Here is a 113,281-nt window from a genome sequence, read left to right as displayed (position 1 = left end):
CGTAGGGCAATGCCGAGGAAGTCGGCCTCGCCCACCGAGACACCGCCGGTGGACAGGATCAGGTCGACATTGCTCAGGCCGGCCAGGCGCGTGCGGGTTTTTTCCAGGTCATCCGGGAGGATGCCGGCGTCGATCACTTCGCAGCCCATGCGCGCCAGCCAACTGCACAGCACGCGGCGGTTGCTGTTGTAGATCTGGCCCGGCCCCAGGGGCAGGCCCGGTTCGATCAACTCGTCCCCGGTAGACAGCACGGCCACGCGGGGGCGGCGGATCACGCTCAGGTGAGCCTGCCCAAGGGAGGCGGCCAGCCCCAATTCTATCGGGCCCAGGCGCGTACCGGCGGTGAGCACCGTCTCGCCGACCGTGGTTTCCTGGCCCTGGGGGCGGATGTTCTGGCCCACGTGCAGCGGCTCGCTGAAGCTCACGCGCTCGTCGGCGTGGACCACGGCGTTTTCCTGCATTTCCACGCAGTCGGCGCCTGCGGGTACTGGCGCGCCGGTGAAGATGCGCGCGCAGGTGCCGGCCGCCAAAGGTTGCGGCGCATTGCCGGCAAAAATGCGCTGGCTCACGACCAGCGGCTCACCGGCCCAGTCGGCCAGGCGCAGGGCGTAACCGTCCATGGCGCTGTTGGGCCAGGGCGGCAGGTCGAGGGTGGAGATCAGGTCCTGGGCCAAGACGCGGCCATCGCAGTCGGCCAGGGGCAGCACCTGCTGCTCGCGGATCGGCGCGGCGGCGGCCATGTCCAGCAGTTGCTGCAAGGCGTCTTCCACCGGCATCAGGGCGCCGGTCTTGCCGGGCTTACCCACGGGATTCACAGGGCTCGGCCTGCTTGAGGTGCGGCACGAAGTTGCACGGGCGGTGGCGGTTATCCAGTTGCTCGGCGAGGATGCCATCCCAGCCGGTGCGCACCGCATTGGTGGAGCCCGGCAGGCAGCACACCAGCGTGCCATTGGCCAGGCCAGCGAGGGCGCGCGATTGCACGGTGGAGGTGCCGATATCGGCCACGGAGATCTGGCGGAACAACTCGCCAAACCCGTCGACCTGCTTGTCCAGCAGGCAGCTCACCGCTTCGGGCGTGCTGTCGCGGCCGGTGAAGCCGGTGCCGCCGGTGATCAGCACCACTTGCACCACGTCTTCGGCGATCCAGTGGGCGACCTGGGCGCGGATCTTGTAGAGGTCGTCCTTGAGCAGCACGCGCTCGGCCAGGTTGTGGCCGGCGGCGCTCAGGCGGTCGACGAAGACCTGGCCGGACGTGTCGGTTTCGAGGGTGCGGGTATCGCTGACCGTCAGCACAGCGATATTCAGGGGTACGAAGGGCGCATCAGCCTTGGCTTTCATGGCTCGGTCCGGTTGTCGAAGGAACAGCCCGATGTTATATCACAGGGCCCTATTTAACTGCCGCAGCGGAACCGCCATGTCTCTCGATTCTTCGTCCCTGCCCTGTTCGATTCTGCTGCTGGCCGGCGGCCGCGGCCAGCGCATGGGTGGCCAGGACAAAGGCCTGCTGGAGTGGCACGGCCAGCCCCTGATCGCCCATCTACAACGCCTGGTCCGGCCACTGACCGATGACTTGATCATCTCGTGCAACCGCAACCATGCTCGCTATGCCCCCTACGCCGACCAACTGGTGAGCGACGACAGCCCGGACTTCCCAGGCCCGCTGGCCGGCATCCGCGCCGGGTTGGCGGCGGCGCGGCATGCGCACCTGCTGGTACTGCCCTGTGATGTGCCAAATATCGACGAGCAATTACTCAGCGATTTGCGTGACACCCTGCAACGCAACCCACTCTGGCCGGTCATGGTGCGTCACGGCGAATTCTGGGAACCCTTGATCTGCATCATCCCGACGTACCTGCAAGCCGAGGTAGAACAGGCCTGGCATGCCGGAGAGCGCAGCCCGCGCAAGATCTTCCTGCAACTGGGTGGCATCGGCCTGGAATGCCCGGCGGATGATCCGCGCCTGGCCAACCTGAATACGCCGGAGCTGTTGCACCCAAGGTCTGACGTGTCAGAATGAACTTTCGCACAAGGAACTTTGGCGACGTCTTACACGTCACAAGGTCAGCAATTAAAAAGTATTCTCTCGGAGACAACACCCATGACTCAACGGACCATCGCCGCTCTCATGCTTGCACTGGGCCTCGCTACCCTCGCCGGTTGCGCCTCGCCTACAGTGATCACCCTGAATGACGGTCGCGAAATCCAGGCCGTCGACACCCCTAAATTCGACAAGGATTCGGGCTTCTACGAGTTCGAGCAACTGGACGGCAAGCAGACCCGTATCAACAAGGATCAGGTCCGCACCGTTAAAGACCTGTAAGCCACAGCGTTTGCCAACAGGGCCCGCCTCGTGCGGGCCTTGTCGTATCCGGGGGTTACCAGTCGAGGGTGATCTGGCTGCGAAAACTGCGTTCTTCAGCGGTGACCGGGTCGATAAAACGCACGCCCTGGGCCAGCAGCTTGAGGGGGTTGGCGTAGTCGTCGACGGCGTCCTTGATCACATCAGGGTAGAACGGATCATTACAGATACTCGCCCCCAGCGCCGTCATATGCACGCGCAGTTGATGCTTCTTGCCCGTCACCGGGAACAGCCCGTAGCGCCATAAATCGGCATTTTTCTCACGCACTTCAACGGCGGTTTCCGTATTGCTGGCGCCCTCGCCTTCCTGCATGCGAAAGAACGGCTCGCCGTCCACCAGGCGACTTTTATGCACCAGGGGGAAGGTCAGCCGCGGCAGGGCCGGGGCGATGGCTTCGTAGAATTTATCGATTTTGCGTGTGGGAAACAGCTGCTGGTAAGCCGAGCGGCTCGCCGGGTTGGCCGAGAACAGCACCAGGCCCGCCGTGTGCCGGTCGATGCGATGCAGGGGCACCAGCGCCGGGTTGTCGAGGCGGCGGATCAGGCGACGCAACAGGGTTTGCTCCACATACTCACCGGCCGGGGTCACGGGCAGGAAATGCGGTTTATCCGCCACCACCAGGTGCTCATCGGCGTACAGGATGCTTTCCTGCACCGGAATGACTTTCTCGTTCGGCACTTCGCGAAAGTAATAGATGCACAGGCCTTCCTTGTAGGCCAGGCCCACGCTGATGGGGCTGCCGTTGATATCCAGCACCCGACCACGCGCGATGCGGTCCAGCCAATGTTCACGGCTGATAGCCGGAAAGTGCTCGCACAGGCAATCGAGCACCGTCGCCCAGGGCCCAGGTGGCAAATACAGGGTGCTGGCTTGGTGCTGGGACGCGGAAAAACCGGAAGTGGACATGCAAATGCTCGAAGCCTGGAAAAACACCCGAGCATTATCCCGCATGGAGCGTGATTGAGCCTAGCGGCGATCTCAGGCCTTGACCAATTCGGCCCGCAGGATCGGCGACGCACTGGCCGCGTCGGTGAACTCCTTGAGCCAGCGCAGTACATCCACCGCCTCCCAGCGGCCGGGGTCGTACAACGCGTAGAGCAACCCCTGATACCCCACCACATCCAGCTGCTTGTGGTAACCGGCGCGCTGGAACAACGCCTCGATCTCGGCAAAACAGGTGTTGAAATGCACTTTGTTAAAGGGTGTCTTGCCTTCCGTGACCAGGCCATCGAGGCGCAGCTCGTTCACCGCGTCGCGCACGACGTCGACGGACATGCGATTGACGCTGCTTTTCAGTTGTTCAACATTCACCACGGGCGTTCCCTTTATTCAATCGCTGTACAAACATACAGTAACTTAATATTGGGAAACCTGCCATCGCATAACGCTCAGCGCAAGAACGCCACCACCTGCTCAGCGTCGAACGGCCAGTCCAGTTCCGCCCCCGTGTCCACCCGGCGAAGCACCGGAATCCGCAGGCCGTAGGCTTCGGTCAGGTCGTCGGGATCGGTGATATCCACCAATTCCACCAACAGCCCATGTTCGACGAGCGGCATGATTTCGGCTTCGGCAATCTCACATAGATGGCAACCCAGGGTGCCGAATAACTGGCATTCAGGAAGCATGGCAACGGCCCTGATCAGGAAGTAGGCAAACATTCTAAGCCCGACGAAAACCTGTGGCGAGCGGGCTTGCCCGCGTTGGGCTGCGAAGCGGCCCCAGCAGAGCCGCCGCATTCCTTCAGAGAGAAACGCGGTGCCGGGTTTTAGGGCCGCTTCGCAGCCCAACGCGGGCAAGCCCGCTCGCCACAGCAAGCCCGCTCACCACACAGCAAGCCCGCTCACCACAACAAGCCCCGCTCGCCAGAATGGCGCCACGCGCCACATAAAACCCTGATCCAGATCAGCATGGCCTATAACTGATTCAGCGATTCTCGCGGCTTTTTTGCCCGCCACCTTGCAACGGAGATGCGTGTGTTTGCCAACCTGCTGATCATTCTGGCCTCCTCCCTGGTGGTGATTGCGTTGTTTCGCCGGCTGCAATTGCCGCCCGTGCTGGGTTACCTGTGCGTGGGCCTGGCCGTGGGGCCGACCGCGCTGGACTGGGTAAATGACAACGAAGACCTGCCCGACCTCGCCGAGATGGGCGTGGTCTTCCTGTTGTTTTCCCTGGGCCTGGAATTTTCCCTGACCAAGATGCTGGCCCTGCGCCGCGTGGTCTTTGGCCTGGGCAGTTTGCAAGTGCTGGGCTGCGGCGTACTCCTGGGAGGCTTGTTGATGGCCCTGGGGGTGGCGCCCGGCATCGCCTTGCTGCTCGGCGCGGGCCTGGCGTTGTCGTCCACGGCCATCGTCAGCAAGGAGTTGACCAGCCTCGGCGAGATCTTCAGCAGCCACGGCCAGAACGCGATTGGCGTGCTGCTGTTCCAGGACGTAGTGGCGGTGTTGCTGCTGACCCTGGTGCCGGTGTTTGCCGGCAGTAGCGAGCAAGCCTGGTACCTGGCGCTGCCGCTGACCCTGGGTAAAACCGTGGTGTTATTTGTCGGCCTGCTGTTTGCCAGCCGCTGGCTGCTGCCGCGCCTGTTTCGTGAGGTAGCCGCCTCGCACTCCGCCGAGTTATTTGTGCTGCTGGCACTGGTGATCGTGTTGCTCACCGCGTGGCTTACGCATCTGCTGGGGTTGTCCCCTGCCCTCGGTGCGTTTCTGGCCGGCATGCTGCTGGGCGAAAGCCATTACCGTCATCAGATCGAAGCGGATATACGCCCGTTTCGCGACATCCTCCTGGGGCTGTTTTTTGTCAGCATCGGTATGCTGATCGACCTGCAATTGTTCCTCAGCCACAGCCTGTTGATCCTCGGCCTGACCCTCGCGCTGATGCTGGTAAAGGGCTGCGTGGTCGCCGCCCTGGTCAAGCTGCGCGGCAGCGACAGTGAAACCGCCTGGCGCAGCGGCCTGGCCCTGGCCCAGGGCGGCGAGTTCTGTTTTGCCTTGATGGCGCAGATGCAGCAGAGCCGGCTGATCCCGGATGAGTTCAACGGGCTGCTGCTCGCCGCCACGTTCTGCTCCATGCTGCTGACGCCGCTCTTGCTCAGGGCCGCACCGGTGATCGCCCTGCGCCTGCATCGCACGCCCAACCAGCAGGTGCAACTGGAACACATCACGGCACTCAACGCCGAGCTACGTGGCCATGCAGTGATTTGCGGGTATGGCCGCGTGGGGCAATCCATCGGGCGCTTTCTACGCGGCGAGAGACAAGCCTTTATCGCCTTGGATGACGACCCGGAGCGGGTGCAGGAAGCCGCCCCCGAAGACAGCAGCGTGCACTACGGCGACTGCCGCCGTGGCGCCCTGCTCAGCGCGGTCGGCCTGGAACGCGCGCGCTTGGTGGTGATTGCCGTGGACAACAGCGACGTCGCGCTGACGGTGCTGAAAGAGGCCAGAAGGATCAACCCCGAGGTGCCCATCCTGGTGCGCACCCGCGATGACAGCCAATGGGCAGAACTGAAAGCCGCAGGCGCCACCGAAGTGGTGCCCGAGCTATTGGAGTCGAGCCTGATGCTTGCTTCCCACGCCTTGGCCCTGCTGGGCCTGCCGGAGCAACAGGTGCAAGCGCGGGTGGATGAAGTGCGGCATAACCGTTACCGCCTGTTGCACGGGGTTGATTCGCCGCCGGTCAATCCTGACTGACCGCGCCGATCTTGTGGATCGACAGGTCCGCACCGTAATACTCCTGCTCCTGGCTCAGGCGCAGCCCGTGCACGCGCTTGATCACGCCGTACACCAGCAGGCCGCCGCCCAGGGCTACCAGCACCCCAAGAGCGGTGCCGATCAACTGACTGATCAGGCTCACGCCACCCAATCCGCCCAGCGCGGTCTGGCCGAAAATACCGCAGGCGATGCCGCCCCACACGCCGCACAGGCCATGCAGTGGCCACACGCCCAACACGTCATCAATCTTCCAGCGGTCCTGGGCGGCGATAAAACACCACACAAACAGGCCGCCTGCCACCACGCCAGTCACCAGCGCGCCCACCGGGTGCATCAGGTCGGAACCGGCACAAATCGCCACCAGCCCGGCCAATGGGCCGTTGTGCAGGAAGCCCGGGTCATTGCGGCCGATCACCAGCGCAGCAACGGTGCCGCCGACCATGGCCATCAGCGAGTTGACCGCCACCAGGCCGCTTACGCCGTTGAGGGTCTGGGCGCTCATCACGTTGAAGCCGAACCAGCCGACGATCAATATCCACGAACCCAACGCGAGGAAAGGAATGCTCGACGGTGCAAAGGCCACCAGGCGCCCTTCGCGGTAGCGCCCGTTGCGCGGGCCCAGCAACAGCACCGCCGCCAGCGCCAGCCAGCCGCCCATGGCGTGCACCACCACGGAACCGGCGAAGTCATGGAAACTTGCGCCAAAAGTCGCGAGCAGCCAGGCCTGCAGGCCGAAATTGCCGTTCCACACCATGCCTTCGAAAAACGGGTAGATGAACGCCACGATCAACGCCGTGGCGCACAGCTGGGGCGCAAACTTTGCACGCTCGGCAATGCCGCCGGAAATGATCGCCGGAATCGCCGCCGCGAAGGTCAGCAGGAAGAAGAATTTCACCAAGCCATAGCCATGGTCGGCGCTGATCACCGCAGCCGGTTGCATGAAGCTCACACCGTAGGAGATCCAATAGCCTATAAAGAAATAGGCCAGGGTGGAGATGGCGAAGTCACTGAGGATTTTCGACAGCGCGTTGACCTGGTTTTTCTGGCGCACCGTACCGACTTCCAGGAACGCGAAGCCGGCGTGCATGGCCAGGACCATGACTGCACCGATCAGTATGAACAAGGTGTTGGAGCTGTGGACAAGGGTGTCCACCGCGCTTTGCAAATTTTCCATGGAGGTTGGCAGGCCTGCATTTAAGGCAAAAAGCACCAAAGCGGTTCAAGCCAGGGTTGCGCGCACTAAATTGGCACCACCGGTTCCGCCGCTCTTTCAGGAGGCGTGAACCGCTTTAGCGCAGCGATCAACACAACAGGCCGTTGCCGACAGGGTTTTTCCGCGAGTTTGAGTGAATTAGGGTAAGGTTTTTCAAGGCATTGGCTTCAGGCCGCCCGGATTCAGCGCAGGCCTTGGGGCCTGCGCACCAAGGCAAAGCAAAAGCTGTACCACACAATTGCACTGAACCTTCACCGATGCCGGTGACTCGAAAACAGACGTATAGACGTAACGACCAGCCAATCACGGAGATAACCATGGCCAGAAGAACTGCAAAGACTGCTCAAGAGATACTGATGGCGGATTTTCAAACCCTGGTCAGTGACACCGAAAAGTTGCTGGACGACACCAAGGTGCTCGCTGGCGACCAGGCCGATGAGCTGCGCAGCAAGATCCACGACAGCCTGCTCAAGGCCCGTGAAACCCTGCAACTGACTGAAGATTCCCTGCGCGAACGCGGCCAGGCGGCAGTCACTGCCACCGAAGACTACGTGCAAGCCAACCCATGGCAGTCGGTAGGTATCGCGGCGGGCGTGGGCTTTTTGATCGGTTTGCTGGCTACAAGGCGCTAAATCATGTCTATCGGCGAAAGCAGCTCGTCCACGGGCACAACCTCTCGACGTCTGGGCGCGGCCGTTCTGGGCTTGCTGCACAGCCATGTCGAACTGTTTGGCATTGAATTGCAGGAGCAGAAGGCGCGCACCGTCAGCCTGCTGCTGTTTGCTGGCTTGGCGTTGGTGTTTGCCCTGCTGTTGCTGGTGGGGTTGTCGACGCTGGTGATGATCCTGGTGTGGGACACCGGTTACCGCCTGACCGGGATCATTTGCCTTTGTGTGTTCTACAGCCTGGCCGCAGCCTTCTGCGGGGTGCGCTTGAAAGCGGCGGTGTTCGATGAATCCACGCCGTTCCACGCCACCCTCGAAGAGCTGGCCAATGACCGGGAGCGCCTGCTGCCATGAGCTCGAATGAAACGCAGCAAACCTCGCGGCGGGAAATGCGCAAGGCGTTGATCCGCCTGCGCATGGAAATGCACCGCCAGGAAATTCGCCATGAGTCCCAGCAACTGCTGGTGCCGCTGAACAAAGTGCGCAATATGGGCCAAAGCTTTCAGGGTGGCCTGGGCATCAAGCACGCGCCGCTGTGGGGCGTGGCCGCCGTCACACTGATGGGCTTCATTACCGGTAAAGGCGCCAAGGGCGGCGGCATCAGTGGCCTGACGCGCCTGGTAAGGCTCGGCGCCGGTTTGATCCCGCTGATCAAATTGGCGATGCAGGGCACTTCGCGTAAAAGTTGAGCCCGGCTGGCTGCATTCTTGCTAACAGAAACGGCCCGACCCTTGTTTTCGAGGGGCGGGCCTTTTTTTCGCCCAGGTTATTCCTCACCATCCGTACCTAAGGAGGCCCCGTGATCGACGGGCAACCGCTCGCCTGCTTCCAACCATTCATCGACACCGCCACCGGGCGCATCGCCGGCGTCGAGGCGTTGGGCCGCCTGCGCCAGGCGGACGGCCGCTTGCAGTCCGTGGGCCCGCTGTTCGCCGACCCGCGCACGCCGGGCGTGACCCTGCGCCGCCTGGACCGGCAGATCCGCGACAACGCGTTGAGCCGCCTGCATGAGGCTCCCGAAGACTGGTTCCTGAGCCTGAATATCTCACCACGCTGGATCAACCGCCTGCGCCCGGGCCAGGCGTTGCCGAGCCTGAAACAGATCCATAACCATGGCGTCGACCCGCGGCGCATCGTGTTCGAGATCACCGAACTGGGCGGCGACATTCAGCGCCTGGCCGAGGTGGTCGCGCGCTATCGCGAGGCCGGTGCGCGCATCGCGATTGATGACTTCGGTGCCGGCTATTCCCAGCTCGATCGGGTGCTGGCGTTGCAGCCGGACATTCTCAAGCTCGACATGCGCTTGTTCCAGGAGGCCGCCAAAGGCGGGCCGAGCAGTGACGTGGTGCGCGCACTGGCACAAATGGCAGAAAAAACCGGCTGCTGGATCATTGCCGAAGGCGTGGAAACCGAGGCCCAGCTGAGCTTCGCCCTGGAATGCGGTTCGCGTTACGTGCAGGGTTATCTGTTTGCCCAGGCGCAGCTCGACTGGTTCGCCACCGATGCCTTCGTGCCGCACTTCGCCCAACTGCGTGGGGCGTATGTGCAGCAGAAACTCGCGGAACGCGGACGCGTCATGCAACTGCGCCAGCAATTGACCGAATTGATGAAAATCCTGCAGGCGTGGGCCGAAACCCAGGCGCCACTGAGTGACTTGCCGCAATTGCAGGCTTTTCCATGGCTGCTGCGCTTTTACCAGTGTGACCGGCACGGCACCCAACTGACGCCCAATTTCGAATGGCACCAGGACGCCTGGCAAGCCGACAGCCGCTACTTGGGCCACAACTGGTCGTGGCGCCCCTACTTTTATCACCTGCTGGCCGAAGGCTGGGAGGAGCGTCGCCTGACGCTGTCCTCCACCTACCGCGATGCCACCACTAACCAGTATTGCCTCACTGCCGGACAATTCTTCAATAACGGTCAGCGCTTGCTGTTAATCGACATCGACGCGGCCGGCTTGTAGATTTTCGCTTGCCGAGGCTGCGCTGAACCGGGAAGCTGGGGGGGTCATTCACCGCACGGAGAGTACCCGCCTTGGATTGGCCCACCCTGCTTACCCGCGAACGCCTTGGAAAACCCCTGCACAGCCCGGAAGAACTGGGCCGCAGCCCATTTCACAAAGACCACGACCGCATTATCTTCTCCGGTGCGTTTCGCCGCCTGGGCCGCAAGACCCAAGTGCATCCGGTGTCCAGCAACGACCATATCCACACGCGCCTGACCCATTCCCTGGAAGTCAGCTGCGTCGGCCGCTCCCTTGGCATGCGCGTGGGTGAAACCCTGCGCGGCGCCCTGCCCGACTGGTGCGACCCGAGCGACCTGGGCATGGTGGTGCAATCGGCTTGCCTGGCCCACGACATCGGCAACCCACCGTTCGGGCACTCCGGCGAAGATGCCATCCGCCATTGGTTCCAACAGGCAGCAGGACGCGGCTGGCTGGATGACATGAGCACCGCCGAGCGCAATGACTTCCTCAACTTCGAAGGCAATGCCCAAGGCTTCCGCGTGCTCACCCAGCTGGAATACCACCAGTTCGACGGCGGTACACGGCTGACCTACGCGACCCTGGGCACTTACCTGAAATACCCCTGGACCGCCCGCCACGCCGACGCCCTGGGCTACAAGAAGCACAAGTTCGGCTGCTATCAGAGCGAACTGCCGATCCTCGAGCAGATCGCCCACAAGCTTGGCCTGCCACAACTCGAAGAACAGCGTTGGGCGCGCCACCCACTGGTCTACCTGATGGAAGCGGCGGACGATATCTGCTACGCCTTGATCGACCTGGAAGACGGCCTGGAAATGGAGTTGCTCGAATACGCCGAGGTCGAGTCACTGCTACTCAACCTGGTCGGCGATGACCTGCCACAGACCTATCGACAACTCGGCCCCCAGGATTCCCGTCGACGCAAGTTGGCGATCCTGCGCGGCAAGGCCATCGAACACCTGACCAATGCGGCAGCCCAGGCCTTCGTCGAACAACAGGATGCCTTGCTGGCCGGTGCCCTGCCCGGCGACCTGGTAGAGCACATGCACGGCCCGGCCAAACGCTGCGTGCTGGACGCCAAAGACATGGCGCGCAAGAAAATCTTCCAGGACAAGCGCAAGACCCTGCATGAGATCGGCGCCTACACCACCTTGGAAATCCTCCTGAACGCCTTTTGCGGCGCAGCGCTGGAGCAACATGGCGGGCGCACGCCGTCCTTCAAGAACCGGCGCATTCTCGACCTGCTGGGCAACAACGCGCCTAACCCGGCGTGGCCGTTGCACGCTTCATTCCTGCGCATGATCGACTTTATCGCCGGCATGACCGACAGCTACGCCACCGAGATGGCACGAGAGATGACCGGGCGTTCCAGCCCACAATAACCTGACTGATCCAGCCGCCTGTTCACTGAACAGAATCTGCCTACGACGGGAACAGAGCGGCCTGATCGAATTCGCACAGGCTTCCAAAGAATAATCGCGCACGCTGCGGGCAAATCAGGCAATTAGTGCTTACCTGCTCCCTATCGATGCTTGACTCACCGTGTGCTTTCTATGCCCAGCAACGCCCTTCGCATCCTATTGGTGGAGGACCATCCGTTTCAACTGATCGCCACCCAGTGCCTGCTCAGAAGCTTCGGCTTCGAGCAACTGTGCCCGGCTGAAAACGCCGAACAGGCGATCCGCTTGATGACGCTGGCCGAGACCCCCTTCGACATCATCCTGTGCGACCAGTGCCTGCCCGACCTGCCAGGGCTTGAATTGATCGAGATCGCCAGCCGCCGGCACTTTATCCGGGCCGCCATCCTGCTGAGCGGGCTTCCCGAGGTGGAGCTGTCAGCGCTGCAAACCCAAGCACAGGAGCGCGGCCTGCCACTGCACGGGTGCTTATCAAAGCCATTGAACAAAGACGAGTTTGAACGTTTGATCCGCTCACTCCCCACGTTATAAATGTAGGACATCAAACATATAAACGCGTGGAAAATTACACGCACAACCACGGTTAAATCCCTGGATTCACGATTCGGCTTACTCTTCGATGAAATACCGACCTCCCGAGCTTTAAGGCCTTAGCAACAAGTAAGCCTTTACCTTTTTTCATGTAGGAAAATTCCTGTTTTATATCTAGCCCCCCTAGTGATCATGCTCTGCCTTCAGCTTCTGAGCTAATGTGCCCGCTTTATTTGCACTTGCATGGAATGTGATCATGAACACAGTTTTTATTATTGACGACCATCCGGTGATAAGGCTTGCCATCCGAATGTTGCTGGAGCACGAAGGCTATGAAGTCGTCGGCGAAACGGATAACGGCTGCGATGCCATACAAATGGTCCGCGAATGCCTGCCGGACCTGATCATCCTGGATATCAGCATTCCGAAACTGGACGGGCTCGAAGTGCTGTGCCGATTCAACGCCATGAATACCTCGATGAAGACCCTGGTGCTGACGGCCCAATCCCCCACGCTGTTTGCCACGCGCTGCATGCGCTCGGGGGCCGATGGCTACGTGTGCAAGGAAGGCGACCTGAGCGAGTTGCTGAGCGCCATCCGCGCCGTGTTGTCTGGTTACAACTATTTCCCCAGCCAGGCGCTGAACAGCAGCGGTGTCGACGGGGTGGATACCAAGGAGCTCGAACTGTTCAAGGCCGTCAACGATCGCGAGTTGATGGTCCTACAACTTTTCGCACAAGGCCGTACCAACAAGGAAATCGCCAAAGGCATGTTCCTGAGTAATAAGACGGTAAGTACTTATAAAAAGAGGCTGATGCAGAAGCTCCAAGCCAAGTCCTTGGTAGAACTTATCGAGATGGCAAAACGGAACGCGCTAGTGTGAGACAACGGATGCCCACGTGTATAAAGGACTATCTGATTTTATTGAGTGCCGGTTTGTGCATCAGTACTGCCGTGCCTGCAACCCCCCTAACGGGCCCGGAACACTTAAACTTACTGAGTCGCGCAAGCGCCGTACAACTTGAAACCCAACTGAGCAGGTCCCAACGCCTCTGGCTACAGAACAAACGTGAATTGGTGCTGGGTACCGCGGCCCCCGACTACCCGCCCTTCGACCTCACTTCCAGCGGGCGCGACTATGAAGGGCTTACCGCTGACTACGCCGGCCTCCTGGCCAAGACGCTGGCCCTGCCGGTCAAAGTATTGCGCTACACCTCCCGAGAGGCCGCGATCCGCGCCCTCGAAGCGGGAGAGATCGATCTGCTCGGCTCCTCCAACGGCTTCGAGGCGGCAAACCCCAACCTCACGCTGTCGGAGCCCTACGCGGTGGATCGGCCGGTGATGGTCACCCGCGAAAACGAGACTCGCAGCCTAAACGATGGGCTGGCCGGGATGCGCCTTGCACTGGTCTACCACTACTTGCCCCTTGCGGACGTGGAAAAGCTGTACCCCAAGGCGATCATCCGCGCCTATCCCTCTTACCAAAATGCCTTGAATGCAGTGGCATTTGAACAGGCCGACGTGTTTCTCGGCGATACCATTTCCACCCATTACATGATCAACAAGGGCTATCTCAAGAACATCCGCATGGCGAACTTCGGCAAACATGAAGCCTATGGGTTCAGCTTCGCGATGCACGGGCACCAACACACGCTGTCGAGCATCGTCGACGCCGTGCTGGGGGCGGTGCCCACCAATGAGCGGGAAACGATCGCCAAACGCTGGAGTGCCGGCAGCGACATACTGCTGACCGACCAGAAGCTGCAGCTGACTCAGCGGGAAGAACGCTGGATCAGAGACAACCCAGTGGTCAAGGTGATCGTGAACGCAACCTTCGCACCACTGACGTTCTTCGACAACGACGGGAATTTTCGCGGCATCACCGCCGACCTGCTGGAGCTGATTCGCCTGCGTACCGGTTTACGCTTCGAGATCCAGCGCGGGCGCGACGTGAGCGCGATAATCAAAGAGGTCGAGAGCGGCAAGGCAGACATCATCGGCGCGATCACCCCCAGTGCCGAACGCGACGCCCTATTGAGCTTCAGCCGTCCCTACCTGGAAAACTCCTACGTCATGTTGACGCGCAAAGAAGACCAGGCCCCCACCGGTCTTGAGGAAATGGGAGGCAAGCGCCTGGCGATTACCCAGGGCAACCCACTGAAGAAATTCCTGCAAGACAACTTCCCGACGATCCACCTGGTGGAAACCGGTGACACCTTCCAAGCGTCTGAGCTGCTGGTACTCGGCCAGGTGGACGGCGCAGTGAATACCTTGGTTGTCGCCAACTACCTGCTGTCTTCCCATGTGTTCCAGGACAAGGTGCAAATCAGCTTCAGCATTGGCACCACCCCCGCCGCCTTTTCCCTGGCAACCTCGCGCAGCGCCACCGAACTCAGCTCGATTCTCGACAAGGCCTTGCTCAGCATCGCCCCGGATGAGCTGGGCGTGATCAACAGCCGTTGGCGGGGCTACACCGCAGCCTCCGACAGCTATTGGCGCGACTATCACCAACTGATCGCCCGCATCGTCATCGGCACGGGGTTGTTGCTGCTGATTTCGCTGAGCTGGAACGCCTACATGCGCCGCCAGATCAAGCACCGCAAAATGGCTGAGCGCGCCCTCAATGATCAGTTCGAATTCATGCGCGCGCTGGTCAATGAAACCCCGCATCCCATCTACGTGCGCGATCGCAAGGGCCTGCTGCAGACCTGCAATGACAGCTACCTGCAGGTGTTCGACGTCAAACGCGAAGACGTGATCGGTAAAAACGTGATGCAGATCAGCACCGCGCTTGCCGCCGAGACGGCGCAATCCCATGCCGACTATCAACGGGTGGTGGCCGAAGGCAACCCGCTGATTCTGGATCGCGTCCTGCATATCCGTGGGAAAAAACTGACGATCTACCACTGGATCCTGCCGTACCGCGACTCTGTCGGTGAGGTCCAGGGCATCATTGGCGGCTGGATCGACATCAGCGAACGACGCCAGTTATTCGAAGAACTTCGCGACGCCAAGGAGCGCGCCGACGAAGCCAACCGCGCCAAGAGCACTTTCCTTGCCACCATGAGCCACGAAATCCGCACACCGATGAACGCCGTGATCGGCATGCTGGAGCTGACCCTCAAGCGCGCAGACCAGGGCCACCTCGACCGCCCGGCCATCGAAGTGGCCTACAACTCGGCCAAGGATCTGCTGGAATTGATCGGCGATATCCTCGACATCGCCCGTATCGAGTCCGGCCGCCTGAGCCTGGCGCCGGAGCGCGTCAACCTGCGGGAAGTGATCGAGTCGGTGGTGCGCGTCTTCGACGGCCTGGCACGCCAGAAAACCCTTAGCCTGGTGCTCGAGTTCACTCCCCACCTTGAAGACACCGAAGTGTTGATCGACCCCCTGCGCTTCAAGCAGGTGCTGTCCAACCTGGTCAGCAATGCGATCAAGTTCACCGAACAGGGCCAGGTGAAGATCAAGGTGGAGGTACTCCCCACCCAGCTGCCGCAGCAGGTCGAGATGAAACTGGTGGTGGAAGACACCGGCATCGGTATCAGCCGGGACGACCAGGCGCGCCTGTTCGAACCCTTTGCCCAGGCCGACAACTCCGGGCAACTTGCCAGGAGCGGGGCCGGCCTGGGCCTGGTGATCTGCCGCAGCCTGTGCGCAATGATGGGCGGCCAACTGAGCCTGAGCAGCGTGCCCATGGTCGGCACCCAAGTGCACGTGAGCCTGAAGATGGCGCGCCTGCAGTCTGTGCTGCCGGTGGACGAGCTCAAGCCCGAAGTGCCCGCGACGGCGCCCGTACTCAACGTGCTGGTGGTGGATGATCACCCGGCGAACCGCCTTTTGATGTGCCAGCAACTCGGCTACCTGGGTCACCAGTTCACCGCTGCCCAAAACGGCTCAGCCGGTTTCCAGGCATGGCGCCAGGCGCACTTCGACCTGGTGATCGCCGACTGCAACATGCCCATCATGAATGGCTACGAGTTGAGTCGTTCGATCCGCGAATATGAACAGCGCGAGCAACTGCCGCCCTGTGTCGTGCTGGGCTTTACCGCCAATGCCCAGCCCGAAGAGAAGCAGCGTTGCGCAGAAGCAGGCATGAACGACTGCCTGTTCAAACCCATCAGCCTCACCGCGCTGGAGCGGCAACTGGCACGGATCAGCCCCCAGGCGAGCAACCCGATCCTGGACCTCGGCAACTTCGAGGCCCTGACCGGTGGCGACCTGCACATGAGCCGACGCCTGCTGGAAGAACTGTTGAGCAGCAGTCGTCGGGATCGCCAGGAATTGCTCACGCTGCTGGCCGCGCAGGCATCCCTCCAGGACATCATCGAACAGGCGCACAAGATCAAGGGCGCTGCGCGCATCGTGCAAGCTGGCGCACTGGCCTCACAGTGTGAAGCCCTTGAACAGGCATGCGCCCGGGGCGACGCCGCTGCCCTGATCGAAGACGGGGTGAAAACCCTGGAAAAACTGATGCTGGAACTGGAAAGGATGCTGCAAGCGCAGCTTCAGGCATTGGATAGCCAATAAGGGGGCATACAGCCCCCTCTTGGATCAGCAGTCGGTCAAGCGCAGGAAAATCGCCGCCAGCTGTTCGATACCCGCTTGGTCCTGCTGGGAAAAGCGGGCCAGCGAGGGGCTGTCGAGGTCAAGTACGCCGATCAGTTGGCCGTTCTTGACCAGCGGCACGACCAGCTCACTGTTGGACGCACTGTCGCAGGCGATATGCCCAGGGAACGCGTGCACATCTTCGACTCGCTGGGTTTGCCGCGATGCCGCCGCGGCACCGCACACCCCACGGCCAAACGGAATGCGCACACACGCGATCTGCCCCTGGAACGGGCCGAGCACCAACTCCTCATTGCGGTTGAGGTAAAAACCGGCCCAGTTCAGGTCATCCAGTTGGCTGAACAGAAAGGCGGAAAACTGCGCGCTGTTGGCGATGAAGTCGCGCTCATCGGCCAGCAGTGACTCCAATTGCGCACCGAGCATGGCATAGCCATCGAGGCCGGTACCGGCGTGTTGCAGGTCGATCATGGTTGACGCTCCAGCAATTTGAGGCCCACCCAGTAACGGGCGAATTGATACGCGCAACGACCGTTGCGGTTGCCGCGGCCGGTGGACCAGCGCACGGCCAGGATGTCGAGTGCCTCATCGCGCTGCCACTGCAAACCGGCCTTGTTCGCCAGCTCGCCGATCCAGTGCTCCACCACATCGAGGTAATGTTCCTGGTTGAACGGATAAAACGACAGCCACAGGCCAAAACGGTCGGACAAGGCAATTTTGTCTTCCACCGCTTCGCTGGGGTGCAGCTCGCCATCCACGCGTTTCCAGTTGTCGTTGTCGCTCTGGTTTTCCGGCACCAGGTGGCGGCGGTTCGACGTGGCATACAGCAGCACGTTTTCCGGCGCCTGCTCCAGCGAGCCGTCCAGCACGCTCTTGAGTACGCGGTAATCGCCTTCGCCGGCCTCGAAGGACAGGTCGTCGCAGAACAGGATAAAGCGTTGTGGCAGCTTGAGCAGTTGTTCGACCACACGAGGCAGGTCGGCCAGGTGGTCGCGCTCGATTTCAATCAGGCGCAAGCCGGCCTTGGCATGCTGGGCGAGCAAGGCGCGCACCATGGACGACTTGCCGGTGCCACGCGAACCCCACAGCAGTGCATGGTTGGCGGGCAGGCCATCGATGAACTGCTGGGTATTGCGCGCCAGTGTTTCGCGTTGTTTATCCACGCCGATCAGGTCGGACAGGCGCATGTCCAGGCTCACTTCCAGCGGCAACAGGTAACCACTGCGGCCTTCGCGCTGCCAGCGGGCGGCCAGGCACTGGTTCCAGTCGATGGTTTGGCGGGGGGCGGGCAACAAGGGTTCAAGACGGGCCAGCACGGCATCGGCCCGTTCAAGAAAGGCATTCAATCGAGAATCCACGATTATTCCTCTGGCAACTTCTTGCAAAAGATGGCGTATTGGCAGCCCTGCGGCGGACCGCACGAGGCCGCGTTAAAAACGATTCATGCCGGGCAAGTCTGAGCCTGTGGATGTTCAGCTATGCTTGCCGGGCGAAGGGAAACGTGAAGTGGTTCAACACTCGATGGATATCAAGTTCGCCCACCGCTTGTCTTATAAACAAGCCCGATTGACTGTGCTGGTCGGTTTCGTGTTGGGAACCTTGCTCAGTCTGATCCAAATCGGCATTGATTATGCCAGCGAAGACGCATCCATCAACCGTGAAATACGCTCGCTGATCGAAATCAGCCACAACCCCGCCTCACGCATCGCCTATAACATCGACGCCGAGCTGGCCCAGGAGCTGACTTTAGGCCTGCTGCACTCCCCCGCGATCATTCACGCCCAGTTGATCGACAACAACGGCGTGGTGCTGGCCGATGTCGACCGGCCGCGCAAGGAAAGCACCTACCGCCCCATCAGCGACTTCCTGTTTGGCGCCAATCGCCAGTTCGAAGACCGGCTATTCCTGAACCATATGCCCAATGAATCCCTCGGCGTCCTGCGCCTGGATGTAGACACGTATGCCTTCGGCAGCCGCTTTCTGCGGCGTGCCGAAATTACCCTGCTCAACGGGTTTGCCCGCAGCCTGCTGTTGACCGGCATTCTGCTGGGCCTGTTCTACGTGATGCTGACCCAGCCGCTGGTGCGCATTATCCGCGAGCTGAGCAACCGCCGACAGGCGCGCCTGGACTGCCCGCCCGGGCACGAGCATGACGAAATCGGTGTGCTGGTGAGCGTCGCCAACCAGCAATTTGAGAACATGGAGACCGAAATCCAGCAGCGTCGCCACGCCGAGGACCGCCTGACCGAATACCTGGGGCAACTGGAAGACATCGTTTCCGCCCGTACCCTGGAGCTCAAGGCCAGCAACCAGCGGCTGAGCCGCTCGAATGAAGACCTGGAAGCGGCGAAGATGACCGCACTCGGCATGGCCCAGGCCCGGGCGGCCTTCCTGGCCAATATGAGCCACGAAATCCGCACCCCGCTCAACGGCCTGCTGGGGATGATCGCGCTGTCGCTGGACAGCCCGTTGAACGCCGAGCAACGCCAACAACTGTCCATCGCGCATGACTCGGGCAAGGTGCTGGTGGAGTTGCTCAACGATATTCTCGACCTGTCCAAGTTCGACGCTGGCCAGCTGGAACTGGAGGTTATCCCGTTCGATCTGGGCTCGCTGGTGGAAGACACCGCCAACCTGCTGTCGCAGAACGCCGCGCCCAGCGTCGAACTGACCTGCCTGATCGACCCGCAATTTCCCGCCCAGGTGCTGGGCGACCCGACGCGCGTGCGGCAGATCGTCAGCAACCTGCTGTCCAACGCCTTGAAATTCACCCGTTTCGGCCGAGTGGATGTGCGCCTGCGCGCCCTCGACGGCCGGGTGCAAATTGAAGTGTGTGACACCGGTATCGGCATTGCTCAGGAAGCCCAGGTGAAAATCTTCCAGCCCTTCACCCAGGCCGGCGCCGGGATCACCCGCCAGTTTGGCGGCACCGGGCTGGGCCTGGCGTTGACGCACAACCTCTGCGAGGCAATGAAGGGGCGCTTGAGCATCAGTTCGGAGGTTGGCTTTGGCAGCCAGTTCTGCGCAGAGCTGCCACTGCCAACCCATCTGCCCGCGGCCCAACAACCTGCGCTCAAAGGCGAGGTGATCGCCATCACCAGCAATGGCAGCGGCCTCACGGAACTGCTCAGCAGCCTGCTGCCCCAGTGGGGGCTGACGCTACGGTGCTTCACCCTCGACGACGATTTGCGCGGGCAGGCGCCCGACCTGCTGATCACCGACTGCCCGGAATGCCTGTTTCGCCTTCGGCCAGGCATGACCGCACCGATCCTGCTGGTGACGGCGTATGGCAATTTCATGCCCAGCGAAGAGGTGGCGGCATTGGCGCCATTGCAGCAACAGGCGCGCCCGCTGAGCCGCAACGCGTTGTATCAGATACTGCAACGCACGTTGCGCAGCGATGACTCACCGATCCTCGACCCCGTCCAACTGGATGCCGCGCCCCTGGCACACCGGGCGCGCATCCTGCTGGTGGAGGACAACGCGGTCAACCAACTGGTGGCCAAAGGCATGCTCGGCAAACTCGGCTGCGAAGTGATTGTGGCCGCCCATGGTGGCGAGGCGCTCAAGTTCCTCGAGGAGCAGCGCTTCGACCTGGTGCTGATGGACTGCAATATGCCGGTAATGGACGGCTACGAGGCCAGCCGGCAGATTCGCCGCAGTGGGCGCTGGCCGGACCTGCCGATCGTCGCACTGACCGCCAACGCCCTGTCCGAAGAACGCGAGCGTTGCCGGGCTGCGGGCATGAACGACTACCTGGCCAAGCCGTTTCGTCGCGAAGAACTCAACGGCCTGCTGGAGCTGTGGGTGCCTAAGACGACAAGTCTCTGATCTGCCCGAGCAACTGGTCCAGGCCGTCGCGCAAGACGTCGGCCTGGTTCAGGTCGACACCGCTGTCACACAGCAGTCGGGTCTTCAGTGCGAGGGTCTGGTCGCGTAGCTGCAGACCAGCCTCGGTGAGACCGAGGTGCACTTCGCGCTCATCCCGAGCACTGCGCTGGCGCCTGACCCAGGCTAGTTGTTCGAGGCGCTTGAGCAGCGGCGTCAGCGTGCCCGAATCCAGCATCAGGCGTTCGCCCAACGCCTTGACGGTGGGGTGCGCCGGCGTTGCGTCGTGCCACTCCCACAGCACCAGCATGACCACGTATTGCGGGTAGGTCAGGCCCAACTGATCAAGCATTGGCTTATAGGCACGCGTTACCGCCCTGGAGGCTGCATAGAGCTTGAAACACAGCTGATTGTCGAGGGCCAGGGATACGGTCATTTGAGCAGCGCTTCGATCTCTTGGGTCAGGTCCTGAGGCTTGGTGGTCGGGGCGAAACGCTTGACCACCTGGCCATCGCGGCCGATCAGGAACTTGGTGAAGTTCCACTTGATACCCTTGGAGCCCAGCAGGCCCGGCGCCTGGGTTTTAAGCTGCACGAACAGCGGGTGGGCGTCGCTGCCATTGACGTCGATCTTTTTGAACAGCGGGAAGCTGACGCCGAAATTCAGCTCGCAGAACTCGGAAATCGCACCCTCGTTGCCCGGCTCCTGCTTGCCGAACTGATTGCAGGGAAAGCCCAGCACCACCAGGCCCTGGTCCTTGTACTGCTGCCAGAGCTGCTCCAGCCCCTTGTACTGAGGGGTGAAGCCACATTTGCTGGCGGTATTGACCACGAGGATGGCCTTGCCGGCGAAGTCGGCCAAGGTCTTTTGCTCACCCTTGATAGTGGTGCAAGGGATGCTCAGCAGGTTGTTGCTCATGGCAGTGCCTCGAATACGGGGGGAAGAACGGAAACCATAGTAAGCAATTCAATTGTGTGCAATTTAATTTGCGAAACTAATAACTCACTATCAATGTGGGAGCGGGCTTGCTCGCGAAAGCGGTGTGTCAGTCACCGAATACATCAACTGACAGACCGCTTTCGCGAGCAAGCCCGCTCCCATATTGCGCATCGGTTTACCGCCTGATAATCAGCGCGGCACCAGATCCAGGCACACCGAGTTGATGCAGTAGCGCAGGCCGGTCGGTGGCGGGCCGTCCGGGAATACGTGGCCCAGGTGCGCGTCACATTTGGCGCAGGTGACTTCGGTACGGATCATGCCGTGGCTGACGTCACGGATCTCGATCATCGCGCTGTCGGCAATCGGCTCGTAGAAGCTCGGCCAGCCGCAACCGGAGTCGAACTTGGTCTTGGAGTCGAACAGCGGTTCATTGCAGCAAATGCAGTGGTACACGCCATCGGTGGTGGTGGCGTTGTACTTGCCGGAGAACGGGCGCTCGGTGCCTTTGAGGCGGCACACCTGATATTGCGCCGGGTCCAGCATGTCCTGCCATTCCTGAAGGGTTTTTTCCAACTTTTGCATCGGTACACCTCGGCAACTGAAAAAGCCTGATCTGTGTCTTTTCCATGGATCAGGCGGCACGTATGATTGCGCCTCTTCAAAACACCAGTCTGGCACCCGCGCTTTCGGCATTCAAACGTATTTATGGGTGCGGGCCCCGCAGGTTTCACAGTACGGTAGTGCCTATACCGTCTGGATCGTTCATTTTCAGGATCACATCGCCATGCAGGTCAGCAAATCGAACAAGCTCGCCAACGTCTGCTACGACATTCGCGGCCCAGTGCTCAAGCACGCCAAACGCCTGGAAGAGGAAGGCCATCGCATCCTCAAGTTGAACATTGGCAACCCGGCGCCGTTTGGTTTCGAAGCACCGGACGAAATCCTCCAGGACGTGATCCGCAACCTGCCCACTGCCCAGGGCTACAGCGACTCCAAGGGCCTGTTCAGCGCGCGTAAAGCGGTGATGCAGTACTACCAGCAGAAGCAGGTCGAAGGTGTCGGCATCGAAGACATCTACCTGGGCAATGGCGTGTCCGAGCTGATCGTGATGTCCATGCAGGCCCTGCTCAACAACGGCGACGAAGTGCTGGTGCCGGCGCCGGACTACCCGCTGTGGACCGCCGCCGTGACCCTGGCCGGCGGCCATCCGGTGCATTACCTGTGCGACGAAGGCGCCGACTGGTTCCCGGACCTGGCCGACATCAAGGCCAAGATCACCCCCAACACCAAGGCCCTGGTGATCATCAACCCGAACAACCCCACCGGCGCGGTGTATTCCAAGGAAGTGCTGCTGGGCATGCTCGAACTGGCGCGCCAGCACAACCTGGTGGTGTTCTCCGACGAGATCTACGACAAGATCCTCTACGATGACGCCGTGCACGTGTGCACCGCCTCCCTGGCGCCGGACCTGCTGTGCCTGACGTTCAACGGCCTGTCCAAGTCCTACCGCGTGGCGGGTTTCCGTTCCGGCTGGATCGCTATTTCCGGTCCCAAGCACAATGCCCAGAGCTATATCGAAGGCATCGACATGCTGGCCAACATGCGCCTGTGCGCCAACGTGCCGAGCCAACACGCGATCCAGACCGCCCTCGGCGGCTACCAGAGCATCAACGACCTGGTACTGCCCCAGGGCCGCCTGCTGGAACAACGCAACCGCACCTGGGAGCTGCTCAACGCGATCCCGGGCGTAAGCTGCGTGAAACCCATGGGTGCGCTGTACGCCTTCCCACGGATCGACCCGAAAGTCTGCCCGATCCTCAACGACGAGAAGTTCGTGCTTGACCTGCTGTTGTCGGAAAAGCTGCTGGTGGTTCAGGGCACTGCGTTCAACTGGCCGTGGCCGGACCACTTCCGCGTGGTGACCTTGCCGCGTGTGGATGACCTGGATATGGCCATTGGTCGCATCGGTAACTTCCTCAAGTCCTATCGCCAGTAATGAAAATGACGCCGAACGATCGAAATTCGGTCGTTCGGCGATTATCTGGCAACACTTCTTTGCGCTGTGCCCTGCCCCATGCGGCTTTCATCTTGCCCCTGGCACTTGCCCCCTATAATCAAGGGGCTTCGAGGCGCTGACGGGTCAACTCGAACGGCGTTTCCTTGTCGGAAATTCCCTTCAAGGCTCTACATTCCGGCTGTAGGACACAGTTTGAAATAGTCGCTCGGTTGAATCACCCAATGGCGCACCTTATATACCCCGCAGTACGCGACATATTAAGCATGAGGAGAACTCTACAACCATGATGCGCATCCTGCTGTTCTTGGCCACTAACCTGGCGGTCGTGCTGATTGCCAGCATCACCCTGAGCCTTTTCGGCTTCAACGGGTTCATGGCGGCCAACGGGGTTGACCTGAACCTCAATCAGCTGCTGGTTTTCTGTGCGGTCTTTGGTTTTGCCGGCTCGCTGTTCTCGCTGTTCATCTCCAAGTGGATGGCGAAAATGAGCACCAGCACCCAGGTCATCACCCAGCCACGTACCCGGCATGAGCAATGGTTGCTGCAGACCGTCGAGGAGTTGTCCCGCGAGGCTGGCATCAAGATGCCGGAAGTGGGGATCTTCCCGGCGTATGAAGCCAACGCCTTTGCCACCGGCTGGAACAAGAACGACGCACTCGTTGCGGTGAGCCAGGGCATGCTCGAACGCTTCTCCTACGATGAAGTGAAAGCGGTGCTGGCCCACGAGATCGGCCACGTGGCCAACGGTGACATGGTCACCCTGGCGCTGGTACAGGGCGTGGTGAACACCTTCGTGATGTTCTTTGCACGGATCATCGGCAACTTTGTCGACAAGGTGATCTTCAAGAACGAAGAAGGTCGCGGCATTGCCTACTTCGTGGCGACCATCTTCGCTGAAGTGGTGCTGGGCTTCCTGGCCAGTGCAATCACCATGTGGTTCTCGCGCAAACGCGAATTCCGTGCAGACGAAGCCGGCGCACGCCTGGCCGGTACCGGCGCAATGATTGCAGCGCTGCAACACCTGCGCTCCGAACAAGGCCTGCCGGTGCATATGCCGGACAGCCTGACCGCCTTCGGTATCAACGGCGGTATCAAACAGGGCATGGCGCGCCTGTTCATGAGCCACCCGCCGCTGGAAGAGCGGATCGACGCACTGCGTCGTCGGGGCTGATAGCCAGGTGACATAGAAAGGGGCGATCTGATCGCCCCTTTTTTTGTCCATGTGTCTCAAGTTGGTCACGGTCAAAAATGTGGGAGGGGCGGTGCGACGATTCGACTTGCCCCCTCCCACCTTCTGGCCTACGCAACCCTAGTAATCCGATACACCCGCTCCTCAAGCCGCGTGACGCCGTCCTGCACAAACTTCCAACTCTCCCCCAGCACGTCCTGTTCTTCCAGCACTTGCAGCGCCCAGTGCGCCCCCAGCAACACCTTCACTTCCTCATCGGTCACCGCAAACGGTGGGCCGGCCTTTTGCGTCTGCTCGTAATCAAGGGTGACCAGCAGGCCCTGGCAGCCCCGTTGCAACAGGTGGTTCAGATGCTCGGCATACTGCGCGCGCATCAACGGCGGCAAGGCGATCAATGCGGCGCGGTCGTAGAGCGCGGTGCAGTCGGCGAGCATCTCGGCTTCCAGGGCGAAGACATCCCCGCACCACAGCTCGATCAAATCAGCCTGGTACACCTTGAACCCACCGCGCTGGCTGATGCGTGGCGTGAGGTTCTGCTCGCTGAAGAACGCCTCCACCGCCTGCTCTGACAGCTCCACCCCCATCACCCGCAACCCGTGGCTGGCCAGCCACATCAGGTCCAGGCTCTTGCCACACAGCGGCACCAGCACCTTCGCGCCGTCAGGCAAGGCCAGCGTTGGCCAATGGCGTTGCAGGTAGGGGTTGACCTCGGGCAGATGAAAACCGATCTGATTGCGCGCCCAGCGCTCCTGCCAAAACTTAGGCTCCATGGATCACCCCGAAAATTCGATCAAATAGCGCTAAAACTTATATTAGATTTAGATCAATGATCTGATTGAAGATGGGCCCATATTAACGCTCAGGACCCCTCTTATGTTCCCTAGCCTGTTTATCTCCCATGGTTCGCCCATGCTGGCCCTGCAACCCGGTGCCAGCGGCCCGGCCTTGGCGCGCCTGGCCGCTGAACTGCCGCGCCCCAAGGCCATTGTGGTGGTGTCGGCACATTGGGAAAGCCAGGAATTATCTGTCAGCGGCAGCGCCGCCCCCGAAACCTGGCACGATTTTGGGGGCTTCCCCCGCGAACTGTTTGCCGTGCAATACCCGGCGCCGGGCGACCCGCAGCTGGCCGGTGAGATTGTGCAACTGCTGCAGGCCGACGGCCTCAACGCACGCCTCGACAACCAGCGGCCCTTCGACCATGGCACCTGGGTGCCGTTGTCACTGATGTACCCGGCGGCGGATATCCCGGTGGTGCAGGTGTCCCTGCCCAGCCGCATGGGCCCTGCCCTGCAGACACGGGTCGGGCATGCCCTGGCCAGCTTGCGCGAGCAAGGCGTGCTGTTGATCGGTTCCGGCAGCATCACCCATAACCTCGGTGAGTTGAATTGGCATGCCGGCCCTGAAAGCATTGAGCCGTGGGCGCGCGACTTCCGGGACTGGGTAGTGGATAAACTCGCCGCCAACGACGAGGCCGCCTTGCACGACTATCGCCGCCAGGCACCGCATGCCGTGCGCAGCCATCCCAGCGATGAACACCTGCTGCCGTTGTACTTTGCCCGCGGCGCCGGAGGTGAGTTCAGCGTGGCCCACAAAGGCTTCACCATGGGCGCGTTGGGCATGGACATCTACCGCTTCGGCTGATCGATAAAAATCCAAGGATGAGTTAAATCCAAAGCAAAAAAAATCCCCGAACCAGTCGGGGATTTTTTATGTGCGATCAATCAGCCCAAGGGCGGATCAATCTTCGCGGTAGCGACGCAGCTTCAGCTGCTTACCGGCAACGCGAGTGTCTTTCAGCTTGGCCAGCAGTTTTTCCAGACCGTCTTCCGGCAGCTCCACCAGGGAGAAGCTGTCACGGACCTGGATGCGACCGATGGCTTCACGTGCCAGGCCACCCTCGTTGAGGATAGCGCCCAGCAGGTTCTTGGCCGCGATACCATCACGCGCACCCAGCGCGGTACGGCAACGAGCACGGCCTTCAGCCAATGGAACCGGAGCGCGACGCTCACGATCACCACGGTCTGGACGGTCGCCAGTACGCTCTGGACGATCACCGCGTGGCGCGTTGTTCGGGACCAGTGGGCGTTCTTTCTCGATGGCTGCCAGGGTCAGGGCCTGACCGTTGGTAGCTTTGCGCAGCAGGGCTGCAGCCAGGGCACGTGGGGTGCAACCGATATCGGCGGTCAGGCGGTCCAGCAGGTCGCCGTGGGTCGATTCAGCGTCAGCCACCAGCGGCGACAGGCTGTTGGTCAGTTTCTTGATGCGCGCATCCAGAACAGCCTGAGCGTCCGGCAGGCGCACTTCGGCTACTTTCTGACCGGTTACACGCTCGATCACTTGCAGCATGCGGCGCTCACGTGGAGTCACCAGCAGCAGTGCGCGACCTTCGCGACCTGCACGGCCAGTACGGCCGATACGGTGCACGTAGGACTCTGGGTCGTAAGGCATGTCAACGTTGAATACGTGGGTGATACGTGGAACGTCAAGGCCACGGGCGGCAACGTCGGTCGCTACAACGATGTCCAGACGGCCATCCTTGAGGGAGTCGATTACGCGCTCACGTTGGTTCTGGGCGATGTCACCGTTCAGCGCAGCGGCTTTGTAGCCTTTGGCTTCCAGGGCACTGGCCAGGTCCAGGGTCGCTTGCTTGGTGCGCACGAACATGATCAGGGCGTCGAAGTCTTCGACTTCCAGCAGGCTCAATACAGCCGAGGTCTTCTGGTCAGCGTGAACCAACAGGTGAGCCTGTTCGATCGCGGTAACGGTCTGAGTCTTGGTCTGGATCTTCACGTGTTGCGGATCGCGCAGGTGGCGTTCGGCAATGGCACGGATCGACTGTGGCAGGGTGGCCGAGAACAGTACGGTCTGACGGGTCGGTGGCAGCGCCTTGAAGATGACTTCCAGGTCATCCATGAAGCCCAGCTTCAACATTTCGTCAGCTTCGTCGAGAACCAGGTGGTTCACGGTCGACAGCACTTTCTCGTCACGACGCAGGTGGTCGCACAGACGGCCCGGAGTGGCGACAACAATCTGTGCGCCGTTACGGATGGCTTTCAGTTGTGGGCCCATAGGCGCGCCGCCGTAAACGGCCACAACGGTTACGCCTGGCATTTGCTTGGCGTAGGTTTCGAAAGCGGTTGCTACTTGCAGCGCCAACTCACGGGTTGGCGCCAGGATCAGGGCTTGCGGCTCGCGCTTGGCAGGATCGATGCAGTGCAGGATAGGCAGGGCGAACGCGGCGGTTTTACCGGTACCGGTTTGCGCCTGGCCAATCATGTCCTGGCCGGCCATGATGATCGGGATCGATTGCTGCTGAATCGCCGAAGGTTCTTCGTAGCCGGTCGCGATGACGGCAGCAAGAATGTTCGGGTTAAGATTAAAAGCGGCGAAGCCGCCGGTTTCCTGGGTCATGGGTCTGCCTCTAAGTGCATCCGCAAAGACCCATGCTCCAAAGCTGCGCATGCCGTGTTGAGACTCAAGAGTCGCCCTGGCTGCTTTGTCGGCGGGGATTTGCGAAAACGAATGAATGAAAAAGATTCGTCAAGGGAGAGTCCGCTGTGCGGACGTGCAGCCGAAGCTGACTTCGGGGAATTGCGCTACCTAAACGCGGCCCGGTTAAAGGCCGGCGCGCACTATACCGGAAATAGCTGAAAAAGGGAGCTTTTTTTATCGGGAAACACCGATAAACCGCGCTGCGTCACAGTCTTTGCGTAGATGCCCGCCAGGGTCTATTTTTCAAAGGCCCGGCCCTGCTGGTCATAACGCTTAAACGTTTCACCTACGCATTGAGACTCGTTGCTCCGAAATAGCTCCGAAACCCCACCCGCGCCCGAGGGCACACCCCATGAATCAAGCCAGCAGCAGCCGCGTCAGCCGTGAACTCCAGGGCCATGTCCTGTTGCTGGGCCTGGACCGGGTGGCCAAGCGCAACGCTTTTGACCTGGATTTGCTTAACGAGCTGAGCCTGGCCTATGGCGAATTTGATCGAAACGACGACGCCCGGGTGGCTGTGGTGTTTGCCCACGGCGACCATTTTACCGCCGGCCTGGACCTGGCCAATGTCAGTGCCGTGATGGCCGGCGGCTGGCAACCACCGTTGGGGGGTTGCGATCCCTGGGGCGTGTTCGCTGGCCCCAGGGTCAATAAACCGGTGATCGTGGCCGCCCAGGGTTACTGCCTGACCATTGGTATCGAATTGATGCTCGCGGCGGATATCAATCTGTGCGCGAGCAACACGCGCTTTGCCCAGATGGAAGTGCAGCGCGGGATCTTCCCCTTTGGCGGCGCGACCTTGCGCTTTCATCAGATCGCCGGCTGGGGCAACGCGATGCGCTGGTTGCTCACCGGCGACGAGTTCGACGCCCATGACGCCCTGCGCCTGGGCTTGGTGCAGGAAGTGATGGCCAGTGAAGACTTGCTGCCACGCGCCATCGAGCTGGCTACTCGCATTGCGCGCCAGGCACCGCTGGGCGTTCAGGCTACGTTGATGTCGGCGCGGTTGGCGCGCATGGAAGGTGAAACCGTGGCGGCCGCCGCGTTGCCGCCGATGGTGGATAAGTTGCTTAACAGTGAGGATGCCAAGGAAGGGGTGCGGGCGATGGTTGAGAAGCGGCCGGGGGTGTTCAAGGGCATTTGAGTGTAGGCAGTGATGGCCTCATCGGGGGCAAGCCCCCTCCCACACTTGGAATGCATTGCAAATGTGGGAGGGGGCTTGCTCCCGATGAGGCCGGCAAAGACAACTTAGGTCGCCGGCCGAATCGCCTTGATCAACGGCTGCAACGAGTACCCCAGCCGCGGCGCCAACGCCTCGGCACGGGCCGTCAGCGCATCCAGGTCCAGCTCCTGATCCAACTCCGAAGGCACCAGCAGAATCACATTGCCCTCCTTCACCGGCAATTCCCAGTAATGCCGGTGGTACAACCCGCGCAACAATGCGGCCCCCAGCGGTTTGCCATCGTCGGTGGCCCACTGGTTGATCACCAGCCAACCGCCGGGGTTGAGTTTTTTCTGGCAGTTTTCCAGGAAGCTCCAGGCCAGGTGGCCCACGCCTGGGCCGACGTCGGTATACAGGTCGACGAAAATCAGATCCGCCGGCTCGGCGGTATCGAGTAACTGCAAGGCGTCGCCGATGCGGATGTAGAGCCGTGGGTCGTCGTCCAGCCCAAGGTACTCAATGGCCAGGCGCGGCACATCGGGGCGCAGTTCGATGGCTTCGACGTCTTCCAGCGGCAAGAACTTGAGGCACGCCTGGGTCAGCGTACCGGCGCCCAGGCCGAGGAACAGCGCACTCTCCGGCAGCTCATGGCACAACGCGCCAATCAGCATCGCGCGGGTGTAGTCGTACTCCAGCCAGCTCGGGTCGGCGGTAAAAACGCAGCTTTGCTCGATGGCGTCGCCAAATTCGAGAAACCGGTAGTCGGCCACTTCGAGCACACGGATCATGCCGAAATCATCATGGACTTCGGCCAGCAGGTGCTCGACACGCTCCTCGCTCATCACTACTCCTAAAGGGTTACCGCACGGCAAAGCCGCGATTGTCAGCCAACCGGCAGCAGCAGGTCACGCACTAATTGCTGATAACATTGGCGCCCGACCGTCAATCAGCCAAACGAGTTCATGATGAGCCAACCCTGGAGCCCCGACAGCTGGCGCGCCCTGCCGATCCAGCAACAACCCCAGTACCCGGACGCTGCACACTTGCTGCAAGTGGAGCAGAACCTGGCCAGCTACCCGCCACTGGTGTTTGCCGGGGAAGCCCGCGAGTTGCGCCGTCAGTTTGCCGAAGTGACCCAGGGCCGCGCGTTCCTGCTGCAGGGCGGCGACTGCGCCGAGAGCTTTGCCGAGTTCTCCGCGGCGAAAATCCGCGACACCTTCAAGGTGCTACTGCAGATGGCCATTGTGATGACCTTTGCCGCCGGTTGCCCGGTGGTCAAAGTCGGGCGCATGGCCGGCCAGTTCGCCAAGCCGCGTTCGGCCAACGATGAAACCATCAATGGCATCACCCTGCCCGCCTACCGTGGCGATATCGTCAACGGTATCGGTTTCGACGAAAAAAGCCGTGTGCCGGACCCGGACCGCCTGTTGCAGTCCTACCACCAGTCCACCGCCACCCTGAACCTGCTGCGCGCGTTTGCCCAAGGCGGTTTTGCCGACCTGCACCAGGTGCACAAGTGGAACCTGGACTTTATCGCCAACTCCGCCCTGGCGGAAAAATACAGCCAGTTGGCCGACCGCATCGATGAAACCCTGGCTTTTATGCGCGCCTGCGGCATGGACAGCTCGCCGCAACTGCGCGAGACCAGCTTCTTCACCGCCCACGAAGCGCTGCTGCTCAACTACGAGCAAGCCTTTGTGCGTCGCGACAGCCTGACCAACGACTACTACGACTGCTCCGCGCACATGCTGTGGATCGGCGACCGCACGCGCCAGCTGGACGGCGCCCACGTCGAATTCCTGCGCGGAGTGAACAACCCGATCGGGGTCAAGGTCGGCCCAAGCATGAACCCCGACGACCTTATCCGCTTGATCGACATCCTCAACCCGGACAACGACCCCGGCCGCCTCAACCTGATCGCACGCATGGGCGCCGGCAAGGTCGGCGACCACCTGCCAAACCTGATCCGTGCCGTGCAGCGCGAAGGCAAGCAAGTGCTGTGGAGTTCCGACCCGATGCACGGCAACACCATCAAGGCCAGCAGCGGCTACAAGACCCGCGACTTTGCGCAGATCCTTGGCGAAGTGAAGGAGTTCTTCCAGGTGCACCAGGCCGAGGGCAGCTACGCCGGCGGGATTCATATCGAAATGACCGGGCAGAACGTCACCGAGTGCATCGGCGGCGCGCGGCCGATCACTGAAGACGGGTTGTCGGATCGTTATCACACCCATTGCGACCCGCGGATGAATGCGGATCAGTCGCTGGAGTTGGCGTTTTTGATTGCTGAGACGTTGAAACAGGTCAAGCGCTGAGACCTTAGTTGTCAGGGCTGACGCCATCGGGGGCAAGCCCCCTCCCACATTTGAAATGCGTTCCCCTGTGGGAGGGGGCTTGCCCCCGATGGGGCCCTACAGGCCAACATCCATGCTGAGCATGGCCACCCTCAACCGATCAGCACTCACCCGCGGACAATTGAGCTGCACCTGCTCCAACCCCAACCAATCAGCCATCTGCCGCAGGTTCACGGCCAACGCCTGCATCCCCTCCTCATCCAGCCCCGGCTCCTCCTCGTGCACCGCATGCACCGCCAGGCGCCCATTGGCGCGTTCGGCACGCAGGTCGACGCGCGCGGCGATCCGCTCGTTGTGCAAAAAAGGCAGCACGTAGTAGCCGTACACCCGCTTATCCTGCGGGGTGTAGATCTCCAGGCGGTAGCGAAAATCAAACAGGCGCTCGGTGCGCGCGCGTTCCCAGATCAGTGAATCGAACGGCGACAGCAAGGCGCTGGCCGGCACTTTGCGTGGCACTTTCGGTTCGGGCAGGCAATACGCCGGCTGCTTCCAGCCTTGCACCTGACAGGTCAGCAACTGCCCGTCCTCCACCAGTTCGGCCAAACGGGCGCGGCTGTCGGCGGGGTCGAGGCGGAAGTAATCGCGCAGGTCTTTTTCCGTGCCGACACCCAATGCGGTGGCGCTGTGCAGCAGCAGGCCACGCTGGGCCTCGGCTTCGCTCACGGATAGTTGCAGCGCCTCAGCGGGGATCACCCGTTCCGGCAAATCATACAGGCGCTCAAACCCACGCCGCCCGGCCACGGTGACCAGCCCGGCGGCAAACAGCCATTCCAGCGCATGTTTTTCATCACTCCAATCCCACCAGGGGCCAGCGCGTTCCTCGCGGGTCGACAAACTGCCCGCAGCCAACGCGCCCTGCTGTTCCACGGCTTGCAAGACACGCTGGATGGTGGCTTGCTGCTCGCGGCCAAAACGTGCCATCTGTGAGTAAATCCCCTGCCCCTGCTGCGCCCGCTCCATGCGCCAGCGCATCAACGGGTACAGCGCCATCGGCAGCAACGACGCTTCATGCCCCCAATATTCAAACAGCGAACGGCGTCGGCCCTGGCTCCAGGCGGCCTGTTCAAGCAGCAAGGGGGAATAGTTGCCGAGGCGGGAAAACAGCGGCAGGTAATGGGAGCGCACCACGGCATTCACCGAATCGATCTGCAACACCCCCAGGCGTTCGATCAACCGGTTGAGGTGCGCGGCCTTGATCAATGCAGGCGCCTGGCGCCCGGAAAAACCCTGGGCCACCAGCGCCATGCGTCGAGCTTGCTTGAGTGAAAAGGACAGGTCGGCGAGCATGGGAATCTCCGTGTGGGCGCGCCGACCACCCTACTGCATCCTGGATTATTTTCGCAGCGGGTCTTGCCAGAAATGCAGGTGGCGCTCCTGCTCCACGTCGCCGCGGTTAAGACCGATGTCCTTGAGAGCATCATCACTCAAGGTCGCCAACATCTGGCGCTCCTCATGCAGCGCCTGCCAACGGGCAATCTTGTGAAACAGCCCGGAAAACGGACGTTTCGCCATCAACACAAAACCTCTTTGACCTTTCATCTTCTCGCCCTCCAGTGGGGATGACGCGAGTGTGTGCCTGGGCTTAAGATCAATCCAACGAATGTTTCTTATGCAATACATCTCGGAGATTCATCAATTGTCCGGCTACCCGAGCATCGACACTGAAGTGCTGCGCACCTTCGTCGCCATCGCCGACCAGGGCGGTTTCACCCGCGCCGGCGAAGTGGTCAACCGCACCCAGTCGGCGGTGAGCATGCAGATGAAGCGCCTGGAAGAAGACGTGTTGCAGCGCAAGCTGTTCGAGCGTGATGGCCGACAAGTGCGGCTCACGCCCGAAGGCCAGGTGCTGCTGGGCTACGCGCGGCGCATCCTGAAACTGCACAGCGAGGTGTTTAACACCCTGCGTGAACCGCATATGGTCGGGCTGGTACGCATCGGCACGCCGGACGACTACGTGATGCGTTTCCTGCCGGGGATTCTCAAACGGTTCTCCAAGGCGTATCCGCTGATCCAGATCGAGATGCACTGCGAGGCGTCGACCGTATTGATGCAGCGCCGCGACCTGGCGCTGACCGTGATCAGCCGTGAGCCCGGCAATGAGATTGGCGAATTGCTGCGCACCGAACGCATGGTCTGGGTGGCGGCGCCGTGCTTCTGCGTGGACGAGCACGATGCGCTGCCGCTGGCGATTTCCGGCGTCGACAGCTTCTGCACCCAGTGGACCCGCGCGGCCCTGGACGCTGCCGGGCGCGATTACCGCCTTGCCTACCACAGCTCCAACGTGGCGGCGATTCAGGCCGTGGTGAGTTCCGGCCTGGCGGTCATGGTCAGCATGGAAAGCCTGGTCACCGAAGACCTGCGCGTGCTCGGCAGCGAAGAAGGCTTCCCTCCCCTGCCGTCGATGAATCTGCGATTGCTGCGCAACCCGGCGATGACCTCGCCCATCACCGAATGCCTGGCGGATTACATCCTCGAAGGCTTCAGACTTTAAACGTCAGCATCACCGCGCACACCACCAGGAAGCCGCAGAACAGCCCGCGCAATACGCGCTCCGGCAGCGCGTGGGCCACCTTCACGCCCCAACTGATGCTGAGCAAGCCGCCAACGGCCAGTGGCACACCGATCATCCAGTCCACCTCGTGGTGCCAGGCGTAGGTGACCAAGGTTACGCCGGTGCTGGGCAGCGCCAAGGCCAGGGACAAGCCTTGAGCGACCACCTGGGTGGTGCCGAAAAGGCTGGTCAGCACCGGCGTGGCAATCACTGCGCCGCCTACCCCAAACAGACCGCCCATGGAGCCGGACGCGGCGCCCAAAACGCCCAGCCATGGCCAGGAGTAGCGCATCTGTGCCGTCGGCGGTGCATTGCGGGTGAACATGCGCAACACGTTGTAGGCCGCCAGCGCCACCAGAAAGGCGATAAAGCCAATGCGCATCGCCGCCGCATCCAGGCCCACCGCCCAGATCGAACCCAACCAGGCAAAACTGAAACCCATCACCCCCAGCGGCAATGCGTGACGCAGCTCGATACGATTGCGCTGGTGATAACGCCACAGCGCCAGCATCACATTGGGCACCACCATGACCAGCGCGGTGCCTTGGGCAATCTGTTGATCCAGGCCGAACAACACGCCGAGCACCGGAATGGCAATCAGCCCGCCGCCAATCCCGAACAGCCCGCCCACCGTGCCGAGGGCCGCGCCCATAACCAGGTATATCGCTAAATCCAACACCACGCGTCACTCCACAATCCCAGGCCTTGCATGCTACGCAGTCGGCTCTGGCGCGGAAACGCACAGCAACGCACAATGGCTATGCCAATCTCGCATAAGCGCGCGCCTATGAACCCCAATACCCTCACTGATCAACTCGGCCTGTTTCTCGATGTGTTGGAGACGGGCAGCTTTTCCGCCGCCGCCCGTCGCCATCCGTTGACGCCCTCGGCGGTGGCACGGCGCATCGACAGCCTGGAAAGCTCGGTGGGCAGCCGCCTGTTCCAGCGCAGTACCCACGCGGTGCTGCCAACCCCGGCCGGCCTGGCGTTTGCCGAACGGGCGCGGCGGATTGTTACTGAGTTGCAACTGGCGCGGGCCGAAGCGGTGTCCCTCAGCCATGCGCCGGAGGGTTTGATCCGCGTGGATGCCCCGGCGGCGTTCGGGCGGCGGCATCTGGCGCCGGTGATTGCGGACTTTTTGAACGTGTACCCGGGGCTCGATGTGCACCTGCATCTGATCGACAGCTTCGTTGATATGCAGGGTTCGCACTTGGGCAAGGTCGACCTGGTGCTGCGCGCCGGGCATATCGTCGACACACGCCTGATCGCCACGCCCCTGGCCAGTATCGTGCGCATCGCCTGCGCCAGCCCGGCGTATTTGAAAAGCCGCGGCACCCCCACCCACCCGCGCGAACTGAGCGAGCACGACGGCCTGGACTGGGAGGGCATGGCGCCGATGTTCGCCTGGCGTTTCGAGTTGGACGGGCGCCGCGCCACGTATCGCCCGCAACGCATCCGCATGAGCGCCAACAACGCCGAAGCCTTGCTGTCCGGCGCCCTCGCCGGCCTGGGCATCGCCCATCTGCCGACCTGGTTGGCCAGTGAGTATCTGGTGCGTGGCGAGCTGCTGCCACTGTTTTGCGAAGACGGCCTGCCCAGCCCGGAAACCACCGGGATCTACGCCTTGCGCCTGGAACAACAGGCCAACGCCCGTAGCCGATTGCTGCTGGAATACCTGAAGTCCAGATTCAGCCCGGTGCCGCCCTGGGATCTGGCGCTGCAGAGTGGCTTTGTCTGACCGCTAGGACAGAATTACCTGGCGCATTAAACATTTGCCCGCTAGATTCCAGACCAGACACGCTTTTTTGAGGCACTGCCATGAGCAAAAATCCAGACCCGTGCGAATCCCTGATGCTGGATAACCAGCTGTGCTTCGCCCTGCACTCCACCTCACTGCTGATGACCAAGGTCTACAAGCCGCTGCTGCAAGCCCTCGGCCTGACCTACCCGCAGTACCTGGCCATGATGGTGCTATGGGAAGAGGATGGTTTAACCGTGGGAGAAATCAGCAGCCGCCTGCTGACCGATCCGGGTTCCCTCACCCCGCTGCTCAAGCGCCTGGAAGCCGAAGGCCTGCTCAGCCGCACCCGCAGCCGTGAAGATGAGCGCGTGGTGGTGGTGGAATTGACCGATGCCGGCCGGACCTTGCAGGCAAAGGCCATGGGTATTCCGCAGTGCATCCTCGGCGCCAGCGGGTTGGAGCTGGAGCAATTGCGCAAGCTGCAAGCTGACCTGGTTGCACTGCGCAGCAACCTGCAGAACGCAATCTAAAACACTAAGCGGATCGAAATGTGGGAGGGGGCTTGCCCCCGATAGCGGTGAATCAGCCAATGAATCTTTGACTGATACACCGCCATCGGGAGCAAGCCCCCTCCCACATTGGTTTTAGGTGCTCCCGAAAATATTTTATAAATTTATCTTGCGCACTAAACATTAGCGCTATACATTCACCTCACCAACTACTTAGCGCGCAAATATTTAGCGCTAATAATCAAAGAGGACGACACCATGCAAACTCTCTATACCGCAGTAGCCACCGCCACCGGCGGCCGTGATGGTCGCGCTGTTTCCAGCGACAACATCCTCGACGTCAAGCTCGCCACCCCTAAAGAACTCGGCGGTGCCGGTGGCCAGGCCACCAACCCTGAGCAACTGTTTGCCGCCGGTTACTCGGCCTGCTTTATCGGCGCCCTGAAATTCGTCGCCAGCCAGACCAAACGCAAAATCCCGGACGACGCCTCGATCACTGCCCATGTCGGCATCGGCCAGATCCCGGGTGGTTTCGGTCTGGACATCGACCTGCACATCAGCCTGCCGGGCCTGGCCCAGGACGACGCGCAAAGCCTGGTCGACGCCGCCCACCAGGTCTGCCCGTACTCCAACGCCACCCGTGGCAACGTCGATGTTCGCCTGCACGTAAGCGTCTGATGACCACCGCCGTCCGAGGAGAGAACAATGAACACAATTGGTAAAGCACTCACCGGCACCCTGCTGGCCCTGTCCATCACCAACGCCTTCGCGGCCACTGGCGATGTAGAACACACCACCCAGGCGTTCCTGGATGTGTTGAACGCCGGCAGCGGCAAGCCGATAGAGCAACTCACGCCGAAGGACGCCCGTGCCGTACTGACGGGCGCCCAGGCCGGGGTGAAGTTGACATTGCCAGCGGCGGACGTGAGCCAGAAGACCATCCAGGTCGATGGCCAGCCGCTGGGCCTGACCATCGTGCGTCCAGCCGGGGTCAAAGGCACTTTGCCGGTGTTCATGTTCTTCCACGGCGGCGGTTGGGTGCTGGGGGATTACCCCACCCATGAACGCCTAGTGCGGGATCTGGTCGCCGGTTCGGGGGCGGTCGCGGTGTTCGTCAACTACACGCCGTCACCCGAAGCGCACTACCCGGTGGCCATCAACCAGGCCTACGGCGCCACGAAATGGGTGGCTGAACACGCCAAGGAACTCAATGTCGATGGCAAGCGCCTGGCGGTAGCGGGCAACAGCGTCGGCGGCAATATGGCGGCGGTCGTCAGCCTGATGGCCAAGGACAAGGGCACGCCGGCCATCAAGTTCCAGCTGCTGCTGTGGCCGGTAACCGATGCCAACTTCGAAACCGCGTCCTACAACGAGTACGCCGAGGGGCACTTCCTCAGCAAAAACATGATGAAGTGGTTCTGGGACAACTACACCACCGATGCCAACCAGCGCGCCGAGATCTACGCCTCGCCGCTGCGGGCCAGCACTGATCAGCTCAAGGGTTTGCCGCCCGCACTGATTCAAACGGCCGGGGCCGACGTGCTCCGCGATGAAGGCGAAGCCTATGCGCGCAAGCTGGATGCAGCCGGTGTGCCGGTAACCGCCGTGCGCTACAACGGCATGATCCATGACTACGGTTTGCTCAACGTGGTCAGCCAGGTGCCGGCAGTGCGCTCAGCCCTTCTCCAGGCCTCGGATGAACTGAAGCAACACCTGAAGTAAAAGGTAACGCGCACAAAAAAGCCCGACTCAAGGTCGGGCTTTTTATTCGTACCGGTTGGCCAGAATTACTTCTTGGCGCGACCTTTGTACGAACCACCTTCACGGGTGTCAATCTCGATCAGGTCGTCGATTTCGATGAAATCGGCCACTTGCAGTTCGGTACCGTTAGCCAGCTTGGCAGGCTTCATTACTTTGCCCGAAGTGTCACCGCGAGCGGAACCTTCGGTGTAGGCAACCTTACGCACGATGGTGGTCGGCAGCTCTACGGAAACCAGACGGTCTTCGAAGAAGATTGCTTCGCAGACGTCTTCCATGCCTTCTTCCACGAACGGCAGAACGGCTTCGATATCTTCAGCGTTCAGCTCGTACATGGTGTAGTCGGTGGTGTCCATGAACGTGTAGGTGTCGCCGCTGATGAAGGACAGGGTCGCTTCTTTGCGGTCGAGGATCACGTCGTCCAGTTTGTCATCGGCGCTGTAGACGATCTCGGTCTTGTAACCGGTCAGCAGGTTCTTCAGCTTGGTCTTCATGATTGCGCTGTTACGACCAGACTTGGTGAACTCAGCTTTCTGAACCAGCCAAGGGTCGTTTTCGAGACGGATCACTGTACCGGGTTTCAGTTCTTTACCAGTTTTCATTGCATATATCCGAAATTTGGATGGGATTTACAAAAATCAAGGTGGCGTATCATATCCAACTTTCATAAAAGTGTACCAGCGCCGTCGCAAGATCGGCCTGCAAGCCTTGTTCCAGACACCACGTCTCGGCGTGCTGGCTGACTTCTGGCCAGTGCTCAAGCAGCATTTTCCAAGGCTGTGCCATATCGCCATCAGTGTTCCACACCTGCCAGAGTGCGACCAGCGCAGCCCTTGCCGCCGGCGACAGGCCTGCCGTGTACAGCGCCAGGAACGCGTCGAGCTTGTCGAGGTGGATGTCTTCATCCTGACGGTAGATGTGCCACAACAGTGGCCGCCCGGCCCACTGGGCACGCACGAACGAGTCCTCGCCGCGCACCGCATTGAAGTCGCAGCACCACAGCAGGCGGTCATATTGCTCCTGGCGCACGAACGGCAGCACCTGCACGGTCAGCGCCTCGCGCTGATGCACAGCACCCGCCGCCAGGCCTTCTACCTTGAGCCAGCGCTCTACATCACCGAGGATGCGCCCTTCCGGCACCAATAGATGGGTGGCACGCCCGTCCGTCGACAACGCGTCAAGCCAACTGGCGAGCCCGGCGTTTTCATAGGCAAACAGCGAGATCAGCCGCGCACCGGCGGCCGGCACCACGCCCAGGGTGTGCAGGAATTGGCGCTGCGCCGCGCCATCCTGCTGAAACGCCCGACGCTGCTCCAGCAACCCCGCCTCACGCAACAGGCCGCCAGTGCCAGGCCGGAAGCCTGGAAAAAAGAAGTACTTCTGTACGCCCTTGAACTTCACCGAAGGCAAGCGGTGGCAACCGACCACCCAGTCTTCGGCGCTGAGGTAATCCAGGTTCATCCACAAGGGCGTGCGGTCGCGCTCGGCCATGGCTTCCATGTAGTCGGGCGGCAATTGGCAGGCGAAGGCGGCGATCACCACATCCGCCGCCGCCGCCCCGGCCCACTCGGCCGGCCAGTGGCGCACTTCGACGCCCTCCTGCCATTGCTGCTGCAATTGCACGTCGATTTGCGGGCACATGCGCTCGAAGGCCCGCAGGTCGTCGACCCACAGGCGCACGTCGCAGCCGTGTTCCACTACCAGTTGCCGGGCCAGGCGCCAGGTCACGCCGATGTCGCCGTAGTTGTCGACGACGCTGCAAAAAATATCCCAGCGGGCTTTCATTCCGGGCTCCAACGCTCAAAGGCTCGATTGTCCGCATAAATGCGCTGATGCAGAAGGCTTGATCGCGATTATTCTGCACAGAGGCTGTGCGACAATCGCGGCTACGTCTGCAATGCCTGCCAGGAGGCCCTCATGTCTGATCGTCCGTTATCGCTGCTCAAGCTGTGCATCGCCATTGCCTTGGGCGTGTGGCTGGGGTTTATCGCCATTGCACTGACCACCTGGCTGGCATCGCGCTATCTGTTCCCGCAAAGCCTGGCCCCCGTCGCCCAGGCAGTCCAGCAGTTGGGCCAGCCGGCCACTGTGGCGCCAGCGCCGGAGCCGCCGAACCGCATGTTCGAGCAGTACCAGCAGAACCTGCAAAAGCAGCAACAACAGCAAACCCTGGAGCAGGCGCGCAATAACGCACGCAACCTGGCCAACCCTAAATGCCAGTTCTGGCTGCAACAGGACCAGAACGCGCCCAATGAAAAGAGCCGGGCGAATGTCCTGCAATTTTGCGAATGATCAAGCACAACCATGAATAAACACGCCGTCCACCAAATGATGCTGGAGAAACTCAGCGTCGACCTCGACATCACCCAACGCGCCGCGCAGACCGCCTACGAAACCGCGACCCACGAAGAAAATATCGCCGAGAACAAATACGACACCCTCGGGCTGGAAGCGTCTTACCTGGCCGCCGGGCAAGCCAAACGCGTCGAGGAAATCAAGCAGGCGCTGGCGCTGTGCCAGGCCATGCCGCTGCGTGCCTACGATGATCAGCGGGGTATTGAAGTCGGCGCGCTACTCGGCCTGGAAGACGAAAACGGTCGCCAGCAATGGCTGTTCCTGGCGCCGGATGCGGCAGGCTTGAAGGTGGAAGTGGTGGGGCAACCGGTGACCGTCATCACCCCGCGTTCACCGTTGGGCAAAAGCCTGCTGGGCAAGTTCGAGGGTGATGAGGTGGAGATTCTGGTGGCAGGCGCTCGGCAACTGTTTACGGTTACCGAGGCCAAATAAGCTTGCCTTTGCAGTGACGCGGTATCAGTGAACCGGCAATTCTACGCCGTCAAACAGCTCTTCCAGCTCCTGCTTGTTGTGGCACTGGATCGCCTTGGCCATCACTTCACGGGTCAAGTGCGGCGCGAACTTCTCGATGAAGTCGCACATGAAGCCACGCAGGAAGGTGCCACGACGGAAACCGATCTTGGTCACGCTGGATTCGAACAACTCGCTGGCATCGAGTACCACCAGGTCTTTATCGAGGTTGGTATCTACCGCCATCTTGGCGACGATGCCCACGCCCAAGCCCAGGCGCACGTAAGTCTTGATCACGTCGGCGTCGGCGGCGGTGAACACCACTTTCGGCGTGAGGCCGCGATGGCTGAAGGCTTCGTCGAGCTTGGAGCGGCCGGTGAAACCGAACACATAGGTCACGATCGGGTATTCGGCCAGGGCTTCCAGGGTCAGCTTCGACAGCTTGGCCAGCGGGTGGCCCTGAGGCACCACCACGCAACGGTTCCAGCGGTAGCACGGCATCATCACCAGGTCCCCGAACAGCTCCAGGGCTTCGGTGGCAATGGCGAAATCAACGGTGCCGTCGGCGGCCATCTCGGCGATCTGCATCGGCGAGCCCTGGTGCATGTGCAGCGCCACGTCCGGGTACTGCTTGATGAAATCGCGGATCACCGGCGGCAAGGCATAACGTGCCTGGGTGTGGGTGGTGGCGATCGACAGGGTGCCTTTCTTCTCGTTGGAGAATTCCTGGGCGATCTGCTTGATGCTTTCGACTTTGCGCAGGATCTCGCCGGCGGTGGTGATGATGCGTTCACCGGCCGGGGTGACGCGGGTGAGGTGCTTGCCGCTACGGGCGAACACTTCGACACCCAGCTCGTCTTCGAGCAGGCGGATCTGCTTGCTGATACCCGGTTGCGAGGTGTACAGGCTTTGAGCGGTAGCGGAAACGTTGAGGTCGTGGTGCGCCACTTCCCAGATGTAGCGCAGTTGTTGAAGCTTCATATGTGTCCCTCAAAGCAGATAGACGCCACGGGTATCAGCGACGGTATATAACTATATTAAAGGTTTGACGGATAAATCTAGAACTTTTTATCGTTTTCTATCCATCACACGTCATCGCTGCGTCGACGTTGTAAGGAAGGCACCAGGTAAACCGGCACCGTAGACAGCTGCAACACCCGCGCAGCGGTACGCCCAAGCGGTGTGGCCGCGGCGGTTGCATGGCTATGGCTGCCGACGATCAGCAGGTCTACGGAGAGTTTGCGCAACTGTTCGAGTATCACTTCGCACGGGTCCCCCTGGATCACCCGCACCGAGCGGATCAATTTCAGATCCTGCTCCCCCTCCCCCAATTCCTCGCGAAAACTGTCCAGCACCCGCTGCTCGATGGTCGCCATCACCGTGGTCAGCCCCTGGCTCTGCCATTCACGCAAGGCCGCCTCATCAAGGTAGCTCTGCAACACCGATTCGGCGAACAGCCCGATGGGCTCGACCACATGAATCACGTACAAATCAGCCTTGAACGTTCGCGCCAGCGCCAGCGCATGCTGCATCACGTAAGGCGCATACAGACCGAGGTCCGTGGCATACAGCATCGAACGAATCATAGAACCTCCTGGGTTGCCAGGACGGCGGAGATTGAATCAGCTTAGCAGCGCCCAGGCGACTTGGATTGACTTAGATCTTCACCTCGTTACTGATGCCATGGGGCACGTGCCCGGTGGCCACAACCTCCCTGGCCTTCTCGCAATGCCCGGCCTGATCATCGAAAAATACATCGGCGGCGAACGCTTCCAGAAACGCGGATTTTTCCAGGCCGCCCAAGAACAGCGATTCATCCAGGCGGATATCCCACTCGCGCAGGGTGCGAATCACCCGCTCATGGGAGGGTGCCGAACGGGCAGTCACCAAGGCGGTGCGGATCGGGCAGGCCTCGTCGGGAAACTCGCGCTGCAACAGGTTCAACGCTGCCAGGAAGCCCTTGAAAGGCCCGCCATGCAAAGGCTGGCGCGCCGACTCACGCTCGCTGGCCTGGAACGCCTCCAGCCCGCCGGCCTGGTAAACCCGCTCGGACTCATCGGAAAACAGCACCGCGTCGCCGTCAAAAGCGATGCGCAGTTCCTCGCTGGAAGCCCGGCGCGGGCCACCCGACAGAATCGTCGCCGCCGCAAACCCGGCATCGAGGGCGCTGCGCACATCCTCGGCATGGGTGGACAAAAACAGGTGGCAACCAAATGCCGCCAAATAGGGATAGGGACTACGCCCGCCGACGAAGGCCGCGCGGGAAATATCCAGACCGTAATGCTGGATCGAATTGAACACGCGCAAGCCGGTGTCGGCACTGTTGCGGGACACCAGCACCACTTCCACGCGGGCACGCCCAAGGCTCGCATTAAGGCTGAGCAGCTTCTTCACCAATGGGAAGGCATCGCCGGGCTCGAGATTTTCCTCTTCGTGTTCGATCTGGTATTTGCGATAGGCCTCCACGCCCTGGGCCAGGTAGACCTTGTGGCTGTCGCTCAGGTCGAACAGCGCCCGCGATGAAATCGCCAGCACCAGTTTGTCGCCCAATCCCTTCGCCATGGTGTTTCCCCCCAGTCAGCGGTTGTGCCGATCGATAAAGCTCAAGGCCTGATACAGCGCTTGCATGCGCGGCAATTCGCACCCTGCGGCCTTGGCGGCGGCCAGTGGCCGAGCGTAGATCGCCGCCAGTTCCAGCGGGCGTTTGTGCACATGGTCGTGGTACATGCTGGGCAGGTAGTCATCCATGGACTCGGTCATGGTGAACATCTGCTCGGCGTAACTGTTGGGGATCGCATGGCCGCAGGCATTGGCCCCCTGCACCACCTCGGCCATCAGCGCCTGGATCAGTTCGCGGCTGGATTCATCCGCCATCAGCGCGGTGGTGCCAGTGCCCAGTAATACGGACAGGCCGTTGTAGGGCACATTCCACACCAGCTTGTGCCACCGGGCCTGATGCACATTAGCCATGGCCTGGGACTCGATGCCGGCCTGGTGAAACAGCGCGGCGCCGGCCTCGACAATCGCCTTCTGGCGGTCTGCATCGTTGGCTGCAGTGCCGCTGTGATAGCCGAGGTTGACCCGGCCCAACGCCTGGTGCTCGACCACGCCAGGCGCGGAGCGATGCACGCCGATGTAGCACAAGCCGCCGAGCAGATGCAGCGACGCCGGCAGGTGTTCACGCAGGCTGTCTTCCACATCGAGGCCGTTTTGCAGCAGCACCACTTTGGCATCCGCTGCCGCGACCTGGGCGATGGTCGGCGCCAGGTCCACGTTGCCGGTGGATTTGGTGCCCACCAGCAACCAGTCGCACGCCGGCATATCGGCCGCGCGGGCGTAGGCCTGCACCGGGTGCAAGTGCAGCTTGCCATGCAACGTACTGTTGAGATGCAAGCCGTGCTCGCTGACGGCGGCATATTCGCTGCGCAACAGGAAGTGCACATCGAAACCTGCACGCGCCAGCATCAGGCCGTAGAAACCACCGATGGCGCCGGTGCCAATGATGCCGATACGCGGCGATTGTGCTGTCATGGCAGATCCTCAGGAGTACGGGTAAGCGCTTGATTGATCGCATCGCTCAGGTCGGCAAGTGTAAGACGTGTCTGTATTTGCCCGAGGAATTGACCCTCGCACACCACGAACAGCGCGGGCAAATGAAAGATCTGGTAGCGTTCCACCGCCCCCCCGTTGTGCCCGGCATCCACCCAGCACACGCGGTCCAGCGGCAAGCGCCAGCCCGGCAGTTGCTGGCGTGCCCAACGGCAACTGGAACACCCCACACTGGTGAACACCACCAGCGAAATCCCTGGCAATCCCAGCAATTGCTGGTCAATATCCAGGTCGGTCAATTCCAGTTCCTTCACTATACTGCTGCTGCCGCCGTCAACTGGACGGTGCTTGGAGTCCGTGTACATGGGTCGTTTTTTACCTCACCCTGATGATGTCGCCGTCGAGTTAATCCAACGCCCCTCCCCCACAATCCCCCGTCAACGCCTGCACACTATCGGCCTGGGCGGCATCGCCTGCAATTGGCCGCGCGCCTGGCGCCAGGGTACTGCGGTTGATCTGCACATCCCCTCACTGGGCGCCAGCGCCCGATACCCGGGCTATGTGGCGTGGTGCCGCAAGGTCGAGAACGGCTACCGCATCGGCATCTCGTTCACCGACGAGCATGCACTGTTCGGTGCACGCATGGGTGAGCAAGCATGCCGGATGGAACGCTACTGCCGCCAGCACGAAGACGCCGAGCCGACGCCTGAGCAACTCGAAGCCCTGGCCCGGGAGTGGGTGTCGCGCCATGCCGGCGAGTTCTCCCATGAGGCATTTGTGCAGCCAGCGCGGGATTAAAGCGGGCTTTGCCCATTGTCGCGGGCCCGTGTTACGCGCTAAGGTTCCTCCCCCCTGCATTCAAATCATGCTGTGCCCGCCGCACGGGGATGGCTGGCGGCCGGCACCCGTGACCCTGGCGAGTAACACGATGGCTGATTTACCGATCAATGACCTTAACGTCGAATCCAACGAGACGCTGATCACACCTGATCAGCTCAAGCGCGAAATCCCCCTGAGCGACGCTGCCCTGCAGACCGTCACCAAGGGTCGCGAAGTCATCCGTGACATCCTCGACGGCACCGACCACCGCCTCTTCGTCGTGATCGGGCCTTGCTCGATCCACGACCTCAAGGCTGCCCATGAATATGCCGAACGCCTCAAGGTGCTGGCGGCAGAAGTGTCCGACACCTTGTACCTGGTGATGCGCGTCTATTTCGAAAAACCGCGCACCACCGTCGGCTGGAAAGGCTTGATCAACGACCCGTACCTGGACGACTCGTTCAAGATCCAGGACGGCTTGCACATCGGTCGCCAATTGCTGCTGGACCTGGCCGAAATGGGCCTGCCCACCGCCACCGAAGCCCTCGACCCGATCTCCCCGCAGTACCTGCAAGACCTGATCAGCTGGTCGGCCATCGGCGCGCGTACTACCGAATCCCAGACCCACCGCGAAATGGCGTCCGGCCTGTCCTCGGCCGTGGGCTTCAAGAACGGCACCGACGGCGGCCTGACGGTTGCGATCAACGCGCTGCAATCGGTGTCGAGCCCGCACCGCTTCCTGGGTATCAACCAGGAAGGTGGTGTGTCCATCGTCACCACCAAGGGCAACGCCTACGGCCACGTGGTGCTGCGTGGCGGCAACGGCAAGCCCAACTATGATTCGGTCAGCGTTGCGCTGTGCGAGCAGGCGCTGAACAAGGCCAAGATCAAGCCGAACATCATGGTCGACTGCAGCCACGCCAACTCCAACAAGGACCCGGCCCTGCAGCCGCTGGTGATGGAAAACGTCGCCAACCAGATCCTCGAAGGCAACCAGTCGATTATCGGCCTGATGGTCGAGAGCCACCTGAACTGGGGCTGCCAGGCGATTCCAAAAGACCTGGCCGACTTGCAGTACGGCGTGTCGATCACCGATGCGTGCATCGACTGGGCGGCCACCGAAAACACCCTGCGCAGCATGCATGCCAAGCTCAAGGACGTATTGCCCAAACGCAAACGCAGCTGAATTGCGCACACAAAAACGCCGGGCTAGCCCGGCGTTTTTTATTCCCTGCTGATCCGTCAGAGCTTGGCGGCGTGGCGCTGGTGGCGCTCCATGTAGCGTTCTACATAAGAGCACGACGGGATCACTGTGTAGCCTGCTTCTTCGGCGAACTTCAAGGCTTCTTCGGTCAATGCCGCCGCGATACCACGGCCGCGCAGTGCGTTGGGCACGAAGGTCCGATAGATATCCAGGGTCTGCTTCCCGAGGTCCATATAGGTCAGATAGGCACGATGACCGTCCACATTGGTCTCGAACTGATGACCAGCCTGGTCATGGTGGATGGACAACGCCTCGCTCATCACTACTCCTCGCGGGTCTTGAATTTTGACCCCTACCTTACCGATGTTTTTCCGGCGAAGGAACATCTACGCCACCCCGTGCCGGTTTCGACAACGAGAAAACCTGAGCGCTCACAACCAGCACGTAAGGAATAGTAGGCACCAATCCTGCAATTGCTCAAGGCGCACTCGTCATCCCCTGCCACTGGTGGATATAGAAAGGGCCTCGATCAACCGGTGACCGATAGCCTGAACATTGCCGGCAGTTGAACCTTGAGACGAACAGGCGCTCTTAAAGTCACCTCTACATGGGTAAAAGATACCGAAAGGGCTAAACGCGGCCTGAGCGAAAGTGCGAGCCTGGATATATAAATTTTCATCTATTTACAAGGCCTAACGCATGCAGGGCGGTGCTCTCAGCCTGGATCCAATGCTCATCCATATGAAAAAAATTGGACGCTTTTTATACAAATTTCCAAAAGATTAGCCAAAATAGATTCGGCACAAGAATTTTTTTTGCTTCTTGCGCTACGTCAGTTTACTTACTACAAGTAATGAGTAGTATGTACGCCGGCTATCAGCTCACTCTGAGAAAGTAGCCATTTAATAGAAAGTCCTTGAAGGGGAACACGATGAACAACGTTCTGAAATTCTCTGCTCTGGCTCTGGCCGCAGTTCTGGCTACCGGTTGCAGCAGCGTCTCCAAAGAAACCGAAGCTCGTCTGACTGCAACTGAAGACGCAGCAGCTCGCTCCCAGGCCCGTGCAGACGAAGCCTATCGTAAAGCTGATGAAGCTCTGGCTGCTGCTCAAAAAGCACAACAGACTGCTGACGAAGCTAACGAACGCGCTCTGCGCATGCTTGAAAAAGCAAGCCGCAAGTAATAGTCCTTCGGGGTTGTTACCAAGCCGATCCATTTATGGGTCGGCTTTTTTATTGCCTGAATATGAGAGGGGGCTTGCTTCCGATGGCGGAGGTCAGTCACGGAGGTGTTGACTGATACACCGTTATCAGGAGCAAGCCCCCTTCCACAAGGTTTACTGTTGCAGGTCAATCGGTGCACTGGACGCTATAGGCGCTGCACCCGGCACACCGATCTCGGTCGGCAGGCCATCTTCCGCCGCGACCACATCGCGCACCTGGTCCCAGTTCACCCGCAGGTTATTGGCCAGGTCCTCACGTTTGAGCAGAGCGTTGATCACCGCCGTGTGCTTGTCGACCACCGACGGTGTGCCGTCATCGTTCAATGGCGTATGCGCTTCGAGGTAGACCTTGCCACCACTGCTGCCAAACTTGTACGCATCGTTGATGATGCGCACTGACGTGCCCACCGGCACCATGCCGGCCATTTCCAGCACGTTGTTGTTGAACATGCGGAAGCAGCCGTGGCTAGTACGCGTACCGATGCCGAACTTCATGTTGGAGCCGTGGATCAGGTAACCCGGCGTGCCCAGGGTAAACTTGAACGGGCCCAGGGGGTTGTCCGGACCGGCCGGCACCACATTGGGCAGCGGGTCACCGTTGGCGGCGTGCTCGGCCTTGATCGAGGCCGGCGGCGTCCAGGTCGGGTTCGGCGTCTTGGCGATGATGCTGGTATGGGCGATGGGCGAGCCCCAGCCTTCACGGCCGATCCCCAGCGGGAAGGTGTAGACCACGTTCTGGCCCTTGGGGAAGTAGTACAGCCGGTATTCCGCCAGGTTGATCACGATGCCTTCGCGCGGGCCCGGTGGCAGGATGAAACGCGTCGGCAGCACGATCTCGGTGCCCGCCCCCGGCAGCCAGGCATCGACGCCCGGGTTGGCCGCGACCATTTCCGAATAGCCCAGGTCATAGGTGGTGCCCAGGTCGGCAAAGGTGTCTTCGTACTTGGCCTTGATCACCTGGACCTGGCCGACGATGTCCTCGCCCGGCGGTGGCAAGGGCAACTGCAAAGCTGACGCAGAACCGGCCGCACAGAGTGCAGCGAGAGACAGGCAGCAGGTGACGACGGAAAGGCGCGACAACATCCGGAAAATCCTTCGCAGAACGACGGGTAGGTAAAAATCGATTGTATACGTGAAGCGCACTTCTAGCTGCAAGCTTGTAGGCGGGCCTACAGCTCGAACCGCAGCTCCGGCCAGATCGGCGGCGTGCCGCGCTTCTGCGACTCGAGAATAGCCCGGCACAAGGGGCACAGGCGTTGGTCCTGGAAAATCGAACGATCCACCAACGACCAGCGCGGTTGCGCCGGCAATAAGGTGCCGCACAGCGTGCGATCGATGGAGCCGCCCAGTTCCAATTGACGCGTCACCAGATGCACCCGCACTTCCTGGCAGGCGAACAGATCCAGCTGCTCGTCCGGCTCGATCAGTTGGTAGTTAAACAGGGACCAGGCAGGACGCGACATCAGGGGCTCCAAATCGGGGGGGCGCCACCTTAGCCGAAAGCCTGCCGGTAGAAAAGCGTCATAGCAGCGGTTTTAGCGCCGGCCAGACATTTTCCAACAACTTGCCCTGGGCGCCGACCGCCGGGTGCAGTTGATCCGCCTGCATCAGCTCCGGATTGCCGCCAACGCCGTCGAGGAAAAACGGCACCAAAGGGACGTTTTTTTCCTTGGCCAGCGCGCCATACACCTCGGCAAACGCAGTGGTGTAGCGCGGACCATAATTGGGTGGCAATTGCATGCCCAGCAACAGCACCTTGGCACCGCCAGCGGTGGACTGCTCAATCATCGACGCAAGATTTTGTTTCAATTGCGCTGGCGGCTGGCCGCGCAAGCCATCGTTGCCCCCTAATTCGATCACCACCACGTCCGGCTTATGCTCTGCAAGCGCCGCCGGCAGCCGCGCGAGGCCTCCGGCACTGGTGTCGCCGCTGATCGAGGCATTGACCACTTTATCGTCGAAACCTTCGCTCTTGAGCCGTTGCTCCAGCAGCGCGACCCACCCTTTGCGGGTATCCAGGCCGAAACCGGCACTGATACTATCGCCAACGATCAGGACTGTACCCGCCGCTGCGTTCTGGGCCATGCACATCAAGGCCAGGCCAGCACTCAAAAACCACATTCGCATCGGATTCTCCATGGGCGCAAGCATTCTCACCGCGCGGAACCTTAGCAAAGTGGTTCCCAGCGCGGAAGGTGAACTGACTATCCTGCACGAACTGAGCCTGGAACTGAACAAGGGCGATAGCCTGGCTATCGTCGGCGCTTCCGGCTCCGGCAAATCCACCCTCCTGGGCCTGCTGGCCGGCCTCGACCTGCCAAGCAGCGGCGAAGTCACCCTCGCCGGGCAAGCCCTCAGCACCCTTGACGAAGACCAGCGCGCGCGCATCCGCGCCGAGCACGTGGGCTTCGTCTTTCAATCCTTCCAGTTGCTCGACAGCCTCAACGCCCTCGAAAACGTTATGCTGCCGCTGGAGCTGGACGGCCGCAAAGACGCCCGCGAGCGCGCCAGGCACCTGCTCGAGCGCGTCGGCCTGGGCCAGCGCCTCACTCACTCGCCGCGCCAGCTGTCCGGTGGCGAGCAGCAACGGGTCGCAATCGCCCGGGCATTCGCCGCCGAGCCGGACGTGCTGTTTGCCGATGAACCCACCGGCAACCTCGACAGCCACACCGGCGAGCGCATCAGCGACCTGCTGTTCGAACTCAATAAAGAAAGCGGCACGACCCTGGTGCTGGTCACCCACGACGAGCGCCTGGCCCACCGTTGCCGACGCCTGATCCGCCTTGAAGCCGGCCTGATGGTCGCGCCCCTGGAGCCTTGATGGCACGTTTGCCGCTGTTGCGCCTGTTCAGCCTTGCCATGCGCCAATTGCTGCGCGATGCCCGCGCCGGCGAATTGCGCGTGTTGTTCTTTGCCCTCCTGGTGGCTGTGGCCGCCAGCACCGCCATCGGTTACTTCGGTGCCCGCCTGAATGGCGCCATGATGCTGCGCGCCACCGAGTTCCTCGGCGCCGACCTGGTCCTTGAAGGCAGCTCGCCGGCCCGGCCGGAACAAATCCGCTCCGGGACCGAATTGGGCCTGGACCACGCGCGCGTGGTGGAGTTTTCCAGCGTCATTGCTACCGATAACGGCATCCAGCTCTCCAGCATCAAGGCGGTTAACGAGCAATACCCGCTGCGGGGTGAACTGAAGAGCGCCGCCGCGCCGTTTGGCGATGAAACCCCAGGCGGCGGTCCGAAACCCGGTGAAGCCTGGGTCGAGGCGCGGCTGCTGACCGCACTCGACCTCAAGGTCGGCGACAGCATCGACGTGGGCATGAAGACCCTGCGCCTGGCCCGCATCCTGACTTATGAGCCCGACCGCGCCGGCAACTTCTACAGCCTCACGCCCCGGGTCATGATCAACCTGGCGGACCTTGACGCCACCGGCGTGGTCCAGCCCGGCAGCCGCGTCAGTTACCGCGAACTGTGGCGTGGGCCGCAAGCCAGTACGGCGCTGCAAACCTACCGCGACCTGATCAAGCCAGGCCTCGCCGCCAACCAGCGCCTGCAGGACTCACGGGACGGCAACCAACAGATCGGCGGCGCCCTGGGCAAGGCCGAGCGTTACCTGAACATGGCCAGCCTGGTGGCCGTGCTGCTGGCCGGCGTGGCCGTGGCGTTGTCGGCCAACCGCTTTGCCACGCGACGTTTCGACGCCAGTGCATTGTTGCGATGCCTGGGGTTATCGCGACGCGAAGCCATGTTGCTGTTCACCCTGCAACTGAGCGTGCTGGGCCTGCTGGCGAGCTTGACCGGCGCCCTGCTCGGCTGGCTGGCGCAGTTTGGCCTGTTCTACTTCCTGCACGACCTGCTGCCGGCGGACGTACCGCCTGGCGGGTTGCTACCGGCCGTTGCCGGGATCGGTACCGGGCTGGTCGCCCTTGCCGGCTTCGCCCTGCCGCCCTTGGCGGCCCTGGGCCGGGTGCCGCCGCTGCGGGTACTGCGTCGCGACTTGCTGCCGATCCCGTCCAGCACCTGGATGGTCTACGGTGCTGCGCTGTTCGCCCTGGGCCTGATCATGTGGCGCCTCAGCCTCGACCTGGTGCTGACCTTCGCGTTGCTCGGCGGCGGCGTAGTGGCTGCGCTGGTCTTGGGCGGGCTGCTCCTGCTGCTGTTGCAAAGCCTGCGCCGCCTGCTGGCCCGTGCCTCGCTGCCGTGGCGCCTGGGCCTGGGGCAGTTGCTGCGCCACCCACTGGCCGCTGCTGGCCAATCCCTGGCGTTCGGCCTGATCCTGCTGTCCATGGGCTTGATCGCCTTGCTGCGCGGCGAGCTGCTCGACACCTGGCAGAACCAGTTGCCAAAGGACGCGCCCAACTATTTTGCGCTGAATATACTGCCGGCCGACAAAGACGCCTTCGGTGCGCGCCTGCTGGAACTGCAGGCCCAGTCAGCACCGCTGTACCCCGTGGTGCCGGGCCGCCTGATCAGCATCAACGGCGAGCCGGTGCAGGAAATCGTCAGCAAGGACTCCAGTGGCGACCGCGCGGTACAGCGTGATTTGAGCCTGACCTGGGCCGCCGACCTGCCACCGGGCAATGCCCTGACCGCAGGCACCTGGTGGTCGCAGCAACCTGGCGATGATATTCCCGGGGTCTCGGTAGAGGCCAAGGTCGCGGAAAGCCTCAAGCTCAAGCTCAACGACCACCTGGTATTTACCGTAGGCGGGGAAAATCGTGAAGCGCGGGTCACCAGCCTGCGGACTATCAACTGGGATAACTTCCAGCCTAACTTCTTCATGATTTTCCAACCAGGCACTTTGAAGGACCTGCCCGCCACCTACCTGACCAGCTTCTACCTGGCACCGGGCCACGACCAACAGATCGTCGATCTGTCCCGGGCCTTCCCGGCGGTGACCATCCTGCAGGTCGAGGCGCTGCTGGAGCAGTTGCGCAGCATCCTCGCCCAAGTGACGTTGGCAGTGGAATACGTGCTGCTGTTCGTACTGGCGGCCGGGATGGCGGTGCTGTTCTCCGGCCTGCAAGCCACCCTTGATGAGCGTATCCGCCAGGGTGCACTGCTGCGCGCCCTGGGCGCCGAGCGCAAGCTGCTGGTCAAGGCCAGGCGCATCGAGTTCGGTTTGCTCGGTGCGGTGAGTGGGTTGCTGGCAGCGCTGGGAACAGAGCTGGTGACCTGGGGGTTGTACCGCTATGCGTTTGACCTGGTCTGGCAGCCTCACCCATGGCTGTTACTGCTGCCGGTAATCGGTGCCGTGTTGATCGGTGGGGCCGGTGTGTTCGGTACGCGCCGCGCATTGAATGCCAGCCCGTTGACCGTATTGCGCGAAGGCTGAAACCTAGATGGCCCGCGCCCTTTGCAGGGGGCGGGCCACTGCCGGCTACTTCACATACTCGATCCCGGTGATCCACCAGCAGACTTCACCGCCAGGCGTCTGCACCATGGCCTCATCGTCGACTTCCTTGCGCAACAGCGCGCGGGCCATCGGTGAGTCGATGGAGATATAGTCCATCCGGTCATAAATCTCGTCATAACCGACGATACGAAAACGCTTGGTTTCGCCCTGCTCGTTTTCAATATCGACCCAAGCACCGAAAAACACCTTGCCCTCCTGCTCCGGCATGTACTCCACCACACGCATGTCTTCCAGGCGCTTGCGCAGGTAACGAACCCGGCGATCGATCTCACGCAGCAGCTTCTTGTTGTACTGGTAGTCGGCGTTTTCGCTGCGATCACCCAGCGAAGCGGCCCATGTCACTTTGCGCGTGGTGTCCGGACGTTTTTCCCGCCACAGGTAATCCAGCTCTTTCTTAAGCGCCTCATGACCTTCTTTGGTAATCAACTTGGTACTCAAACGTACGCATCCCCGGGCAATGTCCATAGGTGTCGCCAGGCCAGGACATCACGCCCTGGCATCGGCTTGGCAGGCATTGATAATAAATGAACCCGGGAAAGTAGCCAGACCGGTCTAGCCATCCAATGCCTGATCCAGTTCAAGCAGCATGCTTCGCAAGCCCTGCCGCATACCCGACACCTTCGACGCCAGGGCCTTCAGCGCTTCGGCACGTTGGCTCACTGCCAGCGACTGGTCATGTAATTGAGTGGTGCGCTGCTCCAGTGCTCGGGTTTGCTCATCCAACTCGCTTTGCTGCTGCTGCAACCGAGACTGCCATTGCTCGAGCGCGGCGTCCCGTTCGATTGCAGCGAGTTTTTTCTGGGTCAGCTCCTGAGCGACGCGAGCAAGGTTGGTCAGCGTACTGTCCATTTCGAACAACGTGCTGTCGTCCACTGCCGAAAGCGCCGGAACCAGCTCCGGCTCCGGTTCCGTCAGCGCTTCATGCTCACGCGGTACAGCGGGTGCCTCCTCGGGCATTTCGACGGGCACCCGTTGCGGTGCTTCCACAGGAAATTCCTGCACCGGCCGCCGCTCAGGCTCAGGGGCGCTCGCCACCTTGGGGGCAGCACTCATTTGTGATGAAAAACGAATCGAAGGCACGATCAACGAAGCACTTTCGATCGCCGGCAATGCGGGTGCAGACATGCCCAGGGTAATCACCTTCATCACCAATGCCTTCTTGATGATCACCGAGTGATGATCATCGGGCCTCGCAGTCGGCAGCTTGCAGCCTTTCAAATCGACAAAATGATAGGACACCTGGGGGTCGGCAGCAGCACCCGCCTTACTGCCCGACGTTGCCAACATCAGGATTTGCTTGAACACCTGCATGGCCACTTGCAGGTCCTCCTTGGACTCAACGCCGTCCAGGAAATACCGATCGGCTTTTTTACGCAGAGCCGCGATATAGACCCTGGAACTGCCCGGCTCCACCTCTTCATCCAGGCTATAAACAAGAAAATTCGAGGCAATCTGACCCACAGCAAACCCACAGAGCAGTGCTCCGTTAACCGGAGCGTCCTGGCCACTGCGTTCAAGAACAAGGGTACGTAGAAGCATCATGGTAATCAGGCCTTATTACGAAGGGCGACAATTTGAAGGTTGAAATCACATCACAATTGTTTCAGTGACTCGCCTAACAAGCACGTAGGACTCTTCTTATAAATGCCTAGCGCCGTTCCCAAAAGGCACTATTGCCCGTACCCTTTTTTAGCTTCGCACCCTACGTGAGCCAAAACTTGTCGGGTAATAACATGATAGAAATACACAATCTGACAAAACACCTGGACAAGAAAACCATAATTAACAGTTTTTCTTTTATCGCCAATACACAGGAGTGCCTGGGACTCTTTGGCGAGGAACGTGCCGCCAAAACATTACTGCTTAATATGATCGCCGGCACTACAACACCTTCCAGCGGCCATATAAGCATCCACGGGTTCGATACTCAAAACCAAACACTTCACGCAAAAAAACTCGTTGGCTACCAACTTAACCACGGCCTCGACCACCCCACCCTATCGGTTAAAGAGTTTCTTAACTTCATTGCGGCCGTGCGTGGGTTCCATGGCAACGAAAAGCGCTCGCGGGTGGAAGAAGCCGCCACGCGGCTGGAGCTGTGGACGATACTCCACGTCCCTCTAAGCGCACTCTCCACCGGGTGGAAGCGCAAAGTCGCCATCGCCCAAGCCATCCTCCACGGCCCGGCCTTGTTGTTACTGGATGAACCCACCGAGGGGCTTGCGCCGGATGAGAAGTACAGGTTCAGGACGCTGATCCAATCATTGACGCAGGAAATGACAGTCATCATCGCCTCCCGCCACTGTGATGAATTGTCCGAACTCTGTACACGCGCACTGGTTATCGCGGGGGGGCGCCTGGTGGCCGATACCCCGCTGCCCGATTTGCAACGTGAGTCCCGCCATTTTCAGGCGGTCACCCTCACGGCGCAGACGCCCTTGGACCTGCTGGCCCTCGCGGTCCTGCCGGGTGTAGCCGGCATCGAAGAACACCAGCACGCACCCGGCACGGTGACGGTTCTGGCCATGCCGGGGCACGCCATCTCCCCCCATATCCACACGCTTATTGCCAATCGCCGCTGGAACGTCAGCTCACTGAACCTGGAGCCAGGCCGGTTGCACGACGTGATCCATCACCTGAGCCGGGAAACCACCTCTTGAAACTGTTGCCCGTCATATTCAAGCGTCAGCTCACCAGTTATGCCTGCACACCTGGCACCTACCTGAGTATCGCCATCTTTTTAGCCCTGAGCGTGATAGTGGGGCTGCATATAGGCGCGGGGACGGAGCAAAACAGCAGCAACCTGCTGGCCTTCTTCCAGTTTCACCCCTGGCTTTATTTCCTGTTGATACCTGCCCTCGCAACTCAACTTTGGTCAGATGAGTCGAATGCAGGTTTTCTCAGCCTGATCAAAACCTTGCCCATCACCAGGTTTGAATGGGTGCTCGGAAAGTTCCTAGCCGGCTGGGTCGTGCTGGGATTCACCCTGATGTTGATGTTCCCTCTGGTCATCAGAGCCAATTACCTGGGCAGTACTGACAACAGTGTTATTGCCTCACAATTTGCTGCCAGTTGGCTGCTGGCTGGCAGTTACTTGTCCGCCAGCTTTTTTATTTTCACCTTGATACGCCAGCGTACGATCATCGTCATGCTGACCATCGCCTTACTGCTGATAGCCACCGGGCTGTCATCGGTGTTGGAGGCCCTTCAACACCAGGCCCCTATCTGGATGATCGACAGCCTGGCCACGCTCAATCTTTTTTCGCGATTCAGCGCTATCGACGATGGAAAATTTGCACTTCGCGACCTGCTTTACTTCGTTAGCATGATCCTGGCTTTTCTTGCTGCCACAATAGTCACACTCAACTCCAAATACAGTTGAGAAGGGAAGCCCTCAATGCGACACACTCTGCGCAACGGCATGACACTCGCCGTCATACTGTTATTGTTCCTGGCTTTCAACTTGGTATGGGTCGATAAGATTCCCAATATCCGATGGGACTACTCCATACAAAAAACTCATACTTTATCCCCACCTGTACGGCAACTATTGGCGTCACTGGAAAGTCCCCTGGACGTGTATTACTTCAATGCGAACAACGACCCAAAAAGAAGCTACGCGGTAAAACGATACGGTAAGCGCATTGAAGATCTGCTCAAGGAGTATGAAAAAGCGGCTAAGGGCATGATCAATTTGCACGTTATCGAGCCTGCGCCTTTTTCAGAAGATGCCTACAAAGCTGAGCTATTTGGCCTCGACGAAAAAGAGGGGTTTCTTGGCCTGATCGGCACACGTGCCGGCCACGGCGCGCAACGCATCGAATCCTTCAGCCTCGAACGCGAACCGCTGCTCGAGTACGAAGTCAGCCATCTGATCTCTAAGCTGCAGCACCCGGAACGCCCCATGATCGGGCTGCTACCAGGGTTGGCGATGGGAGAATCCGCAAGCCGCCTGCTTAAGCAGTTGCAGCAGCATTTCAACCTGGTCAATCTGGATCCGACCATCGAGCGTATACCGGAACACCTCCAGACTCTGATGGTCGTGCACCCGCACACGCTGGCCGCCCCAACCCTGTATGGGATTGAGCAGTTTGTCTTGAAGGGCGGTCGGTTGATGATGTTTATCGACCCGCTGAGCGAGCAAAATTCAACCGCCACGCCAGCCAACTCGCGGCTGGACGGGCTGCTAGCCGCCTGGGGCATCCAGATGCCGGCAGACAAATGGCTGATCGACGACCTCTACGCATCAGGCGGCGCAAGCAATGCGGCGCAGCACCCAAGCCGATTGGACCTGCCCCGTCAGGCGATGAACACCCATGATGTCAGCACGTGGAAATTGAACGGGGTAACGGTGTCGAGCAGCGGCGCCCTTTCACGCCTGAGTAAAAGTCGCACAACGTTCATCCCGATCCTGCACAGCTCCGAGCGTTCGGAGCTGCTGGGCAGTGAGCGCTTGGCCGGCACCACCGCGCGCGAAGCAGTGAACGATGAAGCGCCCCACCCAGGAAAACGCCATGTGCTTGCTGCCCGTATCGAGGGGCCGGGTTATTCGGCATTCCCTGATGGCATCAAGGGCCAGCCGCCCGGTTTGCAAAAAGCTGCGCAGATCCACGTCGTAGTCGTCGCCGACACGGACCTGCTCCTGGATAACATCAACACCTCAACACCTGACGGCAACTCACTGTTTGTCTTGAACACATTGGATAACCTGTCCGCACCTGATGCCCTCGCGAATATTCGTCCCCGTTTGGCCCAGGAAAGCTCACCGACAGGGTTGCAAACCTTGCGCGACGCGGCAGAGCAAAGCTACCGAGCCAAGGCCGGTGAATTGGAACGGCGCCTTTGGCGCACGGAACAGGAATGGCAACAGTTGAACCCACCGACGAGCGCCCTCGGCACCGAGGCCGTGGACACCTCGATCCAACTGCAAGCCCTCAACAAAGAGCGCCTGCGCCTGCCCATGGAGTTGCATGAGTTGCGGGTCGCGGCTTACGCCCAGGTAAATCGCCTGGAACTGGCGATAAAACTGGTCACGACCTTTACGCTGCCGCTGACGTTATGCCTGATGGCCTGGGCGGTTTTCCTCGGGAATCGCCGGCGCCGCATGCAGGTTCGCGGCACGGTTCACTAAGCGCTCAACGCCTGGCGATCAGCCCCTGACGGGCTATGCGGGTCAGTTGGTGAATCACTTCAACTGCGTTGCTGGCATTGGGGGCCTGGATAACCGCGAGATCGAAGCTGTTAGTGGCAAAGCGCGCAAGGGAGTCGCCGTCTTCGACGAATTGGATCAGGAACGCCGAAGGCCGGCCAGTACGACGCGGCCAACCATCCAGGTAACGCAGGAGCGTCGGCTGGTGCTTGCCGCCAAGCAGGATTTTCGGGTTGCGCTGAGTAAGGTCCGCGGTGATCGGGGCCAGGCGTATCAGGGGGCGTAGTGCATTCATCGTGTCGTGTCTCTGCCTCAAAAGTCTGCGGGCAGGTGAGAGGCAACACCGAACCAGCGCTTTAGCGGTATTTCGAAGCGGTCTCGTCGAGGGAGACCATGCTTCTGTCGGGCTGTATCGAGTCCCGGTGGCGCCCCGCAATTAGCTGTTTAAATCGGCGCATGAGACGCATCCTAGAGAAGCGGGTGGGCCGGTGTCAAGAATCCCGAGCAACGAAAAGGCCCACGCAATGGTGGGCCTTTTCAGAGTTTTACGTGCTGGTCAGTTCGCGATGGCGCGGTCCGCAGACAGTTTGCCGGCGCCTTCCAGCAGTACCGCCAGCGAGCCACCCAGCAAGGCCAGTGCGAATTCGTAACCGTTGTTGGCCATGAACAGACCGTTATGGATATGCACCGAGAAGATCGCCACCAGCGACAGGATCGTCAGGCCCAATGCCGCTGGGCGAACCAGCAAACCAATGATCAAAGCCAGGCCGGCGAAGAACTCGGTACCGCCCGACAACAGTGCCATCAGGGTACCCGGCGCCAGGCCGATGCTTTCCATCCACTGAGCAGTGCCCGCCAAGCCGTAGCCACCGAACCAGCCGAAGAGTTTTTGCGAACCGTGGGCGGCGAAGATGATGCCGACCACAATGCGCAGAATAGTCAGGCCGTAACCGGCGCGGGTGCTCAGGATGTTCTTGATCAGTGGGCTCATGGTGCTAATCCTTTTTGAAGTAGGGGTTGGTTGGCCGCTATATTAATCAGTTTAAACAATGATAAAAGGCGAAAAAATGCCTGATTAATATCGATAAAATCGATTACTTCCGTGAGGCGACTTTCGGCGTTGGCGGTTCCAGGGATTCGCGCTCCCGATCAAACGCCAAGTAATACTTGTTCACGCTATTAACATAGCTGACGCCGCCCATCCCCACTTGCTCCATGGCAATGCGTTCAACCTGGAAGAACCACTGGTTGGGGTTGAGCCCCCGGCGCTTGGCTTCGGTACGCATGCCCTGCACGCGTTCCGGCCCCATGTTGTAAGCCGCCAGCACAAAGGCCATGCGCTCGCGCTCGTTGAGCTTGGGGCTGGAGAAAAACTTGCGGCGAATCATCGACAGGTAACGCGCGCCCGCTTGTACATTGTTGTCGAGGTTCTCGATATTGTTCACCCCCACCCGCTGCGCCGCCGAAGGCGTGATCTGCATCAACCCGGTGGGCCCGCCACTGTTGCGCGCGCCGGGGTCCAGCGCCGACTCCTTGAACGCCAGCGCGGCGAGGTTCAACCAATCCATGCCCTGCTCACGCGCGTGTTTTTGCAGCACCGGGCGTAGTTTCTCCAAGCGCTGGCGGTCGACCCGGGCCAGCGGGTTGCGCACCTGATACAGGCGTCGGTAGATCCGCTGGAACGCCACATCCTGGTCGGCGGGGGTTCGATAGGTCTTGAGGAATCGATCAATGCTGGCCCGCAGCATCGACGCATCCTGGCGCACAAACCAATACTCGTCGCCGGGCTCGCTGATGGCTACCTGCTTGTCGAAACGCAATTTGGGCAGGATCTTCGACCAGCGCTCGGCAATCGGCTTCTCGACAATGGTCAGGTGGAAAATACCCGCCTGCACCATCTCCAGCACATCCTCCACGGCCAGGGTCGGGTCAACCCACTCCACCTTGATCGGCGGCTGCTTGTGCAGGGCCAGCTTCTGGTTGACCTGGCTGATCGCATCCGCCGCCGCGCTGCCGGTGGTCAGCGCCAGCGTACGCCCCGACAACTGCTCCAACTTGGTAAAGCGCCGCTCGCCCTTCACCCCCACCAGCCACAACGGCACATCGCTGGCAATCGGGTCGCTGGTGCTGATCTTGTGCGCGGCCTTCACATCGAGCAGTTCACCGGGGGCCACCAGGTCGCCTTCACCACGGGCCAGGGCGCCGAGCAACTGGTCCTTGGCCTTGGGAATGATCTTGAGGTTGATTTCCTGGCCATCACGGGCATGCCCATTGAGGTACTGCTCGAAGGCGCGCAGGCGGTGGTATTCCACACCGACGGCCTGGCCCTGCACTTCGCCGGAACTGTTGCGGCTCTGGTTGACCAATACGCGCAGGGTGCGGCTGGAGCGGATTTCCGCCAGGTCACGGACCTTGCCGGGTTTGGTCACTTCCAGCGGCCCGTCCAAGCGCGCGACCGCCGCCAGGGGCAGCAGTAACGTCACGCACAACATAAGCAACGCCGAGGGTCGGATCATCCGCTCTCCGGAAAGAATACTGGCCAACGCCCTCGCGAAAAACGCGGCGCTGGGGGTCAGAAACAGAGCGCTTTATGCGCTGGCAAGGCGCGCAACGGTGGCACAGGGTAAGGCGTTCGGCCAACCACAATGTCACTTGCGACGTTCAAAGACAGCTATAACTCGTTGTAGTTCTTCGATTTTCTTATAAATCTACAGCTCTGATATGCTTTCCGTCCGCAGGCGGAGGTAGCACCATGCAACTCATTGATATCGGCGTCAACCTGACCAACCCCAGTTTCGACGAGAAGCACCAGGCGGTGCTCGACCGAGCCTACGCCGCTGGCGTGCAACAATTGGTGCTCACCGGCACCAGCGTCGACGGCAGCGAACACGCGCTGGAACTCTGCGTAAAGCTCGACGAAAGCGCGCAACGCCTGTTCAGCACCGCCGGCATCCACCCCCACTCCGCCAGCGACTGGAACGGCGACAGCGCCCAGCGTTTACGCGGCCTGCTCAGCGAAACTCGCGTACGTGCCGTGGGCGAATGCGGGCTGGATTTCAACCGGGATTTTTCCCCGCGACCGCAACAGGAAAAAGTCCTCGAAGAACACCTGGCCCTGGCCGTCGAGCTGAAACTGCCGGTGTTCCTGCATGAGCGTGACGCCAACCAGCGCCTGCTGGAGATCCTCAAGGACTACCGCGACCACCTCACCGCCGCCGTGGTGCACTGTTTTACCGGCGAACAGCAGGCGTTGTTCAGCTACCTCGACCTCGACCTGCACATTGGCATCACCGGCTGGATCTGCGATGAACGCCGTGGGACGCACCTGCACCCGCTTGTAAGAGAAATTCCGCGTGGCCGTCTGATGCTGGAAAGCGACGCGCCGTACCTGCTGCCGCGCACCTTGCGGCCCAAACCCAAAAACGGTCGCAACGAACCGGCCTACTTGCCGGAAGTGCTGCGCGAAGTGGCCCTGCACCGCAATGAAAGCGTGGAAGACCTGGCCGCGCACAGCACCGCCAGCGCACGTAGTTTTTTTGGGTTACCTGCCGTGGATTGATGCGGTGCATTGACCCATGTCAAAACCGGTTTGCTGAGTAGCGGCACAATAATGGCACCTTGCCAATGCTGTTTCCGCTATCAGAGAAAACCTTCCATGGGTGCCTGGCTTAGCAATATCTCGCTGAAGTACAAATTCTGGGCCGTCAACGCGGTCGCTTTCATCACCACCCTGCTGCTGGTGCTGTACGCCGTGCAGCTCGAACAACAGGCGCGCAGCACGGCGTCCCAGGCCTCGGCGCAGGCCCAGGGGCGATTGCTGAGTGCCTGGCCCGCCGATAAACCGCTGCCCAAGGGCGAGCAATGGCTGACCTTCGCGCGCGGCCAAGTCCCACAACTGGCCGATCTGGATCTGTCAGCCCTGAGCCGCGCCACGGGCTGGGTCGAACTCAACCACATGCCGCTGTTCGGCGAAAATCCGCTGATGGGCGCCGAAGTCATTGCACGCCCGGATGGGCAATACATCGCCGTACTCGCCTACGCGCCAAGCTTGCGCCAGGTATTCGGCGAACGCTTCGCCAACTATGCCGTGGCGGTGGCGATCCTGATGCTGGCGATGCTCTGCGCCTCGCAGCTCTTGATCCGCTTCCTGCTCAGCCAGCTCAACACCCTCAAGGACGTGATGCTGCACGTCGAGAAAACCGGCGATCTGTCAGCCCGCGTGCCATTGGCCTGTAAGGATGAGGTCGGCCAGATGGCCAGCGCTTTCAACGCCATGCAGGCCGGCTACCAACGCGTGGTCAACACCGTGGCGCGCACCGCCCGGCAACTGGACGACGGCGCCGCGCGCCTGGCCAGCAGCATGAACGACGTGCAGCACGGCATGCTTGGCCAGCAAAGCGAAACCGACCAGGCCGCCACCGCGATCAATGAAATGACCGCCACCGTCTACCACATCGCCCAACATGCCGGCGCCACCCGGGACCTCTCCCAGACCGCCGATACCCTGGCCGGCAGCGGCCAGGAAGTGGTCACCCGGGTACAACGCTCGATTGCCGGGCTGTCCACCGGTGTGCAACAGACCGCCGAAATGATCCAGAAACTGGCCGAGGACAGCCAGAAAATCAACGGCGTGGTCAGTGTGATCCACAGCATCGCCGAACAGACCAACCTGCTGGCCCTCAACGCCGCCATCGAAGCCGCCCGCGCCGGCGAAATGGGCCGTGGGTTTGCGGTGGTCGCCGACGAAGTGCGCAACCTGGCCAAGCGCGTACAAAACTCCACTGATGAAATCACCCATATGGTCTCGGCACTGCAGGCCGGCACCCGCGACGCGGTGGACTTCATGCAGGAAAGCTCGTTCAAGGCCGACGACTGTGTGCAACAAGCCCAGGAAGCCGGCGCCGCACTCGCCGAAATCACCAGCGCCGTGGCACAGATGCGCGAGAGCAACACCCAGATCGCCGTCGCCGCCGAACAGCAAAGCCACGTGGCCGAAGAGATGAACCGCGCAGTGGTGAGCATTCGTGATGTGACCGAGAACACCGTGCAGCAAACGGTGGATTCGGCGACGACCAGTAATGAGCTGGCGACCTTGGCTGGGGAGTTGAGCAAGGCGATTGGGCAGTTGAAGTTGTAAGACGGTTCAACCTGTAATCCTTCTCCCACAACAAAGCCTCAATGAGCCTGAGGTTTTGGCGAAACCTCCTACCTATCCCGGCGAATAAAGCCGACTTCTTTCCCCTTCCAACCCCTCCAAAGTCTCTCGCCTGATCAATCAGCGCGAGGGACCGCCGATGCACTTCTCCGTTAATGCCCTGCTCAAAGGGGCAGCCTCTTGAACCCGGCCATCGGCCGCTTGGCCCTGGCTCCCATGGACGTGAAGGCGCCTGATATCGAGGGCGTCTTCAGCGACTTCCGCGACTGCCTGAACACCTTTGACGAATGGGCCGATAGTTTCTGGAGCTTTTCGGCACTGGACGTCGAGCAGGTGTTCAAGGTGGGGGATGAGGTGCAGTTGGTCGCGCCGGTATCCTCAAAAACACCCAGCCGCACCGTGGCCATGTGCAGAGCCCAAGGCTCGCTGACCCTGGTGCATATGTTCGAAAGCACGCGGTTCGTGCCCATCGGCAATACGCCGGTGATGCTGCAAGCCATTGCAGCGGATGGCCGCCCATCAGGCCCCCCGCTCCATCACACCATTGGCCCCAGCGGCATCCTTGAAATCAAGGACTGCACCCGCGACCAGCAATACCAGATCACCTTTTACCCCAACGTTTCCAAGGATCACGTCAAGGCGCTGTATGCGTCTTATCAGTCGGTGATCTCAGGGCTGGAAGCGCGTTTGCGCGAAGAGTGGAACAACACCTTCCAGGATCAGTGGAACGACTACACCGACGCCACTCCGCTTGATCGTCGCAGGATGGTCGAAGCGGCGTTTCTCAGCGGCATGGGTAAAGCGCTTTACAACCTGTGGGACAACATCGCACAGCTGTATGAGCTGCTGGGGGACATCCAGGCCAACAGTGAAAAGTTGCTTCACTACGTCTCTCAAGCCGAACTCGATGAGCTGTTGAAGCTGGGCAAGGACAAGATCACCCTGGGTCTGCTGGCGCTTAGTGATGAGCCGCTGCTGTTTATCCATGTGGCCGCGATGGTCAGCTGGATGCGGTTGCTGCCGCCGCCGCAGATGAATGAGCTGATGGGGGAGATCACCGGGGAGGTGTTGATCAACCTGCTGCTGATTTGGGCAACGGCAGGTATGGGGGTGGCGGTGCGCCTGGGGGGGCAGGCGCTTGAGTCTATCAAGTCCAGGCGGGCGCGTGGGCTGTTGGAGTTGCTGGCCAAACAGTTGGTCGGGCCGAAGCTGGAGCCGCATGTCGAAGCGGCTAAACCTTTGTTGCTGGGGAGTCCGGCGACCTCGATCAAGACGGTGCCGGCTGCGCAGTTGAAGGCTGGGGAGCAGTTGGTTGCCAACCCGGTGCCAGCGGTGCGCAGCAAATCCCAGCAGACGGTGTTGGTCAGGCAGGAACACGTAGATGACGTTCCCCTGTCGGCGAAAAACCCGAAGGGGGATGCGGCAGCTTCTGCGGATAAGACTGCTACCAATGGTTGCCCGGTGTCGATGGTCACTGGCGAGGAATTGCTGACGCTGACCGATGGGACGCTGGATGGGGTGCTGCCGTTTGAGTGGTCTCGGTTGTATCGCACCAGTGCGGTGGAAGTGGATTGCGGGTTGGGGTTTGGGTGGAGTCATTCGCTGGCGCAGCGGCTTGCTGTTTCTGGCGAATCGGTGGTGTGGACGGACCAAGAAAATCGGTCGACCACCCTGCCCTTGCCTACCGTTTCTCGACCGGCAATCACCAATAGCCTGGCCGAATCGGCTATTTATTTGGGCGCTTCGCCTGATGAACTGGTGCTGGCCCAGGTCTCGCGTTTCTATCATTTTCGCGATGGCGTGCTGGTCTCGATCAGCGATGCGTATGACAACCGGTTGCGGATTATTCGGGACTACTCCGGGCGTATTGAGCGGCTGGATAACGGTGTCGGGCGCTCGCTGTTTTTGCGCTATGCGTCGGGTCGCATCGTCGCGGTGGACTATCAGGTTCAGCGCGCCAAGGGCCATGAACCCTTTGAATGGGTTACCGAGTTTTGCATTGTTTCCTACGCCTATGACGACGCTGGCCGGCTGACCTCGGCGACCAATGCTGTAGGTGAATGTGAGGTTTATCGGTACGACGATCAGCACGTCATATTGGAACGTGGGCTGGCCGGTGGGGCGAGCTTCTTTTGGGAGTGGGAACGCGCGGGTAAGGCGGCACGCTGTGTCCGGCACTGGGCCAGCTTTTCACAGATGGACACGCGCTATGCCTGGGACGACAACGGCGGCGTCACGGTGCACAACGCCGATGGTAGCCAGGAAGTGTACGTCCACAATGACCGTGCGCGGCTGGTGCAGCGCATCGATCCGGATGGTGCCGAGCACTTTAAATCCTACGACGCGAAGGGCCGGCTGACGGTTGAGCAAGACCCGCTGGGGGCGGTGACGGCGTATCAATACGACGAAGCCGGACGCTTGGTGGCGTTGTTTCCGGGGACGATGAGCCGACTTCCTACGAGCATGACAATGGTTTCGTACGGGTCGTGCGGCGTGGAAAAGCAGTCTGGAAATATGAGCGCAACGATCAAGGCGATGTCGTCCGTAAGACAGATCCCGAAGGCCACGTCACCGACTACAGCTACGACAAAAAAGGCCAGCTGATTGGGGTTTGGTATCCGGATCACAGCTGTCTGCGCCGGGTGTGGAATGAGCGTGGCCAGCTCATTGAAGAACAGCTGCCGAATGGTGGGATCAAGCGTTATCGCTATGACGATCTTGGACGGCAGATTGCGCGGGAGGATGAGGTTGGGTCCCTGACCCAGTATCAGTGGGACAGCGTGGGCCGCTTGATTCGCTTGGTGTTGCCAGGCGGCGCGGCGCGGGAATACAGCTACAACCCCTACGGAAAAATCACCGCTTAACGCGATGAGCTGGGGCACGTCACCCGCTACGAATACGCCGATGGGCTGCACCTGATCAGCCGCCGTATCAACGCCGATGGCAGCCAGGTCAAGTATCGCTATGACAATGTTCGGTTGCTGCTGACCGAAATTGAAAATGAAGTCGGCGAGACTTACACACTCGACTACCACCCCAACGGCCTGATCCAGCAGGAAACCGGGTTCGACGGCCAGCGTACGGCCTACGTCTATGACCTCAACGGCAACCTGCAGGAAAAGACCGAACACGGCGATGACGGCAGTCAGCTGGTTACCCGCTACGAGCGCGACCACGCCGGGAGGCTCGTACGAAAAACTCTGCCAAATGGCGATAACGTCGATTACGTCTACGACCGCCAAGGCAACCTCCTAAGCGTCGACGATAACCACTGGTTTCTCGCCTACGAGTACGACGCCCAAAACCGCCTCACCGCCGAACACCAGGGTTGGGGCACCTTGCGCTATGGCTACGACGCCTGCGGCCAACTGCAAAACCTACGGCTGCCGGACAATAACCGCCTGGTGTTCAACCATGGCAAAGCCGGCCACTTAGCCACCGTCGAACTAAATGGCACGCTGCTAACCTCGCACCTGTTCAAAGCCGGCCAGGAACAGCAACGCCAACAAGGCCAACTTCTCAGCCACTACCACTACGACGACCAACAGCGCCTGCACGCCCACGCCGTCACCCAACAGCAACACACGCTTTACCAACGCCAATACGACTACGACAAATCCGGCAACCTCAACCGCCTGCTCGACACCCGCAAAGGCGAACACCACTACCACTACAACCCGCTGAACCACCTCACCCGCGCCGACCACTCCCAAGACATCCAGGAACGCTTCGCCCACGACCCCGCTGGCAACCTCCTGATGCAAGACCGCCCCGGCCCCGACATCGTCGCCGGCAACCGCCTGACCATCCAGGGCGACCGCCATTACGACTACGACACCTTCGGCAACCTCATCCGCGAACGTCGCGGCAAAGGCCATCAACTCGTCACCGAATACCGCTACGACAGCCAACACCGCCTGATCGGCCTCACCCAACCCAACGGGCAGAAGGCCAGCTATCGCTATGACCCGTTCGGTCGGCGCATCAGCAAAACAGTGGACGACATCACCACCGAGTTTTTCTGGCAAGGCGACAAGCTGATTGCCGAACACCATGCAGACCGACATCGCAGCTACGTCTACGAGCCGGATAGTTTCAGACCATTAGTGCTACTCGAAGGCTACGGCCCAAAAGAAACCAAACCCTACCACTACCAACTCGACCACCTCGGCACACCTCAGGAACTCACCGACCCCGACGGCGAAATCGTCTGGTCCGCCCACTACCGCGCCTACGGCGAAATCGCCCGCCTCGACGTAGGCAAAGTCGACAACCCGCTGCGCTTCCAAGGCCAATACTTCGACCCGGAAAGCGGGCTGCACTACAACCGCCATCGCTACTACAATCCGGATATTGGTCGCTACCTGACGCCGGACCCGGTGAAGCTGGCGGGAGGGATTAACGCTTACCAGTATGTGCCCAACCCGACCGGGTGGGTGGATCCTTTAGGGCTCAGCGCAAATTGCTCTGGGTCAATAAAAAGAGATCCATCCTGCGCCACTCCAACTCAACCGGACGTCCCTGACGTTTCTCGTAAGGGGGCTTTCAGGCAAGCTAAAAGAGATGCTCGTATACCGATGAATCAAAGCCCAGATGTGATAATCCACCCGAAAACAGGTCAACCGACCCAGTACAAAATGGAAAACATGACCGATTTGAACGACAAAAAAATATTGGATGCCGCTGGTCATCCTATCAAGACGAGGGTATATCAGTTTACAAGAGAAGATGGCTCTCAGGTCCTCATTCAAGATCACTCAGCCGGGCATAAATTCGGTCGAACGGATGGCATTGGCGATCAAACAACACATTTCAATTTACGGTCTATTGAACAACCTCGGAACGGCAAATTAATCGGCGCAGAAGCACACTATTTCTTCAGGAAGAAAAATGAAATATTGGAATGAGCTAGATACAAATATTTTTTTTGAAAAAATCTTCACCCAACCTGTAGAGATAGGAGAAATCACTATATTTTCTTTACAAATAGATAACGACCGGCCTTCTCTGGGAATTGGTTTCGATATACCTGACTTCCCAGATTCACTACCAGAAAAATGGAAAAACAAAGGTTACAACGTTTGCAGGCTTGGTATTGACTGCTATGGCATTAGCGATCTGAAGATACTAAACATCCCCACTCGAGATACTTTTTTTTTAAAAATAACAAAAGAAGATGAACAGACGTTCTTCCATGCTACCAACAAAAACTCCTTAATTGAATTCAAGGCCCAGAGCATCTCCATCTGCAACCCTAATGTTTACATAAGAGGCGATGATGAGGACTTTTGAACCAAGCAGCACTATAAATAAAAATACTACAAGCAAGAAATTTAGAAAATTAAACACCGAAACTAATTAATATGAGCTATTGGACTTTCATTCCGGGGGGGGGGGGGGGGGGGGGGGGGGATAGGAACTTCACGTTTCTGGTGCACATAGACGACCACGAATGCGTCATTTTGGGGTAAAAATAGCTGACCATAACTTGCCCTCTATGACCTCTATAGCCAACCCCAATTCGCCCCCCCCACCCAACCCCACCTAAACTCTCTCCATGTTGTTTCAACGGACAGAGGATTCACCATCATGGGCAAACGTCATCCCAATCTCCCCGCCTGGCAATGGCGTAACTACCCGCAAAACCACCAGCACCCGACCAACCTGGCGCTGCACCTGATTGCTGTGCCGCTGTTTATCATCGGGTTTCTGTTGATTGTTTCCGGGGTGTTCAGCCTGAGCCTGGCCAGTTTCGCCGTTGGGGTGGTTGGCATCCTGGCCGGCCTGGCGTTACAGCGGCATGGGCATAGTCTGGAAGCCCAGGCCAATGAACCATTCAGTGATCGTAAAGACGCGGTGCAGCGCCTGGTGGTTGAACAGTTCGTGACCTTTCCGCGCTTTGTGTTGAGCGGTGGTTGGTGGCGTGCCTGGCGGCAGCGCCACAGGCATTAAAATCAGGCGAAGACCACCACGGTCTGGCGGCTGATGGCGATGAGTTCGCCGGTCGGGCTCCAGAGGGCGGCGGCGGCGTGACCGTAGCCGTCACGCGCGTGTTCGATGCTGACGTGGTACTGGCACCAGTCGAGGGTCGTCAGGTTCTGCAGCGGCTGAATGAATTCGATGGTCCAAGTCAGGGTGCTACCCGGCGCGGGCTTTTTCAGGTGTGGCAGCAACGCCGGGGGCCAGGCGTCGACTAACGCGAGGATATGCGCCTCAGTCAGCGGCTCTTCTTTCACGTCTCCGCGCAAGCGTACCCAGCCGCCCATAACGCGGGATTTATTGCCGGTGAACGGCAAGCCGCCGACACTCCAGCGCATTGCCAGGTGGCGCATGAATTCTGGGGTGACGCCCTTGATGTAGGGCAGCTCCTGGCATTCATCCCAATGTTTGAACACCGGCGATGCTTCGCTCTCGACAGCGATTTCCGACTCACGGGACGCGCCGAAACTGGCCTGCACCAGTGTCGCCACTTCGCCGTTCTGCACCACACGCCCGAGCAATTGGCTGACGGCTTTGCCTTCGCGCAACACTTCGACTTGATAACTGGCAGGCACATCGGGTGCCACCGGGCCAACAAAGGTGATTGCCAGCGAACGCAAAGGGCGATCCGCCGGTACTTGGGCGCGCAAGGCTTCGTATTGCAACGCAGCGACCAGACCACCAAAGGTGGCGCGACCCTGGGCCCATTCGGCGGGGATGGTGACATCCAACGGGTTGCTACGGGCAGCGTCGAGCAAATCACTAAAGCGCATGGCGACCTCACATCAAAAGAAACAGATGGGGGATCTTAACCATCGTGCCAGCAAGGTACAGCGCTTATTCCGGCCAAAAACCGGACCGATTCAAAAACAATCGGCGCTGAGTTTATCCAGCACCCGGTCGGCTTGCCCCTCTGCCTTGGCCATGGTGCGGTGCCATACGGCAACACAGGGCTGCAGATCTGCCTGACGTTCGGCCTGGGCCAGCCACTGCCAGCAATCGTGCCAATCCCCCAGGGCAGCCTGGGCTTTTTTCAGGCGTGACATGGCGTTGGCAGGCAACTTGTCCAATTCGGGGTAGGCCTCTGCGGCGTAGCGCACGCGTTTGATCAGCAACCGCAGGCGATGGCGGTCATGATCAGGATCCTTCAGGGCCTCATCGAGTTTCTGCCACTGCTTGGCCAGGCGTTTTTCAATGCGCGGGCGCAGGCCTTTGAGCAGTTTCTGGTGTTCAGAAGCGCGGATAAACCGCGGGAAGGCATCGAGAATCAGCAGCAGATGCGCGAGTTCCGGGCTTTGCGCCACGTGGCGATAGGTTTCGGGTTGCAGGCGCAAACGCCGCTCGGCGGCTGCGTGGTGACCATGCTGGTGCAAATACGCCGCCAGCACCTCACGGTCGCGCAGCGGCGTGGTCAATCGGCCGACCGTGCTGGCGGCCAGTTCAAGCTGCTCCACACCCGGCAGCCCGCGCAATGGGCGTAATAAGCTGCGCAGGCGGCGCACCGTGGTGCGCAGGTCATGCAGGGCTTCATCGTCGGTGACGGCGGCGAGGCGAGCCTGGCAGCTCAGTAACCCAACTTCCAGGCCAATGACCTGAACGACTAACTGATCGACCAAAGCTGACATCACGCCCTCACTTTCCGATGAAAATCCTGGAAGCTACCGATCAACGCCCGGCGCGCGACTCACGAATGTAGAACCGCGCTTTCTCGGCCTTGTTAGAGCAACCTTCAAACGCTTCGAATTGTTGCTGGGTCTTGGCGCCGGTCAACAGCGACAACGCCTTGGAGTAGCTCACGGTACCGGCAAACCCTTCGGCCTTGGCCAGGTCCAGCTCGTGCCACGCCGCATCCAGTTGGGTGCCGCAGCTGTCGCGGTAGGCGGTTTTACCGGCACAACCGGCCAGGGCCAATACAATCACAGGCACACACATCCAGGCTTTCATCGATGACACCTCAAATAAAGAAAAACAGTCGTACGGTGTAGACGTTGCCTACAAGGAAAAGTGCCTTGTCAGTCAGCCTGAAATCAAACTCTCCGATTGCCAAAGCATACGCGAGCACCATGGCTATTCTGGAAAAATATTACAGGCTCCTGCGAAGATTGTAGCCAGCCCCTCAATGGGCGCATTGTGGGCACCTGCCTAGGGGAGGACATGGACCATGAAGAAACGCGTTGCCTTGGTGCTGGGCTCCGGCGGAGCCCGCGGCTACGCCCATATCGGCGTGATCGAGGAGATCGAACGGCGCGGCTATGAGATTGCCTGCATCGCCGGTTGCTCAATGGGCGCCGTGGTCGGCGGGATCTACGCCGCCGGCAAACTGGACGAGTATCGCAACTGGATTGAAAGCCTCGACTACCTCGACGTGCTGCGCCTGGTCGACGTGAGTTTTCGCCTGGGGGCGATTCGCGGCGAGAAAGTCTTCGGGCAAATTCGCAAGATCGTCGGCGAGATCAATATTGAAGAGCTGCGCATCCCCTACACCGCCGTCGCCACTGACCTGACCAACCAGCAGGAAATCTGGTTCCAGGAAGGTTGCCTGCACCAGGCCATGCGCGCCTCGGCAGCGATCCCCAGCCTGTTTACCCCAGTGATGCAAGGCAACCGCATGCTGGTGGACGGCGGCCTGCTCAACCCGCTGCCGATCGTGCCGGTGGTGTCGAGCCATTGCGATTTGATCATCGCGGTCAACCTCAACGCCACCAACCAGAAGCACTACCACTTGCCGGTGATCCAACGCCCACCCGCGTTCAAGAGCCGCTTCAACAACCTGGCGAAATCACTGGGGTCGCATTTGCCGTTTCGCCGCAAGCAGGCCGAACAATTGATGAAGCTCGAGCAGGAGGCCTTGGAGGCACAGGCGGCGGAGATCAACCCATGGCTGGAGTCTGCCGAGCCGGAATCGCAGCAACCCGCCGCCGCCCCGGAAAAAGCCGGGGCACCGAAGTCAGCGACCGGTTCGTTCATCATCGATAACGTCGGCCCGGCGTCATTGCTGGACCTGATCAACCAGAGTTTCGAGGTAATGCAGACGTCGCTGGCGCAGTACAAGATCGCGGGTTATCCGCCGGATGTGCTGATCAACGTGCCCAAGCGGGTGTGCCGGTTTTTTGAGTTCTACAAGGCGCCGGAGTTGATCGCACTGGGGCGGGAGATTGCCAGTGATACGTTGGATCGGTATGAGAGTGAGCAGCCCTGAGATTGATGGCGTTGCTGAGGGCCCCATCGGGGGCAAGCCCCCTCCCACATTTGGAATGCATTCCCCTGTGCGAGGCGGCTTGCCCCCGATGAGGCCAGTTCAGACGCTGATAATCTCAGGCACTCAATAACCGATACCCCACCCCCGCCTCAGTCACAATAAACCGCGGCTGAGTAGGGTCATCCGCCAGCTTCTGCCGCAGATGCCCCACCACGATGCGCAGATAATGGCTGTCCTCGGTATGCGTCGGGCCCCAGATGTCCTTGAGCAGTTGTTGCTGGGTTATCACCCGCCCCGGGTGCCGCGCCAATTGCGCCAGCACCGCGTATTCCTTACGGGTCAACGCCACTTCCACTCCGTCCAGCAGCACCCGGCGATAGGCCAGGTCCACCGTCAACGGGCCAAAACTCAAGGCCGCTTCCTGCGCTTCACCGGCCGGCGCCTGGCGCAGCAACGCGCGCACCCGGGCCAGGAACTCCTGGATGCCGAAGGGTTTGGTCACATAGTCATTGGCGCCACCGTCGAGGGCCTCGACCTTCTGACCTTCGCTGGCGCGCACCGACAGCACCAGCACCGGCACCGTCGACCACTCGCGGAATTCGCGCAGCACCTGCTGGCCGTCCATATCGGGCAGGCCGAGGTCGAGCACCAGCAGGTCCGGCTTGCTCAGCGCGGCCTGGGCCAGGCCTTCGTTGCCGGTGCCGGCCTCGATCACTTTATAGCCCTGGGAAGCCAGGCTGATGCGCAGGAATTTGCGGATCTGCGGTTCGTCATCAATGACCAAAATCGTCGCGGTCTGGCTCATGGTATCCAATCAAGATCCGTGGAAAAAACAGGGTAGCTCACGCCTCACCTTCCAGGCCAGGCTGTGTCGGCAACGGCAGGAACAAGCTGATGCAGGTGCCGCGCCCGTCAATGCCATCGGCCACACGGATATGCCCCCCATGCGCACCGACCATGCCCTGGCAGATCGCCAGGCCCAGGCCTGTGCCCTGCCCGCCGCGATCCCCGCGCGCGGCGGTGTAGAACATATCGAAGATCTTCGCACGCTCCTCCTCTGGAATCCCCGGGCCCTCGTCGGCCACGGCGAAAAACAGCTGGTTGTCCGACACCCCCGCGCTCAGTTGCAAGCGGCCGTGGGGCGGTGAAAAACGCGCAGCGTTTTCCAGCACATTGACCAGCGCCTGTTCGATCAGCGCGGCATGTACATACAGCAACGGCAACTGTGCCGGCACCTCCGTGCTCACCTGCAACGGCGCCAGCACCGCACGTAAACGCCCGAGCGCGCTGCCGACGATATCCCCCGGCGACACCCAATCCCGCGCCAGCTTCAGGGCACCGTGGCCGAGGCGAGTCATGTCGAGCAGGTTCTGGATGTAGCGGTCGAGGCGCTCGGCTTCGTCGCGGGTGCCTTCGAGCAAGTCGCGGCGATCCTCCAGGGGGATGGCTTCACCAAGCGCCAGCAGGCTGTCGATGCTGCCACGCATGGAGGTCAGGGGGGTGCGCAAATCATGGGAGACCGAAGCCAGCAAGGCGCTGCGCAATTGCTCGGTTTCGCCGTGCAGGCGCGCCGATTCCAACTCCTGCGCCAGTTGTGCCCGCGCCAGCGCCTGGGCCAATGGCTGGCTCAAGGCAGTCAGCAGGCGACGGCGCTGGCCGCTCAATTCGCGGCCCGGTTTGGCGCTGACGCCGAGCAAGCCCAGCGGCCCCTCTTCACCTGACAGCGGCCACCACCACCAACGGCCAAACGGCAAGGTGCCGGTGCCCATGCCTGCCGGTTGGTCATGCTGCCAGGCCCAATCGGCGGCGGCACGCTCGGCTTCGGTAAGGGTCAACGGGCCGCCGGTTTCGATAGCCCAACCGCCCTGGCCGTCACGATTGACCAGGCACAGGTTCAGGTCGCTCCACCCCTCCAGATGGTGCGCCGCCGCACTGATCACCGCCTGGCGGTCGGTGGCGGCGGTGAGTTTGCGCGACAGGTCGAGCAGTTCGCTGGTTTCTTCCTGGGTGTCACGCAACGCCTGCAGCTGCCGACGCTGGCGCGCTGCCAGGTTACCGGTGAGCGCCGCCATCAGCAGGAAGAACAGCAACGTCAGCACATCCTCCTCGCGCTGGATGGCGAAGGAAAAATTCGGCGGGATAAACAGAAAGTCATAGGTCATGAACGACAGCGCGGCGCACACCAGCGACGGCCCCAAACTACTGCGCACTGCCACCAGCAATACCGCCGCGAGAAACACCAGCGAGATATTCGGCAACGGTAAAACGCTGGACACCGCCCAGGCTACAGCCGCCGCGACCACGGTGGCGACCACCGCCAAGGCATAATCAAACCACACCAGCCCGCGCACATCCGGCAGGCGTGGCGGTGCGGGGATGTCGTCGCTGTCGAGCACGTTGATTTCCAGACCCCGCGCATTGCGCAGCAACCGCGCAGCCAAGCCGCCACCGAACAGGCGACGCCGCCAGCGCATCCGCGACTGCCCCACCAGCAACAGGCTGGCACGGCGCTCGGCAGCATGCTGGATCAGCGTCTTGGCCACTTCCCCGGCGCGCAGTAACACCACTTCCCCGCCCAGGCGCTCGGCCAGTTGCTGGGCGTTTTGCAGGCGCAGGCGCGCTTGTTCATCCCGCGCGCGGCCGTTGTCGATATGCACCAGGCTCCACGGCAGATGCCGGCGCTGGGCCACGCGGCTGGCATGGCGCACCAGGCGTTCGGCCTGCGCATCGCCATCCACCCCCACCAGCAAGCGCCCGCGCACCGCCGGCGCCGCCTGGCCGAGTTGGCGATAGCCTTGGGCCAAGTCGTCATCGACGTGGGCGGCGGCGGTTTGCATCGCCAGCTCGCGCAGGGCCATCAGGTTGGTCTGGGTAAAAAATGCATCGATGGCGGCGCGGGCCTGCTCGGGCACATACACCTTGCCGTCGCGCAGGCGCTCCAGCAGCTCGCGCGAGGGCAGGTCGATCAGCAGCAGTTCGTCGGCCTCTTGCAGTACCCAGTCCGGCAGGGTTTCACGCACCTGCACGCCGGTGATGCCGCGCACCTGGTCATTGAGGCTTTCCAGATGCTGGACGTTGACCGTGGTGAACACGTTGATGCCGGCGGCGAGCAATTCCTGGATGTCTTGCCAGCGTTTTTCATGACGGCTGCCGGGGGCATTGCTGTGGGCCAGTTCGTCTACCAGCACCAGCTTGGGCTTGGCGGCGAGCAGGCCGTCGAGGTCCATTTCTTCGAGCATCACGCCGCGGTACTCGCTGCGCAGCAAGGGCTGCTGCGGCAGGCCGCTGAGCAAGGCTTCGGTTTCGGCGCGGCCGTGCGTCTCGACCACGCCGGCAACCAGCCGCACGCCCTGGCGCAGTTGGGTGTGGGCAGCCTGGAGCATGGCGTAGGTCTTGCCCACACCCGGCGCGGCACCGAGGAAAACTTTGAGCCGGCCACGGCCGTCCCGTGGCAGGTCGGCTAGCAGGGCATCGGCGCGGCCGGAGTCGCTCATGCGCGGGGGTTCCTTCAGGTATTTATATAGAGTCTTTTAGGGCCTCATCGGGGGCAAGCCCCCTCCCACAGGGGGATGCATTCCAAATGTGGGAGGGGGCTTGCCCCCGATGGGGCCTGTCTTGCCTACAACTTTTCCAGGGCTATGTTCAGCGCCAATACGTTTACTACAGGCGGGCCCACCAGCGGGCTTTCGATGTGCTCATCAAGCAAACGCTGCAGGGTCGACACCGGCACATTCCGCGCCGCCGCCACTCGCGCCAGTTGATAGGCAATCGCCGATGGTGGCAAGTGTGGATCAAGACCGCTGCCGGAGGTAGTCAGCAAGGCCAAAGGCACCGGGCCCTGGCTTGGCACCAGTTGTTTACTCGCATCATCGAACACACGGGTGGCCAACGCCGGGTTGCTCGGGCCGAGGTTGCTGGCGCTGCTGGAAACGGTGGCAAAGGCGCCGGCCGACGGGCGTGGGTGGAACCAGCTGTCACCGGTAAAGTCCTGGGCGATCAGGCTGGAACCGCGCACCTTGCCGCTGGCATCGCGCACCAGGCTGCCATTGGCCTGGTCGGGGAAGGCAACTTGGGCAACGCCGGTGACCACCAGTGGGTAGGCGACGCCAGTGATCAGGGTCATGAGCACCAACAGGCTCAGGGCCGGGCGGATCATGTTGGACATTTCAGATTCCTCAATTCAGTCATTGCAACCTGTGGGCACAGCGGGTGTGCCCACAGGAGTCGGGTCATACCAGGTGCAGCGCCGTCAGCAACATGTCGATCGCCTTGATGCCCACGAACGGCACCAGAATCCCGCCCAGCCCGTAGATCAGCAGGTTGCGTCGCAGCAACGCCGCCGCACTCGCCGCCTGCACACGCACGCCGCGCAGTGCCAGTGGAATCAGCACCACAATGATCAGCGCGTTGAACACGATGGCCGAGAGGATCGCGCTCTGCGGGCTCTGCAGGTGCATCACGTTGAGCACGCCGAGTTGCGGGTAGATCGAGGCGAACAGCGCCGGCAGGATCGCGAAGTACTTGGCCACGTCGTTAGCGATGGAAAACGTGGTCAGCGCACCGCGCGTCACCAGCAATTCCTTACCGATCTGCACCACGTCCAGCAGCTTGGTGGGGTCGCTGTCGAGGTCGACCATGTTGGCGGCCTCACGGGCGGCCTGGGTGCCGTCGTTCATCGCCATGCCGACGTCCGCCTGGGCCAGCGCCGGGGCGTCGTTGGCGCCGTCGCCGCACATCGCCACCAGGCGGCCGTCGTTCTGCTCGTGGCGGATGCGGGCGAGTTTTTTCTCCGGCGTGGCTTCAGCCAGCACGTCATCCACACCAGCTTCGGCGGCAATCGCGGCGGCGGTCAGCGGGTTGTCGCCCGTCACCATCACGGTGCGAATCCCCAGCTTGCGCAACTCGGCGAAACGTTCGCGGATACCCGGCTTGACCACGTCTTTCAGATGAATCGCGCCAAGCAATTTGCCATCGGCACACACCAGCAATGGGGTACCGCCGCTTTGCGCGATCTTGTCGATTTCCCGCGACAGCGCGGGTTGCAGGTCGCGGCGCTGTAAACCGATAAACGCCAGCAGAGAATCCACCGCGCCTTTGCGGAACACGCGGCCCTGGTAGTCGACACCCGACAAGCGGGTTTCGGCGCTGAACGGTACGGCGGTGAGCTCATCCAGGGACGGCTCGGCCTGAGGGTGCAGTGCGCGCAAGTATTCGACGATGGATTTACCCTCCGCCGTGTCATCCGCCAGGGAGGCGAACAACGCGCCTTCGGCCACTTCCCGACCGCTGACGCCAGGCGCCGCGACCACCGCCGAGCAACGGCGATTACCGAAGGTGATGGTGCCGGTCTTATCCAGCAACAACACGTGCACGTCCCCCGCCGCTTCCACCGCGCGGCCGGACTTGGCGATCACGTTGAGGCGCACCAGTCGGTCCATACCAGCGATGCCGATGGCCGACAGCAAGCCGCCGATGGTTGTAGGAATCAGCGTCACCAACAGTGCGACCAGGAACACCAGCGGCAAGCTGCCATTGGCGAAGTGGGCAAACGGCTGCAAGGTCACCACCACCAGCAGGAAGATCAGGGTCAGGCCGATCAGCAGGATATCCAGCGCGACTTCGTTCGGGGTTTTCTGGCGTTTGGCGCCTTCGACCAACGCGATCATGCGGTCCAGGGTCGACTCGCCCGGGTTGACGGTGATGCGGATTAGCAGCCAATCCGACACCAGGCGGGTGTTGCCGGTGACGGCCGAACGGTCGCCGCCGGACTCGCGGATCACCGGCGCGGATTCGCCGGTGATCGCCGCCTCGTTGACCGCGGCGATGCCTTCGATGACTTCGCCGTCACCGGGGATCATTTCCCCGGCGGCGACGCGCACCACATCCCCTTTGCGCAGGCTGGTGGCCGGTACGACCTTGAAGCTGCCGTCGGCCTCCTTGCGCCGTGCGCTGAGGCCTTCGCTGCCGGCCTTGAGGCTATCGGCACGGGCCTTGCCGCGACCTTCGGCCAAGGCTTCGGCGAAGTTGGCGAACAACACGGTGAACCACAGCCACACGGCGATTTGCACGGCGACAAACGTCGGCACGGCGGTATCGGGCACGAAGCACAACACGGTGGTGAGGATGGCGGTCAGCTCGACCACCAGCATCACCGGCGAGCGTTGCAACTGGCGCGGGTCCAGCTTGACGAAGGCCTGGACCAGTGCCGGACGCCACAGGGCGGAGATCGCAGTTTTTGGCGGTTCCTGGGTGTTCACGGGAGCCGCATTTTTTGCAGGCATATTCATTTTCATATCCCCTTAGAAGCCCATGCTCAAGTGTTCAGCAATCGGGCCCAACGCCAGCGTTGGCAGGAAAGTCAGGCCGCCCACCAACAAAATGGTCACGGTCAACAGGGTTACGAACAGCGGGCCATGGGTCGGGAAGCTGTTCTGGCCAATCGGTGCGGTCTTCTTCATCGCCAGGCTGCCGGCCAGCGCCAGTACCGGGAGGATGTAGCCGAAGCGGCCGATCAACATGCCCAGGCCGAGCATCAGGTTGTGGAACGGGGTGTTGGCGCTGAAACCGCCAAACGCCGAGCCGTTGTTGGCACTGGCCGAGGTGTAGGCGTAGAGCAACTGGCTGAAACCGTGGGGGCCAGGGTTACTGATGGCACCGGCCGGGCCCGGCAGGCTGGCGGCGATGGCACCGAGCACGAGCACGCCAACCGGCATTACCAGCAGGGTCACCACGAGCAATTGCACTTCCTTGGCCTGCAGCTTCTTGCCCAGGTATTCCGGGGTGCGGCCGATCATCAACCCGGCAAGGAACACCGCGATCAACACATTGAGCAACATGCCGTACATACCGGCGCCGACGCCGCCGAAGATCACTTCGCCGACCATCATGTTGACCAGCGCCACCATCCCGCTGAGGGGGTTGAGGCTGTCCTGCATACCGTTGACGGAGCCATTGGACGCGGCCGTGGTGGTCACCGACCACAGCACCGTGCCGGTGGTGCCGAAGCGCGCTTCCTTGCCTTCCAGCGGGGCAGTCTGCTCCACGGCCGGGTTGTTCAGGGTTGGGTTAGGCTGGTATTCGGCCCACAGCGAAGTCGCGCCGCCGATCAGGAACAACGCCAGCATGCAACCGAGGATCGCGCGGCTCTGGCGCAGGTCTTTCACGTAGTGGCCGAAGGTGAACACCAGCGCCACCGGAATCAGAATGATCGCGGCCAGCTCGAACAGGTTGGCCCAAGCCGTCGGGTCTTCAAACGGGTGCGCCGAGTTGACCCCAAAGAAACCGCCGCCGTTGGTGCCCAACTGCTTGATCGCAATCTGGCTGGCCGCCGGGCCCAGGGGAATCACCTGGTCCACCCCCTGCATCGTCACCGCATCCACATAATGCGCGAAGGTCTGCGGCACGCCCTGCCACACCAGGAACAACGCCAGCACCAGGCACAACGGCAGCAGGCCGTAGAGGGTGGCGCGGGTCATGTCGACCCAGAAGTTGCCCAATGTCTTGGTGGATTTGCGACCGATCCCACGGCAAAGAGCGACCAAGACTGCAAGGCCGGTGGCCGCACTGACGAAGTTCTGCACAGTCAAGCCGACCATCTGGCTGAGGTAGCTCAGGGACGCTTCACCGCTGTAGGACTGCCAGTTGGTGTTGGTCATGAAACTGATCGCGGTGTTGAAGGCCAGAGTCCATTCCTGGCCCGGCAATTTCTGCGGGTTCAGTGGGAGATAGTCCTGGAACAACAGGATCGCGAACAGCAGCACAAAGCCCGCGAGGTTGAATGCGAGCAAGGCCAGCATGTACTTCTGCCAGCTTTGTTCCTGATGCTCGTCCACGCCAGACAGGCGATAACAGGCGCGCTCTACGGGGCCGAATACCGGTGTAAGCCACGTGCGTTGGCCTTCCATCACCTTGTAATAGAACCGCCCCAGGAACGGCGCCGGCACCAGCACCACGGCGAAGAAGGCGATGATCAGCCAATAGTCATAACTGTGCATAGCCTGCTCCTAGTTCCGATCCGCGCGTAACAGCGCAACCAGCAGATAAATGAACAGTGCCACGGCCAATAGCAGTGACACCCCGTCCAGAACGCTCATGGAAGTCTCTCCGTTTAGCGGCGAGTGCCGCGTGTGGGGTGATTGTCGACAGGAGTGGCGTAAAGGAACGAGAGCGAGGGCGCGGATGGGGCGTAAAGATGGCGTAAAGAGTGGGTTTATGCGGGGTTTACAGGGGGATTTATACTGGCTTGAAGGGCCTCATCGCGGGCAAGCCCACTCCTACATTTGACCGAGTTGTCCTGTCGAGCGCCGATCGAAATGTGGGAGGAGGCTTGCCCCCGATGGCGCCGGCCCAGCCACCACCGCCCCCATCTGGTGCGGCAATGTAAAATTTCAAACGCCAAACCATTCCCCACGCGACAATCGCGCCGCTTTACGACAATGATTCTCAGCCTGGCATGGCCGCTGCAACACCTTGAATCATTCCAAACGGTTCAGGGAGAGCAACACATGAACACACAACTCAAACCCACCTTGGGCACCCTGCACTTATGGGGTATCGCCGTCGGCCTGGTAATTTCGGGCGAATACTTCGGCTGGAGCTATGGCTGGGGCGTGGCCGGCACCTTGGGCTTCCTGGTGACCTCACTGATGGTCGCCGCAATGTACACCTGCTTTATCTTCAGTTTCACCGAGCTGACTACCGCCATTCCTCACGCCGGTGGGCCATTTGCCTACAGCCGTCGCGCCTTTGGTGAGAAAGGCGGCTTGATCGCCGGCCTCGCCACCCTGATCGAATTTGTCTTTGCGCCACCCGCCATCGCCTTGGCCATCGGCGCTTATCTCAACGTGCAGTTCCCGGCACTCGACCCGAAGCACGCGGCCGTCGGCGCCTACATCGTGTTCATGGGCCTGAACATCCTCGGCGTGAAACTCGCCGCCACCTTCGAACTGGTGGTGTGCGTGCTCGCTGTCGCCGAGTTGCTGGTATTCATGGGGGTGGTCGCGCCCGCATTCAGCTTCAGCAACTTCGCCCTGAATGGCTGGGCCGGCTCCGACACCTTCGGCGCCCCGGCGATTGCCGGGATGTTCGCGGCGATTCCCTTCGCCATCTGGTTCTTCCTCGCCATTGAAGGCGCGGCCATGGCGGCTGAAGAAGCGAAAGATCCTAAGCGCACCATTCCAAAAGCCTACATCAGCGGCATCCTGACCCTGGTAATCCTGGCCATGGGCGTGATGTTCTTCGCCGGCGGCGTGGGCGACTGGCGCACCCTGTCCAACATCAACGATCCATTGCCACAGGCGATGAAAACCGTGGTGGGTGATAGCTCCGGCTGGCTGCACATGCTGGTATGGATCGGCCTGTTCGGCCTGGTGGCGAGCTTCCACGGCATTATCCTTGGCTATTCACGCCAGTTCTTCGCCCTGGCCCGCGCCGGGTACCTGCCATCCTTCCTCGCAAAATTGTCGCGTTTTCAGACACCCCACCGGGCAATCATCGCCGGTGGCGTGGTCGGTATCGCAGCGATCTACAGCGATGGGCTGATCAACCTCGGCGGCATGACGCTGACCGCGGCGATGATCACCATGGCGGTGTTCGGGGCGATCGTGATGTACATCATGAGCATGCTCAGCCTGTTCAAACTGCGTAAGACCGAACCACTGCTGGAACGCACCTTCCGCGCACCGGGTTACCCGATCGTACCGGGCATCGCGCTGGTACTGGCGGTGGTGTGCCTGGTGGCCATGGCCTGGTTCAACGCGCTGATCGGTCTGATCTTCCTGGGCTTTATGCTGGCGGGCTTCATCTACTTCCAGCTGACCGCCCAGGACCGCGCCGATGCACCGGCAGATGCGATGTTGACCGGGCTCTAAGGTTAATGAGGCGGAACAGGCCTACACTGAACTACTAAGAAAGCCTGTTACTCAAAGCCGTTATTACCGTGGGAAAACTCTCCCACGGTAGTCCGCCTCAAGGAGAGCCTTATGCCGTGGTATGCGTGGTTGATTATGGTAGTCGCGATCGGGTCGATCGTCGGCGGGTTGATGATGCTGCGTGACAGCGCCAACAAGGTGGAACTCACCGACGAACAACGCAAGCGCGTGGCCGAGCGCAACGCCCAGGCGGATGCCAAGGACGCGCAGGATCGCTAAGCATTGGGTTACTCCCAAGACGCCTTGGCAATCTGCAAACCGTGCTGCCCTTTATAGGCAGCACGCTCCGGCTGGCTCCAGCCTTCCAGCAATGCCTCCTCCAGCTTATAGATCTCCACTCCCAACGGACGACACACCGTCAGCGGGTCCTGCGCCTCTGGCCCCCACATCGGCAGCGACAGATCCCCGCCCGGGCACGTCGACAGCGCGCACAACACATCAATCTCGGCAAAGAACTCCAGGTAATCGCCCTTCTGCGCCGGGCACGCCTTCATGAAATACATGTCGTCGTGATTAAGGCCGGTGCACTGGAAAATATTCAGCACGTCATGCACGTCGAATTCCGTCAGCCCGTGGGGCAATACCGCACGGGTCAGGTTCGAGTGGCAATGGTGGTGGAAGTCCTCACCGGTGAGCATGCGATTCACATAGGGATCACAGCGCGTACCCAGCAAGTCGTGCAGGCGCCCGCCGTGCTCATCGATCCCGTAACCCGCCAGGCTGTCATCGGTGATTGTCACCAGGGGCCTTAGAAATGGCAGGTTCGACCACAACCGGTCATGAGTGCTGACATGCGCGCCCTGCAACTGGCGAGTGCGCGCCGCCCAAAGGCGTTCGCGAGGGTCATTGGCATTCCAGATATTAAAGTCGCCCACCTGCGGACCGACCGGGGTGGTCACACGGAACACGTGCCCGGCCGGGACCTTCCACGCCCTGCCCGTACGAATGGGCACCTCGAACTGCTCAATCAGCGTGCGTTGGTCTTTTTGATCACGAATACGGCTGTAAAACGCCGTGTCGACCTGCAACGCCGAGCCTTTGCTGACCTGGTACGCGGCTGGGTAATCTTTGTACATGATGCAAATCCTCGATCAGGGGTGGTCAAACAGGGCCAACGACAGACGTTCCGAATCATCCAGGTACAGGCTCATAGCCTCCCCCGCCGCCGGTTTGTCTTTTTTGCACAATAGTTGGTAAATCTCACGATCACGTTCCAGCCAGGGCGACTGAAAGCGTTGCTCGTCGGGCGCGGCGCAAAACACCAGGCGCAACTGCGCGATGACCTGAGCGAAAAACTCATCGAACAACGGGCTGCACATCAACCCGACAATCTGCTGGTGGAACACCAAGCTGTGGGTGGCCACGGCGCGCCAATCTTCGCGTTCCCGGGCCAGGGTGGTGGCGTCGATAGCGTTCTGCATGCGCTCGGACTGGTCTGCGCTGAGCGCACGACTCTGGGCAATGGCCTGCAACTCAAGGGTGCGACGGACCACAAACAAATCCCGCACCTCCTCCCGCTCCAGGCGACGAACCATTACACCCTTGTTACGTACGTAACGGGTCAACCCCTCCTGCCCCAAGCGATGCAAGGCTTCGCGAATGGTATTGCGCGAGGCGTTATAGGTCTTCACCAAATCCACTTCGACCAACGCCATCCCGGGCAACAGCCGCCCGCCGATGATGTCGGCACGCAGCTCCAAGGCAATCTGGTCCGCTAAAGACAGGCTGAGCGTCATCACTTCCTCACGATTGTTGAACAATCCCATGTGTAGGAGTAATCACTTTCCGTGCCAATGTTTCAACTCAGGGCCACGGGAGTAAAAAGGTGCAATATGGTTAAAATGCCAGCATGCAAGCGAGGCCGCCCAATGCGCTATTCACAAGACCACAAAGCCCAGACGCACCAGCGCATCATCAAGGAAGCCTCCGTGCGCTTTCGCCGCGACGGCATCGGCGCGACCGGCTTGCAGCCCTTGATGAAGGCGCTGAACCTGACGCATGGTGGGTTCTACTCGCATTTCAGGTCCAAGGACGAACTGGTGGAAAAAGCCCTGCAGGCTGCGGCGGCGGAGTTGGATGCGCACTGTGAGATGCTGTTCAGCCAGGAACGGCCGCTGGAGGCGTTTATTGATAGCTACCTGTCGGAGTGGCACCAGAACTCGCCGGGTGAAGGATGCCCGCTGACGACGATGTCTCCTGAGCTCGGGTTGCGAGGGCAGCACAGTGCGACTACGGACTCCGTGCTGAGCGCACGTGTGCAGCAGATAGAAGCGGTGTTAGAGGACGGACATGGCGACGGCTCTGGACTGGTGATGATGTCGACGCTGGTCGGAGCTTTGGTGTTGGCGCGGAGGGTCGAAGATCCAGAAATGGCGCTGCGAATACTGGATGTTGTACGGGAGAGTTTGAAGGCCAAGATCCCGGAAGATCAAAAGGCCAGCCAATGACCGGCCTCTTGGGTGGCTTAGTTGATCACCACCCTATCGCGATTCTTCTCCAGCAACGCCTTGCCGATGCCCTTTACTTCCAGCAACTCATCCACAGCAGTAAACGGGCCGTTACTTTCGCGGTATGCGACGATCGCTTTGGCTTTTGCAGCACCGATACCGAAGAGATCGCGGCGCAGGGTTTCCGCATCGGCGGCGTTGAGATTAACCTTCATGGACTGCACGGGGCTTGAAATTTGCGCAGTAATGGGGGCGGGGGCTTCGGGTTTGATGGTCGGGGCTGCGGTGGTGGTGACGGAGAGGGTGGTGAGGAAGGCAAAGATCAAGGAAGATATATACGTGTTTTGCATTGGTGACGCTCCATGACATCAATAAGAGAAAGCAGCTTTCCGAAGCTGCCCTTCTAAAACTAGATGAAAAATTGACAACGTCAAAAAAACTGGCGTTACAACATGTAAACCTGACATAAATGTATCAAGTCGCTACCATTTTCTACCCATGCTAAACCCGTCAAGCATGTCATCACACCTTAGGCAGAACTTTAATTTTACAAATAAAAAACCTGCAAAACACTGGAACCAAAAACTAAAACCTAATAAAACAACCATCCCCCCACAAACCGAGATTAAAATATGAAAAAAATATTACTTACCGGAGCAACAGGCTTTGTTGGCTCAGAACTACTGAAGCAGCTACTCAAACTAAAAGATTACTCAACAGTCGTCGCATCACGATCCGGTCCTTCACACGCTGAGGCAGGCTGCCAATTTTTTAATGTTGGCAATTTCAACGCTCATACGTCGTGGCGCGAAGCAATGACTGGCGTTGAATGTGTGATTCACACTGCTGGGCGTGCTCACGTATTAAAAAAAGAAAGCAATGCCCTTGAGCTGTTCAAAGAAACCAATACCGAAGCGACACTCAATATGGCCAGGCAAGCAGAGGCCATGGGCGTTAAACGCTTCATTTTTATCAGTTCAATTGGAGTAAACGGCGCTTATACATCAGATAAACCTTTCTCGGATGACTCCCAGCCTGCCCCCCACACCGACTACGCAGTCTCAAAAAGGGAGGCTGAAGCGGGGTTATTAAAAATCGCCGAAAATAGCAAAATGGAAGTCGTAATCATACGCCCACCGCTGGTATATGCCGCACATGCACCGGGCAATTTCCAACGCTTACTTAAACTTGTCAAGTCAGGAGCCCCCCTCCCCTTTGGCCTAATTAACAACAGTAGAAGTATGGTGGCGCTTGAAAACCTGATTGACTTCATCTGCCTATGCATTGCGCACCCAAAGGCAGGCAATCAGATATTCTTAGTATCTGATGGATTAAATCTTTCCATTAAGGAGATCACTCAATCTTTGGCCATTGGCATGGGACGACGAGTATTACTTTTACCCATCCCTCCGTCTGCCCTAAAGGCGTTGACTCAATTGCTCCGCAAGCCAAGCCTCTATACACAACTTTGCGAATCACTGGAAATTGACTCATCAAAATGCAGAGATCTCCTCGGATGGATACCGCCCACGTCACCTGAAAAATCAATAATCGAAGCAGGTAAAATTTTCATAAATACCCTTCCAAAAAAAGGTTAATGCTTGAAAAACATTCACCCCAACACATTTTTTCAGCCCCCCCCCCCCCGAGACGAAATAAAACTTAGCGCATGAATTCAAACCTGAGGCTACCAGCCCTCTTACAAATACCTCTCTGCCAGTTTCGCAGGCTTGGCATTGGCAGCCCCGACGTCAAATAGATCGCGACGCAGGTCTACGCTTCAGCAACCATAAAGATGCGCGTGGTGGATTGCTCAGGCCTGACCATCCGGACGACGAAGGACCTCCAGGCTTCAGGCCCGAAGCAAGAAGGTACTGTGGGGGTAGCGAGTAGGTTACAGAGTGTGTCCATTATCCACGATGCCTGCGGTGCTGCCTGCCCGAATACAGCCCATCTTGCATTTCCAGTTAAGGTCCCAAGCAGGTAGAATTACCGCAACTTTTCAGGTGGATCAATCCAGACGGGCTGGTGCGTTATCGCACCAAGCGCGTGTATTGATCATATGGCCTGTGAGCAGCTGCCCGCCGAACAGGGAAACATCTGGTACAGGGTAGAATGCAATCCTCGTATTCATTACATCCATAGCAATACCCCCCGCAGGAAATCGCGGCGCCGTGCCAGCTTGTCCTATTTTCTCACGTAGCAAACGGCGACCCACTATTTTGCAAAACCGCTGGCGGTTACCAGCAGGGGTCAACCGGTATGACGATGAAGCCGGTAGCTTTTTCAGCTTTAACCTATACGAAAATACCCCGAGCTTGGGATATACAGTCTGCACGCTGAATTTCGTGTCACGTTCAGCTCTATGACGAGAGGAGATGTAAACGTACATGGGTATCAAACGCATGGCGCAGGTGTGTACAACACCCAGAATTCAATGGGATGAGTTGCATCCTTGTGACACCGACCCTGAGAGTGGTGCCTGACACATGTCAATTGTCACACTGTCGAACCACAAGACATTTACAGCGCAAGGCGACAAAAGCCTTTTGGACTGCGCAAAGTCGCAAGGGACCGTGCTCGAGTACAGCTGCCGTACCGGTCGTTGCGGTGTATGCAAGGCCAATGTGCTTCAAGGCATGACCGAGGTGGTGCAACCGGAGCTGGCGCTGACCGAGGATGAGCGTGCATCAGGCGCAATCCTGACGTGCTGCCGCGCAGCAATCACTGACCTTGAATTGGACATCGAAGACCTAGGCGTACTGGCCGACATTCAGGTCAAAACAATACCTTGCCGCCTCGACACGCTGGAGCGCCTTGCTGATGACGTGGTCCGGGTGGTCCTCAGAACCCCTCCCAACAGCGCATTGTTTTTTCTGGCTGGACAGTACATTGATGTAATTGGCAAGGATGGTGTGCGTCGCAGCTACTCCATTGCCAATGCCATGCGCGCGGATGCCAAGCTGGAGCTGCATATTCGCCAAGTTCCCGACGGCGTCATGAGCCAGTACTGGTTTGGTGAAGCCAAGGCCAACGACCTGCTCAGGCTGGAGGGCCCACTGGGCACCTTCTGCCTGCGCGATACACAGACCACAAACCTAGTGTTCATGGCCACCGGAACCGGAATTGCCCCTGTCAAAGCCATGCTGGAAGCCTTGGCGGCAGCCCCCGAATCACTCGGCGACAAACGTATCTATGTGTACTGGGGAGGCCGTACGGAAGCCGATCTGTACTGGCACCCCGACTTTCCAACACTGGGTCTGACCTACCGGCCGGCACTGTCACGCGCGAACTCACAGTGGTTGGGCGCCAGGGGCTATGTCCAACAGGTAGTCCTTGCAGAAAACCTTGATCTAAACGATACATCGGTCTATGCCTGCGGCTCTGAGGCCATGATCCATACGGCGCGCGAGGTGCTGACACAGGCCGGCCTGCCCCTCAAACATTTCCATTCTGATGCCTTTGTAAGCTCGAATTGACCCGGAGACAGCATGAAAGCAGTTATTTTGGCCGGTGGCCTGGGAACGCGGCTAAGCGAAGAAACCAGTGTACGCCCAAAACCGATGGTCGAAATCGGCGGCAAGCCGATACTCTGGCACATACTGAAGATGTATTCCGCGCACGGCATCAATGACTTCATTATCTGCTGCGGCTACAAGGGGTATGTGATCAAGGAATACTTTGCCAACTATTTCCTGCATATGTCCGACGTCACATTCAACATGCGTGACAACACCATGAAAGTGCACGACCAGCGGGCTGAAGACTGGAATATCACACTGGTCGATACTGGCGATGACTCCATGACCGGCGGGCGCCTACGTCGTGTCGCCGACTATGTCAAAGACGAAGAAGCCTTTTGCTTCACCTACGGCGACGGCGTAAGCGACCTCGATATCAGCGCAACGCTGGCCTTCCACAAGGCACATGGCAAGGCAGCAACGCTGACCGCAACGTTCCCGCCTGGCCGTTTCGGCGCTCTGGACATCCAGAATGGCCAAGTGCTGAATTTCAAGGAAAAACCCAAGGGCGATGGCGCGCTGATCAATGGCGGCTTCTTCGTACTGAGCCCTACGGTACTCGATTACCTGGAAGACGACAGCACGACCTGGGAACAGGAACCGCTAACGAAGCTGGCGGCCGAGGGTCAGCTCATGGCTTACGAACACCCTGGGTTCTGGCAACCTATGGATACACTGCGTGACAAACACTATCTGGAGGATCTTTGGCAGTCAGGCAAAGCTCCCTGGAAATCCTGGGACTGAATGATGAAGTCGACGGTTTCTCCCGCCTTCTGGCAAGGCAAAAAAGTCTTCCTGACCGGCCACACGGGGTTCAAGGGCAGTTGGCTCTCCCTGTGGTTGAGCAGCATGGGCGCGCAGGTGAAGGGTTTTGCCCTGCCACCACCGACTCACCCTGCCCTGTTCGTCGAGGCCGGAGTGGCCGCGGGCATGGAGTCGGAAAAAGGGGATATCCGCGACTTGGCGGCCATTACCCAGAGCATGACGCGCTTCAACCCAGATGTACTGATCCATATGGCGGCACAACCATTGGTCCGTTTGTCCTACCGCGAGCCGGTCGAGACCTATGCCACCAATGTAATGGGCACCCTGCATGTGCTTGAAGCCGCCCGGAAATGCTCCAACCTACGGGCGATCGTCAACGTCACCACGGACAAATGCTACGAGAACCGGGAATGGGAATGGGGTTACCGTGAGGACGAACCTATGGGCGGCCATGACCCATACAGCAACAGTAAGGGCTGTGTGGAGCTGATCACAAGCGCCTACCGCAATTCGTTCTTCAACGATCCGCGCGCTGCCGCCCTGGCGTCCGGCCGAGCCGGCAACGTCATTGGCGGCGGCGATTGGGCGGAAGATCGGCTCATCCCTGATATTCTTCGTGCCTTCGAGCAGGGCCAGCCCGTCACAGTCCGAAACCCGAAGTCAACGCGGCCCTGGCAACACGTATTGGAGCCTCTCAGCGGTTACCTGGTATTGGCCGAACACCTCTGGACCCACGGGCATCGTTTCGCCCAGGGCTGGAATTTCGGCCCTAAGGATGAGGATGCACGCCCCGTTGAGTGGATCCTCGATCACATGGTCCATACTTGGGGGGCAGGCGCTCACTGGCAACTGGATCAAGACCCGCAGCCACATGAGGCCAACTACCTTAAGTTGGATATTTCCAAAGCCCGGACCCACTTGCACTGGGGGCCCAGCTGGAACCTTGAGACCACGCTCGCCCGGATTGTTACCTGGCATCGAGCCTGGTTGAGCGGCAGTGATATGCAGGCCCATTGCCTGGAAGAAATCAACGCCTACATGCTCGCCATGCATGCCAGCAGCAACTAACTCTATTTTTAGCAGGATTTTTCATGACACCCGATATGCTCCGCCAGGAAATCAGCAAGCTCGTCGAGCAATATGCCAATGTCGCTTTGGCGAGCAAGCCATTCGTGGCCGGCGAAACCGTGATACCGCCTTCCGGCAAGGTGATCGGTGCACGTGAGTTACAACTGATGGTCGAGGCCTCCTTGGACGGCTGGCTGACCACCGGTCGCTTCAATGCCGAATTCGAGAAGAAGCTGGCTGAATTTATCGGTGTCAAATTCCTGCTGTCGGTCAACTCAGGTTCTTCCGCCAACCTGGTTGCCTTCAGCACCCTAACCTCTCCCAAGCTGGGTGAGCGAGCGATCAAGAAAGGTGATGAAGTGATTGGCGTCGCCGCGGGCTTCCCGACCACCGTCAACCCCATCGTTCAATTTGGTGCGGTGCCGGTGTTCGTCGATGTCGACATGGCGACCCACAATATCAATGCCGACCTTATCGAAGCCGCAATCACGCCGAAAACCAAGGCAATCATGCTGGCTCATACCCTAGGCAACCCGTTCAACCTAGGCAAGGTCAAGGCACTGTGCGAAAAGTACAACCTGTGGCTGGTCGAAGACTGCTGCGATGCCCTGGGTGCGACCTATGACGGCAAGCTGGTAGGCACCTTCGGCGATATCGCCACCCTCAGTTTCTACCCTGCGCACCACATCACCATGGGTGAAGGTGGTGCAGTATTCACCAACAATCCGATGCTGAAAGTGATTGCCGAGTCGTTCCGCGACTGGGGCCGCGATTGCTACTGCGCGCCGGGCTGCGACAACACCTGTGGCGACCGTTTTGGCCAGCAATATGGCAGCCTGCCCCAAGGCTACGACCACAAGTACGTGTATGCACACTTGGGCTACAACCTGAAAATCACCGATATGCAGGCGGCCTGCGGCCTGGCCCAACTCGAACGCGCCCAGGACTTCATCGATACGCGCAAGCGCAACTTCGCACTGCTCAAGGAGCGGCTGTCCAGCCTGTCCGAGTTCCTCGAAATCGCCGAAGCCACACCCAACAGTGACCCTTCGTGGTTCGGCTTCCCGGTGACACTCAAGGAAAGCAGCGGCGTAAACCGTGTTGACCTGCTCAAGTACCTCGATCAACACAAGATCGGTACACGCCTGCTGTTTGCCGGCAACCTGACCCGACAGCCTTATTTCCAGAACTTGGAATATCGTGTGGTCGGCGAGCTGACAAATACCGACCGCACCATGAACCAGACCTTCTGGCTCGGCGTACAGCCGTCATTGGGGCAGGAGCACTTTGATTTTGTCGGTGAGAAGCTGGAAGAGTTCTTTGGAATCGGCTTCTAGGCGATGAAAGCATCGGATGCTGTGGCGCTGGTTCTTGCACGGAACAATGTTCTGTGTGGTTACGAACTGATTGGCGGGATGATCACGCACCTGGTTGATAGCATCAACCAGTTGGGTAAGACTAAGCTAATCTCAGGTCACAATGAGCAAGGGGCGGCGTTTGCCGCTTCCGCTGCTGCCCAAGAAACGCATCACGAAGTACTCGGCGCTGCCCTGGGCACAAGCGGCCCGGGCGCCACTAACCTGATGACCGGCATAGCTGACTGCTGGCTTGACAGCCATCACTGCTTATTTCTTAAAGGCCAGGTCAATACCTACGAACTCAAAGGCGAGAGGCGCATTCGCCAACAGGGTTTTCAAGAGCTCGACAGCGTGGCGCTGGCCAGCAGCATTACCAAGTACGCATACCAGGTCAAACAGGTCGAATCGCTCGGGCAGTTGGAGGCCCTGGACCTTCCTTACGTAGCCCGTTTGAAAGGTGCGAAAAAAATCCGGGCGAGTGCGAACTACTCGGGCATGCTCGGCGCCTACGTAACGCGTGCTGCCAATCACGCCGTACAAAACTGCGATTTTCTGCCGCTATTGGGAAGCCGCCTAGACGTCCGACAAACCGGCGCCAAACCCGATGATTTCGCCCGTAAGGCCAAAATTATCCAGATCGACCTGATGGAAGGGCAACTAAACAACCGGGTTCAAACACACGCCTCCTAACCCATAAATTTTCGAAACTCAGCTGCTGGTCTTCGAGCAGGCTGAAGCGTCCATCGACGGAGTTTTAAAATGCAAACGCAGGAAAAAACAAAAGTAAGTGAGCAGATCGCTGAAGCACTGGAAAACCTGGGCATTACCCATGCGTTCGGGATTATCGGCGCTGGTAACGTTCATCTTTTTGAAGCCATCAGCCGCCGTGGCTACACTGAAATTGTCTGCGTGCACCACGAACAGGCCGCTTGCATGGCCGTACAGACCTATTACCGCACCAACGGCCGTCTTTCCGCAGCATTGCTGACGACAGGCGCTGGCTCCACCAATGGCGTTACTGGTGTGGTGTCTGCGTGGGCCGACTCCATTCCGTGCGTAGTCATCGCGGGTAATGAGCATTCCAAGCATTGCTCGGTGGATAACCCGCTGCGCATGTGGGGCGTTCAGGGATACGATTCCTGCCAGATGGTGAGCCGGGTATGCAAATACACTCAACGCGTCACTCAGCCGGAGCAGGCCGTATACGAGCTCGAAAAAGCCGTACACGTCGCGCTGGAAGGCCGCCAAGGCCCAACCTGGATCGAAATCCCGATGGACATCCAGTCCAGCCGTATTCCAGCCAGCGAAATGGCGCATTTCCAAGCGCCCGCTGTCGATAAAACGATCAGCGCTGAAGTGGCCGCACAGGTCGACAGTGTCGTGGCCGCCTTACTCAAGGCCGAACGGCCACTGCTCTGGCTGGGCAACGGCATCCGCCTGGCCGGCGCCGTAAAACTTATTGCGCCGCTGCTGGAGAAACTCGGTACTCCGGGCCTCGTATCCTGGGCGGGTATCGACATGATCGACTCCGATCACCCTTTGGTGTTCGGACGCGCAGGCGTCTACGGCCAGCGTTCGGCCAACTTTATCCTGCAAAACAGTGATTACATACTTGCCATTGGTACTCGTCTGGCCATACCACAGGTCGGTTATGACCTGACCGAGCTAGCGCGCGAAGCACGGATTGACGTGGTAGACATTAGTCGTGAAGAAGCGGTCAAGAATGCTTCACGCACCCAGGAAGTCATCGTCAGTGATGCAGCTGTCTTTATCGAGGCATTGAGCGCTCGCCTGGAGCCACTGGCAATTCCTTCCAAGGCCCTATGGCTGGCGCAATGTGAAGCCTATGAAGCGCGGTTCCCATGGGTCGGTGAAGAGCATGCCGACAAAGGCGGCTTCATTAACTCTTATCGTTTCATGGAGCGCCTGAACGGCGTATTCAAACCGAACCAGATCGTCGTGACCGATATGGGCACCGCCCTCTTGTGTGGGCATCAGGTACTGCGCCTGAAAGATGGCCAGCGCCTGATGACTTCTACCGGCCTCGGTGAGATGGGCTATGGCCTGCCTGCGGCACTAGGGGTATCGTTCGCCACGGACCGAGGCGAGGTAATGTGCCTCAACTGCGACGGCGGCATGATGATGAACTTGCAAGAACTGCAAACAATCGTGCACCACCAGTTGCCGATCAAGCTTTTCATCTTCAACAACGATGGCTACTTGATGATCAAGCACACCCAGAACTCGTTGTTCAAAGGTTCTTACGTGGGGACTGACCGGACTTCGGGCGTTTCGTGCCCAGACTTCTCGAAGCTCGCAACCGGCTTTGGTATCCCTTCTTGCCAGATTCGTCATTGGGATGACGTGGACGCAGCTCTGGAGAAAGTACAGGCCGCAACCGGACCAATCATCTGCGAGGTGTTCATGCACCCCGAGCAACTGTTCTCACCGAAGCTTTCAGTGATAGTGAAGGAGGATGGTTCGCTGGTCTCGCCACCGCTGGAAGATCTCTCGCCACTGATTCCACGGGACCAGTTGGAGAGTGCCATGCTCCAAGGGATGCATGAAAAATCAAAGGAGCTGGGCGCATAAGCCCTCTCATGGAAAGAATCTTGCGCAATGCCATAGTAACGAGCGATCTGCTGGCGATTACTACCCAGTACACGCTGCCCTGGCATCGCCTGAAAGGGCAAAAGGTGCTCATTACTGGCGCCTCGGGTTTTCTCGCCGCCTATATGGTAGAAACGTTGTTGTATCTCAATGAAACCCAAGGGCTGGAGATCCAGATTTTCGCCATGGTACGCAGCCGGCAGCGCTTTGAGAGCAGGTTTTCACATGCCTTGTGCAGATCGGATTTAATCTGCATAGAACAAGACGTCAGCGAACCGTTGGCGCTTGATGTGCGCCCTGACTACATTGTTCACGCCGCCAGTCAGGCCAGCCCAAAGTACTATTCGACCGATCCAATTGGCACCTTGAGCGCCAACACGCTCGGGACTGCTGCTTTGCTGAAACTTGCAGCTCAGAGCGAGTCGAAAGGGTTTCTCTTCTTCAGCAGTGGCGAGGTGTACGGGCAGACGGATATCGTGCCTACCTCGGAGCGAGATCTTGGGTTTGTCGACCCGACTTCGGTCCGTGCTTGCTACGCGGAAAGCAAGCGAATGGGTGAAAACATGTGTATCAGTTGGCACCACCAGGCAGGTGTACCGGCCACCATCGTCAGGCCGTTTCACACCTACGGCCCTCACATGTTATTGAATGACGGAAGGGTATATGCTGATTTTGTGGCCAATATCCTGAATAATCAGCCCATCACCATGAAAAGCGACGGTACTGCGCGGAGGGCTTTCTGTTATGCCGCGGACGCGGTAGCAGGCTTCTGGACGGTATTACTCAACGGCACCCACGGCGAAGCATACAATGTAGGTAACCCCGCGGGAGAAATCAGTATCAGAGAGCTGGCCGAAATGCTGGTAGGGCTGTACCCCGAAAAAGAATTGAGCGTCTCGTTTACTACCCGCGAAAATGATAGTACGTACTTAGTAAGTCCAATTGTAAGAAACTGCCCAGATATCACTAAAGTAAAAAGGCTCGGCTGGCTCCCTAGGACGACTGTCCGAGAGGGCTTCAAGAAAACCATTGAGAGTTACACATGAAGAACATGGAAGAGATGCGTCAGTGTTTTGAAAACCAAGCATTGAGCAAACCTGACTACATAGATGGAATGTACAACGACTTCCACAGCAAGCTCTTTTCTTATGCATCATGGTTGAAAGAAACAAACGTTGCCCGCATAGAGATCACTGACGGAAAGGTGATCATGACATCCCGCGACAACGGTATAAAGGTTGTTTGCCCCGAATTTGACAAGCGCGTTGCGCCGGTTGAGATTCTCAACTTTGGCGATTATGAGCTGACCGATTCGAACATGATCATCAAGCTGGTCAAACCGAATGCCTGCGTATTGGATATTGGCGCAAACATGGGGTGGTATGCCCTCAACATTGCCAAAAAGAATCCCGGCGTAAATGTCTACGCCTTTGAACCCATTGATTCCACATATTCGGCACTTCAGGAAAACGTGCGAATCAACGAATTGGACAATATCAAGACCTTCAATTTCGGTTTCTCTTCGGAAGAGAAGACCCTGGAGTTCTATTTCTACCCGGGCGGTTCGGGGAACGCCTCCTCAGCCAACTTGAGCGGGCGCGCCGACGTAAAGAAGGTTACCTGCGACGTCAAGGTTCTCGACGACACATCAACACGCTTGAATCTGCCCAAAGTCGACTTTATCAAGTGTGACGTCGAAGGTGCGGAGCTTTTTGTCTTCCAGGGCGCGATGCGGTTGCTGGCCGAGGACAAGCCAATTGTATTTACGGAAATGCTGCGAAAGTGGGCAGCGAAGTTTGACTACCATCCCAATCAGATCATCGAGCTTTTTCATGACTTGGGCTACCAATGCTTCACCGCTGACGCGGAAGGCAACCTCCGTGCGTTCGGCCTGATGGATGACCAGACGCAAGAAACCAACTTCTTCTTTTTGCACGAAACACAACATGCGCCTGAGATCAAAGAGCTACTGGTAAAATAACGAATTGCTTTGAATCTGCGCCTCCTTGGATGTATGTGATGGTCACTAAAAAAGTACTGAAAGTAGCTATTATCGGTTCGGGCAATATTGGTACCGATCTGCTCGTGAAGATAATGCGCTCTCAGCATCTTGTATGCACGCTTTTCGCCGGGCGTAACTACTCGTCGGCAGGAATGAAAAGAGCTACCGAGCTAGGCATTCCCACGTCCGATCAGGGTATTGGTGCGATCCTCTCGTCGCCTGATGTGTGCGACCTGGTTTTTGATGCAACCTCCGCTCATGCACATATTGAGCATTGGGATGCATTGCGTAAGCTTGGAAAGACCGTCATCGACATGACACCGGCAAAGCTGGGGGTCTTCTGCATCCCTGCCATCAACGCCGGGGAATGCGTAGGCGGAGGTACTCAGAACATCAACATGATTACCTGCGGCGGGCAGTCATCCATTCCCATCGCCAGTGCGATTGCTGCCGTTCATGCCAATATCGAATACATCGAAGTCGTCTCCAGTATTGCATCGCTCAGTGCGGGACCAGCCACTCGGGCCAACCTTGATGAGTACATAGAAACCACTGAAGATGCGCTGATGCGCTTCTCGGGAGCACAGCGGACGAAGGCAATATTGATCCTGAACCCGGCCAACCCACCGATCGACATGCAGACTACCATCTACGCCAAGATCACCAACCCTGACATTCCTGCAATCCGTCAGTCGGTAGAGGCAATGGTTGCCAAACTGAAAGAGTATGTTCCAGGTTATGCACTGATCGTCCCGCCAACGGTTGAAGGAGATCGGGTACTAACGACCATAAAAGTCGTGGGTAACGGCGATTACCTACCGCAGTATGCTGGCAACCTAGACATCATCAACTGTGCAGCTATTGCTGTCGCGGAAATGATCGCGACCTCTGTACACGCCAAGGAAAAACTGCATGCCTAAGCACATCCTCATTACCGATCCTACATTGCGTGATGGTAACCACGCGGTGGGGCACAAATTAGGAGCTGAAGCGTTCGTCGCTTATTGCAAGGCAGCGGAGGCGGCGAATGTACCAATTATCGAGGTCGGCCATGGCAATGGCCTTGGCGGCTCGTCGATGCTGGTTGGAGAAAGCCGCCTCAGCGACCAGGAAATTTTCAGAATTTCCCGCGAGCAGTTGACCAACACTCGATTGGCTATCCATGTTATCCCAGGCTTTTGTACCATCAAGAAAGACCTGAGCCAGGCAGTCGAACTGGGTGTCGATGTATTCCGAATCGCCGCTCACTGCACCGAAGCCGATGTCACCCAGCGTCACATTGGCTATATTCGAGAGTCCGGCAAGGAGGCATGGGGCATCCTGATGATGACGCATATGGCCAGCCCGCAAGTGCTGCTTGAAGAGGCCAGAAAAATGGAGTCCTATGGAGCCCAGGCGATTGTCATCATGGACTCTGCGGGCGCTCAGATGGTCGATGATGTCAAAGCCCGCGTCAGCACTCTGGTAAACGGCCTATCCATCCCGGTCGGCTTCCACGGCCACAATAACCTTGGAATGGCTGTGATCAACTCCGTAACAGCGGTCAATGAAGGCGCGACCATTCTCGATGGCACCATCCGCGGATTTGGCGCTGGCGCCGGCAACACACAGCTTGAAGTGCTGGTGGGGGTGCTGCACAAACTGGGGTATCACACAGGGATTGATCTCTTCAAAATTCTGGATGCTGCCACGATGGCCGAAAAGGAACTGGGGTTTATCGCTCCGTCCATTTCCCCCGTTTCAATTGTGAGCGGCCTTGCGGGAGTCTTTTCCGGCTTCGCCAAACCCGTGGCCAGAGCGGCCGCAGAATATGGTGTAGACCCAAGGGACGTGTTTTTCCGACTGGGTGAACGCAAGGCAGTTGCTGGCCAGGAAAGCCTTATCATCGAGGTAGCCAAAGAGCTGGCCGAGAAGTAGTGATCTGCAGCAACACAGTTTCGGGGGCACGCTTACATTCAGCGGCTATATATGCAGAGTGCCCCTAGTAACACTTCTTGCCTCTCAAAAGTTGAAAAATAAAATGTGCCATCAGCCGTGAAAAACATGCTGCTCAAAACGCTATTTAGCTACGATGTCCGCCACTCCGCAATCAATCAGCTGTGGAGATTGTTTTCCGGACCTCTGCTGCTGCTGTTAGTCCCTCTTTACCTCTCCGCAGAAGCCCAAGGCTACTGGTACACATTTATAAGCCTGGCAGCCCTGGCTGTATTCGCCGACATGGGGTTTTCTTCAATACTCTTGCTGTTTTCATCCCACGAATTCGCGCACCTCAGATTTAATGCCGATAAAACGCTTACGGGTGATACTAAGCACATGATCCGCCTGGCCACCCTTGGCAAATTTGCCTTGAAGTGGTCCAGTGCGATGGCCATCGTAATTTTCCCCGTAGTATTAGCGGCCGGATACTTTTTGCTGAATAGCAAGGGCTCAGCTGTCAACTGGCAACTGCCCTGGTTCATATATGGCGCGGCGTCGGTATTGGTCTTCCTGAACAGCATGTTGCTGTCGTTTATCGAAGGGTGCGACAGTGTCGGAGATGTACAAAAAATCCGCTTCTACATCAGCGTAAGCACAGTCACCGTAACCGCACTTCTGCTGTTATGCGGGGAAGAGCTCTACGCCCTGGCGATAGCCTTGCTATCCGGAGCAATGACCGGATTGGCCCTAATCGGCTACCGCTATAAAAAAATGCTTCAACAGCTTTATACCGCCGGTAAAAACTCGCACCACGCTTGGGCATCGGAAATCATGCCACTGATGTGGCGGTTTGCTGTCAGCTGGATAAGTGGCTACTTTATCCTTTCGATCTTCACCCCTTTGGCATTCCACTTTTATGGAACGGTAGAGGCAGGTCAAGTGGGCCTGTCCATGGCGGTATGCATGGCACTTTTCAGCATCGCTAACATCTGGGTTTCGATCAACACACCCAAGATGAACATGTATGTTGCACAGCAAGATTACCCAGCGCTGAACACCACCTTCAAACGCGCCCTTCTGCTCGCCACGTTGACTTACGTCCTAGGTCTGGCAACCCTGTTTACAGGTATCGAACTCCTCAAGGATTACCTGCCGATTGCCAATCGCCTAGTTTCACACATTGCCTTGGTATTGGTGGGGTTTGGCTGGCTGATCCAATTGTGGATCAACTCAATGGCTGTCTACATGCGAGCTCACAAGCAAGAGCCACTGGTTACGGCTTCCGTGGTACAGGGCGTATATGTGGCAACAACTACGCTAGCTATCTGCATCTACCTTCCCTTCGATTACCTATTTGTCGGTTTCTTCAGCGCGCTTTGCATAGTGACGCCTTGGGTGTACTGGATATTTAAAAACTTCAAGAGATCGCACGTATGAATCCAGTCGGCAATCCCTATCTTTCAATCGTCATTCCGTCCTACAACCGGGCGGACTTTCTTGATAAATCCCTGTCGGTGCATGTTCCGCTGGCCCGAAGCCACAACCTGCAAATTTTCATATCGGACAATGCCTCGTCCGATAACACACAGGACATTATCGCAAAGTGGCAGAAAGAATACAGCCTCATTCGCAGCCTGCGAAACGAGACCACAGTAGGCCCCGAAGCCAATTTCGAGAAAGCGTTGAAGGCCGCGAACACCCAGTACGTATGGCTTCTGGGGGATACGTCGAAAATTCCCGAAAAGGGTATTGTGTCCGTACTCAAGCTCATCGAAAGCTCAAACAGCTATAGTGCAATAGTTGTCAACCTCATCGATAAAAATACGACGGCCAGCAGAAACTATAGTTGCCCGGATGCTTTATTGACCGAACTTGCCGGAATTATGAGCTGCATGAGCTGCCTGATTTACAATAGAGAACTGATCGCCAGTGCGGATTTCAACCGCTACATCGGCTCTTACTTCATGCAGACCGGTGTCATATTGGAACATGCGGCGCGTGACAATACGCTGATTCGATGGGAACAGGAAATATCCATTACGTCACTCGAAAGCCCAACCCTGCAAAAGAAGGGCTGGGCGCATACGCCAAAGATCTTTGAAGTCGGGATTGAAAAATGGGTAAACTTTATATTCTCACTGCCATCAACTTATGCACTGAAGAGCAAACTTTCTGCGTGTCGTAGTTTCGGGACTATATCCGGGGCTTTTTCAGTAAGAGGCATGGTATCCCTGCGCGTTCGTGGGCTGTTGAGCTACTCGATCTATAGGCGATTCAAGCCTGCCCTACGCCTGTCCATCGATTACCCACTGATGATTGTCGCCGTGATTTCACTGACCCCCCGCCCCCTGCTTAAAGCTATGACCGACGTTTATCTTCATCTCACACGCAACCGGCCGCCTGAATCCGGGTATCAATAACGTCTAGATTCAGCAAAAAATTCGTTAACACCCAAGCACGAGTAAATGCGGTGTCATATTTTCTAAAGAAATTAAAACAGCACCACTTGTTCATTATCCCGCTACTGGTGGGGAGGTTCCTCTTAGCGTGGCGCGCGCTCATTCACCTAAGGACGATTCCAGCGCCGGGGAGGCGCGCCTACCTTGGCCGTGCGCCCAAGGTCTTTGGGATGGAACATATCACACTGGGTAACAACTTCAGGGTGGGTGAAGGGCTATGGCTGCACGCCATTCCTCAGTACCTTACGTTCACCTACCAGCCGCTTATCGAAATCGGTGAGAATTTTTCTGCCAGTGATTACCTGCATATAGCGTGCTGTAACAAGATATCTATCGGTAGAAATGTGCTGATGGGCAGTAAAATCCATATTACGGACCATTCCCACGGCGTATACACTGGAGAACACCAATCCAGTCCCCACGAAGCACCTTTCGAGCGTAAGCTGGGAAGCAGTGGCCCCGTAGCCATTGGCGACAACGTATGGATAGGAGACAATGTCGTAGTACTCCCCAACACCTCAATCGGTAGCGGCTCAATTATCGGTGCCAATAGTGTCGTTGCCAAAGATATTCCCGGCAATGCCATCGCTGTAGGTAGCCCTGCCAGGGTCGTGAAAATGTGGAACGAAAAAGAGTGTAAATGGTTAAGCGTATAAGCCTAGCGAGATACGGGTGGCCCCACACATCAAAGGTATGGCATGACGCGTAAGATTGCAGTAGGTATTGTTGTCTATCACGCTGGCGTGGAGTTACTGCGCAGGCTTGAATTGACTTCAGCAGACGGGATTGAAGTGTATGTTTTTGATAACTCACCTGACATCACCAATGTGCGCGAGCTTGCCGAGCATCATCCAGGCATTCATTACTTCACCTGTGGGAAAAACCTGGGGCTTGGCGTAGGAATTTCAACAGTCTGCGCCAACGCTCATCAACAGGGCTACGCTGCTCTTTTATTTTTTGATCAAGACACGGGTTACAATAGCAAAACGCTGTCTTATATAGAAAATAACTATGTAAATAATATCGACGCCTATAAAAATTTCAGTGCAATAGCCTTCAAAGCCGGCGGAGAAGCGTTGGTGCAGGACGTTCCTCTACTGATCAACAGTGGCAGCCTTTATTTCCTCGACAAACTCAAAACCCTGAATTGGCTTGATTGCAGCTATTTCGTGGACAGCGTGGACTACAAGCTTTGTCTGGACTCTTTGAATAAAGGCTACCGAATCGGCTCCTGCGGCAACACCCCTGGCTTTGATCACGTCACCGAACAAGCCGATAGTCGCTATCGAATTGCCGGTCGCACTTATTCGATGCGGGCATACTCTTGGTCTAGAATAAAAGACACCGTATCATCCAACATAAAACTCATTTTCTCCGCGATAAAGAGCGCCCAGTTCGGCTTCGCACTCAGAATCACAAAATTACTGGCTGTCTATTGTGCTTTTCAGGCTCTTGTCAGGATCTTCAATACATTAGGATTATTCAAACGTGACTGATGAACAAGGTGTGACCGGCGAGCAATCGGCCATTTTTACCGTGTGCAACCTAGCCTACCTGTCTAAGGCACTGGTATTGGCCGAGTCGCTGGTCAAATTCAATCAACCAAAACTTAAAATCTATATCTTCGATCGAAAGGTAGATATAGACTTTCCTACCGACCTGGCGGAGTTTCATTGGGTTGAAGAAATTGGGTTACCTAACCTTCTACACTATGCTTTCAAATACGACATCGTAGAGTTCAGCACCAGCCTCAAGCCTTGGATTACCCTGAAGCTGCTTGAGCAGCATGACAAAGTTGTTTTCCTGGACCCCGATACCTGCGTATTCAACCACCTCGATGGCCTGTGGAATGAGCTCGATACCCACGAAATTATCCTGACGCCTCATTACGTCACCCCGCATGTGGAAGGCGATATCGGGATGCTGCGCTTCGGTTCCTTCAACCTGGGCTTTTACGCGGTTGCAAAGACATCGGAAGCCATGCGCTTTCTTCAGTGGTGGAACGACCGCTGCCTGGACCACTGCTATTTCGAGACTCAGTTCGGTCTGTCCACCGACCAGAAGTGGGTCAGTATCGCCCCTTGTTTCTTTCCGACCCTCCACGTTTCGTTCAATCTCGGTTACAACGTGGCTTTCTGGAACAGCCATGAGCGGACGCTTTCGTCTGACGGTCAAGGTGGCTACACCGTAAACGAAACGTTCCCACTGATTTTCTTCCACTTCAGTTCTTTTGACGAGAAAAACCCCGAGCTTTTGAGCAAGCGCGCATTTGCAGGGCGAGAGAAAAAACGACAGGATCTGTTAGAGGTCAGCACCTATTACAAAGAGCGTCTGACATACTTCTCGTCCTTCTCCTCCAGCGCTGTCTATGCGTTTGACTATATGAGTGACGGTAAGTACATCTCCCCTGCCCTAAGGAGGGCATATGCAAGCGTGCTTAACGAGTTGCCAGCGGGCCACGATCCGTTCGACGCAAGCGGTCCTGTCTACACGTTTGCCGGAAAGAACTACCTGTTCGAAAAGAATGGCCCCTACAAGCCTGCTGGTTTTGGCGATACTCAGTCCCACTCTGGAAAACTCCGGATCATCAACTCATTATTAAAAGGGGTACTGTATGTCATGGGGCCTAACCGGTTCATGAACATATCGAGACTATTCGTGTACCTGTCCAGTTTCAGGTTCAACAGAAAGCTTTGGAAGCTTTGATGTGAGTTTTTACTTGCTCGGCTATCTGGCCATTCTTTATATCGCCATTCTGCGCTTCTTCGCACTGCGCCAAGACCTGCCTCTGACGCTGTTTCTGTATGTCTTCATTGGTATACTCGGCGGCATCAGGTTTGAAACGGGCATGGATTGGCCCCAATATGCAGGGTATTTTGAATCGATCTCTGTCGAGCAAGGACCGTTCACTTCCTATGCAGAAAACAACTACAGACTGGCTTTCGAGTTCGGCTACTTCCTGCTTAACTATACGATCAAATACTTGGGCGGCGAGTTAACTAGCGTCTTCATGGTCGCCTCTGTTTTTTGCGCGCTAAGCACTTATTTGATCGCGAGCACTTTTTCGGGAAACAGAGTTTTCATCTTCGTCATTTATGTTTCGTACAATTTCATCTACATGCACTTCTCAACAGTGCGCCAGTCCATTGCCGTAGGACTATTCCTACTAGGATTATGGGCATACCTGAAGCTTTCAAATAAAAAGCTTATGACACTGTTCTTCGCACTGAGTATCTGCTTTCAGATTTCCGCACTGCTTTATATATTCATATTCACCATTTCCCTCTTCACTCGCAACACGCTTAGGTATATCACCTTGTGGGCCATTGGAGTCATAGGTGTATTTATCGCAATGCGCCTAGGCTCGAATTTTTACCAGTTACTTTCGCAGATACTTCCATCTTCATTTGCTGCGAAGCTGATGGAGTACTCAGGATGGGATTACCAATTGAGCATCAGGACTTATTTGTTCGGATTCTATATTGCCGGCTGCGCGCTCAGCCTGGCCTGGCTGGAACTTAAAGAAAAGAGACAGCCCAACTTTTTGCCGTACACTCGCAAAGAAAGGCTACCCTTGAGTCTCGCCGTAACTTCCCTGATGCTCTCGGCCACTTTTATATTGCTATTCCCTAACAATTTCGCGCTATGGACCCGGACGTTCAATGTCGCATCAATATTATTTGCTTGCGTGCTTTCGGGCTTTTACTACTCAACCGTTAGAAACTACAAGCCCCTGTTCCTTGCACATCTCCTGGTTGCTGCAGTAGCGTTCGCCGTATCGCTGAACGGTGCGGCAGAAGCGATGATCCCTTATAAAACTATTTTTGACAGCCAGCCAACTGGCCTGTCAGGGTAATTAAGTGATCAGACTTCACGGTGCCGTTGAATGTGCATCCAATCGACAATATCGCCTTCCGGGCTGTAGCCACTGACAGTGTCTTTCAAAAGTTGCCTGACGAGCACGTAATCACCATCTTCGACAGCGCTCAGCAGCCCTTGCAACTTGCCCTTGAGAGCTTCCCACGTCAGGAACTCCTCACTGGCCCGCATAATCATCGGATGTCTCGTAGCGGCAACGTTGTCGCCAATCAACAGCTCTTCATAGAGCTTTTCACCCGGACGCAACCCAGTGAAATGGATCAGAATATCCCCGTGAGGATTTTTGTCCGAGCGAATACTCAAGCCAGACAGATGAACCATTTTTTCAGCAAGCTCTACAATTTTCACAGGTTCGCCCATATCAAGCACGAAGACATCCCCCCCCTCGCCCATTGAACCGGCCTGGATTACCAGTTGCGCCGCCTCAGGTATTGTCATGAAGTAACGGGTGATTTTCGGATGAGTCACTGTCAGGGGTCCGCCCGCCTGGATCTGCTTATGGAACAACGGAATCACCGAGCCCGATGAGCCTAATACGTTGCCAAATCGAACCATGGTAAAACGGGTTTTGTTTACGCGTGATATGTTCGATGCATCCCTGAACAGAGTCGGCGCTATCTCCTTGCTCAAGGCTTGCAACACAAGCTCCGCCAGGCGCTTGGTCCCACCCATCACATTTGTTGGCCGCACCGCCTTGTCGGTTGAAATCAGCACAAAGTTCTCGACACCAGCCTGTAAAGCGGCCTGCGCGGTATTGAGAGTACCGATCACATTATTGAGAATACCTTCCGCAATATTGTGCTCCACCATCGGTACATGTTTATAAGCAGCCGCGTGATAAACAGTATCGACCGACCAAGTACTCAAAACATCCAGCAGTTTGTCCTGATGCCTTACCGAGCCGAGAATCGGCAGCAACTTCACACTGAGCGCCTCTGATTGAACACGCTGCTCAAGTTCGGACAGAATGCAGTAGAGGTTGTATTCACTGTGATCAAACAGCAACAGACTGGTCGGCTCCAGCGAAAGGATCTGACGGCAAAGTTCCGAACCGATCGACCCCCCGGCCCCGGAAACCAACACCACGCGATTCTTGATGCATCGTTCCAACAACTCAGGCTGCGCCGGGACCGGGTCACGCCCCAGCAGGTCAGCGATGTCCACTTCCTGGATGTCATCGACTTTCACTCGGCCGCTCGCCAGGTCCATGAAACCGGGAACACTGCGCACGTGCAGCGGATACCCTTCCAGGTAACCCAGTATCTCTCGGCGGCGAGCACGCGTAGAGGAAGGAATTGCCAAAAGCAGCTCCTCGGCTCCAGTCTCATTGATCATCTGCTGGATGCGCTTGGGCTTATATACTTGCAAGCCGGAAATGATTCGATCCGAGATACCGCTATCATCGTCAACAAAAGCTACCGGACGCATTACACGGCCCAGACGCAGGGCCGCCACCAATTGATTGCCCGCGGCACCGGCCCCATAAATAGCAACCTTAGTCAGGCCGTCATCACGGCTGGTGAAAGGCATGTGCTGTGCCGCGGTAAACCAGTCCCCCTGAAAATACTGACGCATTGCAAGCCGCAAACCACCGATGATGACCATGCTCAGCCACCAGTAGTTGAAAACGATCGAACGCGGTACCACCGTCTGGTGGTTGCTATACAGGTAAACCACCAAGGCCAGCAGCAACGCTGAAAGACTGACCGCCTTGATAATGGCGATCAGCGCGTCGTTGCCAAAATAACGCATGACGGCACGGTACATGCCGAAGTGAACAAAAAGCGGGATGGCGATAACCGGTGCACTTAGAAACAGCCACAGATGGACGACGAAAGGATTGTTGAGATCGTCAAACCCCAGACGAACGACAAACGACAGCCACAGGGCTCCCCATACCAAGACGATGTCGGCGACCACTTGCAAGAAACGTTTTTGCCTGCGCGGCAAGCCCACTAATCGGGCACGTAGACTATCCATAAACCCTTTTATACCTCAGTCCCTAGTGCAGCCAGCAGAAAAATGGCCGTTGCGTGAGTGTCTAACAAGCTCTTTGTGCACTGTACCGATCGATTATTCAGCTTTTTCCAACTCGCCCGCGTGGAACTTAATGGCCAGAAGCACCAATGGAAAATACGCGACCACCAACCCCGAAAAACCGTCGAGCCCCAGGCCAACACATACGGCGACAGGCAGCAGCCATAGAACATTGATGGCAGCCACCCCGAGCGTGACAGGTAAATGGCTTCCCATCTGGCGCGATGCGTACTGATAGGCGTGACTACGGTGCGCCTCGTAGACTTTGTCTCCGCGGAACAGGCGCCGCCCTAAGGTGAAGGTCGCATCAACGATGAATACGCCCAGTAAAATCAGCCATACCCAAAGCATTTTAGGGGCCACCCAAGTAGCTTGGAGAGACAGCACTCCGAGCACGATACCAAGAAAGCCACTACCTGCATCGCCCATAAAAATACGTGCAGGGGGAAAATTCCAGTATAAAAAGCCGATGACGGCAAAAACTAATAACATCGGAGTGATAATTAGGTATTCATGCCCCGTCAACCAATAAACCAGGCACGCCCCTAAGCAGGTGCAAACCGCCTCAACGCTTGCAACCCCGTCGATACCGTCCATGAAGTTGTAAAGGTTGAGCATCCAGACCAGGTACAAGGCGGCCAGCACATGGCCAAGCCATCCCAAACCTAGTTCAATCCCTGCAAAATTTATCGAAGGCAGGCCTCCCATCCACGACAATGCCCAAATTGCGCCACCGAAATGAGCCAGCAAACGCCAGCGTGCAGCTATATGACCGTGGTCATCGAGGAAGCCAACCAGAGCTATAAGCGCCCCAGCCCCCAATAGCGGCCACGTGGCGCTCCAGCTCGTCCAACCCTCGGACGAAACGAAAACCAACGCCACCAGATACGTCAGCACTATCGCTACACCGCCACCCCTCGGCGTCGGCACCGCGTGCGAACTGCGATCGTTGGGTATATCCATCAAACTACGTGACAACGCGTAGCGACGCAAAACCCAAGTCAATAGAAGCGATGCTATAAGCACCGCGGCAAACACTAACGATATGGACATGTAAGAGAGAGTTCCTGAAGCGTATGCGAGCAAGAAGGGGCTAAGCATTTTTCGCTGCCTGTTATCGATAGGCATTGCAAAAGGCTCTCGACACCCGCCGGACTGCGCACCTTATGAGTGCCACTGACAAACAATAGCTTTTTCGTCATTTATCGCTCCGCCTCAAGGTGGCCTTTCTAAAAAGCACCTCCAAGCGGTCGAACAAGATTGCTTTGGAGAAATGCTCAAAGTAGTAGCGCCTGCCCAGCAGCCCCATGCGCTCACGCTCGGTCGCGGGTAGAGCCCCCATGCTGCGCACAATATTCGCCAGCCCCAGAGCATCTCCCGAACCACAGACCATGCCAGCCCCCGAATTCGCAACGACTTTGGCCGCTTCCCCGTCGATCATGGCAATAATGGGTTTACTGGAGGCAAGATAAGCTTGGACTTTGCCAGGAATAGTCTTCTCAAAGACCTCATTCGTTTTCAACGACACCAGCAGTGCGTCTGCAACGGCAAAGAGCGCCGGCATTTTTTCAAGAGGGTGCCTTCCTAGCAGCAGAACATTGTCCAATCTATGTTCTGCCACATGCCTGGCGAGCCATTGGCTCGCGCGGCCATCTCCTACGATCACCCAACGTACAGGCAGGTCCGCCTTGACAGCTTTGACCGCCTCCATGATTGCCGGAAAATCTTGGGCATCCCCGATATTGCCGGCGAACAGAACGGTGAAGACCGAATCGTCACGCTGCAAAAGATCAGAGGCCACCGGCGCGGCTCCCGAAAAATCATCCTCGGCCCAGCTCGGAAAGTACACGAGCCGGTCCTCAGAAATTGCACGCGTGCAGTACTGCTTGACACTCTCGTCGAAAGAGCGCGATTGCAGCAACAGGTAATCGGCGCGGTTGTAGATCCACGACACCACCTTTCCAGCCCATCCAAGTAATCGCGGACTTTTGATAACCCCGACCGCTCTGAGGCTTTCCGGCCACAGATCCAGGATCCAGATGAACGCCGGAGCCTTTTTCAGACGCCCAAGAACTATTCCCGGAATTGCCACCATGATCGGCGATACGCCAAACACAAAAATCGAATCGAAAGACTGACCACGCAATTTGTAACTGCCGATGGTCGAGGCACTCGCAAAAAAGGAAAGGTAGTTCAGGGCTAAGGTGAGACTTCGCTGACCCCTGGCGAATATCGGAACCCGAACTATCTGGGCTCCGTGGTAGTTGGAAAACTGCGCCGGATCACGCCGATAGTCGGCGTAAATCTTTCCTTCTGGATAGTTGGGCTGCCCGGTAAGCACCGTTACTTCGTGACCTTTTGCAACAAAGCCTTCAACCATGTTGTTGATGCGCATGTTTTCGGGCCAGAAATACTGGGTTACCACCAGAATCTTGAGTGGTTTTTCCTGCGAGAGCCTATCCAATCAATACTGCTTCCATACAGTGCGCATTACGTAATCGCGGTAACTATGGATAATTCGAACAACCTTTTCTGCAACGTTTGGCATGCTGTAATCCGCCACGAGCCGCAACGTCCGCTCCTGTCCTACCGCCTGACCTTGCAGAAGCGCCAAGCCTTGCATTGCACGCTCGACCTCCAGACCGACCATCATGACCGCTGCTTCCTCCATCCCTTCCGGACGCTCATGGGCTTCACGCAGGTTGAGTGCGGGAAAATTCAGGATCGACGACTCTTCGTTGATGGTGCCGCTGTCCGACAATACCGCCTTGGATGTCAGCTGGAGCTTATTGTAATCCTTGAAGCCGAGCGGCTTTAGCAGTTGCACATTTTTATGAAAATTAACGCCCAAGGCATCTATTCGTTTTTGCGTACGAGGATGGGTTGTCACAATTACCGGCAAGTCATAGTGAACGGCAACGCTGTTCAATACCTCAACCAGCTTGAGGAAGTTCTTGTCGGAGTCTATGTTCTCTTCGCGGTGCGCACTCACTACGAAAAATGCCCCGGGCTTCAGGCCAAGACGCTCCAGCACATCTGAAGCCTCGATACCCTCACGGTAGTAATTGAGCACTTCAAACATAGGACTACCGGTCTTGATCACCATTTCCGGAGGCAGCCCTTCACGTAGCAAGTAGTCGCGCGCGATGCTGCTGTAGGTCAGATTGATGTCCGCGGTATGGTCGACAATTCGGCGATTGATCTCCTCCGGCACGCGCATATCGAAACAGCGATTACCAGCTTCCATATGAAAGGTGGGGATTTTCCGCCGCTTGGCTGGAATTACCGCCATGCAACTGTTGGTGTCACCAAGCACCAGAAGTGCCTCTGGTTTTTCCTTCTCAAGGACACTATCCACGGCAATAATCACGTTACCGATAGTCTGCGCACCACTAGCCCCCGCCGCATTGAGAAAGTGGTCCGGTTTACGAATACCGAGATCCTGGAAAAAAATCTCGTTCAGTTCGTAGTCATAGTTCTGCCCGGTGTGCACCAGGATGTGCTCACAGTGTTCGTCCAGCTTGGCCATCACCCGTGACAATCGAATGATCTCTGGGCGCGTACCCACAACCGTGACAACTTTCAGTTTTTTCATCTCACACTCTTCGAAAATTATTGGTATCCGGCACGGCCCCCACACACCCGGCCTCAGGCTTGAATACCGACCGGCATCGCAAAAGTATCCGGCCGCTCACGATCAAAAATTTCGTTGGCCCAGAGCATGACGATCATCTCTTCTTCGCCGACATTGGTGATGTCGTGAGTCCAACCAGGCACCGTCTCCACCACTCGCGGCAACTCACCCTCGGTGAATAGTTCATAGAACTCGCCGGATACGATATGGCGAAAACGGAAGCACGCCTTGCCCTTGATAACCAGGAACTTCTCGGTCTTACTGTGATGGTAATGACCACCACGCGTCACACCAGGATGTGCGGTAAAGTAGGAAAACTGCCCGCTGTCCTTGGTCTTCAGCATTTCAACGAATACACCACGCGGATCGCCATACTTTGCAACGTCGTAGGTGAACTGCTCTACGGGCAGATAGCTGACGTAGGTGGAATAAAGTGCACGCACCAGGCCCGTACCGACAGCCTCACTGACCAACGTGCCACGGCTATCACGGAACGCATACAACTGATCAGCCAACTCTCCCACCGTGATACTGTATACCGGCGATATCTGAACGACAGAGGCTGGGTCCGCCTCCATGACACGAATGAAACAACCGATCACGTCATCGATATATACCAGGTCAACTTTGGCGTCTCGATCATTGATCTGTATCGGCAAGCTACGAGTGATATTGTGACAGAAGGTCGCCACCGCCGAGTTGTAATCTGGCCGAGCCCACTTGCCAAACACATTAGGCAAGCGCAGGACGCAAACCCTGGAGCCATGGTTTGCGTGTAAATCCTGCAAGCACTGCTCGGCCGCCAATTTACTGGTGCCGTATGGGTTATCGCGATCAGCCTGGGTCGACGAGGCATAAAGCACCGGTACAGGCTTGCCGCTTGTCTTGATTGCCTCGCATAGAGCGCGGGTCAGATCGGTATTACCGACTTTGAACTCATCCGATGATTGCGGCCGATTGACACCCGCCAGGTGAAAGACAAAGTCGACGTCAGAGAGTAGCGAGGGCAACTGAGCGACGCTGTTATCCCTGGTAAAGGCAACAACCTCGACATCCTTGCGCTCGTTGAAATGCGCGATCAGGTTCTTACCGACAAAACCATTGGCCCCAGTGATCAATACCTTCATGGCTCACTCCTCCGGCGTAGCAGGTTCGCCACGCTGAATAGCCTGCATGAACTCAAGCTTGAGCAAGAGGCGTTGCATACCCGCCACATCCAGTCGCTGCGTATTGTGGGAGTTGTAATCCTCAGTGCGAGAGATCTTTTCCTCGCCCTGCTCCACAAACTTGGAATAGTTCAGGTCACGCAAGTCGGGAGGAATACGGTAATAATCGCCTTTATCCTCAGCACAGGCCATTTCTTCACGGCTCAACAACGCCTCAAAAAGCTTTTCGCCATGCCGTGTACCGATTATTTGAATCGGATGCTCAGGTTTGCCGACCAATTCGGTTAATGCCTTGGCCAACGTTTCGACGGTCGCAGCCGGCGCCTTCTGAACAAACAGGTCCCCGTTGCGACCATGCTCAAAAGCATACAACACCAGGTCCACGGCATCGGCCAGAGTCATCATGAAGCGAGTCATACTCGGATCAGTCAACGTCAACGCGTTACCTGCACGAATCTGCTCGATGAACAGCGGGATAACAGACCCGCGCGAAGCCATGACATTACCGTAGCGCGTGCCGCAGATGACGGTCTTCGCATCATCTACGTTGCGGGATTTCGCCACCATGACTTTTTCCATCATTGCCTTGGAGATGCCCATGGCATTGATCGGGTACACAGCTTTGTCAGTGCTGAGACACACCACTCGTTTGACAGTGTTCTGAATGGCAGCTTCCAGGACATTTTCGGTCCCGATAACATTGGTTTTCACCGCTTCCATGGGATGAAATTCGCAGGATGGCACTTGTTTGAGCGCCGCCGCGTGAAAGATATAATCCACACCCCGGGTCGCATTTAGCACGCTCTGGTAGTCGCGCACGTCGCCTATGTAAAACTTCAGCTTGGCATTGGCATAGCGCTTGCGCATGTCATCCTGTTTTTTCTCATCTCGGCTGAAGATGCGAATTTCAGCAATATTGCTCTCTATGAAACGCTTGAGAACGGCATTGCCGAATGAGCCGGTGCCACCGGTGATGAGAAGCGTTTTTCCGTTGAACATAGGTAAGTCCTAAAGCAACGCGCACAGCACGACAAGCTTCTAGCCGGCCACTCACCTTAATGTCTGTCGACCAGCAAACAGATAGGCCGCCCCATAATACTCAACGAAAAGAGGCTCAAGGAAACGTCGAAGCTCGCTAGCAAACAGCCCGAAAAACAAGCGCTGCGTGGTGCAATTAAAGATGAAAGGTATGGAAATTGGCGACTATTTTAAGGCCTGCGCCCTTAAAGTCAAAAGCGAACACCGGCACCGGAAGCATAAAAAAACGCCTTGATACTGCTATGCGGCGCTCATCCAGCTTGGCTGGCATAAACGGAGAATGGCGCTGACGGGGCCATATCTAGATATGAAGGATAATTTCACACAAACAAACGTTCATTTTCTTCACTAACTTAGACGTCACATTCAGAAGCGGGATTGAAACTCGCCTCTTTGCTTAAAATTACGCCGCCGAAGGTAATTGAATGCTGCAACAAATTAAATATAAACACGATTACGGCGCTCCAGGCTCATTCAAAAGCGCTGCCGGGACGTAAAGCCGATCAGCTTTTTTGGTAATTTTTTTTGCGTCCGACCATCAGGCCCGGCGCGAACCCAATGAGCATTCCCACCACTAATGCCAATGTTGCAATGACGGAAACCGGGAGCTCGGACGTCGACCAACCGAGGAACGAAAGCGCCACACTTTGCTGGTTCTCCAGCACAAAAGCCACAACGGCCAAAGCGAAGAATAGAAACACCACAACTAATACAAAACGCTTAGCCCCATGCATAAAATTCTCCCAATTCAAACCTACTCAGACGTCTTCCTCCTCATCCTCATTCACCCGATCCCGCAACTCCTTCCCCGGCTTGAAATGAGGCACAAACTTCCCATCCAGACTCACCGACTGCCCAGTCTTCGGATTCCGTCCAACCCTCGGTGCACGGTAGTGCAACGAAAAGCTACCAAACCCACGGATCTCAATCCGATCCCCCGTTGCCAGGCACTGGGACATTTGTTCGAGCATGGTCTTGATGGC

Annotated in this window: 110 protein-coding genes and 1 pseudogene (2 of these 111 running past the window's edge); 58 read left to right on the top strand and 53 right to left on the bottom strand. The window is 58.7% G+C overall.

Annotation, left to right across the window (positions count from 1 at the left end; all coding sequences use genetic code 11):
* On the bottom strand, positions 1 to 815 hold the 5' portion of the coding sequence (glp, locus tag CXQ82_RS08935; RefSeq protein ID WP_101268027.1) for a gephyrin-like molybdotransferase Glp. Its footprint begins 412 nt before the window's first position; 815 of the gene's 1,227 nt are visible here — the first part of the coding sequence; the start codon lies at positions 813 to 815; its stop codon lies beyond the left edge, outside the window.
* Positions 799 to 1,338 carry a molybdenum cofactor biosynthesis protein B gene (moaB, locus tag CXQ82_RS08930; RefSeq protein WP_101268025.1) on the bottom strand — a complete coding sequence of 180 codons (540 nt, stop codon included), beginning with the start codon at positions 1,336 to 1,338 and terminating at the stop codon, positions 799 to 801. The genes glp and moaB overlap by 17 nt, the downstream gene beginning before the upstream one ends.
* Positions 1,339 to 1,414: 76 nt before the next feature.
* Between moaB and mobA the strand changes: the two genes are divergently transcribed.
* Together mobA and CXQ82_RS08920 are read left to right on the top strand one after the other, a co-directional pair.
* The gene (mobA, locus tag CXQ82_RS08925; protein ID WP_101268023.1) at positions 1,415 to 2,017 is read left to right on the top strand and encodes a molybdenum cofactor guanylyltransferase MobA; all 603 of its coding nucleotides are present in this window, start codon (positions 1,415 to 1,417) and stop codon (positions 2,015 to 2,017) included.
* Positions 2,018 to 2,098: 81 nt separating this feature from the next.
* Positions 2,099 to 2,320, top strand: a complete 222-nt coding sequence (locus CXQ82_RS08920; protein WP_016978480.1) for a YgdI/YgdR family lipoprotein — start codon at positions 2,099 to 2,101, stop codon at positions 2,318 to 2,320.
* A gap of 55 nt (positions 2,321 to 2,375) precedes the next feature.
* Here CXQ82_RS08920 and CXQ82_RS08915 read toward each other — a convergent pair whose 3' ends face one another.
* From CXQ82_RS08915 to CXQ82_RS08905, 3 genes are all read right to left on the bottom strand, one after another.
* The gene (locus tag CXQ82_RS08915) at positions 2,376 to 3,266 is read right to left on the bottom strand and encodes a pseudouridine synthase (RefSeq protein WP_101268021.1); all 891 of its coding nucleotides are present in this window, start codon (positions 3,264 to 3,266) and stop codon (positions 2,376 to 2,378) included.
* A gap of 72 nt (positions 3,267 to 3,338) precedes the next feature.
* A complete protein-coding gene (locus tag CXQ82_RS08910; protein ID WP_101268019.1) occupies positions 3,339 to 3,674 on the bottom strand; it encodes a transcriptional regulator in 336 nt (111 codons plus the stop codon).
* Positions 3,675 to 3,748: 74 nt separating this feature from the next.
* Positions 3,749 to 3,985 (bottom strand): glutaredoxin family protein, encoded by a 237-nt coding sequence (locus CXQ82_RS08905; protein ID WP_101273749.1) that lies wholly within the window; start codon positions 3,983 to 3,985, stop codon positions 3,749 to 3,751.
* Positions 3,986 to 4,327: 342 nt separating this feature from the next.
* Here CXQ82_RS08905 and CXQ82_RS08900 point away from each other — a divergent pair, with 342 nt between their 5' ends.
* Complete coding sequence (locus CXQ82_RS08900; RefSeq protein ID WP_256581886.1) at positions 4,328 to 6,043, top strand: monovalent cation:proton antiporter-2 (CPA2) family protein; 1,716 nt, start codon at positions 4,328 to 4,330, stop codon at positions 6,041 to 6,043.
* On the opposite strand, the gene CXQ82_RS08895 is transcribed toward CXQ82_RS08900, so the two are convergent.
* Positions 6,030 to 7,238 carry an ammonium transporter gene (locus CXQ82_RS08895; protein ID WP_101268016.1) on the bottom strand — a complete coding sequence of 403 codons (1,209 nt, stop codon included), beginning with the start codon at positions 7,236 to 7,238 and terminating at the stop codon, positions 6,030 to 6,032. The two genes, CXQ82_RS08900 and CXQ82_RS08895, sit on opposite strands and share 14 nt — an antisense overlap.
* Before the next feature lie 356 nt (positions 7,239 to 7,594).
* On the opposite strand from CXQ82_RS08895, the gene CXQ82_RS08885 reads away from it, so the two are divergent.
* From CXQ82_RS08885 to CXQ82_RS08850, 8 genes are all read left to right on the top strand, one after another.
* A complete protein-coding gene (locus CXQ82_RS08885; protein WP_101268013.1) occupies positions 7,595 to 7,909 on the top strand; it encodes a YqjD family protein in 315 nt (104 codons plus the stop codon).
* Positions 7,910 to 7,912: 3 nt separating this feature from the next.
* Positions 7,913 to 8,296: a phage holin family protein gene (locus tag CXQ82_RS08880; protein ID WP_065901663.1), complete on the top strand. Its 384-nt coding sequence runs from the start codon at positions 7,913 to 7,915 to the stop codon at positions 8,294 to 8,296.
* On the top strand, positions 8,293 to 8,631 hold the full coding sequence (locus CXQ82_RS08875) for a hypothetical protein (RefSeq protein WP_101268009.1): 339 nt from the start codon (positions 8,293 to 8,295) through the stop codon (positions 8,629 to 8,631). The genes CXQ82_RS08880 and CXQ82_RS08875 overlap by 4 nt, the downstream gene beginning before the upstream one ends.
* Before the next feature lie 110 nt (positions 8,632 to 8,741).
* Positions 8,742 to 9,905: an EAL domain-containing protein gene (locus CXQ82_RS08870; protein ID WP_101268006.1), complete on the top strand. Its 1,164-nt coding sequence runs from the start codon at positions 8,742 to 8,744 to the stop codon at positions 9,903 to 9,905.
* Between the two features lie 71 nt (positions 9,906 to 9,976).
* On the top strand, positions 9,977 to 11,308 hold the full coding sequence (locus CXQ82_RS08865) for a deoxyguanosinetriphosphate triphosphohydrolase (RefSeq protein ID WP_101268004.1): 1,332 nt from the start codon (positions 9,977 to 9,979) through the stop codon (positions 11,306 to 11,308).
* Between the two features lie 171 nt (positions 11,309 to 11,479).
* A complete protein-coding gene (locus tag CXQ82_RS08860) occupies positions 11,480 to 11,875 on the top strand; it encodes a response regulator (protein WP_101268003.1) in 396 nt (131 codons plus the stop codon).
* A gap of 256 nt (positions 11,876 to 12,131) precedes the next feature.
* Positions 12,132 to 12,758: a response regulator transcription factor gene (locus tag CXQ82_RS08855; RefSeq protein WP_101268000.1), complete on the top strand. Its 627-nt coding sequence runs from the start codon at positions 12,132 to 12,134 to the stop codon at positions 12,756 to 12,758.
* A gap of 8 nt (positions 12,759 to 12,766) precedes the next feature.
* On the top strand, positions 12,767 to 16,402 hold the full coding sequence (locus tag CXQ82_RS08850; RefSeq protein ID WP_101267998.1) for a transporter substrate-binding domain-containing protein: 3,636 nt from the start codon (positions 12,767 to 12,769) through the stop codon (positions 16,400 to 16,402).
* Between the two features lie 24 nt (positions 16,403 to 16,426).
* Here the strand turns inward: CXQ82_RS08850 and CXQ82_RS08845 are convergent, their stop codons facing one another.
* Positions 16,427 to 16,909 carry a GAF domain-containing protein gene (locus CXQ82_RS08845; protein WP_101267996.1) on the bottom strand — a complete coding sequence of 161 codons (483 nt, stop codon included), beginning with the start codon at positions 16,907 to 16,909 and terminating at the stop codon, positions 16,427 to 16,429.
* Positions 16,906 to 17,796, bottom strand: coding sequence for an ATP-binding protein (locus tag CXQ82_RS08840; RefSeq protein WP_101267994.1), 891 nt, complete (start codon positions 17,794 to 17,796; stop codon positions 16,906 to 16,908). The genes CXQ82_RS08845 and CXQ82_RS08840 overlap by 4 nt, the downstream gene beginning before the upstream one ends.
* 163 nt (positions 17,797 to 17,959) lie before the next feature.
* Here CXQ82_RS08840 and CXQ82_RS08835 point away from each other — a divergent pair, with 163 nt between their 5' ends.
* Positions 17,960 to 20,269: an ATP-binding protein gene (locus CXQ82_RS08835; protein WP_101267992.1), complete on the top strand. Its 2,310-nt coding sequence runs from the start codon at positions 17,960 to 17,962 to the stop codon at positions 20,267 to 20,269.
* Here the strand turns inward: CXQ82_RS08835 and CXQ82_RS08830 are convergent.
* The 3 genes from CXQ82_RS08830 to msrB form a co-directional block, all read right to left on the bottom strand.
* Complete coding sequence (locus tag CXQ82_RS08830; RefSeq protein WP_101267990.1) at positions 20,250 to 20,702, bottom strand: MarR family winged helix-turn-helix transcriptional regulator; 453 nt, start codon at positions 20,700 to 20,702, stop codon at positions 20,250 to 20,252. The two genes, CXQ82_RS08835 and CXQ82_RS08830, sit on opposite strands and share 20 nt — an antisense overlap.
* Positions 20,699 to 21,184, bottom strand: coding sequence for a glutathione peroxidase (locus CXQ82_RS08825; RefSeq protein WP_101267988.1), 486 nt, complete (start codon positions 21,182 to 21,184; stop codon positions 20,699 to 20,701). Before CXQ82_RS08825 ends, CXQ82_RS08830 begins: the two co-directional genes overlap by 4 nt.
* Positions 21,185 to 21,394: 210 nt before the next feature.
* On the bottom strand, positions 21,395 to 21,787 hold the full coding sequence (gene msrB, locus CXQ82_RS08820; protein ID WP_101267986.1) for a peptide-methionine (R)-S-oxide reductase MsrB: 393 nt from the start codon (positions 21,785 to 21,787) through the stop codon (positions 21,395 to 21,397).
* A 202-nt stretch (positions 21,788 to 21,989) separates the two neighbouring features.
* Between msrB and CXQ82_RS08815 the strand changes: the two genes are divergently transcribed.
* Together CXQ82_RS08815 and htpX are read left to right on the top strand one after the other, a co-directional pair.
* Positions 21,990 to 23,201 (top strand): pyridoxal phosphate-dependent aminotransferase, encoded by a 1,212-nt coding sequence (locus CXQ82_RS08815; RefSeq protein ID WP_016978462.1) that lies wholly within the window; start codon positions 21,990 to 21,992, stop codon positions 23,199 to 23,201.
* 304 nt (positions 23,202 to 23,505) lie between these two features.
* On the top strand, positions 23,506 to 24,393 hold the full coding sequence (gene htpX / locus CXQ82_RS08810; RefSeq protein WP_101267982.1) for a protease HtpX: 888 nt from the start codon (positions 23,506 to 23,508) through the stop codon (positions 24,391 to 24,393).
* Positions 24,394 to 24,521: 128 nt separating this feature from the next.
* Here the strand turns inward: htpX and CXQ82_RS08805 are convergent, their stop codons facing one another.
* Entirely contained in the window at positions 24,522 to 25,181 is a 660-nt protein-coding gene (locus CXQ82_RS08805; RefSeq protein WP_101267980.1) for a thiopurine S-methyltransferase, read from the bottom strand.
* A gap of 103 nt (positions 25,182 to 25,284) precedes the next feature.
* On the opposite strand from CXQ82_RS08805, the gene CXQ82_RS08800 reads away from it, so the two are divergent.
* Entirely contained in the window at positions 25,285 to 26,052 is a 768-nt protein-coding gene (locus tag CXQ82_RS08800; RefSeq protein WP_101267978.1) for a class III extradiol ring-cleavage dioxygenase, read from the top strand.
* 96 nt (positions 26,053 to 26,148) lie between these two features.
* Here CXQ82_RS08800 and CXQ82_RS08795 read toward each other — a convergent pair whose 3' ends face one another.
* Positions 26,149 to 27,822 carry a DEAD/DEAH box helicase gene (locus CXQ82_RS08795; protein ID WP_017136163.1) on the bottom strand — a complete coding sequence of 558 codons (1,674 nt, stop codon included), beginning with the start codon at positions 27,820 to 27,822 and terminating at the stop codon, positions 26,149 to 26,151.
* Positions 27,823 to 28,255: 433 nt separating this feature from the next.
* Between CXQ82_RS08795 and CXQ82_RS08785 the strand changes: the two genes are divergently transcribed.
* Positions 28,256 to 29,047, top strand: coding sequence for a crotonase/enoyl-CoA hydratase family protein (locus tag CXQ82_RS08785; RefSeq protein ID WP_101267977.1), 792 nt, complete (start codon positions 28,256 to 28,258; stop codon positions 29,045 to 29,047).
* 104 nt (positions 29,048 to 29,151) lie between these two features.
* Here the strand turns inward: CXQ82_RS08785 and CXQ82_RS08780 are convergent, their stop codons facing one another.
* Positions 29,152 to 29,907: a spermidine synthase gene (locus CXQ82_RS08780; protein ID WP_101267974.1), complete on the bottom strand. Its 756-nt coding sequence runs from the start codon at positions 29,905 to 29,907 to the stop codon at positions 29,152 to 29,154.
* A 123-nt stretch (positions 29,908 to 30,030) separates the two neighbouring features.
* On the opposite strand from CXQ82_RS08780, the gene CXQ82_RS08775 reads away from it, so the two are divergent.
* Positions 30,031 to 31,377, top strand: coding sequence for a class II 3-deoxy-7-phosphoheptulonate synthase (locus CXQ82_RS08775; protein ID WP_101267972.1), 1,347 nt, complete (start codon positions 30,031 to 30,033; stop codon positions 31,375 to 31,377).
* Positions 31,378 to 31,473: 96 nt separating this feature from the next.
* Here the strand turns inward: CXQ82_RS08775 and CXQ82_RS08770 are convergent, their stop codons facing one another.
* Both CXQ82_RS08770 and CXQ82_RS08765 read right to left on the bottom strand, forming a co-directional pair.
* On the bottom strand, positions 31,474 to 32,703 hold the full coding sequence (locus CXQ82_RS08770) for a winged helix-turn-helix domain-containing protein (protein ID WP_101267970.1): 1,230 nt from the start codon (positions 32,701 to 32,703) through the stop codon (positions 31,474 to 31,476).
* 45 nt (positions 32,704 to 32,748) lie between these two features.
* Positions 32,749 to 32,955 carry a DUF1127 domain-containing protein gene (locus CXQ82_RS08765; protein ID WP_164445021.1) on the bottom strand — a complete coding sequence of 69 codons (207 nt, stop codon included), beginning with the start codon at positions 32,953 to 32,955 and terminating at the stop codon, positions 32,749 to 32,751.
* A 70-nt stretch (positions 32,956 to 33,025) separates the two neighbouring features.
* Between CXQ82_RS08765 and CXQ82_RS08760 the strand changes: the two genes are divergently transcribed.
* Positions 33,026 to 33,907 (top strand): LysR family transcriptional regulator, encoded by an 882-nt coding sequence (locus CXQ82_RS08760; protein WP_101267967.1) that lies wholly within the window; start codon positions 33,026 to 33,028, stop codon positions 33,905 to 33,907.
* Here the strand turns inward: CXQ82_RS08760 and CXQ82_RS08755 are convergent.
* Positions 33,897 to 34,646, bottom strand: coding sequence for a sulfite exporter TauE/SafE family protein (locus CXQ82_RS08755; RefSeq protein WP_101273746.1), 750 nt, complete (start codon positions 34,644 to 34,646; stop codon positions 33,897 to 33,899). The genes CXQ82_RS08760 and CXQ82_RS08755 overlap by 11 nt on opposite strands.
* 108 nt (positions 34,647 to 34,754) lie before the next feature.
* On the opposite strand from CXQ82_RS08755, the gene CXQ82_RS08750 reads away from it, so the two are divergent.
* The 4 genes from CXQ82_RS08750 to CXQ82_RS08735 all read left to right on the top strand — a co-directional run bounded on the left by CXQ82_RS08750 (position 34,755) and on the right by CXQ82_RS08735 (position 37,939).
* Positions 34,755 to 35,705, top strand: a complete 951-nt coding sequence (locus tag CXQ82_RS08750; RefSeq protein WP_101267964.1) for a LysR family transcriptional regulator — start codon at positions 34,755 to 34,757, stop codon at positions 35,703 to 35,705.
* Between the two features lie 80 nt (positions 35,706 to 35,785).
* The gene (locus CXQ82_RS08745) at positions 35,786 to 36,238 is read left to right on the top strand and encodes a MarR family winged helix-turn-helix transcriptional regulator (protein ID WP_101267962.1); all 453 of its coding nucleotides are present in this window, start codon (positions 35,786 to 35,788) and stop codon (positions 36,236 to 36,238) included.
* 237 nt (positions 36,239 to 36,475) lie between these two features.
* Positions 36,476 to 36,895 carry an organic hydroperoxide resistance protein gene (locus tag CXQ82_RS08740; protein WP_101267958.1) on the top strand — a complete coding sequence of 140 codons (420 nt, stop codon included), beginning with the start codon at positions 36,476 to 36,478 and terminating at the stop codon, positions 36,893 to 36,895.
* Positions 36,896 to 36,922: 27 nt separating this feature from the next.
* Positions 36,923 to 37,939 (top strand): alpha/beta hydrolase fold domain-containing protein, encoded by a 1,017-nt coding sequence (locus tag CXQ82_RS08735; RefSeq protein WP_101267955.1) that lies wholly within the window; start codon positions 36,923 to 36,925, stop codon positions 37,937 to 37,939.
* 65 nt (positions 37,940 to 38,004) lie between these two features.
* Here CXQ82_RS08735 and CXQ82_RS08730 read toward each other — a convergent pair whose 3' ends face one another.
* Complete coding sequence (locus tag CXQ82_RS08730; protein WP_003218698.1) at positions 38,005 to 38,577, bottom strand: elongation factor P; 573 nt, start codon at positions 38,575 to 38,577, stop codon at positions 38,005 to 38,007.
* Between the two features lie 49 nt (positions 38,578 to 38,626).
* Positions 38,627 to 39,760: an elongation factor P maturation arginine rhamnosyltransferase EarP gene (gene earP, locus CXQ82_RS08725; RefSeq protein WP_101267953.1), complete on the bottom strand. Its 1,134-nt coding sequence runs from the start codon at positions 39,758 to 39,760 to the stop codon at positions 38,627 to 38,629.
* A gap of 132 nt (positions 39,761 to 39,892) precedes the next feature.
* On the opposite strand from earP, the gene CXQ82_RS08720 reads away from it, so the two are divergent.
* On the top strand, positions 39,893 to 40,267 hold the full coding sequence (locus CXQ82_RS08720; protein WP_101267951.1) for a hypothetical protein: 375 nt from the start codon (positions 39,893 to 39,895) through the stop codon (positions 40,265 to 40,267).
* 12 nt (positions 40,268 to 40,279) lie between these two features.
* A complete protein-coding gene (locus CXQ82_RS08715; protein WP_101267949.1) occupies positions 40,280 to 40,762 on the top strand; it encodes a GreA/GreB family elongation factor in 483 nt (160 codons plus the stop codon).
* A gap of 24 nt (positions 40,763 to 40,786) precedes the next feature.
* Here the strand turns inward: CXQ82_RS08715 and cysB are convergent, their stop codons facing one another.
* From cysB to CXQ82_RS08690, 5 genes are all read right to left on the bottom strand, one after another.
* Entirely contained in the window at positions 40,787 to 41,761 is a 975-nt protein-coding gene (gene cysB / locus CXQ82_RS08710) for an HTH-type transcriptional regulator CysB (RefSeq protein ID WP_101267947.1), read from the bottom strand.
* A 104-nt stretch (positions 41,762 to 41,865) separates the two neighbouring features.
* Complete coding sequence (locus CXQ82_RS08705) at positions 41,866 to 42,366, bottom strand: universal stress protein (RefSeq protein WP_101267945.1); 501 nt, start codon at positions 42,364 to 42,366, stop codon at positions 41,866 to 41,868.
* 70 nt (positions 42,367 to 42,436) lie between these two features.
* Positions 42,437 to 43,342: a 5'-nucleotidase gene (locus CXQ82_RS08700; protein WP_101267942.1), complete on the bottom strand. Its 906-nt coding sequence runs from the start codon at positions 43,340 to 43,342 to the stop codon at positions 42,437 to 42,439.
* A gap of 15 nt (positions 43,343 to 43,357) precedes the next feature.
* Positions 43,358 to 44,311, bottom strand: coding sequence for a putative 2-dehydropantoate 2-reductase (locus tag CXQ82_RS08695; RefSeq protein WP_101267940.1), 954 nt, complete (start codon positions 44,309 to 44,311; stop codon positions 43,358 to 43,360).
* Entirely contained in the window at positions 44,308 to 44,694 is a 387-nt protein-coding gene (locus CXQ82_RS08690; protein ID WP_101267938.1) for a co-chaperone YbbN, read from the bottom strand. The genes CXQ82_RS08695 and CXQ82_RS08690 overlap by 4 nt, the downstream gene beginning before the upstream one ends.
* Between CXQ82_RS08690 and CXQ82_RS08685 the strand changes: the two genes are divergently transcribed.
* Complete coding sequence (locus CXQ82_RS08685) at positions 44,693 to 45,127, top strand: PilZ domain-containing protein (RefSeq protein ID WP_101267936.1); 435 nt, start codon at positions 44,693 to 44,695, stop codon at positions 45,125 to 45,127. The genes CXQ82_RS08690 and CXQ82_RS08685 overlap by 2 nt on opposite strands.
* Before the next feature lie 130 nt (positions 45,128 to 45,257).
* A complete protein-coding gene (locus CXQ82_RS08680; RefSeq protein WP_101267934.1) occupies positions 45,258 to 46,334 on the top strand; it encodes a 3-deoxy-7-phosphoheptulonate synthase in 1,077 nt (358 codons plus the stop codon).
* A 56-nt stretch (positions 46,335 to 46,390) separates the two neighbouring features.
* Here the strand turns inward: CXQ82_RS08680 and CXQ82_RS08675 are convergent, their stop codons facing one another.
* The gene (locus tag CXQ82_RS08675; RefSeq protein WP_003189869.1) at positions 46,391 to 46,672 is read right to left on the bottom strand and encodes a GNAT family N-acetyltransferase; all 282 of its coding nucleotides are present in this window, start codon (positions 46,670 to 46,672) and stop codon (positions 46,391 to 46,393) included.
* 611 nt (positions 46,673 to 47,283) lie between these two features.
* Here CXQ82_RS08675 and oprI point away from each other — a divergent pair.
* Complete coding sequence (gene oprI / locus CXQ82_RS08670; protein WP_003172710.1) at positions 47,284 to 47,535, top strand: outer membrane lipoprotei OprI; 252 nt, start codon at positions 47,284 to 47,286, stop codon at positions 47,533 to 47,535.
* A gap of 153 nt (positions 47,536 to 47,688) precedes the next feature.
* Here the strand turns inward: oprI and CXQ82_RS08665 are convergent, their stop codons facing one another.
* From CXQ82_RS08665 to CXQ82_RS08655, 3 genes are all read right to left on the bottom strand, one after another.
* Entirely contained in the window at positions 47,689 to 48,657 is a 969-nt protein-coding gene (locus tag CXQ82_RS08665) for a L,D-transpeptidase family protein (RefSeq protein WP_101267932.1), read from the bottom strand.
* 86 nt (positions 48,658 to 48,743) lie between these two features.
* Complete coding sequence (locus CXQ82_RS08660; protein WP_003172705.1) at positions 48,744 to 49,037, bottom strand: hypothetical protein; 294 nt, start codon at positions 49,035 to 49,037, stop codon at positions 48,744 to 48,746.
* 58 nt (positions 49,038 to 49,095) lie between these two features.
* Positions 49,096 to 49,701: an arylesterase gene (locus CXQ82_RS08655; protein ID WP_101267930.1), complete on the bottom strand. Its 606-nt coding sequence runs from the start codon at positions 49,699 to 49,701 to the stop codon at positions 49,096 to 49,098.
* Positions 49,702 to 49,711: 10 nt separating this feature from the next.
* Here CXQ82_RS08655 and CXQ82_RS08650 point away from each other — a divergent pair, with 10 nt between their 5' ends.
* Both CXQ82_RS08650 and CXQ82_RS08645 read left to right on the top strand, forming a co-directional pair.
* Positions 49,712 to 50,395: an ABC transporter ATP-binding protein gene (locus tag CXQ82_RS08650; protein WP_010176179.1), complete on the top strand. Its 684-nt coding sequence runs from the start codon at positions 49,712 to 49,714 to the stop codon at positions 50,393 to 50,395.
* Positions 50,395 to 52,905 carry an ABC transporter permease gene (locus tag CXQ82_RS08645; RefSeq protein ID WP_101267928.1) on the top strand — a complete coding sequence of 837 codons (2,511 nt, stop codon included), beginning with the start codon at positions 50,395 to 50,397 and terminating at the stop codon, positions 52,903 to 52,905. Before CXQ82_RS08650 ends, CXQ82_RS08645 begins: the two co-directional genes overlap by 1 nt.
* Positions 52,906 to 52,950: 45 nt before the next feature.
* Here CXQ82_RS08645 and greB read toward each other — a convergent pair whose 3' ends face one another.
* On the bottom strand, positions 52,951 to 53,424 hold the full coding sequence (greB, locus tag CXQ82_RS08640; RefSeq protein ID WP_101273745.1) for a transcription elongation factor GreB: 474 nt from the start codon (positions 53,422 to 53,424) through the stop codon (positions 52,951 to 52,953).
* Between the two features lie 114 nt (positions 53,425 to 53,538).
* Complete coding sequence (locus tag CXQ82_RS08635; RefSeq protein WP_101267926.1) at positions 53,539 to 54,528, bottom strand: hypothetical protein; 990 nt, start codon at positions 54,526 to 54,528, stop codon at positions 53,539 to 53,541.
* A 191-nt stretch (positions 54,529 to 54,719) separates the two neighbouring features.
* Here CXQ82_RS08635 and CXQ82_RS08630 point away from each other — a divergent pair, with 191 nt between their 5' ends.
* The 3 genes from CXQ82_RS08630 to CXQ82_RS08620 are packed head-to-tail and all read left to right on the top strand — an operon-like array spanning position 54,720 to position 58,117.
* Positions 54,720 to 55,646 (top strand): ABC transporter ATP-binding protein, encoded by a 927-nt coding sequence (locus CXQ82_RS08630; protein WP_101267924.1) that lies wholly within the window; start codon positions 54,720 to 54,722, stop codon positions 55,644 to 55,646.
* Complete coding sequence (locus tag CXQ82_RS08625) at positions 55,643 to 56,368, top strand: ABC transporter permease (RefSeq protein WP_101267922.1); 726 nt, start codon at positions 55,643 to 55,645, stop codon at positions 56,366 to 56,368. The genes CXQ82_RS08630 and CXQ82_RS08625 overlap by 4 nt, the downstream gene beginning before the upstream one ends.
* Before the next feature lie 15 nt (positions 56,369 to 56,383).
* The gene (locus tag CXQ82_RS08620) at positions 56,384 to 58,117 is read left to right on the top strand and encodes a Gldg family protein (RefSeq protein ID WP_101267920.1); all 1,734 of its coding nucleotides are present in this window, start codon (positions 56,384 to 56,386) and stop codon (positions 58,115 to 58,117) included.
* A 4-nt stretch (positions 58,118 to 58,121) separates the two neighbouring features.
* Here the strand turns inward: CXQ82_RS08620 and CXQ82_RS08615 are convergent, their stop codons facing one another.
* From CXQ82_RS08615 to CXQ82_RS08605, 3 genes are all read right to left on the bottom strand, one after another.
* Positions 58,122 to 58,430 carry a hypothetical protein gene (locus tag CXQ82_RS08615; protein WP_101267918.1) on the bottom strand — a complete coding sequence of 103 codons (309 nt, stop codon included), beginning with the start codon at positions 58,428 to 58,430 and terminating at the stop codon, positions 58,122 to 58,124.
* Between the two features lie 261 nt (positions 58,431 to 58,691).
* A complete protein-coding gene (locus CXQ82_RS08610; RefSeq protein WP_101267916.1) occupies positions 58,692 to 59,126 on the bottom strand; it encodes a DoxX family protein in 435 nt (144 codons plus the stop codon).
* 103 nt (positions 59,127 to 59,229) lie between these two features.
* Entirely contained in the window at positions 59,230 to 60,651 is a 1,422-nt protein-coding gene (locus CXQ82_RS08605; protein WP_101267914.1) for a transglycosylase SLT domain-containing protein, read from the bottom strand.
* A gap of 236 nt (positions 60,652 to 60,887) precedes the next feature.
* Between CXQ82_RS08605 and CXQ82_RS08600 the strand changes: the two genes are divergently transcribed.
* The 5 genes and pseudogenes from CXQ82_RS08600 (at position 60,888) to CXQ82_RS08580 (ending at position 69,242) form a co-directional block, all read left to right on the top strand.
* Positions 60,888 to 61,694 carry a TatD family hydrolase gene (locus CXQ82_RS08600; RefSeq protein WP_101267912.1) on the top strand — a complete coding sequence of 269 codons (807 nt, stop codon included), beginning with the start codon at positions 60,888 to 60,890 and terminating at the stop codon, positions 61,692 to 61,694.
* 96 nt (positions 61,695 to 61,790) lie between these two features.
* Positions 61,791 to 63,272 (top strand): methyl-accepting chemotaxis protein, encoded by a 1,482-nt coding sequence (locus CXQ82_RS08595; protein WP_101267910.1) that lies wholly within the window; start codon positions 61,791 to 61,793, stop codon positions 63,270 to 63,272.
* A 234-nt stretch (positions 63,273 to 63,506) separates the two neighbouring features.
* Positions 63,507 to 68,197, top strand: a pseudogene (locus CXQ82_RS08590) (RHS repeat-associated core domain-containing protein).
* Positions 68,181 to 68,582, top strand: a complete 402-nt coding sequence (locus CXQ82_RS08585) for an Imm50 family immunity protein (protein ID WP_101267906.1) — start codon at positions 68,181 to 68,183, stop codon at positions 68,580 to 68,582. The pseudogene CXQ82_RS08590 and the gene CXQ82_RS08585 overlap by 17 nt, the downstream one beginning before the upstream one ends.
* A 297-nt stretch (positions 68,583 to 68,879) precedes the next feature.
* Positions 68,880 to 69,242: an Mpo1-like protein gene (locus CXQ82_RS08580; protein ID WP_101267904.1), complete on the top strand. Its 363-nt coding sequence runs from the start codon at positions 68,880 to 68,882 to the stop codon at positions 69,240 to 69,242.
* A gap of 2 nt (positions 69,243 to 69,244) precedes the next feature.
* Here the strand turns inward: CXQ82_RS08580 and CXQ82_RS08575 are convergent, their stop codons facing one another.
* From CXQ82_RS08575 to CXQ82_RS08565, 3 genes are all read right to left on the bottom strand, one after another.
* The gene (locus CXQ82_RS08575; RefSeq protein WP_101267903.1) at positions 69,245 to 70,042 is read right to left on the bottom strand and encodes an acyl-CoA thioesterase II; all 798 of its coding nucleotides are present in this window, start codon (positions 70,040 to 70,042) and stop codon (positions 69,245 to 69,247) included.
* Between the two features lie 90 nt (positions 70,043 to 70,132).
* On the bottom strand, positions 70,133 to 70,894 hold the full coding sequence (locus CXQ82_RS08570; protein WP_101267901.1) for a CHAD domain-containing protein: 762 nt from the start codon (positions 70,892 to 70,894) through the stop codon (positions 70,133 to 70,135).
* A gap of 40 nt (positions 70,895 to 70,934) precedes the next feature.
* Entirely contained in the window at positions 70,935 to 71,213 is a 279-nt protein-coding gene (locus tag CXQ82_RS08565) for a hypothetical protein (protein WP_010176194.1), read from the bottom strand.
* Between the two features lie 217 nt (positions 71,214 to 71,430).
* Between CXQ82_RS08565 and CXQ82_RS08560 the strand changes: the two genes are divergently transcribed.
* Positions 71,431 to 72,468 carry a patatin-like phospholipase family protein gene (locus CXQ82_RS08560; RefSeq protein WP_101267899.1) on the top strand — a complete coding sequence of 346 codons (1,038 nt, stop codon included), beginning with the start codon at positions 71,431 to 71,433 and terminating at the stop codon, positions 72,466 to 72,468.
* A gap of 115 nt (positions 72,469 to 72,583) precedes the next feature.
* Here CXQ82_RS08560 and CXQ82_RS08555 read toward each other — a convergent pair whose 3' ends face one another.
* From CXQ82_RS08555 to kdpF, 6 genes are all read right to left on the bottom strand, one after another.
* On the bottom strand, positions 72,584 to 73,273 hold the full coding sequence (locus CXQ82_RS08555) for a response regulator (RefSeq protein WP_101267897.1): 690 nt from the start codon (positions 73,271 to 73,273) through the stop codon (positions 72,584 to 72,586).
* 37 nt (positions 73,274 to 73,310) lie between these two features.
* Positions 73,311 to 75,962 carry a sensor histidine kinase KdpD gene (locus CXQ82_RS08550; protein ID WP_101267895.1) on the bottom strand — a complete coding sequence of 884 codons (2,652 nt, stop codon included), beginning with the start codon at positions 75,960 to 75,962 and terminating at the stop codon, positions 73,311 to 73,313.
* A 125-nt stretch (positions 75,963 to 76,087) separates the two neighbouring features.
* The gene (gene kdpC, locus CXQ82_RS08545; RefSeq protein ID WP_101267893.1) at positions 76,088 to 76,633 is read right to left on the bottom strand and encodes a potassium-transporting ATPase subunit KdpC; all 546 of its coding nucleotides are present in this window, start codon (positions 76,631 to 76,633) and stop codon (positions 76,088 to 76,090) included.
* A 64-nt stretch (positions 76,634 to 76,697) separates the two neighbouring features.
* Positions 76,698 to 78,755, bottom strand: coding sequence for a potassium-transporting ATPase subunit KdpB (gene kdpB / locus CXQ82_RS08540; RefSeq protein WP_371917339.1), 2,058 nt, complete (start codon positions 78,753 to 78,755; stop codon positions 76,698 to 76,700).
* Between the two features lie 12 nt (positions 78,756 to 78,767).
* Positions 78,768 to 80,462, bottom strand: coding sequence for a potassium-transporting ATPase subunit KdpA (gene kdpA / locus CXQ82_RS08535; protein WP_101267889.1), 1,695 nt, complete (start codon positions 80,460 to 80,462; stop codon positions 78,768 to 78,770).
* A gap of 9 nt (positions 80,463 to 80,471) precedes the next feature.
* The gene (gene kdpF / locus CXQ82_RS08530) at positions 80,472 to 80,561 is read right to left on the bottom strand and encodes a K(+)-transporting ATPase subunit F (protein ID WP_003218754.1); all 90 of its coding nucleotides are present in this window, start codon (positions 80,559 to 80,561) and stop codon (positions 80,472 to 80,474) included.
* 411 nt (positions 80,562 to 80,972) lie between these two features.
* Here kdpF and eat point away from each other — a divergent pair, with 411 nt between their 5' ends.
* Both eat and CXQ82_RS08520 read left to right on the top strand, forming a co-directional pair.
* On the top strand, positions 80,973 to 82,337 hold the full coding sequence (gene eat, locus CXQ82_RS08525) for an ethanolamine permease (protein ID WP_065901771.1): 1,365 nt from the start codon (positions 80,973 to 80,975) through the stop codon (positions 82,335 to 82,337).
* A 111-nt stretch (positions 82,338 to 82,448) separates the two neighbouring features.
* Positions 82,449 to 82,616: a DUF2897 family protein gene (locus CXQ82_RS08520; RefSeq protein ID WP_003172675.1), complete on the top strand. Its 168-nt coding sequence runs from the start codon at positions 82,449 to 82,451 to the stop codon at positions 82,614 to 82,616.
* A gap of 8 nt (positions 82,617 to 82,624) precedes the next feature.
* On the opposite strand, the gene CXQ82_RS08515 is transcribed toward CXQ82_RS08520, so the two are convergent.
* Positions 82,625 to 83,473: a DUF1989 domain-containing protein gene (locus CXQ82_RS08515; protein WP_101267886.1), complete on the bottom strand. Its 849-nt coding sequence runs from the start codon at positions 83,471 to 83,473 to the stop codon at positions 82,625 to 82,627.
* A gap of 15 nt (positions 83,474 to 83,488) precedes the next feature.
* Positions 83,489 to 84,133, bottom strand: coding sequence for a GntR family transcriptional regulator (locus CXQ82_RS08510; protein ID WP_101273744.1), 645 nt, complete (start codon positions 84,131 to 84,133; stop codon positions 83,489 to 83,491).
* A 132-nt stretch (positions 84,134 to 84,265) separates the two neighbouring features.
* Between CXQ82_RS08510 and CXQ82_RS08505 the strand changes: the two genes are divergently transcribed.
* The gene (locus CXQ82_RS08505; RefSeq protein WP_101267884.1) at positions 84,266 to 84,844 is read left to right on the top strand and encodes a TetR/AcrR family transcriptional regulator; all 579 of its coding nucleotides are present in this window, start codon (positions 84,266 to 84,268) and stop codon (positions 84,842 to 84,844) included.
* A 17-nt stretch (positions 84,845 to 84,861) separates the two neighbouring features.
* On the opposite strand, the gene CXQ82_RS08500 is transcribed toward CXQ82_RS08505, so the two are convergent.
* Positions 84,862 to 85,194 (bottom strand): ComEA family DNA-binding protein, encoded by a 333-nt coding sequence (locus tag CXQ82_RS08500; RefSeq protein ID WP_101267882.1) that lies wholly within the window; start codon positions 85,192 to 85,194, stop codon positions 84,862 to 84,864.
* Positions 85,195 to 85,476: 282 nt separating this feature from the next.
* Here CXQ82_RS08500 and CXQ82_RS08495 point away from each other — a divergent pair, with 282 nt between their 5' ends.
* From CXQ82_RS08495 to CXQ82_RS08415, 17 genes are all read left to right on the top strand, one after another.
* Entirely contained in the window at positions 85,477 to 86,442 is a 966-nt protein-coding gene (locus tag CXQ82_RS08495) for an NAD-dependent epimerase/dehydratase family protein (RefSeq protein WP_101267880.1), read from the top strand.
* Between the two features lie 891 nt (positions 86,443 to 87,333).
* On the top strand, positions 87,334 to 88,323 hold the full coding sequence (locus CXQ82_RS08490; protein ID WP_101267878.1) for an FAD-binding oxidoreductase: 990 nt from the start codon (positions 87,334 to 87,336) through the stop codon (positions 88,321 to 88,323).
* A gap of 12 nt (positions 88,324 to 88,335) precedes the next feature.
* Complete coding sequence (rfbF, locus tag CXQ82_RS08485; RefSeq protein ID WP_101267876.1) at positions 88,336 to 89,109, top strand: glucose-1-phosphate cytidylyltransferase; 774 nt, start codon at positions 88,336 to 88,338, stop codon at positions 89,107 to 89,109.
* 3 nt (positions 89,110 to 89,112) lie between these two features.
* Positions 89,113 to 90,198 (top strand): CDP-glucose 4,6-dehydratase, encoded by a 1,086-nt coding sequence (gene rfbG / locus CXQ82_RS08480; protein WP_101273743.1) that lies wholly within the window; start codon positions 89,113 to 89,115, stop codon positions 90,196 to 90,198.
* A gap of 23 nt (positions 90,199 to 90,221) precedes the next feature.
* Positions 90,222 to 91,535 (top strand): lipopolysaccharide biosynthesis protein RfbH, encoded by a 1,314-nt coding sequence (rfbH, locus tag CXQ82_RS08475; RefSeq protein ID WP_101267874.1) that lies wholly within the window; start codon positions 90,222 to 90,224, stop codon positions 91,533 to 91,535.
* 3 nt (positions 91,536 to 91,538) lie between these two features.
* Positions 91,539 to 92,246, top strand: coding sequence for a thiamine pyrophosphate-binding protein (locus tag CXQ82_RS08470; RefSeq protein WP_256581885.1), 708 nt, complete (start codon positions 91,539 to 91,541; stop codon positions 92,244 to 92,246).
* 69 nt (positions 92,247 to 92,315) lie between these two features.
* Positions 92,316 to 94,148, top strand: coding sequence for a thiamine pyrophosphate-binding protein (locus CXQ82_RS08465; protein WP_101267872.1), 1,833 nt, complete (start codon positions 92,316 to 92,318; stop codon positions 94,146 to 94,148).
* Positions 94,149 to 94,156: 8 nt separating this feature from the next.
* A complete protein-coding gene (locus tag CXQ82_RS08460; RefSeq protein WP_101267869.1) occupies positions 94,157 to 95,212 on the top strand; it encodes an NAD-dependent epimerase/dehydratase family protein in 1,056 nt (351 codons plus the stop codon).
* Positions 95,209 to 96,147: an FkbM family methyltransferase gene (locus CXQ82_RS08455; protein ID WP_101267867.1), complete on the top strand. Its 939-nt coding sequence runs from the start codon at positions 95,209 to 95,211 to the stop codon at positions 96,145 to 96,147. Before CXQ82_RS08460 ends, CXQ82_RS08455 begins: the two co-directional genes overlap by 4 nt.
* A 38-nt stretch (positions 96,148 to 96,185) precedes the next feature.
* Positions 96,186 to 97,088: an acetaldehyde dehydrogenase (acetylating) gene (locus CXQ82_RS08450; RefSeq protein ID WP_101267866.1), complete on the top strand. Its 903-nt coding sequence runs from the start codon at positions 96,186 to 96,188 to the stop codon at positions 97,086 to 97,088.
* Complete coding sequence (gene dmpG / locus CXQ82_RS08445) at positions 97,081 to 98,085, top strand: 4-hydroxy-2-oxovalerate aldolase (RefSeq protein ID WP_101267864.1); 1,005 nt, start codon at positions 97,081 to 97,083, stop codon at positions 98,083 to 98,085. Before CXQ82_RS08450 ends, dmpG begins: the two co-directional genes overlap by 8 nt.
* A 126-nt stretch (positions 98,086 to 98,211) precedes the next feature.
* Positions 98,212 to 99,522 (top strand): hypothetical protein, encoded by a 1,311-nt coding sequence (locus CXQ82_RS08440; RefSeq protein ID WP_101267862.1) that lies wholly within the window; start codon positions 98,212 to 98,214, stop codon positions 99,520 to 99,522.
* On the top strand, positions 99,519 to 100,505 hold the full coding sequence (locus CXQ82_RS08435; protein ID WP_101267860.1) for a glycosyltransferase family 2 protein: 987 nt from the start codon (positions 99,519 to 99,521) through the stop codon (positions 100,503 to 100,505). The genes CXQ82_RS08440 and CXQ82_RS08435 overlap by 4 nt, the downstream gene beginning before the upstream one ends.
* A 209-nt stretch (positions 100,506 to 100,714) precedes the next feature.
* Positions 100,715 to 101,200 carry a DapH/DapD/GlmU-related protein gene (locus tag CXQ82_RS08430; RefSeq protein ID WP_277422955.1) on the top strand — a complete coding sequence of 162 codons (486 nt, stop codon included), beginning with the start codon at positions 100,715 to 100,717 and terminating at the stop codon, positions 101,198 to 101,200.
* A 42-nt stretch (positions 101,201 to 101,242) separates the two neighbouring features.
* A complete protein-coding gene (locus CXQ82_RS08425; protein ID WP_101267856.1) occupies positions 101,243 to 102,040 on the top strand; it encodes a glycosyltransferase in 798 nt (265 codons plus the stop codon).
* Positions 102,033 to 103,250, top strand: coding sequence for a glycosyltransferase (locus CXQ82_RS08420; RefSeq protein ID WP_101267855.1), 1,218 nt, complete (start codon positions 102,033 to 102,035; stop codon positions 103,248 to 103,250). Before CXQ82_RS08425 ends, CXQ82_RS08420 begins: the two co-directional genes overlap by 8 nt.
* Before the next feature lies 1 nt (position 103,251).
* The gene (locus CXQ82_RS08415; RefSeq protein ID WP_101267853.1) at positions 103,252 to 104,400 is read left to right on the top strand and encodes an EpsG family protein; all 1,149 of its coding nucleotides are present in this window, start codon (positions 103,252 to 103,254) and stop codon (positions 104,398 to 104,400) included.
* An 8-nt stretch (positions 104,401 to 104,408) separates the two neighbouring features.
* Here the strand turns inward: CXQ82_RS08415 and CXQ82_RS08410 are convergent, their stop codons facing one another.
* The 8 genes from CXQ82_RS08410 to ihfB form a co-directional block, all read right to left on the bottom strand.
* The gene (locus CXQ82_RS08410) at positions 104,409 to 106,403 is read right to left on the bottom strand and encodes a nucleoside-diphosphate sugar epimerase/dehydratase (RefSeq protein ID WP_101267851.1); all 1,995 of its coding nucleotides are present in this window, start codon (positions 106,401 to 106,403) and stop codon (positions 104,409 to 104,411) included.
* A gap of 93 nt (positions 106,404 to 106,496) precedes the next feature.
* A complete protein-coding gene (locus tag CXQ82_RS08405; protein ID WP_101267850.1) occupies positions 106,497 to 107,513 on the bottom strand; it encodes a glycosyltransferase family 4 protein in 1,017 nt (338 codons plus the stop codon).
* A gap of 145 nt (positions 107,514 to 107,658) precedes the next feature.
* Positions 107,659 to 108,855, bottom strand: a complete 1,197-nt coding sequence (locus tag CXQ82_RS08400; protein WP_164445034.1) for a glycosyltransferase family 4 protein — start codon at positions 108,853 to 108,855, stop codon at positions 107,659 to 107,661.
* Between the two features lie 69 nt (positions 108,856 to 108,924).
* Positions 108,925 to 110,055 carry a non-hydrolyzing UDP-N-acetylglucosamine 2-epimerase gene (gene wecB / locus CXQ82_RS08395; RefSeq protein ID WP_101267846.1) on the bottom strand — a complete coding sequence of 377 codons (1,131 nt, stop codon included), beginning with the start codon at positions 110,053 to 110,055 and terminating at the stop codon, positions 108,925 to 108,927.
* Between the two features lie 53 nt (positions 110,056 to 110,108).
* A complete protein-coding gene (locus CXQ82_RS08390) occupies positions 110,109 to 111,221 on the bottom strand; it encodes an NAD-dependent epimerase/dehydratase family protein (protein ID WP_101267844.1) in 1,113 nt (370 codons plus the stop codon).
* 3 nt (positions 111,222 to 111,224) lie between these two features.
* Positions 111,225 to 112,259: a polysaccharide biosynthesis protein gene (locus tag CXQ82_RS08385; RefSeq protein WP_101267842.1), complete on the bottom strand. Its 1,035-nt coding sequence runs from the start codon at positions 112,257 to 112,259 to the stop codon at positions 111,225 to 111,227.
* 542 nt (positions 112,260 to 112,801) lie between these two features.
* Complete coding sequence (locus CXQ82_RS08380) at positions 112,802 to 113,032, bottom strand: LapA family protein (RefSeq protein WP_101267840.1); 231 nt, start codon at positions 113,030 to 113,032, stop codon at positions 112,802 to 112,804.
* 24 nt (positions 113,033 to 113,056) lie between these two features.
* Positions 113,057 to 113,281, bottom strand: partial view of an integration host factor subunit beta gene (gene ihfB, locus CXQ82_RS08375; RefSeq protein WP_048382534.1) — the 3' portion only. The gene runs 72 nt beyond the window's last position; 225 of the gene's 297 nt are visible here — the last part of the coding sequence; its start codon lies beyond the right edge, outside the window; its stop codon occupies positions 113,057 to 113,059.

Origin of the sequence: Pseudomonas sp. S09G 359, assembly GCF_002843605.1 — a bacterium.
GTDB lineage: Bacteria > Pseudomonadota > Gammaproteobacteria > Pseudomonadales > Pseudomonadaceae > Aquipseudomonas.
Note: the sequence above shows the minus strand (reverse complement) of the source record. Positions and strands in the feature narration are given on the sequence as shown.

Coding starts and splice junctions, on each gene's coding strand:
- CXQ82_RS08760 (WP_101267967.1), top strand. CDS start 33,026: ATGCAATACATCTCGGAGATTCATCAATTGTCCGGCTACCCGAGCATC.
- dmpG (WP_101267864.1), top strand. CDS start 97,081: ATGCCTAAGCACATCCTCATTACCGATCCTACATTGCGTGATGGTAAC.
- rfbG (WP_101273743.1), top strand. CDS start 89,113: ATGAAGTCGACGGTTTCTCCCGCCTTCTGGCAAGGCAAAAAAGTCTTC.
- htpX (WP_101267982.1), top strand. CDS start 23,506: ATGATGCGCATCCTGCTGTTCTTGGCCACTAACCTGGCGGTCGTGCTG.
- rfbF (WP_101267876.1), top strand. CDS start 88,336: ATGAAAGCAGTTATTTTGGCCGGTGGCCTGGGAACGCGGCTAAGCGAA.
- CXQ82_RS08515 (WP_101267886.1), bottom strand. CDS start 83,473: ATGTACAAAGATTACCCAGCCGCGTACCAGGTCAGCAAAGGCTCGGCG.
- CXQ82_RS08730 (WP_003218698.1), bottom strand. CDS start 38,577: ATGAAAACTGGTAAAGAACTGAAACCCGGTACAGTGATCCGTCTCGAA.
- CXQ82_RS08915 (WP_101268021.1), bottom strand. CDS start 3,266: ATGTCCACTTCCGGTTTTTCCGCGTCCCAGCACCAAGCCAGCACCCTG.
- CXQ82_RS08875 (WP_101268009.1), top strand. CDS start 8,293: ATGAGCTCGAATGAAACGCAGCAAACCTCGCGGCGGGAAATGCGCAAG.
- moaB (WP_101268025.1), bottom strand. CDS start 1,338: ATGAAAGCCAAGGCTGATGCGCCCTTCGTACCCCTGAATATCGCTGTG.
- CXQ82_RS08495 (WP_101267880.1), top strand. CDS start 85,477: ATGAAAAAAATATTACTTACCGGAGCAACAGGCTTTGTTGGCTCAGAA.
- CXQ82_RS08460 (WP_101267869.1), top strand. CDS start 94,157: ATGGAAAGAATCTTGCGCAATGCCATAGTAACGAGCGATCTGCTGGCG.
- CXQ82_RS08620 (WP_101267920.1), top strand. CDS start 56,384: ATGCGACACACTCTGCGCAACGGCATGACACTCGCCGTCATACTGTTA.
- CXQ82_RS08805 (WP_101267980.1), bottom strand. CDS start 25,181: ATGGAGCCTAAGTTTTGGCAGGAGCGCTGGGCGCGCAATCAGATCGGT.
- CXQ82_RS08605 (WP_101267914.1), bottom strand. CDS start 60,651: ATGATCCGACCCTCGGCGTTGCTTATGTTGTGCGTGACGTTACTGCTG.
- CXQ82_RS08570 (WP_101267901.1), bottom strand. CDS start 70,894: ATGTCAGCTTTGGTCGATCAGTTAGTCGTTCAGGTCATTGGCCTGGAA.
- CXQ82_RS08665 (WP_101267932.1), bottom strand. CDS start 48,657: ATGTTGTCGCGCCTTTCCGTCGTCACCTGCTGCCTGTCTCTCGCTGCA.
- CXQ82_RS08660 (WP_003172705.1), bottom strand. CDS start 49,037: ATGTCGCGTCCTGCCTGGTCCCTGTTTAACTACCAACTGATCGAGCCG.
- CXQ82_RS08830 (WP_101267990.1), bottom strand. CDS start 20,702: ATGACCGTATCCCTGGCCCTCGACAATCAGCTGTGTTTCAAGCTCTAT.
- CXQ82_RS08745 (WP_101267962.1), top strand. CDS start 35,786: ATGAGCAAAAATCCAGACCCGTGCGAATCCCTGATGCTGGATAACCAG.
- CXQ82_RS08505 (WP_101267884.1), top strand. CDS start 84,266: ATGCGCTATTCACAAGACCACAAAGCCCAGACGCACCAGCGCATCATC.
- CXQ82_RS08815 (WP_016978462.1), top strand. CDS start 21,990: ATGCAGGTCAGCAAATCGAACAAGCTCGCCAACGTCTGCTACGACATT.
- CXQ82_RS08380 (WP_101267840.1), bottom strand. CDS start 113,032: ATGCATGGGGCTAAGCGTTTTGTATTAGTTGTGGTGTTTCTATTCTTC.
- CXQ82_RS08905 (WP_101273749.1), bottom strand. CDS start 3,985: ATGCTTCCTGAATGCCAGTTATTCGGCACCCTGGGTTGCCATCTATGT.
- CXQ82_RS08705 (WP_101267945.1), bottom strand. CDS start 42,366: ATGATTCGTTCGATGCTGTATGCCACGGACCTCGGTCTGTATGCGCCT.
- CXQ82_RS08690 (WP_101267938.1), bottom strand. CDS start 44,694: ATGTACACGGACTCCAAGCACCGTCCAGTTGACGGCGGCAGCAGCAGT.
- CXQ82_RS08880 (WP_065901663.1), top strand. CDS start 7,913: ATGTCTATCGGCGAAAGCAGCTCGTCCACGGGCACAACCTCTCGACGT.
- CXQ82_RS08585 (WP_101267906.1), top strand. CDS start 68,181: ATGAAATATTGGAATGAGCTAGATACAAATATTTTTTTTGAAAAAATC.
- rfbH (WP_101267874.1), top strand. CDS start 90,222: ATGACACCCGATATGCTCCGCCAGGAAATCAGCAAGCTCGTCGAGCAA.
- CXQ82_RS08595 (WP_101267910.1), top strand. CDS start 61,791: ATGGGTGCCTGGCTTAGCAATATCTCGCTGAAGTACAAATTCTGGGCC.
- CXQ82_RS08400 (WP_164445034.1), bottom strand. CDS start 108,855: ATGCGCATCAACAACATGGTTGAAGGCTTTGTTGCAAAAGGTCACGAA.
- CXQ82_RS08715 (WP_101267949.1), top strand. CDS start 40,280: ATGAATAAACACGCCGTCCACCAAATGATGCTGGAGAAACTCAGCGTC.
- CXQ82_RS08680 (WP_101267934.1), top strand. CDS start 45,258: ATGGCTGATTTACCGATCAATGACCTTAACGTCGAATCCAACGAGACG.
- CXQ82_RS08635 (WP_101267926.1), bottom strand. CDS start 54,528: ATGATGCTTCTACGTACCCTTGTTCTTGAACGCAGTGGCCAGGACGCT.
- CXQ82_RS08685 (WP_101267936.1), top strand. CDS start 44,693: ATGGGTCGTTTTTTACCTCACCCTGATGATGTCGCCGTCGAGTTAATC.
- CXQ82_RS08855 (WP_101268000.1), top strand. CDS start 12,132: ATGAACACAGTTTTTATTATTGACGACCATCCGGTGATAAGGCTTGCC.
- CXQ82_RS08405 (WP_101267850.1), bottom strand. CDS start 107,513: ATGTCCATATCGTTAGTGTTTGCCGCGGTGCTTATAGCATCGCTTCTA.
- CXQ82_RS08845 (WP_101267996.1), bottom strand. CDS start 16,909: ATGATCGACCTGCAACACGCCGGTACCGGCCTCGATGGCTATGCCATG.
- CXQ82_RS08700 (WP_101267942.1), bottom strand. CDS start 43,342: ATGGCGAAGGGATTGGGCGACAAACTGGTGCTGGCGATTTCATCGCGG.
- CXQ82_RS08565 (WP_010176194.1), bottom strand. CDS start 71,213: ATGAAAGCCTGGATGTGTGTGCCTGTGATTGTATTGGCCCTGGCCGGT.
- CXQ82_RS08440 (WP_101267862.1), top strand. CDS start 98,212: ATGCTGCTCAAAACGCTATTTAGCTACGATGTCCGCCACTCCGCAATC.
- CXQ82_RS08520 (WP_003172675.1), top strand. CDS start 82,449: ATGCCGTGGTATGCGTGGTTGATTATGGTAGTCGCGATCGGGTCGATC.
- CXQ82_RS08800 (WP_101267978.1), top strand. CDS start 25,285: ATGTTCCCTAGCCTGTTTATCTCCCATGGTTCGCCCATGCTGGCCCTG.
- CXQ82_RS08410 (WP_101267851.1), bottom strand. CDS start 106,403: ATGGATAGTCTACGTGCCCGATTAGTGGGCTTGCCGCGCAGGCAAAAA.
- CXQ82_RS08465 (WP_101267872.1), top strand. CDS start 92,316: ATGCAAACGCAGGAAAAAACAAAAGTAAGTGAGCAGATCGCTGAAGCA.
- CXQ82_RS08750 (WP_101267964.1), top strand. CDS start 34,755: ATGAACCCCAATACCCTCACTGATCAACTCGGCCTGTTTCTCGATGTG.
- CXQ82_RS08470 (WP_256581885.1), top strand. CDS start 91,539: ATGAAAGCATCGGATGCTGTGGCGCTGGTTCTTGCACGGAACAATGTT.
- CXQ82_RS08610 (WP_101267916.1), bottom strand. CDS start 59,126: ATGAGCCCACTGATCAAGAACATCCTGAGCACCCGCGCCGGTTACGGC.
- CXQ82_RS08835 (WP_101267992.1), top strand. CDS start 17,960: ATGGATATCAAGTTCGCCCACCGCTTGTCTTATAAACAAGCCCGATTG.
- kdpF (WP_003218754.1), bottom strand. CDS start 80,561: ATGAGCGTTCTGGACGGGGTGTCACTGCTATTGGCCGTGGCACTGTTC.
- CXQ82_RS08765 (WP_164445021.1), bottom strand. CDS start 32,955: ATGAAAGGTCAAAGAGGTTTTGTGTTGATGGCGAAACGTCCGTTTTCC.
- CXQ82_RS08630 (WP_101267924.1), top strand. CDS start 54,720: ATGATAGAAATACACAATCTGACAAAACACCTGGACAAGAAAACCATA.
- CXQ82_RS08510 (WP_101273744.1), bottom strand. CDS start 84,133: ATGACGCTCAGCCTGTCTTTAGCGGACCAGATTGCCTTGGAGCTGCGT.
- CXQ82_RS08490 (WP_101267878.1), top strand. CDS start 87,334: ATGTCAATTGTCACACTGTCGAACCACAAGACATTTACAGCGCAAGGC.
- CXQ82_RS08920 (WP_016978480.1), top strand. CDS start 2,099: ATGACTCAACGGACCATCGCCGCTCTCATGCTTGCACTGGGCCTCGCT.
- CXQ82_RS08775 (WP_101267972.1), top strand. CDS start 30,031: ATGAGCCAACCCTGGAGCCCCGACAGCTGGCGCGCCCTGCCGATCCAG.
- CXQ82_RS08885 (WP_101268013.1), top strand. CDS start 7,595: ATGGCCAGAAGAACTGCAAAGACTGCTCAAGAGATACTGATGGCGGAT.
- CXQ82_RS08860 (WP_101268003.1), top strand. CDS start 11,480: ATGCCCAGCAACGCCCTTCGCATCCTATTGGTGGAGGACCATCCGTTT.
- CXQ82_RS08580 (WP_101267904.1), top strand. CDS start 68,880: ATGGGCAAACGTCATCCCAATCTCCCCGCCTGGCAATGGCGTAACTAC.
- CXQ82_RS08655 (WP_101267930.1), bottom strand. CDS start 49,701: ATGCGAATGTGGTTTTTGAGTGCTGGCCTGGCCTTGATGTGCATGGCC.
- mobA (WP_101268023.1), top strand. CDS start 1,415: ATGTCTCTCGATTCTTCGTCCCTGCCCTGTTCGATTCTGCTGCTGGCC.
- kdpA (WP_101267889.1), bottom strand. CDS start 80,462: ATGCACAGTTATGACTATTGGCTGATCATCGCCTTCTTCGCCGTGGTG.
- CXQ82_RS08850 (WP_101267998.1), top strand. CDS start 12,767: ATGCCCACGTGTATAAAGGACTATCTGATTTTATTGAGTGCCGGTTTG.
- CXQ82_RS08795 (WP_017136163.1), bottom strand. CDS start 27,822: ATGACCCAGGAAACCGGCGGCTTCGCCGCTTTTAATCTTAACCCGAAC.
- msrB (WP_101267986.1), bottom strand. CDS start 21,787: ATGCAAAAGTTGGAAAAAACCCTTCAGGAATGGCAGGACATGCTGGAC.
- CXQ82_RS08450 (WP_101267866.1), top strand. CDS start 96,186: ATGGTCACTAAAAAAGTACTGAAAGTAGCTATTATCGGTTCGGGCAAT.
- CXQ82_RS08555 (WP_101267897.1), bottom strand. CDS start 73,273: ATGAGCCAGACCGCGACGATTTTGGTCATTGATGACGAACCGCAGATC.
- CXQ82_RS08675 (WP_003189869.1), bottom strand. CDS start 46,672: ATGAGCGAGGCGTTGTCCATCCACCATGACCAGGCTGGTCATCAGTTC.
- CXQ82_RS08560 (WP_101267899.1), top strand. CDS start 71,431: ATGAAGAAACGCGTTGCCTTGGTGCTGGGCTCCGGCGGAGCCCGCGGC.
- oprI (WP_003172710.1), top strand. CDS start 47,284: ATGAACAACGTTCTGAAATTCTCTGCTCTGGCTCTGGCCGCAGTTCTG.
- CXQ82_RS08500 (WP_101267882.1), bottom strand. CDS start 85,194: ATGCAAAACACGTATATATCTTCCTTGATCTTTGCCTTCCTCACCACC.
- CXQ82_RS08550 (WP_101267895.1), bottom strand. CDS start 75,962: ATGAGCGACTCCGGCCGCGCCGATGCCCTGCTAGCCGACCTGCCACGG.
- CXQ82_RS08385 (WP_101267842.1), bottom strand. CDS start 112,259: ATGTTCAACGGAAAAACGCTTCTCATCACCGGTGGCACCGGCTCATTC.
- CXQ82_RS08390 (WP_101267844.1), bottom strand. CDS start 111,221: ATGAAGGTATTGATCACTGGGGCCAATGGTTTTGTCGGTAAGAACCTG.
- CXQ82_RS08430 (WP_277422955.1), top strand. CDS start 100,715: ATGGAACATATCACACTGGGTAACAACTTCAGGGTGGGTGAAGGGCTA.
- CXQ82_RS08650 (WP_010176179.1), top strand. CDS start 49,712: ATGGGCGCAAGCATTCTCACCGCGCGGAACCTTAGCAAAGTGGTTCCC.
- CXQ82_RS08825 (WP_101267988.1), bottom strand. CDS start 21,184: ATGAGCAACAACCTGCTGAGCATCCCTTGCACCACTATCAAGGGTGAG.
- cysB (WP_101267947.1), bottom strand. CDS start 41,761: ATGAAGCTTCAACAACTGCGCTACATCTGGGAAGTGGCGCACCACGAC.
- CXQ82_RS08645 (WP_101267928.1), top strand. CDS start 50,395: ATGGCACGTTTGCCGCTGTTGCGCCTGTTCAGCCTTGCCATGCGCCAA.
- CXQ82_RS08740 (WP_101267958.1), top strand. CDS start 36,476: ATGCAAACTCTCTATACCGCAGTAGCCACCGCCACCGGCGGCCGTGAT.
- kdpB (WP_371917339.1), bottom strand. CDS start 78,755: ATGAATATGCCTGCAAAAAATGCGGCTCCCGTGAACACCCAGGAACCG.
- CXQ82_RS08435 (WP_101267860.1), top strand. CDS start 99,519: ATGAATCCAGTCGGCAATCCCTATCTTTCAATCGTCATTCCGTCCTAC.
- CXQ82_RS08575 (WP_101267903.1), bottom strand. CDS start 70,042: ATGCGCTTTAGTGATTTGCTCGACGCTGCCCGTAGCAACCCGTTGGAT.
- kdpC (WP_101267893.1), bottom strand. CDS start 76,633: ATGTCCAACATGATCCGCCCGGCCCTGAGCCTGTTGGTGCTCATGACC.
- CXQ82_RS08735 (WP_101267955.1), top strand. CDS start 36,923: ATGAACACAATTGGTAAAGCACTCACCGGCACCCTGCTGGCCCTGTCC.
- CXQ82_RS08895 (WP_101268016.1), bottom strand. CDS start 7,238: ATGGAAAATTTGCAAAGCGCGGTGGACACCCTTGTCCACAGCTCCAAC.
- CXQ82_RS08600 (WP_101267912.1), top strand. CDS start 60,888: ATGCAACTCATTGATATCGGCGTCAACCTGACCAACCCCAGTTTCGAC.
- CXQ82_RS08425 (WP_101267856.1), top strand. CDS start 101,243: ATGACGCGTAAGATTGCAGTAGGTATTGTTGTCTATCACGCTGGCGTG.
- CXQ82_RS08455 (WP_101267867.1), top strand. CDS start 95,209: ATGAAGAACATGGAAGAGATGCGTCAGTGTTTTGAAAACCAAGCATTG.
- wecB (WP_101267846.1), bottom strand. CDS start 110,055: ATGAAAAAACTGAAAGTTGTCACGGTTGTGGGTACGCGCCCAGAGATC.
- earP (WP_101267953.1), bottom strand. CDS start 39,760: ATGAAAGCCCGCTGGGATATTTTTTGCAGCGTCGTCGACAACTACGGC.
- CXQ82_RS08780 (WP_101267974.1), bottom strand. CDS start 29,907: ATGAGCGAGGAGCGTGTCGAGCACCTGCTGGCCGAAGTCCATGATGAT.
- CXQ82_RS08770 (WP_101267970.1), bottom strand. CDS start 32,703: ATGCTCGCCGACCTGTCCTTTTCACTCAAGCAAGCTCGACGCATGGCG.
- CXQ82_RS08900 (WP_256581886.1), top strand. CDS start 4,328: ATGCGTGTGTTTGCCAACCTGCTGATCATTCTGGCCTCCTCCCTGGTG.
- CXQ82_RS08695 (WP_101267940.1), bottom strand. CDS start 44,311: ATGACAGCACAATCGCCGCGTATCGGCATCATTGGCACCGGCGCCATC.
- eat (WP_065901771.1), top strand. CDS start 80,973: ATGAACACACAACTCAAACCCACCTTGGGCACCCTGCACTTATGGGGT.
- CXQ82_RS08720 (WP_101267951.1), top strand. CDS start 39,893: ATGTCTGATCGTCCGTTATCGCTGCTCAAGCTGTGCATCGCCATTGCC.
- CXQ82_RS08785 (WP_101267977.1), top strand. CDS start 28,256: ATGAATCAAGCCAGCAGCAGCCGCGTCAGCCGTGAACTCCAGGGCCAT.
- CXQ82_RS08615 (WP_101267918.1), bottom strand. CDS start 58,430: ATGAATGCACTACGCCCCCTGATACGCCTGGCCCCGATCACCGCGGAC.